101 protein-coding genes, 1 tRNA gene, 7 pseudogenes and 1 riboswitch (1 of these 110 cut by a window edge) are annotated in these 112,294 nt (G+C 73.3%); of the genes and pseudogenes, 42 read left to right on the forward strand and 67 right to left on the reverse strand.

Translation table 11 applies throughout. From position 1 onward, the window contains the following. The 8 genes and pseudogenes from VE614_RS06620 to VE614_RS06655 all read left to right on the forward strand — a co-directional run. Positions 1-742: pseudogene (locus VE614_RS06620) on the forward strand (glucose-6-phosphate isomerase); the annotation flags it as partial. Between the two features lie 5 nt (positions 743-747). After that, positions 748-1,629 carry a phosphogluconate dehydrogenase (NAD(+)-dependent, decarboxylating) gene (gnd, locus tag VE614_RS06625; protein ID WP_324933918.1) on the forward strand — a complete coding sequence of 294 codons (882 nt, stop codon included), beginning with the start codon at positions 748-750 and terminating at the stop codon, positions 1,627-1,629. A gap of 9 nt (positions 1,630-1,638) precedes the next feature. Next, on the forward strand, positions 1,639-2,232 hold the full coding sequence (locus VE614_RS06630) for a histidine phosphatase family protein (protein ID WP_324933548.1): 594 nt from the start codon (positions 1,639-1,641) through the stop codon (positions 2,230-2,232). 38 nt (positions 2,233-2,270) lie between these two features. Then, positions 2,271-3,737: a membrane-associated oxidoreductase gene (locus VE614_RS06635; protein ID WP_324933551.1), complete on the forward strand. Its 1,467-nt coding sequence runs from the start codon at positions 2,271-2,273 to the stop codon at positions 3,735-3,737. Positions 3,738-3,800: 63 nt separating this feature from the next. Beyond that, positions 3,801-5,033: an MFS transporter gene (locus tag VE614_RS06640; RefSeq protein WP_324933554.1), complete on the forward strand. Its 1,233-nt coding sequence runs from the start codon at positions 3,801-3,803 to the stop codon at positions 5,031-5,033. Positions 5,034-5,069: 36 nt separating this feature from the next. Then, positions 5,070-5,666 carry a TetR/AcrR family transcriptional regulator gene (locus VE614_RS06645; protein WP_324933556.1) on the forward strand — a complete coding sequence of 199 codons (597 nt, stop codon included), beginning with the start codon at positions 5,070-5,072 and terminating at the stop codon, positions 5,664-5,666. A gap of 8 nt (positions 5,667-5,674) precedes the next feature. Continuing rightward, a complete protein-coding gene (locus tag VE614_RS06650; RefSeq protein ID WP_324933559.1) occupies positions 5,675-7,087 on the forward strand; it encodes an MFS transporter in 1,413 nt (470 codons plus the stop codon). 65 nt (positions 7,088-7,152) lie between these two features. Beyond that, entirely contained in the window at positions 7,153-8,406 is a 1,254-nt protein-coding gene (locus VE614_RS06655; RefSeq protein ID WP_324933562.1) for a serine hydrolase domain-containing protein, read from the forward strand. Positions 8,407-8,484: 78 nt separating this feature from the next. On the opposite strand, the gene ribA is transcribed toward VE614_RS06655, so the two are convergent. Further along, entirely contained in the window at positions 8,485-9,144 is a 660-nt protein-coding gene (ribA, locus tag VE614_RS06660; protein WP_324933565.1) for a GTP cyclohydrolase II, read from the reverse strand. A gap of 39 nt (positions 9,145-9,183) precedes the next feature. On the opposite strand from ribA, the gene VE614_RS06665 reads away from it, so the two are divergent. Next, on the forward strand, positions 9,184-9,975 hold the full coding sequence (locus tag VE614_RS06665) for a creatininase family protein (protein WP_324933567.1): 792 nt from the start codon (positions 9,184-9,186) through the stop codon (positions 9,973-9,975). A gap of 170 nt (positions 9,976-10,145) precedes the next feature. On the opposite strand, the pseudogene VE614_RS06670 reads toward VE614_RS06665, so the two are convergent. The 5 genes and pseudogenes from VE614_RS06670 to VE614_RS06690 form a co-directional block, all read right to left on the reverse strand. Next, a pseudogene (locus VE614_RS06670) lies at positions 10,146-10,952 on the reverse strand (lysylphosphatidylglycerol synthase transmembrane domain-containing protein); the annotation flags it as partial. Then, positions 10,949-11,947 carry a methyltransferase domain-containing protein gene (locus VE614_RS06675; RefSeq protein WP_324933570.1) on the reverse strand — a complete coding sequence of 333 codons (999 nt, stop codon included), beginning with the start codon at positions 11,945-11,947 and terminating at the stop codon, positions 10,949-10,951. The pseudogene VE614_RS06670 and the gene VE614_RS06675, both read right to left, overlap by 4 nt. Beyond that, entirely contained in the window at positions 11,944-13,137 is a 1,194-nt protein-coding gene (locus VE614_RS06680; protein ID WP_324933920.1) for a glycosyltransferase family 4 protein, read from the reverse strand. Before VE614_RS06680 ends, VE614_RS06675 begins: the two co-directional genes overlap by 4 nt. Before the next feature lie 8 nt (positions 13,138-13,145). Beyond that, positions 13,146-13,544 carry a 6-carboxytetrahydropterin synthase gene (locus VE614_RS06685; protein ID WP_324933573.1) on the reverse strand — a complete coding sequence of 133 codons (399 nt, stop codon included), beginning with the start codon at positions 13,542-13,544 and terminating at the stop codon, positions 13,146-13,148. A 73-nt stretch (positions 13,545-13,617) separates the two neighbouring features. Continuing rightward, a complete protein-coding gene (locus tag VE614_RS06690; protein ID WP_324933577.1) occupies positions 13,618-14,595 on the reverse strand; it encodes a zinc-binding alcohol dehydrogenase in 978 nt (325 codons plus the stop codon). A 108-nt stretch (positions 14,596-14,703) separates the two neighbouring features. Between VE614_RS06690 and VE614_RS06695 the strand changes: the two are divergent. After that, positions 14,704-15,438: pseudogene (locus tag VE614_RS06695) on the forward strand (CDP-alcohol phosphatidyltransferase family protein); the annotation flags it as partial. Positions 15,439-15,572: 134 nt separating this feature from the next. On the opposite strand, the gene VE614_RS06700 reads toward VE614_RS06695, so the two are convergent. The 6 genes from VE614_RS06700 to VE614_RS06725 all read right to left on the reverse strand — a co-directional run bounded on the left by VE614_RS06700 (position 15,573) and on the right by VE614_RS06725 (position 21,170). Beyond that, entirely contained in the window at positions 15,573-16,799 is a 1,227-nt protein-coding gene (locus tag VE614_RS06700) for an MFS transporter (protein ID WP_324933580.1), read from the reverse strand. Continuing rightward, positions 16,796-17,857: an ABC transporter permease subunit gene (locus tag VE614_RS06705; RefSeq protein ID WP_324933583.1), complete on the reverse strand. Its 1,062-nt coding sequence runs from the start codon at positions 17,855-17,857 to the stop codon at positions 16,796-16,798. The genes VE614_RS06700 and VE614_RS06705 overlap by 4 nt, the downstream gene beginning before the upstream one ends. A gap of 3 nt (positions 17,858-17,860) precedes the next feature. Next, entirely contained in the window at positions 17,861-19,369 is a 1,509-nt protein-coding gene (locus VE614_RS06710) for an ABC transporter substrate-binding protein (RefSeq protein WP_324933586.1), read from the reverse strand. A 4-nt stretch (positions 19,370-19,373) separates the two neighbouring features. Next, positions 19,374-19,850 carry a GNAT family N-acetyltransferase gene (locus VE614_RS06715; protein WP_414719540.1) on the reverse strand — a complete coding sequence of 159 codons (477 nt, stop codon included), beginning with the start codon at positions 19,848-19,850 and terminating at the stop codon, positions 19,374-19,376. A 221-nt stretch (positions 19,851-20,071) separates the two neighbouring features. Beyond that, the gene (locus tag VE614_RS06720) at positions 20,072-20,302 is read right to left on the reverse strand and encodes a hypothetical protein (protein ID WP_324933591.1); all 231 of its coding nucleotides are present in this window, start codon (positions 20,300-20,302) and stop codon (positions 20,072-20,074) included. Positions 20,303-20,471: 169 nt separating this feature from the next. Continuing rightward, on the reverse strand, positions 20,472-21,170 hold the full coding sequence (locus VE614_RS06725) for a nucleotidyltransferase domain-containing protein (protein WP_324933594.1): 699 nt from the start codon (positions 21,168-21,170) through the stop codon (positions 20,472-20,474). Between the two features lie 205 nt (positions 21,171-21,375). Here VE614_RS06725 and VE614_RS06730 point away from each other — a divergent pair, with 205 nt between their 5' ends. The 5 genes from VE614_RS06730 (at position 21,376) to VE614_RS06750 (ending at position 25,677) form a co-directional block, all read left to right on the forward strand. Beyond that, positions 21,376-22,506, forward strand: a complete 1,131-nt coding sequence (locus VE614_RS06730; protein WP_324933597.1) for a glycerophosphodiester phosphodiesterase family protein — start codon at positions 21,376-21,378, stop codon at positions 22,504-22,506. A 228-nt stretch (positions 22,507-22,734) separates the two neighbouring features. Next, positions 22,735-22,919, forward strand: a riboswitch (cobalamin riboswitch). Between the two features lie 30 nt (positions 22,920-22,949). Then, positions 22,950-23,657, forward strand: a complete 708-nt coding sequence (locus VE614_RS06735) for an energy-coupling factor ABC transporter permease (RefSeq protein ID WP_324933600.1) — start codon at positions 22,950-22,952, stop codon at positions 23,655-23,657. Beyond that, entirely contained in the window at positions 23,657-24,070 is a 414-nt protein-coding gene (locus VE614_RS06740; protein ID WP_324933603.1) for an energy-coupling factor ABC transporter substrate-binding protein, read from the forward strand. The genes VE614_RS06735 and VE614_RS06740 overlap by 1 nt, the downstream gene beginning before the upstream one ends. A 6-nt stretch (positions 24,071-24,076) precedes the next feature. Further along, positions 24,077-24,826, forward strand: coding sequence for a cobalt ECF transporter T component CbiQ (gene cbiQ, locus VE614_RS06745; protein ID WP_324933611.1), 750 nt, complete (start codon positions 24,077-24,079; stop codon positions 24,824-24,826). Further along, the gene (locus VE614_RS06750; protein ID WP_324933614.1) at positions 24,823-25,677 is read left to right on the forward strand and encodes an energy-coupling factor ABC transporter ATP-binding protein; all 855 of its coding nucleotides are present in this window, start codon (positions 24,823-24,825) and stop codon (positions 25,675-25,677) included. Before cbiQ ends, VE614_RS06750 begins: the two co-directional genes overlap by 4 nt. A gap of 29 nt (positions 25,678-25,706) precedes the next feature. Here the strand turns inward: VE614_RS06750 and VE614_RS06755 are convergent, their stop codons facing one another. Genes VE614_RS06755 through VE614_RS06775 form a run of 5 tightly spaced genes read right to left on the reverse strand, consistent with a single transcriptional unit; the run spans position 25,707 to position 30,965 of the window. Further along, a complete protein-coding gene (locus VE614_RS06755; protein ID WP_324933617.1) occupies positions 25,707-26,405 on the reverse strand; it encodes a dipeptide/oligopeptide/nickel ABC transporter ATP-binding protein in 699 nt (232 codons plus the stop codon). Beyond that, on the reverse strand, positions 26,398-27,498 hold the full coding sequence (locus tag VE614_RS06760; RefSeq protein WP_414719535.1) for an ABC transporter ATP-binding protein: 1,101 nt from the start codon (positions 27,496-27,498) through the stop codon (positions 26,398-26,400). Before VE614_RS06760 ends, VE614_RS06755 begins: the two co-directional genes overlap by 8 nt. Next, entirely contained in the window at positions 27,495-28,400 is a 906-nt protein-coding gene (locus VE614_RS06765; protein WP_324933620.1) for an ABC transporter permease, read from the reverse strand. Before VE614_RS06765 ends, VE614_RS06760 begins: the two co-directional genes overlap by 4 nt. Beyond that, the gene (locus tag VE614_RS06770; RefSeq protein WP_324933924.1) at positions 28,390-29,358 is read right to left on the reverse strand and encodes an ABC transporter permease; all 969 of its coding nucleotides are present in this window, start codon (positions 29,356-29,358) and stop codon (positions 28,390-28,392) included. The genes VE614_RS06765 and VE614_RS06770 overlap by 11 nt, the downstream gene beginning before the upstream one ends. Positions 29,359-29,378: 20 nt before the next feature. After that, entirely contained in the window at positions 29,379-30,965 is a 1,587-nt protein-coding gene (locus tag VE614_RS06775; protein WP_324933623.1) for an ABC transporter substrate-binding protein, read from the reverse strand. Positions 30,966-31,161: 196 nt separating this feature from the next. Between VE614_RS06775 and VE614_RS06780 the strand changes: the two genes are divergently transcribed. Together VE614_RS06780 and VE614_RS06785 are read left to right on the forward strand one after the other, a co-directional pair. Further along, positions 31,162-32,826, forward strand: a complete 1,665-nt coding sequence (locus VE614_RS06780) for an alkaline phosphatase D family protein (RefSeq protein ID WP_324933625.1) — start codon at positions 31,162-31,164, stop codon at positions 32,824-32,826. Positions 32,827-33,036: 210 nt separating this feature from the next. Next, the gene (locus tag VE614_RS06785) at positions 33,037-34,410 is read left to right on the forward strand and encodes a carbohydrate-binding protein (protein WP_324933627.1); all 1,374 of its coding nucleotides are present in this window, start codon (positions 33,037-33,039) and stop codon (positions 34,408-34,410) included. A gap of 286 nt (positions 34,411-34,696) precedes the next feature. Here VE614_RS06785 and VE614_RS06795 read toward each other — a convergent pair whose 3' ends face one another. Next, positions 34,697-35,821 (reverse strand): amidinotransferase, encoded by a 1,125-nt coding sequence (locus tag VE614_RS06795; protein WP_324933629.1) that lies wholly within the window; start codon positions 35,819-35,821, stop codon positions 34,697-34,699. Positions 35,822-36,320: 499 nt separating this feature from the next. On the opposite strand from VE614_RS06795, the gene VE614_RS06800 reads away from it, so the two are divergent. Continuing rightward, positions 36,321-37,190, forward strand: a complete 870-nt coding sequence (locus tag VE614_RS06800; protein WP_324933631.1) for an SGNH/GDSL hydrolase family protein — start codon at positions 36,321-36,323, stop codon at positions 37,188-37,190. Positions 37,191-37,291: 101 nt separating this feature from the next. On the opposite strand, the gene VE614_RS06805 is transcribed toward VE614_RS06800, so the two are convergent. The 16 genes from VE614_RS06805 to VE614_RS06880 all read right to left on the reverse strand — a co-directional run bounded on the left by VE614_RS06805 (position 37,292) and on the right by VE614_RS06880 (position 57,685). Continuing rightward, a tRNA-Leu gene (locus tag VE614_RS06805) sits at positions 37,292-37,376 on the reverse strand. Positions 37,377-37,800: 424 nt separating this feature from the next. After that, a complete protein-coding gene (locus VE614_RS06810; protein WP_324933633.1) occupies positions 37,801-38,856 on the reverse strand; it encodes a sugar phosphate isomerase/epimerase in 1,056 nt (351 codons plus the stop codon). A gap of 61 nt (positions 38,857-38,917) precedes the next feature. Continuing rightward, on the reverse strand, positions 38,918-40,312 hold the full coding sequence (locus tag VE614_RS06815; RefSeq protein ID WP_324933635.1) for an alkaline phosphatase family protein: 1,395 nt from the start codon (positions 40,310-40,312) through the stop codon (positions 38,918-38,920). Continuing rightward, positions 40,309-41,478, reverse strand: coding sequence for a metabolite traffic protein EboE (eboE, locus tag VE614_RS06820; protein ID WP_324933638.1), 1,170 nt, complete (start codon positions 41,476-41,478; stop codon positions 40,309-40,311). Before eboE ends, VE614_RS06815 begins: the two co-directional genes overlap by 4 nt. A gap of 3 nt (positions 41,479-41,481) precedes the next feature. Further along, positions 41,482-42,330, reverse strand: a complete 849-nt coding sequence (locus VE614_RS06825) for a TatD family hydrolase (protein ID WP_324933640.1) — start codon at positions 42,328-42,330, stop codon at positions 41,482-41,484. Next, on the reverse strand, positions 42,330-43,034 hold the full coding sequence (locus VE614_RS06830) for an EboA domain-containing protein (protein ID WP_324933642.1): 705 nt from the start codon (positions 43,032-43,034) through the stop codon (positions 42,330-42,332). Before VE614_RS06830 ends, VE614_RS06825 begins: the two co-directional genes overlap by 1 nt. Beyond that, positions 43,031-43,927, reverse strand: a complete 897-nt coding sequence (locus tag VE614_RS06835) for a sugar phosphate isomerase/epimerase family protein (RefSeq protein ID WP_324933645.1) — start codon at positions 43,925-43,927, stop codon at positions 43,031-43,033. The genes VE614_RS06830 and VE614_RS06835 overlap by 4 nt, the downstream gene beginning before the upstream one ends. Beyond that, positions 43,924-44,958, reverse strand: coding sequence for an SCO3242 family prenyltransferase (locus VE614_RS06840; RefSeq protein WP_324933647.1), 1,035 nt, complete (start codon positions 44,956-44,958; stop codon positions 43,924-43,926). Before VE614_RS06840 ends, VE614_RS06835 begins: the two co-directional genes overlap by 4 nt. A gap of 140 nt (positions 44,959-45,098) precedes the next feature. Beyond that, on the reverse strand, positions 45,099-46,277 hold the full coding sequence (locus tag VE614_RS06845; protein ID WP_324933649.1) for an inositol-3-phosphate synthase: 1,179 nt from the start codon (positions 46,275-46,277) through the stop codon (positions 45,099-45,101). A 100-nt stretch (positions 46,278-46,377) separates the two neighbouring features. Next, a complete protein-coding gene (locus tag VE614_RS06850) occupies positions 46,378-50,100 on the reverse strand; it encodes a ThuA domain-containing protein (protein WP_324933650.1) in 3,723 nt (1,240 codons plus the stop codon). Between the two features lie 261 nt (positions 50,101-50,361). Further along, positions 50,362-51,360, reverse strand: coding sequence for a sugar phosphate isomerase/epimerase family protein (locus VE614_RS06855; RefSeq protein ID WP_324933652.1), 999 nt, complete (start codon positions 51,358-51,360; stop codon positions 50,362-50,364). Positions 51,361-51,375: 15 nt separating this feature from the next. Continuing rightward, a complete protein-coding gene (locus tag VE614_RS06860) occupies positions 51,376-52,629 on the reverse strand; it encodes a Gfo/Idh/MocA family protein (RefSeq protein WP_414719536.1) in 1,254 nt (417 codons plus the stop codon). Positions 52,630-52,697: 68 nt separating this feature from the next. Next, positions 52,698-53,741 carry a substrate-binding domain-containing protein gene (locus VE614_RS06865; protein ID WP_324933654.1) on the reverse strand — a complete coding sequence of 348 codons (1,044 nt, stop codon included), beginning with the start codon at positions 53,739-53,741 and terminating at the stop codon, positions 52,698-52,700. Positions 53,742-53,758: 17 nt separating this feature from the next. Beyond that, positions 53,759-54,778: an ABC transporter permease gene (locus tag VE614_RS06870; protein ID WP_324933656.1), complete on the reverse strand. Its 1,020-nt coding sequence runs from the start codon at positions 54,776-54,778 to the stop codon at positions 53,759-53,761. Further along, positions 54,775-56,295 (reverse strand): sugar ABC transporter ATP-binding protein, encoded by a 1,521-nt coding sequence (locus VE614_RS06875; RefSeq protein WP_324933659.1) that lies wholly within the window; start codon positions 56,293-56,295, stop codon positions 54,775-54,777. Before VE614_RS06875 ends, VE614_RS06870 begins: the two co-directional genes overlap by 4 nt. A 208-nt stretch (positions 56,296-56,503) precedes the next feature. Continuing rightward, positions 56,504-57,685 carry an ROK family transcriptional regulator gene (locus tag VE614_RS06880; RefSeq protein ID WP_324933928.1) on the reverse strand — a complete coding sequence of 394 codons (1,182 nt, stop codon included), beginning with the start codon at positions 57,683-57,685 and terminating at the stop codon, positions 56,504-56,506. A gap of 279 nt (positions 57,686-57,964) precedes the next feature. Between VE614_RS06880 and VE614_RS06885 the strand changes: the two genes are divergently transcribed. Further along, positions 57,965-58,792 (forward strand): NAD(P)H-binding protein, encoded by an 828-nt coding sequence (locus VE614_RS06885; protein ID WP_324933661.1) that lies wholly within the window; start codon positions 57,965-57,967, stop codon positions 58,790-58,792. 238 nt (positions 58,793-59,030) lie between these two features. Here VE614_RS06885 and VE614_RS06890 read toward each other — a convergent pair whose 3' ends face one another. Next, positions 59,031-59,978 carry a beta-ketoacyl-ACP synthase III gene (locus tag VE614_RS06890; RefSeq protein WP_324933662.1) on the reverse strand — a complete coding sequence of 316 codons (948 nt, stop codon included), beginning with the start codon at positions 59,976-59,978 and terminating at the stop codon, positions 59,031-59,033. A gap of 139 nt (positions 59,979-60,117) precedes the next feature. Then, positions 60,118-60,189: pseudogene (locus tag VE614_RS33690) on the reverse strand (MFS transporter small subunit); the annotation flags it as partial. Positions 60,190-60,195: 6 nt separating this feature from the next. Between VE614_RS33690 and VE614_RS06895 the strand changes: the two are divergent. Both VE614_RS06895 and fdhD read left to right on the forward strand, forming a co-directional pair. After that, positions 60,196-60,356, forward strand: a pseudogene (locus VE614_RS06895) (Fe-S-binding domain-containing protein); the annotation flags it as partial. Positions 60,357-60,372: 16 nt separating this feature from the next. Further along, positions 60,373-61,221, forward strand: a complete 849-nt coding sequence (gene fdhD, locus VE614_RS06900) for a formate dehydrogenase accessory sulfurtransferase FdhD (RefSeq protein WP_324933665.1) — start codon at positions 60,373-60,375, stop codon at positions 61,219-61,221. A 108-nt stretch (positions 61,222-61,329) separates the two neighbouring features. Here fdhD and VE614_RS06905 read toward each other — a convergent pair whose 3' ends face one another. After that, positions 61,330-61,767, reverse strand: coding sequence for a MarR family winged helix-turn-helix transcriptional regulator (locus tag VE614_RS06905; RefSeq protein WP_324933667.1), 438 nt, complete (start codon positions 61,765-61,767; stop codon positions 61,330-61,332). Between the two features lie 103 nt (positions 61,768-61,870). Here VE614_RS06905 and VE614_RS06910 point away from each other — a divergent pair, with 103 nt between their 5' ends. Beyond that, a complete protein-coding gene (locus tag VE614_RS06910) occupies positions 61,871-62,788 on the forward strand; it encodes a quinone oxidoreductase family protein (protein WP_324933669.1) in 918 nt (305 codons plus the stop codon). 411 nt (positions 62,789-63,199) lie between these two features. Next, positions 63,200-64,507: a DUF4185 domain-containing protein gene (locus tag VE614_RS06920; protein WP_414719537.1), complete on the forward strand. Its 1,308-nt coding sequence runs from the start codon at positions 63,200-63,202 to the stop codon at positions 64,505-64,507. On the opposite strand, the gene VE614_RS06925 is transcribed toward VE614_RS06920, so the two are convergent. Next, positions 64,443-65,510, reverse strand: a complete 1,068-nt coding sequence (locus VE614_RS06925) for a bile acid:sodium symporter family protein (protein ID WP_324933673.1) — start codon at positions 65,508-65,510, stop codon at positions 64,443-64,445. The genes VE614_RS06920 and VE614_RS06925 overlap by 65 nt on opposite strands. A gap of 164 nt (positions 65,511-65,674) precedes the next feature. On the opposite strand from VE614_RS06925, the gene VE614_RS06930 reads away from it, so the two are divergent. From VE614_RS06930 to VE614_RS06940, 3 genes are all read left to right on the forward strand, one after another. Continuing rightward, positions 65,675-66,538 (forward strand): LysR substrate-binding domain-containing protein, encoded by an 864-nt coding sequence (locus VE614_RS06930; RefSeq protein WP_324933675.1) that lies wholly within the window; start codon positions 65,675-65,677, stop codon positions 66,536-66,538. Between the two features lie 344 nt (positions 66,539-66,882). Further along, positions 66,883-68,709 (forward strand): AMP-dependent synthetase/ligase, encoded by a 1,827-nt coding sequence (locus tag VE614_RS06935; RefSeq protein WP_324933676.1) that lies wholly within the window; start codon positions 66,883-66,885, stop codon positions 68,707-68,709. Between the two features lie 106 nt (positions 68,710-68,815). Then, complete coding sequence (locus VE614_RS06940; protein ID WP_324933678.1) at positions 68,816-69,652, forward strand: aldo/keto reductase; 837 nt, start codon at positions 68,816-68,818, stop codon at positions 69,650-69,652. Positions 69,653-69,715: 63 nt separating this feature from the next. Here the strand turns inward: VE614_RS06940 and VE614_RS06945 are convergent, their stop codons facing one another. The 3 genes from VE614_RS06945 to VE614_RS06955 all read right to left on the reverse strand — a co-directional run bounded on the left by VE614_RS06945 (position 69,716) and on the right by VE614_RS06955 (position 73,340). Next, positions 69,716-70,417, reverse strand: a complete 702-nt coding sequence (locus VE614_RS06945) for an SDR family oxidoreductase (RefSeq protein WP_324933680.1) — start codon at positions 70,415-70,417, stop codon at positions 69,716-69,718. A gap of 114 nt (positions 70,418-70,531) precedes the next feature. Continuing rightward, positions 70,532-71,431: a class I SAM-dependent methyltransferase gene (locus VE614_RS06950; protein WP_324933682.1), complete on the reverse strand. Its 900-nt coding sequence runs from the start codon at positions 71,429-71,431 to the stop codon at positions 70,532-70,534. 184 nt (positions 71,432-71,615) lie between these two features. Continuing rightward, on the reverse strand, positions 71,616-73,340 hold the full coding sequence (locus VE614_RS06955; RefSeq protein WP_324933684.1) for a glycoside hydrolase family 6 protein: 1,725 nt from the start codon (positions 73,338-73,340) through the stop codon (positions 71,616-71,618). Between the two features lie 444 nt (positions 73,341-73,784). Here VE614_RS06955 and VE614_RS06960 point away from each other — a divergent pair, with 444 nt between their 5' ends. The 3 genes from VE614_RS06960 to VE614_RS06970 all read left to right on the forward strand — a co-directional run bounded on the left by VE614_RS06960 (position 73,785) and on the right by VE614_RS06970 (position 80,571). Then, positions 73,785-76,700 carry a glycoside hydrolase family 48 protein gene (locus VE614_RS06960; protein ID WP_324933686.1) on the forward strand — a complete coding sequence of 972 codons (2,916 nt, stop codon included), beginning with the start codon at positions 73,785-73,787 and terminating at the stop codon, positions 76,698-76,700. Between the two features lie 216 nt (positions 76,701-76,916). After that, the gene (locus tag VE614_RS06965; RefSeq protein ID WP_324933688.1) at positions 76,917-79,583 is read left to right on the forward strand and encodes a cellulose binding domain-containing protein; all 2,667 of its coding nucleotides are present in this window, start codon (positions 76,917-76,919) and stop codon (positions 79,581-79,583) included. Between the two features lie 211 nt (positions 79,584-79,794). Next, on the forward strand, positions 79,795-80,571 hold the full coding sequence (locus VE614_RS06970; RefSeq protein ID WP_324933690.1) for a hypothetical protein: 777 nt from the start codon (positions 79,795-79,797) through the stop codon (positions 80,569-80,571). Positions 80,572-80,720: 149 nt separating this feature from the next. Here the strand turns inward: VE614_RS06970 and VE614_RS06975 are convergent, their stop codons facing one another. The 3 genes from VE614_RS06975 to VE614_RS06985 form a co-directional block, all read right to left on the reverse strand. After that, entirely contained in the window at positions 80,721-81,476 is a 756-nt protein-coding gene (locus VE614_RS06975) for a class I SAM-dependent methyltransferase (protein ID WP_324933692.1), read from the reverse strand. A 7-nt stretch (positions 81,477-81,483) separates the two neighbouring features. Then, complete coding sequence (locus tag VE614_RS06980; protein WP_324933694.1) at positions 81,484-81,789, reverse strand: 4a-hydroxytetrahydrobiopterin dehydratase; 306 nt, start codon at positions 81,787-81,789, stop codon at positions 81,484-81,486. An 82-nt stretch (positions 81,790-81,871) separates the two neighbouring features. Further along, positions 81,872-82,960 (reverse strand): ADP-ribosylglycohydrolase family protein, encoded by a 1,089-nt coding sequence (locus tag VE614_RS06985; protein ID WP_324933696.1) that lies wholly within the window; start codon positions 82,958-82,960, stop codon positions 81,872-81,874. A gap of 29 nt (positions 82,961-82,989) precedes the next feature. Between VE614_RS06985 and VE614_RS06990 the strand changes: the two genes are divergently transcribed. Next, positions 82,990-83,820: a helix-turn-helix transcriptional regulator gene (locus tag VE614_RS06990; RefSeq protein WP_324933698.1), complete on the forward strand. Its 831-nt coding sequence runs from the start codon at positions 82,990-82,992 to the stop codon at positions 83,818-83,820. Here VE614_RS06990 and VE614_RS06995 read toward each other — a convergent pair. Next, complete coding sequence (locus VE614_RS06995; protein WP_324933700.1) at positions 83,802-84,227, reverse strand: hypothetical protein; 426 nt, start codon at positions 84,225-84,227, stop codon at positions 83,802-83,804. The two genes, VE614_RS06990 and VE614_RS06995, sit on opposite strands and share 19 nt — an antisense overlap. A 272-nt stretch (positions 84,228-84,499) precedes the next feature. On the opposite strand from VE614_RS06995, the gene VE614_RS07000 reads away from it, so the two are divergent. Both VE614_RS07000 and VE614_RS07005 read left to right on the forward strand, forming a co-directional pair. Next, the gene (locus VE614_RS07000; RefSeq protein WP_324933702.1) at positions 84,500-85,363 is read left to right on the forward strand and encodes a helix-turn-helix transcriptional regulator; all 864 of its coding nucleotides are present in this window, start codon (positions 84,500-84,502) and stop codon (positions 85,361-85,363) included. 82 nt (positions 85,364-85,445) lie between these two features. Then, a complete protein-coding gene (locus tag VE614_RS07005) occupies positions 85,446-86,258 on the forward strand; it encodes an SAM-dependent methyltransferase (protein WP_324933704.1) in 813 nt (270 codons plus the stop codon). Between the two features lie 223 nt (positions 86,259-86,481). Here VE614_RS07005 and VE614_RS07010 read toward each other — a convergent pair whose 3' ends face one another. From VE614_RS07010 to VE614_RS07040, 7 genes are all read right to left on the reverse strand, one after another. Further along, positions 86,482-87,255, reverse strand: coding sequence for a glycerophosphodiester phosphodiesterase family protein (locus tag VE614_RS07010; protein ID WP_324933706.1), 774 nt, complete (start codon positions 87,253-87,255; stop codon positions 86,482-86,484). Between the two features lie 6 nt (positions 87,256-87,261). Then, complete coding sequence (locus VE614_RS07015) at positions 87,262-87,912, reverse strand: hypothetical protein (protein WP_324933708.1); 651 nt, start codon at positions 87,910-87,912, stop codon at positions 87,262-87,264. After that, positions 87,909-88,307 carry a hypothetical protein gene (locus tag VE614_RS07020; RefSeq protein WP_324933710.1) on the reverse strand — a complete coding sequence of 133 codons (399 nt, stop codon included), beginning with the start codon at positions 88,305-88,307 and terminating at the stop codon, positions 87,909-87,911. The genes VE614_RS07015 and VE614_RS07020 overlap by 4 nt, the downstream gene beginning before the upstream one ends. Positions 88,308-88,471: 164 nt before the next feature. Then, complete coding sequence (locus tag VE614_RS07025; RefSeq protein ID WP_324933711.1) at positions 88,472-88,900, reverse strand: OsmC family protein; 429 nt, start codon at positions 88,898-88,900, stop codon at positions 88,472-88,474. A gap of 108 nt (positions 88,901-89,008) precedes the next feature. Then, complete coding sequence (locus VE614_RS07030; protein WP_324933713.1) at positions 89,009-90,391, reverse strand: amino acid permease; 1,383 nt, start codon at positions 90,389-90,391, stop codon at positions 89,009-89,011. An 84-nt stretch (positions 90,392-90,475) separates the two neighbouring features. Then, complete coding sequence (locus VE614_RS07035; RefSeq protein WP_324933715.1) at positions 90,476-92,623, reverse strand: phage holin family protein; 2,148 nt, start codon at positions 92,621-92,623, stop codon at positions 90,476-90,478. A gap of 130 nt (positions 92,624-92,753) precedes the next feature. After that, positions 92,754-93,167 (reverse strand): hypothetical protein, encoded by a 414-nt coding sequence (locus VE614_RS07040; RefSeq protein ID WP_324933717.1) that lies wholly within the window; start codon positions 93,165-93,167, stop codon positions 92,754-92,756. Between the two features lie 83 nt (positions 93,168-93,250). Here VE614_RS07040 and VE614_RS07045 point away from each other — a divergent pair, with 83 nt between their 5' ends. Next, on the forward strand, positions 93,251-94,024 hold the full coding sequence (locus VE614_RS07045; RefSeq protein ID WP_324933719.1) for an MBL fold metallo-hydrolase: 774 nt from the start codon (positions 93,251-93,253) through the stop codon (positions 94,022-94,024). After that, positions 94,021-94,644: a DedA family protein gene (locus VE614_RS07050; RefSeq protein ID WP_324933721.1), complete on the forward strand. Its 624-nt coding sequence runs from the start codon at positions 94,021-94,023 to the stop codon at positions 94,642-94,644. The genes VE614_RS07045 and VE614_RS07050 overlap by 4 nt, the downstream gene beginning before the upstream one ends. 337 nt (positions 94,645-94,981) lie before the next feature. On the opposite strand, the gene VE614_RS07055 is transcribed toward VE614_RS07050, so the two are convergent. From VE614_RS07055 to VE614_RS07065, 3 genes are all read right to left on the reverse strand, one after another. Beyond that, on the reverse strand, positions 94,982-96,076 hold the full coding sequence (locus VE614_RS07055) for an MBL fold metallo-hydrolase (RefSeq protein WP_324933723.1): 1,095 nt from the start codon (positions 96,074-96,076) through the stop codon (positions 94,982-94,984). Continuing rightward, entirely contained in the window at positions 96,073-97,320 is a 1,248-nt protein-coding gene (locus VE614_RS07060) for an aminotransferase class I/II-fold pyridoxal phosphate-dependent enzyme (protein WP_324933725.1), read from the reverse strand. Before VE614_RS07060 ends, VE614_RS07055 begins: the two co-directional genes overlap by 4 nt. A 494-nt stretch (positions 97,321-97,814) precedes the next feature. After that, positions 97,815-98,459 (reverse strand): hypothetical protein, encoded by a 645-nt coding sequence (locus VE614_RS07065; RefSeq protein WP_324933727.1) that lies wholly within the window; start codon positions 98,457-98,459, stop codon positions 97,815-97,817. 260 nt (positions 98,460-98,719) lie between these two features. Here VE614_RS07065 and VE614_RS07070 point away from each other — a divergent pair, with 260 nt between their 5' ends. Next, the gene (locus tag VE614_RS07070; RefSeq protein WP_324933729.1) at positions 98,720-100,513 is read left to right on the forward strand and encodes a thiamine pyrophosphate-requiring protein; all 1,794 of its coding nucleotides are present in this window, start codon (positions 98,720-98,722) and stop codon (positions 100,511-100,513) included. Between the two features lie 67 nt (positions 100,514-100,580). Next, positions 100,581-100,712: pseudogene (locus VE614_RS07075) on the forward strand (IclR family transcriptional regulator domain-containing protein); the annotation flags it as partial. Positions 100,713-101,006: 294 nt separating this feature from the next. Here the strand turns inward: VE614_RS07075 and VE614_RS07080 are convergent. Continuing rightward, positions 101,007-101,138: a hypothetical protein gene (locus VE614_RS07080; RefSeq protein ID WP_324933731.1), complete on the reverse strand. Its 132-nt coding sequence runs from the start codon at positions 101,136-101,138 to the stop codon at positions 101,007-101,009. Between the two features lie 128 nt (positions 101,139-101,266). Between VE614_RS07080 and VE614_RS07085 the strand changes: the two genes are divergently transcribed. From VE614_RS07085 to VE614_RS07095, 3 genes are read left to right on the forward strand one after another with little or no spacing between them, the layout of a single operon-like run. Then, positions 101,267-101,638 carry a DUF2795 domain-containing protein gene (locus VE614_RS07085; RefSeq protein WP_324933733.1) on the forward strand — a complete coding sequence of 124 codons (372 nt, stop codon included), beginning with the start codon at positions 101,267-101,269 and terminating at the stop codon, positions 101,636-101,638. After that, positions 101,638-102,093 carry a CBS domain-containing protein gene (locus VE614_RS07090; protein WP_324933735.1) on the forward strand — a complete coding sequence of 152 codons (456 nt, stop codon included), beginning with the start codon at positions 101,638-101,640 and terminating at the stop codon, positions 102,091-102,093. The genes VE614_RS07085 and VE614_RS07090 overlap by 1 nt, the downstream gene beginning before the upstream one ends. 21 nt (positions 102,094-102,114) lie before the next feature. Beyond that, complete coding sequence (locus tag VE614_RS07095) at positions 102,115-102,657, forward strand: type 1 glutamine amidotransferase domain-containing protein (protein WP_324933737.1); 543 nt, start codon at positions 102,115-102,117, stop codon at positions 102,655-102,657. A gap of 146 nt (positions 102,658-102,803) precedes the next feature. Here VE614_RS07095 and VE614_RS07100 read toward each other — a convergent pair whose 3' ends face one another. After that, complete coding sequence (locus VE614_RS07100; protein WP_324933739.1) at positions 102,804-103,145, reverse strand: DUF6158 family protein; 342 nt, start codon at positions 103,143-103,145, stop codon at positions 102,804-102,806. 68 nt (positions 103,146-103,213) lie between these two features. On the opposite strand from VE614_RS07100, the pseudogene VE614_RS07105 reads away from it, so the two are divergent. Beyond that, positions 103,214-103,658: pseudogene (locus VE614_RS07105) on the forward strand (hypothetical protein); the annotation flags it as partial. 27 nt (positions 103,659-103,685) lie between these two features. Here the strand turns inward: VE614_RS07105 and VE614_RS07110 are convergent. Beyond that, on the reverse strand, positions 103,686-105,305 hold the full coding sequence (locus VE614_RS07110) for an ABC-F family ATP-binding cassette domain-containing protein (RefSeq protein ID WP_324933741.1): 1,620 nt from the start codon (positions 105,303-105,305) through the stop codon (positions 103,686-103,688). 160 nt (positions 105,306-105,465) lie between these two features. On the opposite strand from VE614_RS07110, the gene VE614_RS07115 reads away from it, so the two are divergent. Together VE614_RS07115 and VE614_RS07120 are read left to right on the forward strand one after the other, a co-directional pair. Further along, positions 105,466-106,959, forward strand: coding sequence for a bifunctional phosphatase PAP2/diacylglycerol kinase family protein (locus VE614_RS07115; protein WP_324933743.1), 1,494 nt, complete (start codon positions 105,466-105,468; stop codon positions 106,957-106,959). A 122-nt stretch (positions 106,960-107,081) separates the two neighbouring features. After that, positions 107,082-107,903 (forward strand): class I SAM-dependent methyltransferase, encoded by an 822-nt coding sequence (locus VE614_RS07120; protein WP_324933745.1) that lies wholly within the window; start codon positions 107,082-107,084, stop codon positions 107,901-107,903. Positions 107,904-107,921: 18 nt separating this feature from the next. Here VE614_RS07120 and VE614_RS07125 read toward each other — a convergent pair whose 3' ends face one another. The 9 genes in view from VE614_RS07125 to VE614_RS07165 are tightly spaced (at most 43 nt apart) and all read right to left on the reverse strand, a layout consistent with a single transcriptional unit that may run on beyond the window. After that, positions 107,922-108,260, reverse strand: coding sequence for a gas vesicle protein K (locus VE614_RS07125; RefSeq protein WP_324933747.1), 339 nt, complete (start codon positions 108,258-108,260; stop codon positions 107,922-107,924). 43 nt (positions 108,261-108,303) lie between these two features. Further along, the gene (locus VE614_RS07130; protein ID WP_086172816.1) at positions 108,304-108,486 is read right to left on the reverse strand and encodes a gas vesicle protein; all 183 of its coding nucleotides are present in this window, start codon (positions 108,484-108,486) and stop codon (positions 108,304-108,306) included. After that, positions 108,483-109,307 (reverse strand): GvpL/GvpF family gas vesicle protein, encoded by an 825-nt coding sequence (locus VE614_RS07135; RefSeq protein WP_324933750.1) that lies wholly within the window; start codon positions 109,305-109,307, stop codon positions 108,483-108,485. The genes VE614_RS07130 and VE614_RS07135 overlap by 4 nt, the downstream gene beginning before the upstream one ends. Continuing rightward, positions 109,307-109,666 carry a gas vesicle protein gene (locus tag VE614_RS07140; RefSeq protein ID WP_324933752.1) on the reverse strand — a complete coding sequence of 120 codons (360 nt, stop codon included), beginning with the start codon at positions 109,664-109,666 and terminating at the stop codon, positions 109,307-109,309. Before VE614_RS07140 ends, VE614_RS07135 begins: the two co-directional genes overlap by 1 nt. After that, a complete protein-coding gene (locus VE614_RS07145) occupies positions 109,663-110,355 on the reverse strand; it encodes a cyclase/dehydrase (RefSeq protein ID WP_324933754.1) in 693 nt (230 codons plus the stop codon). Before VE614_RS07145 ends, VE614_RS07140 begins: the two co-directional genes overlap by 4 nt. Further along, positions 110,352-111,266 carry a histone H1-like repetitive region-containing protein gene (locus tag VE614_RS07150; protein WP_324933756.1) on the reverse strand — a complete coding sequence of 305 codons (915 nt, stop codon included), beginning with the start codon at positions 111,264-111,266 and terminating at the stop codon, positions 110,352-110,354. Before VE614_RS07150 ends, VE614_RS07145 begins: the two co-directional genes overlap by 4 nt. Next, positions 111,263-111,490 carry a gas vesicle protein GvpG gene (locus VE614_RS07155; RefSeq protein WP_324933758.1) on the reverse strand — a complete coding sequence of 76 codons (228 nt, stop codon included), beginning with the start codon at positions 111,488-111,490 and terminating at the stop codon, positions 111,263-111,265. Before VE614_RS07155 ends, VE614_RS07150 begins: the two co-directional genes overlap by 4 nt. A gap of 4 nt (positions 111,491-111,494) precedes the next feature. Then, positions 111,495-112,277 (reverse strand): GvpL/GvpF family gas vesicle protein, encoded by a 783-nt coding sequence (locus tag VE614_RS07160; protein WP_324933760.1) that lies wholly within the window; start codon positions 112,275-112,277, stop codon positions 111,495-111,497. Next, a protein-coding gene (locus VE614_RS07165) for a gas vesicle structural protein GvpA (protein WP_324933762.1) crosses the window boundary here: on the reverse strand, positions 112,274-112,294 show its 3' end. 411 nt of this gene lie beyond the right edge of the window; 21 of the gene's 432 nt are visible here — the last part of the coding sequence; its start codon lies beyond the right edge, outside the window; it ends in the stop codon at positions 112,274-112,276. Before VE614_RS07165 ends, VE614_RS07160 begins: the two co-directional genes overlap by 4 nt.

The following is a 112,294-nucleotide window of genomic DNA, read 5'->3' on the forward strand; positions in this document are numbered from 1 at the left end:
CGAGCACTTCCGCACCGCGCCCCCCGAGGCCAACGCCCCGCTGCTGCTGGGCCTGCTGGGCATCTGGTACAACAACTTCCACGACGCCCAGTCGCACGCCGTGCTGCCGTACAGCCACTACCTGTCCAAGTTCACCGCCTATCTCCAGCAGCTGGACATGGAGTCCAACGGCAAGTACGTCGGCCGGGACGGGCACGAGGTCGACTGGCAGACCGGACCGGTCGTGTGGGGCACCCCGGGCACGAACGGGCAGCACGCCTACTACCAGCTCATCCACCAGGGCACCAAGCTCATCCCGGCCGACCTGATCGGCTTCGCCCGCCCCGCCGGCGAGCTGAGCGCCGAGCTCAAGGCGCAGCACGACCTGCTGATGGCCAACCTGTTCGCGCAGGGGCAGGCGCTCGCCTTCGGCAAGACGGCCGACGAGGTCCGCGCGGAGGGCGTCGCCGAGGAGCAGGTCGCGCACCGCACCTTCAAGGGCAACCACCCGACGACCACGATCCTGGCCCCCGAGCTGACACCGTCGGTGCTGGGCCAGCTGATCGCGCTGTACGAGCACAAGGTGTTCGTGCAGGGCGCCGTCTGGAACATCGACTCCTTCGACCAGTGGGGCGTCGAGCTGGGCAAGGTCCTCGCCAAGCGGGTCGAGCCCGCGCTCACCGAAGGCGCCGACGTGCCCGGCCTCGACCCCTCCACCGCCGCGCTCGTCGCCGCGTACCGCGACCTCAAGGAAGAGAAGTGATGACCATGCAACTCGGACTCATCGGCCTGGGCAGGATGGGCGGCAACATGCGCGAGCGGATCCGCCGCGCGGGCCACACCGTCGTCGGCTACGACCGCAACCCCGACCTCTCCGACGTGAGCGGCCTCGCCGAACTCGTCGAGCGGCTCGACGCCCCCCGCACCGTGTGGGTGATGGTCCCGGCGGGCGCGCCCACCCAGTCCGTCATCGACGAGCTGGCGGACCTGCTGGAGCCCGGCGACACCGTCGTCGACGGCGGCAACTCCCGCTGGTCGGACGACGAGAAGCACGCCGCCGAGCTGGGCGCCAAGGGCATCGGCTTCGTCGACGCCGGGGTCTCCGGCGGGGTGTGGGGCCTGGAGAACGGCTACGCGCTGATGGTCGGCGGCGACAAGGAGCACGTCGACCGGGTCCAGCCGATCTTCGACGCGCTCAAGCCGGAGGGCCCGTACGGCTATGTCCACGCCGGCAAGGTCGGCGCGGGCCACTTCGCGAAGATGGTCCACAACGGCATCGAGTACGCCATGATGCAGGCCTACGCCGAGGGCTGGGAGCTGCTGGAGAAGGTCGACTCGGTGACCGACGTCCGCGAGGTCTTCCGCTCCTGGCAGGAGGGCACGGTCATCCGTTCCTGGCTGCTGGACCTCGCGGTCAACGCCCTCGACGAGGACGAGCACCTGGAGAAGCTGCGCGGCTACGCGGAGGACTCCGGTGAGGGCCGCTGGACGGTGGAGGCCGCCATCGACAACGCCGTGCCGCTGCCCGCGATCACGGCCTCGCTGTTCGCGCGGTTCGCCTCGCGGCAGGACGACTCGCCGCAGATGAAGATGATCGCCGCGCTGCGCAACCAGTTCGGCGGCCACGCCGTCGAGTCGGCGAAGAAGTAGGCGACACGAGTGGGGGATCTGCTGCTCGTCCGGCACGGCGAGACGGAGTGGAGCCTTTCGGGACAGCACACCAGCTTCACCGATCTGCCCCTGACGGGGCACGGTGAGGCACAGGCCAAGTCCCTGGCTCCGCTCCTGTCCGGCCGGACCTTCGCACGGGCGCTGACCAGCCCGCTGGGCCGCGCCGTCCGCACCGCCGAACTGGCGGGCCTGACCGGGGCGATACCCGACCCGGACCTGCGCGAGTGGGACTACGGCGGCTACGAGGGCGTCACCACCGTCGACATCCACCGCACCCGCCCGGACTGGGACCTGTGGACGGACGGCGTCCCGCCGGGCCCGGAGGGGCACCCGGGTGAGTCACCGGCCGAGGCCGGGGCCCGCGCCGACCGGGTGCTGGCGAGGATCGCTCCCGCGCTGGCCGACGGGGATGTGGTCCTGGTCGCCCACGCGCACTTCCTGCGCGTCCTGACGGCCCGCCACCTCGGTCTGGCGCCCGCCGAGGGGCGGCTGTTCCAGCTCGCCACCGGCACGGTGAGCCGGTTGTCGACCGAGCACGACCGGCCCGTGATCGCCGAGTGGAACATGCGGCCGGAACTGTGAGTTGACAGTGCCTCAGGGGCCCGCCAGAGTCGCGACCGATGGAGATCAACGATCTGACACCGGCTGAGCTGCGCGTCTGGCGGGCCTTCGTCCGTGGCGAGCGGGTGGACTTCCGCACCCGCGAGGACGAGGACGCCGCGGCCGGGGCGTCCTGGGGACCCGAACGCACCCTGCGGGCCTCGGCGCTCAAGGCCCTGCTGCTGCACGCCCCGCAGGAGGACGGCGAGATCGCCGCGCTGAAGGTGTCCGGTGCCCGCGTCACCGGCACACTCGACCTCACCCACGCCGTCCTCGGCTCCCACCCGGTCCGCCTCAGCCACTGCCACTTCACCGAGCGGCCCGAGCTGTACGGCATCCAGCTGCGCCGGCTCAGCCTCCAGGGGTCCGTACTGCCCGGCCTGGGGCTCGGCAGCGCCCGCGTCGACGGCACCCTGCGGCTGAGCGGCTGCCGCTTCTCGGGGCCGGTACAGCTCGCCGGCACGGAGATATCCGGCGCCCTGTTCCTGGAGGACGCCGAGCTGACCGCCGCCGACGGCACGGGGCCCGTCCTCAAGCTCAACCAGGCGGTCATCAACGACGACCTGTGGGCGCCGCGGCTGCGCGCACGGGGTGAGATCCGGCTCAACGGGGCTTCCGTCACCGGCTCGGTCAACTTCGCCGACGCCCTGCTCGACCGGGACGGGGAGACCGCCCTGGACGCACAGACCCTCACCGTCGACGGGGACTTCCAGCTGCGCCGGGCCCGGGTCCGGGGGTGGATCGGGCTGCGCGGCGCGCGGATCGCGGGCCGCCTGGACATGTCGTACGCCCATCTGTCGAACCCCTCCGACGCGGCGCTGCGGGCGAGCAGCAGCACCATCGGGGAGCTGTGGCTGCGCAAGGGGCCCGCCATGGAGGGCACCCTGAACCTGCGCCGGGCCCAGATCGAGGTGCTGTTCGTGGAGCCCGAGATGGTGCCGGAGCGGGTGCTGCTGGCCAGCCTCGCCTACACGTCGCTCACCCCGCACATGCCCGCCGAGCGGCGGCTGCCGATGCTGGAGCGGGACGGCGACGGCTATGTGCCGCACGCGTACGAGCAGTTGACCGCCGCCTACCGGCGGATCGGCGACGACCACGCGGCCCGGCTGGTGCAGCTCGCCAAGCAGCGCCGGCACCGCTCCACGCTCCCCTGGTACGGCCGGCTGTGGGGCCGGGTCCAGGACGCCGCCGTCGGCTACGGCTTCCGGCCGATGCGGGCCTTCGGCTGGCTGCTGTCGTTGCTCGCCGTCGGCTCGGTCGCCTACGCGCTGGAGCATCCGCCGCCGCTGAAGCCGGGCGAGGCCCCGGACTTCGACCCGGTGTTCTACACCCTCGACCTGCTGCTGCCGGTGATCTCCTTCGGGCAGGAGGCGGCGTTCGCGCCCACCGGCTGGCGCCAGGCGCTGGCGTATGTGCTGGTGCTCACCGGCTGGATCCTGGCGACGGCCGTCGTCGCCGGTGTGACCCGGACCGTCAACCGCCCGTGAGCCGTCGCGGGTCCGAGCCCGCTCCTTGAACCTGACACCGGTGTCAGGCCCGAACCTGCGGGCATGCGAAACCGGACTCCTCTCCAGCCAGCACTCCGGCGGGACCCGGAAGCGGTCCCGCCCCGGCTTCCCCTGACCGCCCTCCTCGCCCTGGCCACCGCCGTCTTCGTCACCAGTCTCACCGAGACCCTGCCCGCGGGCGTGCTGCCCGCGATGAGCGCGGACCTCGGGGTGGGCGAGAGCGCGGCGGGGCAGTCGGTGACGGTGTACGCGGCCGGTACGGCGCTCACCGCGATCCCGCTGTCCGCGGCCACCGCGCGCTGGCGGCGCAAGCGGCTGCTGCTGACGGCGATGGCCGCCTTCGCCGTCGCCAACGCGGTCACCGCCGCCTCCGCGAGCTATCCGCTGACCATGGCCGCCCGGTTCACGGCCGGGGTGGCCGCGGGCCTGGCCTGGGCACTGCTCGCCGGATACGCCCGCCGCCTGGCGCCGCCCGCCGTCCAGGGCAAGGCGGTCGCGGTCGTGATGACCGGCGTCCCGGTGGCGCTGTCGCTCGGGGTGCCCGCCGGGACGTATCTGGGCGGGGTGCTGGGCTGGCGCGCGGCCTTCTGGCTGATGACCGCGGTCACCGCGGCGCTGCTCGGCTGGATCGCGCTGGGTGTCCCGGACCGGCCGGGGCGGCGGACGGGCGACCGCGGCCCGATGCTGCGGGCGCTGTCGGTGCCCGGTGTGGCGCCGGTGCTGTCCGTCACCCTGGTCTTCGTGCTGGCGCACACCGTCCTGTACGCCTACATCGCCACGTTCCTCGACCGGTACGGCATGGGCGACCGGGCCGACCTGGTGCTGCTGGTGTTCGGCGGCGCCTCCCTGCTGAGCGTCTGGATCGTCGGCGCGCACATCGACCGGCGGCTGCGCGCCCTCACCGTGACGAGCACCCTGCTGGTCGGCCTGGCGGCGGCACTGCTCGCCGGATACGCCGGCACACCCGCGCTGGTGTGGCTCGCGGCGGCGCTGTGGGGGCTCGGCTGGGGCGGCGCGCCCACCCTGCTCCAGACGGCCGTCGCGGACGCGGCCGGTGAACAGGCGGACGCCGCGCAGGCGATGCTCGTCACGCTGTGGAACGCGGCGATGGCCGGGGGCGGGGTGCTCGGCGGCGTGCTGCTCGGCCTGTTCGGGGCGGCCGCGTTCCCGTGGAGCGTGCTGGTGCTGCTGGTGCCGGCGCTGGTCGTGGTGGTGGGCGCCCGCACCCACGGCTTCCCCGCCGGTACACCGCCGCTTCGCCGCCCGCACCCGTGAGTAGACAGTGTCTACGCAAGCTGGTAGACAGTGTCTATGACTACTGCCGAGAAACCCGGCCCCGGCCTGCGGGCCCGACTCGTGGAGGTCGGCGTCGACCTCGTGACCCGCGAGGGCGCCCAGGCGCTGACGCTGCGCGAGATCGCCCGCCGGGCCGGGGTCTCGCACGGGGCGCCGCGCCGCTACTTCCCCACCCATCTGGAACTGCTGTCCGCCATCGCCCGCCGCGGCTTCGACACGCTGGGCGAGCGGGCGCGGGAGGCGCTGGCCCCCGGCGACGGTCCGGCGGACCCGCGCGAGCAGGTGGCGGCGCTCGGCCGGGTCTACCTTGAGTTCGCGCTCGGCAACCGAGGGATGTACGAGCTGATGTTCCGTCACGACCTGCTGGTCAGCGGCCACCTGGGTCTGCGGGACACCAGCCTTCCGCTCTTCGGGCTCCTGGTGGACCTGGTCGGCCGGGCCCGTCCCGACGCCGATGCCCGGGCCGTGGCGGGCGCGCTGTGGGCGAACCTGCACGGCGTCGCCCAGCTGTGGTGCTGGGGCAGCCTCCAGCTCGCCACCGGCAGCGAGGACTACACGCCCCTGCTGCACACCGTCCTGAACGCCCACCTCGGCCCCGGCGCCGCCCGGTGAACCGCTCCGTGAACCGCTCCGCGAACCGCCCGCCGAGCGGCCCGCTGACGCTGGCGAGCAGTGTCGCCGGTGCGGTGGTGGTCGCCCTGGACGGCACCATCCTGACCATCGCCCAGCCCACCCTCCAGCGCGACCTCGACGCCTCCTTCGCCCAGGTCCAGTGGACCACCACGGGCTACCTCATCGCGGTGGCCGCGCTGCTGGTGTTCGCGGGACGGCTGGGCGACCGGTACGGGCACCGGCGCCTGTTCGGCCTGGGCATGCTGGGCTTCGGCGCCACGTCGGCCGGGATCGCGCTGGCCCCCGGCATCGGCTGGGTGATCGCCCTGCGGGTGGCCCAGGGCGTCTTCGGGGCGCTGCTCCAGCCCGCGACACTCGGTATGCTGCGCGCCGCCTACCCGCCGGACCGGCTGCGCACGCCCCTCGCCGTCCGCACCGCCGCCATCGGGGTGGCCGCCGCCGCGGGCCCGGTCCTCGGTGGGGCGCTGGTGACCGAGCTGGGCTGGCGCTCCGTGTTCCTCCTGCACGTCGTACCGGCCCTGCTGTTCGGGCTGCTCGCCCTGGCCGCGCGGAACCCCGAGCCGCCACGGACCGCCGTACGGCTGGACCTGCCCGGCGCGCTGCTGCTCGCCCTGGCCCTCGCCGCCCTCGTGCACGCCCTCGCCGCCCTGTCCGAGTCCGCCGGGGCCGGTCCGGCGGCACCGGGCCTCACCGTGGCGGCCGTCGCCGGGGCGGCGTTCGTACGGCGTGAGCGGCGCGCGGCGAGCCCGCTGCTGCCCGCCCGCGTCGTGGGGTCGGCGGCCATCGGCTCCGCACTGGGCATGCTCGTGACCGCCTCGGCCGCCCTGCACGGCGCCCTGTTCATCTGTGTGTACCTGCTCCAGGACACCTTCGGCCTCGACCCGCTGCAGACCGCGCTGCGCAGCCTGCCGCTGGCCCTGCTGATGATCGCCGCCGCGCCGGTCAGCGCCGTGCTGCTGCGGCGGGCGGGTGCCCGGCGGACGACCACGGCCGCGGCACTCGTCCTCGCCGCGGGCATCGCGGTGCTGTCCGCCGCGTCGGGCACGATCTCCCTGTGCGCGGGGTTCGCGCTGGTCGGAGCCGGATTCGGCACCGTGATGGTGGCGGCCACGCATGTCGTCGTACGGCATGCCCCCGTGGAGTCGGCCGGCGTGGCGGGCGGCCTCCAGCAGACGGCGCTGAACCTCGGCCCCGTGCTGGGAGTGGCCACGGCGACCCTGCTCGCCGAACTGGGCTCCCTGCGCACCCCCCTGCCGGTCCTCGCCGCGGTGGCGGCGCTGGGCGCGCTGCTCGGGGGCGCGCTGCCGGGGCGGGCCGGGACGAAGGGCACGAAGGGGGCGGAGGGATCCACGGGGACGCACGTCACGACGGGCCCGGAGCGGCGTGCCGCGCGACGATGAGGTCTGAGGGCATCTGCACGGGGTATGCCCGATCGCACCTCGAGGAACGCGATCGGAGGAGAGCGATGGCACAGCTGCGACAAGAGGTCGAGCCGGACGAGGCGGGACTGGACGCGAAGGCGCTCGGCCGGCTGGACCGGCACTTCGCCCGCCAGGTCGACGCGGGACGGCTGCCGGGCTTCCTCGTGGCCGTCGCGCGCGGCGGCCGGGTCGCCCACCTCACCACGTACGGGCACCGCGACATCGCCGCCGGACTGCCCGTGGAGCCGGACACCCTGTGGCGGATCTACTCCATGACGAAACCGGTCACCGCGGTGGCCGCGCTGCTGCTGATGGAGGAGGGCCGGCTGGCGCTGGACGACCCGGTCGCCCGGTACCTGCCGGAGTTCGCCGACGCCCGCGTCCACGTCGAGGGCTCCGGCGAGGAGGTCCGCACCCGGCCGGCCGCCGGTCCGATACGGATCCGGCATCTGATGACCCACACCGCCGGCCTGACCTTCGCCTTCTACCACACCCACCCGGTCGACGCCCTGTACCGGGAGGCCGGTCTGCACTCGTCGGTGGCGCCCGGCACCGATCTGGCGGGCACGGTCGAGGTGTACGCGCGGATGCCGCTCCAGTTCGAACCGGGCACGCAGTGGAACTACTCGGTGGCCAGCAATGTGCTGGGCCGGATCATCGAGGTGGTGTCGGGGCGGCCGCTGGACGAGTTCTTCGCCGAGCGGATCTTCCGGCCGCTCGGCATGCCGGACGCCGGTTTCCAGGTGGACGACGAACAGGCGGGGCGGCTCGCTGAGTTGTACGGCGAGAAGGAGGACGGCAGCGGCATCGAGCCTATCCCCGGGCTGCCGCTGCGCGGCCGGCCGCGGTTCCTGTCCGGCAGCGGCGGCCTGGTGGCGAGCGCGTACGACATCCACCGGTTCATGGAGCTGCTGCGCCGCCGCGGGGAACTGGACGGCGAACGGCTGCTCGCACCGGAGACGGTCGGCCTGATGACCGCCAACCAGCTGCCCGGCGGCGCCGACCTGCGCTCCTTCGGCAGCCACCCCGCGCACGACGCGCCCGGCAACGAGGGCGTCGGCTTCGGGCTGGGCGTGTCGGTGGTGATCGACCCGTCCCGCACCCAGGCGCCCTCCGGGCTCGGTACGTTCGGCTGGAGCGGGGTGGCCACGACGACGTTCTGGGTCGACCCGAGCCGGGATCTGACCGTGCAGTTCCTGACCCAGCTGCGCCCGCGCCGCTCGCACACCGTCTACCCGGACCTCAAACGGCTGGTCCACGAGGTGGTCGCGCCGGTGTCCGGGTCATCGCCGCGGTAGCCCGGGCGGGGCCCGCCGAGCGCCGGCCACCAGCCGGTCGGCGCTCGGCGCTCGGGGGGAGGGCGGCCGTCCGGGGCCTCAGGACCAGTGCGCCACCGCGTCCAGATGGGGCAGATGGTGGTCCATCCGCTCCCGCTTCGTCCGCAGGTAGGTGATGTTGTTCTCACACGGGGGTATGAGCAGCGGAACCTGTTCGGCGACCTCTATGCCGTGCCGCACCAACGCCTCCCGCTTGCGCGGGTTGTTGGACATCAGCCGCACCGAGCGCACCCCCAGGTCCTGGAGGATCCCCGCGGCGGACCCGTAGTCCCGGGCGTCCACCGGCAGGCCGAGCGCGACGTTCGCCTCGACCGTGTCCAGCCCCTCCGCCTGCAACGCCATCGCCCGCAACTTGCCCAGCAACCCGATGCCCCGGCCCTCGTGCCCTCTCAGATAGACGACGACACCGGCCCCTTCGGCGGCCACCGCGCGCAGCGCCGACGCCAGCTGGTCACCGCACTCGCAGTGCCGCGAGCCGAACGCGTCGCCGGTCAGGCACTCGGAATGCAGCCGGGTGAGCACCCGGTCGGTGCCGAGATCGCCGTGCACCAGCGCCACTTGCTCCTCACCGCGGTCGTGGTCGAGATATCCGATCGCCTGAAACGGTCCGTACACGGTGGGCAGCGGGGCATTCACCACGCGTTCCACACCGGTGCGGTGCGTCGGCTTACCGCCGATGACGCCGAGGTTCTCTGTCATGATCTGACTTCCCAATCAGAGTCGAAAGGCCGTGAGAATATGAATGGTGCGGGTCTGTTTCCGGCGGACACGACGGAGGACGTACGCGCTCGCGGGGCGGGTTCGACACGGCAGGTCGCCGTCCTCCCGGTCGGGAGCTTCGAGCAGCACGGCCCGTACCTTCCGCTGGCCACCGACACGCTCGTCGCCTGCGCCGTCGCCCGGGACATCGCCGCCGCGTACCCGGTGCATCTGCTGCCCCCGGTGACCGTCTCCTGCTCACACGAGCACGCGGGCTGGCCGGGAACCGTCAGCATCTCCTCGGTGACCCTGCACGCGGTCATCCGGGACATGGCGGATTCGCTGCGCCGCTCCGGCGTCGAGGCCCTGGTGCTGGTCAACGGGCACGGCGGCAACTACGTCCTGGGCAACGTCGTCCAGGAGGCCGCCGCGCGCGGCGAGCGGATGGCCCTGTTCCCCGCCCCGGAGGACTGGGAGACGGCACGGGAACGGGCCGGGGTGGCGACCTCCCTGCAAACCGACATGCACGCGGGGGAAATAGAGACCTCCATCCTGCTGCACGCCCATCCGGAATCGGTCCGGCCCGGTTATGAGACCGCCGATCTCATCGCCGACGACCGGCGTCATCTGCTCACCACCGGCATGTCCGCCTATACCGATTCCGGAGTCATCGGCAGGCCCTCCCTGGGCACCGCGGCAAAAGGGAAGGAACTGCTGGCGAGTCTGGTGGATTCCTTCGCCGCGTATTTCACGCTGCTCACCTCCGAGCAAGACGGAACAGACGAAACTGATGAACTGGGCGTACGGGTCGTACGGGTCGAGCGGGCGTAGCGGGCGCCCGCGGGCACGGGCTCCGGTACGGCGGGCGCGGCTTCTCCGCCCGCCGTGCCGGCCGCCCGCGACGACGTGCTCCAGCGGGCGGCGAGCACGAGCACGCCCGGCAGACTCGCCGCGAAGCCCAGCGCTCCGTAGACGACCGCGACCGCGAGGCCGTTGCCCGCGCCCAGTCCGGCGGCCCCGAACGCCCAGGCCGTGGCGCCCTCCCGAGGACCCCAGCCGCCCACGTTGAACGGCAGGCTCATGGCGAGCAGGGCGAGCACCGCGAGCGGCAGCAGCGCCACCGCGGAGGCATCGCTGCCCACCACCCGGGCGGCCAGCAGGAACATCGCGACATGCCCGGCCAGGACGACGACGGACGCGACGGCGACGCCCGGCCCGTTGCGGCGGGACAGCAGTGCCGCGCGCACCTCGGCGCCCAGTGACCGGAGACGGGCCCTCGGGCTCCGGTCCGGCCACAGGGCGAGACCGATCGCCACCACGCCCACCGCCGCCAGCGTCGCCGGCAGGGCGAGCTGCCGGGCCTCCGTGCGCACCGGGGACGGCACGGTCAGCAGGATTCCCGCGCCCGCCACCGCCAGCACCACCTGCCCGGCGGTCCGTTCGAGCACCACCGCCCGCACCCCCCGGCCGAGATCCCCGGCGCTGCGCCCGTGGCGTACCGCCCGGTGCACATCGCCGACGACTCCGCCGGGCAGGGCCGCGTTCAGGAACAGCGCCCGGTAGTAGCCCGCCACCGCCGGCCCGAACGGCAGCCGGATGCCGAGCCCGCGGGCCACCAGCTGCCAGCGCCAGGCGCTGAACGCCGTGGTGACCAGGCCGATCCCGACCGCCGCCAGCACCGCGGGCCCGTCGATCCGCCGCAGTCCGCCCAGGAACGCGCCGGTGCCCAGCCGCCAGAGGAGGACGGCGAGGACGGCGGCCCCGGCGATCGCCCCGAGACGGGCACGCGCGGTGCGGGACGTCCTCACGAGACCTCACCGGCCGGACGGCACAGCGCCAGCAGGTCGCTGTGGTGGACCGTGACCCGCAACTCCCCCGCCGCGCAGGCCGCCAGCCGCCCCGCCAGGTACGTCCCGGCGCGCGCCGCCAGTCCGGGGCACTGCTCGACGGCGGCGCCCACCCAGCCGCGCAGCCACTGCGCCGTCAGCTCGGCGTCGCCGGGCCCGAGCCGCCAGGGACTCGGCCGCACCCGCACCGTCGCGCCCCGCGCGGCGAACGCCTCGCCGGCCGCGGTGACCGCGTCCGGGCCGAGCAGCCCGGAGCGCCGCTGATGGGCGTTGAACGCCTCGGTGATCTCCGCGTCCAGCGGGTCACGCGGGGTGAGTTCGACACGGCCGGCCACGGACAGCGTCAGCAGGGCCGGGCACCCGGCATCCGCGCAGACGGCGGCGAGGGTGTCCACCTCCTCACCGGTGAGGACGTCCAGCAGCGCGGACGCCGTGACGAGGGAGGCACCGGCGAGGGCGTCCGGGGTGAGCCGGGCGATGTCGCCGCGCCGGGTCTCGACGGTCACCCGGCTGCCGTCGGCGGCGGCGCGTGGGGAGGCCGCGGCGGCGAAGTGCAGCAGGTAGGGGTCGCGGTCGTGCAGCACCCAGTGCTGGGCGCCGTCGAGCCGCGGCGCGAGCCAGCGGCCCATCGAGCCGGTGCCGCAGCCCACGTCGTGCACGACGAGTCCGCCGCCGCGCCGGGGCAGATCGGCCAGCCGGATCCGCAGCGGTTCCACCAGCTCCGCCGCCCGCGCCACCGCGTCGGCGGCCTCCCGCAGCTGGAGCCACTGCGGCGCGTACCGCGGCGGCTCCTCGGCCTCGCCGCCCTCCCGGAGGCGTACGGTGGGCCGCTCGCCGGGGCGGACGGTGGGCCCCGCGCCGGGAATGACCCCGGGTGCCGGGGTCGTCGCGGTCCTCCCGTCCGGCCGTGCCGGGATCGGGCCGCCGCGCCGCGCCGTCGTACCGGTGTCGTTCATGCCGCCCTCCGTGGTTCGCCGGGGAGCCGGCTCAGTACGCCGGCGAGGGACCGGGCGGTGGCGGCCCAGCCGCCGAGGGCGGCCCGGCGGCCCCGCGCGGCGGCCTTGAGACGGCGCCGCACATCCGCCTCGCCGAACCAGCCGCGCAGCTCCGCGGCGAGCGCGGCCGGGTCCTCCGGCGGGACGAGGATGCCGGGCATCCCGCCGTCGGGGGCGCGGCCGACCGCCTCCGGGAGCCCGCCCACGTCCGTGGCCAGCACCGGGATACCGCGCGCCAGCGCCTCCGTGACCGCCATGCCGTACGTCTCGGCGTACGACGTGAGGACCATGAGGTCGGCGGCGGCGTAACTCGCGTCGAGAGCGGCCCCGGACCGCGGGCCCGCGAGGTGGATACGGCCCGTCAGGCCGTGGCCGTCGATGAGCGCCCGCAGCCGGGCGACGTACTCCCGGTCCTGGGTCAGCCCGCCCACGCACACACAGCTCCACGGCAGTTCGGTCACCGCGGCCAGCGCCTCCACCAGCCGGTGCTGCCCCTTGCGGGGGGTGACCGCGGCGACGCACAGCAGCCGTGACACCCCGTCGGTGCCGGGTGCGAGGGGCGCGATGTCGGCGCCGGGCGCGGCGGCGTGCACGCGCTCGGGCGCCAGCCCGTGGTGGGCGACGAGCCGGCGGACCGCCCAGTCGCTGGTGGCGATCACCGCCGGGACCGCCCGCAGCACCGCCCGCTCCCGGGTGTCCAGCTCGGCGGCCGTACCGGGCGGCAGGCCCGTCTCGTCGGCGAGCGGCAGATGGACCAGCACGGCGAGCCGCAGCCGCTCCGCCTCCGGGACGACGACCTCGGGGACGCCGCAGGCGACGAGTCCGTCGAGCAGCACCACCGCGCCGTCCGGCACGTCACGCAGGGCCCGCGCCAGTTCGGCGCGGGCCGCGGCGTCCGGGCGGGGCCAGGAACCGGCCACCACGAGCCGGCGGACCTGCCAGCCGAAGCCGGGCAGATCCAGGCAGACCCGCCGGTCGTAGGCGTTGCCGCCGCTCGGGGCGGCCGGGTCGTCGACCCCGCCCGGCAGCACGAAGTGCACGGTCCGCAGGGCCATCCGGACGATCTCCGCGCCCGCCAGGGCGGCGGACCGGACGGACACCTGGCGCAGCGGGGCGCTCGCCGCCGGGCGCGCCGCCGCCGGTTCGGTCATCGCGTCGGTCACAGGGCACGCTCGTAACTCGCCCAGGCGACATGCGACTCGTGCAGCGTGACCGAGATGCCCGCGATGCCCCGGGCACCCTCGCCGAGCGCGCCCTTGTGCACCCGCTCGGCGAGCCGGTCGGCGATGACCTTCGCCAGGAACTCGGTGGAGGTGTTCACTCCGGCGAAGTCGGGCTCGTTGTCGAGGTTGCGGTAGTTCAACTCCGCGACCACCGCGCCGAGTTCCCGGGTGGCCAGGCCGATGTCGACGACGATGTTGTCGTCGTCCAGCTCGGCGCGCCGGAAGGTGGCGTCCACCAGGAACGTCGCTCCGTGCAGACGCTGCGCGGGGCCGAAGACGTCGCCGCGGAAGCTGTGGGCGATCATGATGTGATCGCGGACGGTGACACTGAACAAGGGAACGACCCTCCAGGTGCGGTGCATCGATGCCGACTAGTACGGCTGAGGGCCTTCCCTTGTTCAGCGGCGGTCAGCTCCCGTACCGCACCCGATGGCACAACGCCGGGAGGCTGCCGTCGGCCAGCCGCGGCAGTACCTCGGGCAGCTCCTCGAAGGCGCACTCGCCCGTGACGAGCGCGTCGAACGCCGGGTCGGCCAGCAGGTCGAGGGCGAGGGCGAGCCGGTCGCCGTAGGAACGGCGGGCGCGGCGCGCCGGGGCGACGGTGCCGACCTGGCTGCTGCGCAGCACCAGCCGCCGGGAGTGGAAGTCCTCGCCGAGCGGGAGGCTCACCTTCCGGTCGCCGTACCAGCTGAGTTCGAGGACCGTGCCCTCGTCGGCGGCGAGTTCCAGTGCGCTGGCCAGACCCTGCTCGGTGGCGCTGGCGTGGACGACGAGATCGCAGTCGCCGAGCGCGTCGGCGGGCGCGGCGAATCCGGCGCCGAGCGCCTTGGCGGTCTCCTCACGGGCCGGGTCGGTGTCGACCAGCTGGACCCGCACACCGGGGAAACGGGCCAGCAGCGCGGCCACCGAGCAGCCGATCATGCCGCCGCCGACCACCGCGATCCGGTCACCGATCAGCGGTGCCGCGTCCCACAGCGCGTTGACCGCGGTCTCCACGGTGCCGGCCAGCACGGCCCGTTCAGCCGGTACCCGGTCCGGTACGGGGGTGACGGCGGAGGCCGGGACGACGTAGCGGGTCTGGTGCGGGTGGAGACAGAAGACGGTACGGCCGGCCAGGTGCGCGGGGCCCTCCTCGACGACGCCGACGCCGAGGTAGCCGTACTTCACCGGCCCCGGGAAGTCGCCCTCCTGGAACGGCGCCCGCATCGCCGCGTACTGGCTGCGCGGCACCCCGCCGCGGAACACCAGCGTCTCCGTGCCGCGGCTGACCCCCGACCACAACGCCCGTACCAGCACCTCGTCCTCGGCCGGCTCTCGCAGATCGACATCACGGATCTCTCCACACCCTGGAGAGATGAGCCAGAACGCGCGTGCGGGATGTGTCATCGGCGCTCCTCCTGAACGATCGGCGAGTGGTTCCCGTACCGAGCTGTGCACAGGCCGCGCACAGTACGCGGCGTCGATCGACTCTGTCACACGGCCGGAGGATGCGCGGTGGCCCTGAACAACACATGCGGTGCGTGGCCGGTCCAGCAGGAGACCGCGGCGGGCGCGGGCCTGCAGATCCTGCTGCTGGGCCTGCTCGGCCCGGCGGCCGGCATGGGCCCGGCGGGCTGGCTGACCGGCCTCGTCTGCGCCCTCGCGGGCTGGGCGGTCCTCTCCCGTGCCGTCCACCGCTCCCGGCTCAGCTCCTTCGGGCCCGCCAACCGGGTCACCCTCGGCCGCGCCGTCCTGGTCGGCGGGGTGACGGCACTGGTCGCCGACTCCTTCCGCAGCGCCCCGCCCGTCACCCTGTTCGTCGGCCTGACGGCGGTGGCGCTGATCCTGGACGGCGTGGACGGGAAGGTCGCCCGGCGCACGGGCACGGCGTCGCCGCTGGGGGCGCGCTTCGACATGGAGGTCGACGCGTTCCTGATCCTCGTGCTGAGCGTGTACGTGTCGACGCGGGTGGGGCCGTGGGTGCTGCTGATCGGCGGGATGCGCTACGTGTTCGTCGCCGCGGCCCGCCTCTGGCCGTGGCTCACCGCTCCCCTGCCGCCGAGCACGGCGCGCAAGACGGTCGCGGCGCTCCAGGGGGTGCTTCTGCTGGTGGCCGCCGCCGGGCTGCTGCCCCTCGCGGTCGACACGGGGGTGGCGGCGGTGGCACTGGGCCTGTTGTCGTGGTCGTTCGGGCGGGATGTGCTGTGGCTGTGGCGGAGGTCGCGGACGGCTGCCGGGGCGGGGTCGGCGGCGGTACGCCCGCATCGCGATGCCCGGCTTCGTACCGCGCCCTCTCGGGACGCCCGCCCTCGCCACACCCGCTCTCGCGACGCCCACGCGCAAGACGCTCACTCCCGGCAGGCCGGTTCCCGGGATGCCCGTGGTCACGCGCGTCGCGGCAGCAGGCCCACCGCCGCCGCCGGCACCGCCGCGAGCAGCAGCCACGGCACCGCCGCCGGCAGGCCCGCGTCCAGCAGGGTGCCGGTCGCCGCGCTGCCGAGCAGCACGATCAGGCCGGAGACCGAGGAGAGCGCGCCGGTGTAGAGGCCCAGCCGGCCGTCCTCGGCGAGATCGGGGACCCAGGCGCGGGCGGCGGGGGCGACGAGCATCTGGCCGACGGTGAGCAGTACGACGAACCCGGCCGCCGGCAGCAGTCCGGGCGTGCCGGTCCAGTCGGCGGGCCGGGCCGCCGCCACGACCACGAACCCGGCGGCGATCAGCAGAAGTCCGGCGGCCATCGACCGGCGCGGGGCGAGCCGGTCCCCCACCCAGCGGGTGACGGGCAGCTGGGCGGTCACCACCAGCAGCGAGGACAGCGCGAACAGCCAGGCCAGCGGCGCCTGCGAGCCGGCCGCGCGGTCCACCTCGCCGGGCAGGGCGAGGTAGAGCTGGTTGTAGGCGAGGAGGTAGGCGCCGTAGGCGCAGCACAGCGCAAGGAAGCGGCGGTCGCGCAGCAGCGTGCCGGTCCCGCCGCGCGGGCTGGTCCGCTTCCGTCCCGGGATGTGCTGCGGGAGCAGCCACGCGTGGCCGGCGAGGACGAGGACGAAGACGCCCGCTCCGGCGAGGCAGACGGCACGGAAGTCCACCGTCAGCAGCAGGGCGCCGAGCAGCGGACCGACGAACGCGCCCGCCTGCCCGGCCACGGTGAACAGCGCGAGCACCCGGGTGCGCGATCCGCCGCCCGCCTCCTCCCAGAGCACCGCCTGCCGGGCGACCTCGGACTCGACGGCGGGCGAGAACAGCGCGGCGGCGAAGCCGACGAGCAGGACGGCGCCGATCACCGCCCAGGTCGCCTCGGCGTACCCGAGCCAGGCGAATCCGGCGATGCGCAGGGCGCAGCCCGCGAGGACGACCGGCCGGACGCCGTACCGGTCCGCGAGCGCCCCGCCCACCACGAACAGCCCCTGCTGGCTGAAGGTCCGCAGCCCGAGCACGAGCCCGACCAGCCAGCCCGCCATGCCGACGGCCTGTCCGAGGTGCTCGGAGAGGAAGGGCAGCACGGCGAAGAAGCCCACGTTGAAGGCGAGTTGGGTGAGGATCAGCAGCCGCAGCAGCGGGGACGGCCGGGTGCGGCCGGGGGTGTGCCGCGGGCCGGGGAGGGACAGGGTCATCCGGCCCGCTCCGTCCCTGCCGAGGCCGGCTCCGGGTCCGGGGACGGGTCCGACTCCCGGGCCGGGGCCGTCTGTTCGCTGGGCTGTGGCTGCTGCGACTGCGACTGCGGGTGACGGCGGCGCGCGGGACGCCGGTCGCCCGGCGTCCCGCGCGCCGCGGTCACCGCGAGCGCGCCGAGCAGGGCGAGGACGGTGGCGGGCGCGAGGACGGCCCAGGGGGCGCGTTCGGCGTACGGCTGGTTCTCGGCGAGCAGCAGGCCCCATTCCGGGGACGGCGGCTGGGCGCCGAGGCCGAGGAAGGCGAGGGAGGCGAGTGCCAGGGCGACAGCGGGGAGCCGCAGCACGGCGTGCCGGACGACGGGCGGCAGGACGGCGGGCAGCAGTTCGTGGCGCAGCAGGTACCAGCGGCCGGCGCCGAGGGCGCGGGTGGCGGTGATGTGCAGGGCGGCGCGTTCCTGGCCCAGCAGGGCGGTGGTGTGCGCGGCGAGCGGCGCCCAGGCGACGGCGCCGACGGCGAGTGCGGGGGTGGCCGGTCCGCGGCCGGCGGCGGCGGTGACGAGGAGGGCGGCGAGCACGGGCGGTACGGCGTTGACGGTGTCGACGAGGGGTCCGGACAACCGGGGCAGGAGCCCGAGCAGCACGCCGACGAGCCGCCGCCGGCTGCCCAGCCACAGGGTGCGGGCGCAGACCAGCGCGGCCGTGCCGACCGCGACCAGCAGGGCCACCGCCGTCAGCAGCAGGGAGACGCCGAGGGCCTGGAGTACGGCCGGGGTGACCGGCTCGCCGGAGATCCAGGACCGTCCGGCGTCTCCGCGCGGCAGCCCCCCGAGCCATTGCCCGAGCAGACGCAGCGGCCCGGCGTCCAGCCCCAGCTGGGCCCGGATGCCGGCCAGCACCTCGGGGGCCGGATCGCGGTCGGCGGAGCGGGCCTTGAGGACGGTCAGCGCGGGATCGGCGCGGGCCAGCCAGGGCAGCAGGCCGATCGCGCAGACCAGGGAGGTGGCGAGGGCTGCCCGCCACAGCAGCGCGACCGCCCGGGTCCCGGTGTCGTGCGGCATGGGTCAGCGCCGCGTGCCGGTGCCGACGAGGGTGCGCTCGTACGGGTCGAGGAGCACCCCCCTGACGCCCTTGCCGACACCGGTGATGACGCGCTGGTGGACCAGCGGGACGACGGCGTCGGTGCCGAGGATCCGCGCTTCGGCGGCCATCACGGCGTCCTGCCGCGCCGCCGGGTCGGCGACGGCCTCGGCCCTCTCCACGGCCCGCTCGACGGCCTTGTCGCACAGCAGGGCGAGGTTGTAGCCGCCGTCGCAGGTGTGGTCGGAGGCGAGGACGGCGACGGGGTCGCCGGTGTCGACGAGGCTGTTGCGGGCGCCGACGAAGGCGTCGAACTTCCCGGCGAGGGCGTCGCTCTCCAGCCGCGAGTACTCGCGCACCTCCAGCCTCACCGTGAACCCGGCCTGCTCCAGTTGCTGCTTCAGTACCTGGGCGGCCTCGGGCAGTTCGGGCCGGTTGTCGTAGGTGGCGAGGGTGATCGAGGTGCCCTCGGGGTCGGCGGCCCCCGCTCGCCCGACAGGTTGCCTCCGCTTGCCCTCGGCCCAGGTGACGGCGGGCCCGTAGATACCGGCGCCCGGGTCGGCGTGCCCCTCGTACACCCCGTCGGCGAGCGCGGCGGTGTCCACGGCGGCGCGGGCGGCGGCCCGGAGCGCGGCGTCCTCGAAGGGCCCCTTCTCGGTGTTGAGCAGCAGGCTGGTGGTCCGGGTGGTCGCGGTCTCGCGCCGGATGTCCGGGGTGAGGGAGGCGGCCTGGGCGACGGGGATCGCCTCGGCGAGGTCGACCTGTCCGGTGCGCAGGGCGGCGGCGCGGGCGGTGCCGTCGGCGATGAACCGGGCGTCGACACCGGAGGCCTGGGCCCGGCCGCCCCAGTAGTCGTCGAAGCGGGCCAGAGTGGCGGAGCTGCTGCCGTTGACCTTCGTCAGCTCGAACGGTCCGGTGGCGGTGCCGACCGGATCGACGCGGTCCTTCTCGCCGTAGGCCTGCGGGGAGAGCACCGCGAGGCTGGGGCCGGCGAGGCGCAGCGGCAGTACGGGATCGGGTGCGCCGGTGGTGATCCGTACGGCCCGGCTGCCGACGGCCTCGGCGGTGAGGGTGACACCGGAGAGGGCCGCCGGGGCGGGCTTCGCCTCGGTGGCGCGGGTGAGGGAGGCGGCGACGGCGGCCGGGGACACGTCCGTGCCGTCCTGGAAGCGGGCCTCGCGCAGGGTGAACACCCAGGTGCGGTCGTTCGCGCGCTGCCAGGACGCGGCGAGCGCGGGGACGGCGGCGCCGTTGGCGTCCAGCGCGGTCAGCCCCTCGGTGACACCGAGGCGGCTGAGGATGGTCGCGTCGGCGCCGTACGGGGAGAGGTTCTCCGCGGGCGGAAAGGCGAGGGCGACGCGCAGCCGGGCGCCGCTCTGCCCCGCACCGGAACCACCGCCGCTGTCGGGGGAGGCGAAGCACCCGGCGAGCAGCGGGACGGTGAGAAGACCGGCAAGCAGCCGGACGCGACGGGACGAACTGGCGCTGCGCATCGGGCTACCGCCCCATCGGTATCTCGAAGTGGATGATCCCCTGCCCGCCACCGGTGTCCTCGCGCTCGTCGCGCACGACCTTGCCGAGCGAGCGCCAGAAACCCTCCGCGCCCGGCACGGACGGATCGGTGTGCAGGTAGACGGAGCGGTAACCGGCGTCGGCCTCGGCGAAGGCCACCAGCTCCGCGACGAGCCGCCGCGCCAGCCCGCGCCTGCGGTGCTCGGGGCGCACGTACACACGTCGCAGCTGCGCCGTCGTACCGGACGGGAAGCGCTCGGCGACCTCCCGGGGGTTCGGCGGGTGCGCGGGCCCGAGCGCGTCCAGCGCGGCGGTGGCGACGACGCTCCCGTCGCCTTCGTCGACCGCCACCAGCAGGGTGTGGCGTTCCGGGACCAGGTAGGCGGCCGCCGGATCGATGATGTCCCCGTGCCAGCGCGGCACGTATCCGGTGCCGAAGTCGCGGTAGACGGTGTCGAGCATCACCGCCCGGGCGGCGTCGAGGTCTTCCGGGCGGGCCGGCCTGATGATGTAGTCGCACGATTGCACTTGCACATCATATGCAATAAGCGGAACATGATGATCGGCGCGGGTGGCGTGGCCCCGTCGTCCCGCACCGCCGCCTGCCATGAAGACCCGATTGCCGCCGAGGCTCGGCCACGTCGCCCGGCCCCGTCGGCGGGTCACCCTCCGGCAGGATCCGGTCAGGGGCCGTGCTGCGACGGGTCAGCAGTCGGAGAAGTTCCAGAAATGTCCACGACGGCGAACGGATACGTGGGGGACCCTTCGCGCTCCGGGACCTGCGCCGCGTCGTCGAGACCGGTCCGGCCCCGGGGGTCAGGTACGGCCCGGGCCATCAGCGCGAGGACATCGAGGACCCGGTCCTCGTGGCGGCGCGGGCCCGTGGCCTCGGCGACCGGTTCCAGGACGGTCATCGCCGAGGCGCGCGGGGCACCGAGGAGCGACGCGCGGCCCGCGGTGCGGAAGGCCGTCTCCGAGGAGACTCGCTTCGCAGGACAGCGCGCCCCGCCTCGCAGACGGAGCGCTCACTTGGCGAGTGCAGGGAGGCGGACCGGCGGACAGCACCGGATTTTCTCGTCGCGCCTACGCCGCCTCGGGTGCGTAGAAGTGCGCCCGGACCCGCCGCAGCCACGCCTCCGCCGCGCTCTCGTCCGGCTGTTCCGGCAGTGCGCTGCGCGTCCGGTCGAAGGCGGACTCGTAGTGGCGCAGCAGGGGCAGCGCGGCGGACGGGTCGGCGGCGACCTGTTCGCCGAAGCGGTGGTAGCTGTCGGGGTCGTCGACCTGGATCGTCAGCCGGCCGGTGGTGTACAGCTCGTAGCCCTGGTGGCACAGCCGTTTGAGGTGGCGGGCGTGCTTGGCCGAGCGTCTGCGGGTGGGTGTCCCGTTCGCGTCGGTGGTGAACCGGTTCTGCAGCTTTCTGAACTGCTGGGTGGCGTAACCGAGATAGGCGTCGCGCACACGGCGCGCGCTCAGCAGTGTGGTGCGGATGTCGATCAGTTCGTCACCGAGGGGGGTGCGCACCTCGTACAGCTCGTCGGGCAGCCAGACCAGTTCCATCACCGTCGGGTTGCCGCCGAGGGCGAGCCGGCACCACTTGGCGGCCTCGTGCAATGTGCGGTCGGGTGCCGTGGAGACGTGGGACTCCTTCGGTGCGTGCAAGCCGTGCAGGGACTCGGTGGGCGCCGCGAACACGCCGAGCCGGTCCACGTCGGAGTCCTCGTGGGCGAGTCCGTACGCGGTCGATCCGACGACGCCGGACAGCAGGATGTTGTTCACGGTCATCCGCGTCATGATGCAGCGCTCCCCCCGAAAGCCTCACGCGCATTTCCGCCCGCTCCCCCGTGATGCGCCGTGTGACATGCTACTGGCGTGGCCGGGCGGCCGGTTTCCCGAGCGTTCACGGCTCCCTCACTCCCGCGTCCTTCTGGCCCGCCCCACGTCGAACTAGCGTCCCAGGGCGTCCCTTCGACGAACGAGTGAGGTTCCGATGTCCACCCAACACTCCCTCGCCGCCCTGGCCCTGCTGCCGGCCCTCGCCCTCCCGGCGACCGCCCACGCGACCACCGGCACCACCGGCACCACCGCCGCTGGCGGCACCACGGGCGCCACTGGTGCTGTCGGCACCGCGCCGGCGCCCGGCGTTCCGCCCCGGAAGACCCACTTCGATCTCCAGGCCCACCGCGGCGGCCTCGGCCTGACGACCGAGAGCACGCTGGAGGGGTTCGCCAAGGCCCTGCGGCTCGGGGTGTCCACGCTGGAGCTGGACACCCAGATCACCCGCGACCGCAAGGTCGTCGTCACCCACGACCGGCAGGTCAACGCCCAGAAGTGCCGGGACACGGCACCGGTCGTGCCCGGTGACCCGCAGTACCCGTACGTCGGCAAGTACGTCAAGGACCTGACCCTGGCCCAGCTCAGGACCATGGACTGCGGTTACCAGCAGCTGCCGGGGCACCCCGGGCAGGAGCGGATCGCCGGCGCCCGGATGGCGGAGCTGCGGGACGTGCTGGAGCTGGTGAAGCGGTACAAGGCCCGGCAGGTCACCCTCAACGTCGAGACGAAGGTCGAGGCGGGCGCGCCCGAGCAGACCGCGCCCCGCGAGTTGTTCGTGCGGCGGGTGTACGAGGAGATCCGCGCCTCGGGCATCGAGCGGCAGGTGACGGTCCAGTCCTTCGACTGGGGCGCGCTGAAGGTGATGCACCGGCTCGCCCCCCACTGGCCGCTGGTCGCCCTCACCAACCACGATTTCCTCCAGGTGGGCAAGCCCGGCGCCTCCCCGTGGCTCGGCGGGATCGACGCCGACGACTACGGCGGCGACTTCGTGCGGGCCGCCGCCACCGTCCCCGGTGTCCGGGCCCTCTCCCCCAACTACGGCTTCCCGCAGAACGGGAAGATCGGTGATCCGGGCTTCCGCTTCTACCCGGACCGCGCGATGGTCGCCGATGCCCACGCGCGCGGGCTGAAGGTCGTCCCCTGGACCTGCGACGATCCCGCCACGGTCGCCGCGCTGATGGACCTGGGGGTGGACGGGATCATCACCGACCATCCGGACCGGGTACGGGCGCTGATGGCGGAGCGGGGGATGCGGCTGCCGAAGCCGTACCACCCGCGGAGCTGACCCGTCCGGCGCCGGAAACCGGAGCTGTGACCCACCGCGGTCCCGCCCTGTGGTGTTGAGCACGCTGTGCGTGGTCCGGCGGCCGGTGGCAGCGCCACGGGGACCGGGGGACGCGCCCCCGCCCCCGCCGGGCGATCGGCCGTCCGGGCCACCGAGGGCGTGCGCCGGTGGGTGGGCGGTGCCGCCCAGCGCCCCCGGGGTGCGCTTGTCACCACCCCGAGCAGGGCATTACTGTCACCACGCCTTGGTGAACGGGAAATCCGGTGTGATGCCGGTGCGGCCCTCGCCACTGTGATCGGGAAGTCCGGCTCCGGCCCTCGCGGGCAGCCACTGGGTCCTCACGGACCCGGGAAGGCGGAGTTCGGGCGGTGGTACCCGTCAGCCAGGAGACCGGCCAAGGCGCGTCAACCATCCACGAGGTGCTGGAGAGGGTCGTTCGAGCCATGCACATAGCCGAGGGTTTTCTGCCTCCGGCGCACGCGGTCGCCTGGGGCGTCGCGTCCGCGCCCTTCGTCGTCCACGGCGTCCGTTCCCTCACCCGTGAGGTCCGTGAGCATCCCGAGAGCACGCTGCTGCTGGGTGCCTCCGGAGCATTCACGTTCGTTCTGTCCGCCCTCAAACTGCCCTCGGTCACCGGCAGCTGCTCGCACCCCACCGGCACCGGTCTCGGCGCGATCCTGTTCCGCCCGCCCGCGATGGCGGTGCTCGGCACGATCACCCTCCTCTTCCAGGCGCTGCTGCTCGCGCACGGCGGGCTGACCACACTCGGCGCGAACGTCTTCTCGATGGCGATCGCCGGGCCGTGGACCGGGTACGCCGTCTACCGGCTGCTGCGGCGCTACGGCGTGCCGCTGATGGTCGCCGTGTTCTTCGGCGCGTTCGCCGCCGACCTGTCCACCTACTGCGTCACCAGCGTCCAGCTGGCGCTGGCGTTCCCCGACCCGGGCAGCGGGTTCCTGGGCGCGCTCGGCAAGTTCGGCACCATCTTCGCCGTCACGCAGATCCCCCTCGCGGTGAGCGAGGGACTGCTGACGGTACTGGTCATGCGGCTGCTGGTGCAGTCGAGCAAGGGCGAACTGACCCGGCTGGGCGTGCTGGTGACCGGCAAGCGGGCCGAGGCGAAGCCGGCCGGCACGGGGGCGGTGGCGTGATGAGCCGGAACACGAGGATCAACGTCCTGCTGCTGCTCGTCGTCGTCGCGCTCGCCGTGCTGCCACTGGCGCTCGGCCTCGGGGACGACGAGGAGGAGCCGTTCGCGGGCGCCGACGCCCAGGCGGAGACGGCGATCACCGAGATCGACCCGGACTACGAGCCCTGGTTCTCGCCGCTGTACGAACCGCCGTCCGGGGAGATCGAGTCGGCGCTGTTCGCCGTGCAGGCGGCGATCGGCGCGGGCGTTCTCGCCTACTACTTCGGCTTGCGGCGCGGCCGGCGGCAGGGCGAGCAGCGCGCCCTGGCCCGGCAGGCCCCCGAAAGCGGACGGGACACCCCCGTGAGCGGGCGGGAAACCCCCGGAAACCCGCGAGACGTCACCGCCGGCGCCGACGGCGAGCCCGGGGTCTGAGCGCGCGTGCTGCCGATCGACGAGGCGGCGCACGCCAGCCGCTGGCGCCGCCGCCACCCGGTGGACAAGGCCGTGCTCGGGCTCGGCCTGACCGTGCTCGCGATCTCCCTGCCGCCCTGGCCGGGTGCGGCGCTGGTGCTGGTGACCGCGCTGGCCGTGCTGCTCGGTCCGGCGGGGGTGCCCGGGCGCCGGCTGTGGCGGGCGTACCGGGTGCCGTTGGGATTCTGTGTGACCGGAGCGGCCACGCTGCTGGTGCAAGTGGGCGGGCCCGGCGGGTTCCTGGCACTCGCCCCGGACGGCCCGGTGCGCGCCGGGGAGCTGCTGCTGCGCACCTCGGCCGCCTCCCTCGGCGTGCTGCTGTTCGCCTTCACCACCCCCATGTCCGACCTGCTGCCCCGGCTGGTGCGGGCCGGGGTGCCCGCGCCGGTCGTGGACGTGGCCCTGGTGACGTACCGGATGAGCTTTCTGCTGCTGGACTCGGTACGGCTGATCCGGGACGCGCAGGCCGCACGGCTCGGGCACACCACGCGGGCCGCGGCCTGGCGTTCGCTGGCCGGGCTCGGCGCGACCGCGTTCGTGCGGGCCTTCGACCGGGCGACGCGGCTCCAGGCGGGACTCGCCGGGCGCGGCTACGACGGCACGCTGCGCGTCCTGGTCCCCGAGGCGCGGGTCTCCGTGCGCTTCACCGCCGCGAGCTGCGCCCTGCTGACGGCGCTGGCCGCGCTCACCTTCGTACTGGAAAGGCCGCTGACATGAGCGAGGCCGCTGCCCTGGTCGCCCTGCGGGGCGTTTCCTTCGCCTACGAGGACGGCCCGGCCGTGCTCAGCGGGCTCGACTTCGCGGTGCGCGAGGGGCGGGCGCTGGCGCTGCTGGGCCGCAACGGCAGCGGCAAGACCACGCTGATGCGGCTGCTCAGCGGCGGACTGCGCCCGCGCGAGGGCCGGCTGACCGTCGAGGGTGACCCGGTCGGGTACGACCGCAAGGGGCTGACCCGGCTGCGGACGACCGTCCAGCTCGTGGTGCAGGACCCGGACGACCAGCTGTTCGCCGCGTCCGTCGCGCAGGACGTGTCGTTCGGGCCGCTGAACCTGGGGCTCACGGACGCGGAGGTGCGGGCCCGGGTCGCGGAGGCGCTGGCCGCGCTGGACATCACCGCGCTGGCCGACCGGCCCACCCATCTGCTGTCGTACGGGCAGCGCAAGCGGACCGCGATCGCGGGCGCGGTGGCGATGCGGCCCCGCGTGCTGATCCTCGACGAGCCGACCGCCGGCCTGGACCCGGACGGCCAGGAGCGGCTGCTGGTCACACTGGACGGGCTGCGCGAGCGCGGTACGACAGTGGTGATGGCCACCCATGACGTGGACCTGGCGCTGCGCTGGGCCGACGACGCGGCTCTGCTCACCCCCGCCGGGGTGCGCACCGGCCCGGCGCCGGAACTGCTCGCCCGCACCGACCTGCTCGCGCAGGCGGGCCTGCGGCTGCCGTGGGGTGTGGCGGCGGCCCGGCTGCTGCACGCCCAGGGCCTGCTGCCCGACCCGGCCGACGGCCCGCGCACGGCGGAGGCCCTGGCGGCGCTCGCCGCCGCACGCACCCCGTCCGAGGCCTGAGTGCTCGTGACGGGTGTGACCGATGGGTTTCAGGCCGGCCCGGCTCCCACCGGCTCGGCCGGCCGGGTACCGGGCGCGCGCAGGTCGTCCCAGTGGACCGTGCGGTCGCACCAGCGGCGCAGCAGGGTGTGGTCGTGGCCGACGGCCAGCAGGCCCGCGCCGGTACGGGCTCGGTAGTCCTCGACGACCGCGACCAGGGCGGCGCTGGTGGAGGCGTCGAGCATCGCCGTCATCTCGTCGCACACCAGCCAGCGCGGGCCCAGTATCAGGGCGCGGGCCAGGCAGGCCCGTTGCAGCTGGCCGTCGCTGACCTCGTGCGGGCGCCTGGTCAGCAGGTCCGCGGTCAGGCCGACCGTCTCGGCGAGTTCGGCGACCCGTTCCGGCGCCCCGGTGCGTCGGCCGGTGGCGCGCAGGGGTTCCGCGACCAGGTCGGCCAGTGTCATCCGGGGGTCGGCGGAGAGCCGGGCCTGCTGGAAGACGACGCCGAAGGAGGTGCGCCGGGCGCGCGGGGCGCGGTGCCGCCAGCGGTGGACGGGGGTGCCGTCGAGGACGACGGTGCCCGCGTCGGGGCGGTGCAGCAGGGCGGCGACCCGGGCGAGGGTGGACTTGCCGCAGCCGCTGGGGCCGAGCAGGCCGACAGCCTCGCCGGGGGCGACGGTCAGGGAGACGTCCCGGACGACGGGGACCCGGCGGTCGTATCCGGCGGTGATGGCGCGCAGTTCAAGCACGGACGTCCTCCACGGCGTGCGGGTGGTGGCAGGCGACCGTGCCGGCCGTCGGCGGCGGGGTGGCGCAGACGTCGGTGGCGCGGTCGCAGCGGGCGGCGAAGGCGCAGCCGCCGGGCAGGTCGCCGAGTTCCGGGGGCATGCCGGGGATGGGCGTGAAGGCCCGGTCCGGCAGGGCGTCGAGCAGGCCGCGGCTGTAGGGGTGGCGGGGGCCGGGCGCGCCGAAGAAGGCGGCGGCGTCGGCGAGTTCCACGATCCGGCCCGCGTACATCACCGCGACCCGGTCGGCGATCCGCTCGGCGGCGGCCAGGTCGTGGGTGATCATCAGCAGGGCACGGCCGGTGCCGTCGGCGTCGACGTGCCGCCGCAGTTCGTCGACCGTGCGGTCCACCAGGTCGCGGTCGAGACCCGTGGTCGGCTCGTCGGCCAGCAGCAGCGGGGCGTCGCCGACCAGGGCCAGCGCGGTGGCGGCCCGCTGGGCGAGGCCGCCCGACAACTCGTGCGGGTGGCGGTCGAGATGGCCGGCCGGGAACGCGGCGCGTTCGGCGGCGGCCTCCGCGGCGGCCCGCAGGGCGTCCCGGCCGCGGACCGGGGTCAGCGCGGCGACGGTCTCCTCCAGCTGGGAGCGGATGGTGCGTACGGGGGTGAGATGCGCGGCCGGGCTCTGCGGGACCAGACCGATGAGGCGGCCCCGGACCGTGCGGGCCAGGGTCCGCTCGTCGGCGGAGAGCAGGTCCAGATCGCCGAGCAGCGCCTGCCCGGCGGTCTGGGCGTTGCCGGGCAGCAGCCCGAGCAGGGCGGAGGCGAGCACGGACTTGCCGCAGCCGCTCTCCCCGATCAGGGCCAGGCACTCACCGGCCGCGACCTCGAAGTGGGCGTCGGTCACGGCGGCGATCCGGCGTCCACCGGGCATGAGAAACCGCACGGACAGTCCGCGCACCGCGAGCACGGGAGCCGCACGCCCGGCCGCGGCGCCGGCCTTGTCCAGGGCATGGACGTCGGCCGCCGCGTCACCGGCGGCCAGAGCGTCGGCCCTCGCCACCGAACCGTCACCGCGCCCGGCGGCAGCCGCTCTCACCGCGTTCGTCTCGTTCACAGCATCAGCTCCGATCGGCGGCGGGGATTGATGCGTTCTCGCCAGGCGCCGGCGAGGCCGGCGATGGCGAGGGTGGGGAGGATGATGAACAGGCCGGGGAACAGGGTGGGCCACCACTGTCCGGCGAGGAGCGAGCCGCGGGCGCCCTGGATCAGGGTGCCGAGGCTCGCGGTGTGGGTGGGCAGGCCGAGTCCGAGGAAGGACAGCGCGGACTCGTGCCACATGGCGTGCGGCACCATCAGCACGGCGGCGAGCGCGGCCTGCGGCAGTACGCCGGGCAGGAGGTGCCGTACGGTCACCCGCCACCGGGACGCTCCCCCGCTGACGGCGGCGTCGATGTACGGGCGGGAGCGCAGGGACAGCACCTCGGCGCGCACGATCCGCGCGGTGGACAGCCAGTGGGTGAGGGCGACGGAGACCACCACCGGCCAGACGCCGGGCCGGAACATGGCGACGATGAAGATGCCGAGCAGCAGGTGCGGCACGGAGGAGACGGTGTCGACGACCCGCATGATGCCCCGGTCGGCCCAGCCGCCGAGGGCTCCGGCGGTAGCCCCCACAGCGGTGCCGATGACGGTCGCGGTCAGCGCCGCCGCCACGCCGACGAGCAGGGACACGCGCAGCCCGTAGACGCAGCGCAGCAGCAGGTCACGGCCGACGTCGTCGGTGCCGAACGGGTGCGCCCAGGAGGGGGCTCGCAGTTTGGCGGCCAGGTCGACGGCCTGCTGGTCGAGCTGGACCAGGGGCGGGACGAGCAGCACGGCGAGGACGGTCACGGCGAGCAGGGCGGCCGAGACGCGGACCCGCAGGGTGCGGGTGGTGCGGCGCTTTCCGCCGTACGACCGCCAGACGGGCTCGGCCGGGGACGGGGCGGCGGCGGGCGCCGGTGCGTCACATGTCACTGAGTTTCACCCTCGGGTCGAACAGTCCGTAGAGCAGGTCGGCGAGCAGGTTGCCGACGAGGACGGCGGCGGTGGCGAGCGTGGTCAGCGCGGCCAGCAGCGGGAAGTCGACGGCGGTGGCCGCCTCGACGGTGGCCGCGGCGATGCCGGGCCAGCTGAACACGGTCTCGACCAGCAGCGCGCCGGTGATGAGTTCGGGCACGCGGGAGCCGATCAGGGTGAGCACGGGCAGCAGTCCGGAGCGCAGCGCGTGGCCGAGCAGCACGGTGTGTTCGGCCAGGCCTCGGGCGCGGGCGCCGCGCACCGGGTCCTCCGCGAGGGCGTCGCCGACGCCCTGGCGGACGTAGAGCGTGAACCACGGCAGCTGGGAGACGGCGAGGACGCCGGCGGGCAGCAGCAGGTGGCTGGTGACCTGCCCGAACGTGACGTGTTCGCTGGCGGTGTCGGTGAGGCCACCCGCCGGGAGGAGGTCCCACTGGAGAGCGAAGAGCCACACGGCGAGCAGCGCGATCCAGAAGACCGGGGCGGCTTCCAGCAGGTAGGCGAGGGAGGTGACGGCCCGGTCGGGGAGGGATCCGGGGCGGCGCGCGGCGAGCACACCGAGGACGGTGCCGAGCAGCACGGCGACGGCGAACGCGACCGCGCACAGCAGCGCGGACCACACCAGGCGTTCGGCGATGACCTGGGTCACCGGCTGCCGCAGCACGCTGGAGTGGCCGAGGTCGCCGCCGAGCGCGGCGGTCAGCCAGTCCCACCAGCGGACCCAGAACGGCTCGTCCACGCCGAGGTTGGCGCGCAGCCGGTCCAGGGTCTCCTGGTCGGCGCCGAGGGCGGCGGTCCCGGCGTAGGCCTTGACGGGGTCGAAGGGGGAGGCGGCGGCGATCGCGAACACGCCGAAGGTGACGGCGAGGAGGACGGGCCCCGCGAACAGGGCCCGCCGTCCCGCCAGGCGGGCCATCGCCCCCCAGGGCGGGGTGGTCATCGCTTGGGCTGCCAGTCCTCGATGTTCCACCAGGGGCCGCTGGCGAAGCCGTGCTCGTGCGGTTCGAGCTGGGTGGTCAGGCCGTCCCAGCGGTCGGCGAGCACGTAGAGGTGGTCGATGTGGGTGAGGAAGGTGTAGCCGGGGTTGTCCGCGAGGGCGCGCTGGAGCGTGCCGTAGGCGGTCTTGCGCTCGTCCGGGTCCTGGGTGCGGCGGCCGGTGTCGAGGGCCTTGTCGACGGCCGGGTTCCGGTAGCGGGCCATGTTGTTGAAGCCGTCGCCGGCGAGGGAGGAGTGCAGCAGGGTGTAGAGGCCGAAGTCGGGGTCGCCGACGCTGCCGAAGCCGGCCAGGACGGCGTCCTTGCCCATGCGGGGCTCGATGACCTCCCAGGTGGCGCTCTCCACCGTCACGTCGATGCCGGCCTTCTTGGCGTCGGAGGCGTAGGCGAGGGCGTGGTCCTGGCGGACCTTGTCGCCGGAGGGGTAGAGCAGGGTGAACGCGGCGCGGCGGCCGTCCTTGGCGCGGATGCCGTCGTCGCCGGGCTTCCAGCCGGCCCGGTCGAGGATCCGCCGGGCCTTGCCGAGGTCGTGGGCGCGCTGGATGCCGTCGTCGAACCAGGGGTCGTCCATGGGCAGCGGCCCGTGGGCGGGGCGGCCGGCGCCGTCGAGGATCTTGTCGACCATGGCCTGGCGGTCCACGGCGGCGTCGAGGGCCTGCCGGATGGCGCGGTCCCCGGTGACCTCGTCGCCGGTGGGGAGGGTGACGGCACGGAAGTCGTAGGACTTCGCCTCGTAGGTGCGCTTGTCGTCGTCGTTCTTGAAGGTGGCGGCGAGGTTGGGCGGCAGGACGGCGCCGTCGAGGTCGCCGGAGCGCAGCCGGGTGGCGCGGACGTCGTCGTCGGCGATGACCGCCATGGTGAACGTCTTCACCTTGGGCGCGGGGCCCCAGTAGTGCGGGTTGGCCTTGAAGGTGAGCTTCTCGCCCTTGCGCCACTGCGCGAGCACGTACGGCCCGGTGCCGACCGGTTCGGTGTTGAGGGAGCCGGTGTTGGGGTCCTGCTGCGCGGCGATGTGCTCGGGGACGATGGGCAGGACGGTGCGGGCGGCGAAGGGCGCGTACGGGTACTTGAGGGTGAAGACGACCGTGTCGTCGCCGTCCGCGCGGACGCTCTTGACGGCGTCGAGTTCGCTCTTGGTGGTGTTGTTGGTCTTGGCGTCGAGGACGGTCCGGTAGGTGTAGACGACGTCATCGGCGGTGAGCGGCTCGCCGTCGCTGAACTTCACACCCTCGCGCAGGGTGAAGGTGTAGGTCCGTCCGCCGTCGGCGACCTTCGGCAGCGCGGCGGCCAGGGCCGGCTTCAGCCTCAGACCGGCATCGCGGGCGAGCAGCCCGTCGAAGATCTTCGAGTTGCCGTCCTTGCCGTAGCCGAGCAGCGGACTGAGGGTGTCCGGCTCGGAGGCGACACCGATGACCACGGACTCGGCGGCCTTGCCGTCGCCGGCCGTGTCGCCGGGTGCCGAGCAGGCGGCGACTCCGACGGTCATCGCCGCCGTGACGGCGGCACCTCGTATCCGACGGGCCGTCATCTCTCTCCCACCCCTGTTGCCAGATTCACGTTGTTGCATAGCGATGGCAATTAAAGGTCACCGAGGTGGCCGAACACCAGCCGGGGTGGCTGGATCACCACGTACGTCCCCCCGTGTGACGAGACCGCAGGGCACATCCGCATCGCGCATTTTGTCTGCTTAACATGCGTACTCAGCGTGACTGAGAGGACATCAGATGGCGCCCACAGGCCGTGGCCCGGGCCTGCCCGAGCATCCTTCCGCCCGCATCGACGCCGTGTGGCGTGCCGCGGCCCCGCACCTCGCCCGCCGCCGCTTCCTCACCGTCGCCGCGGCGGCCACCGCGCTCGCCTTCGGCACCGGCCTGCCCGCCCGCGGCGCGATGGCCGCGCCCCGGCTCGACGCCCGCCGGATCACCGAGAACCCCTTCACCCTGGGCGTCGCCTCCGGCGACCCGCTTCCCGACGCGGTGGTCCTGTGGACGCGGCTCGCCCCCGCGCCGTACGAACCGGACGGCGGACTGGGCCAGGAGCAGGTCTCCGTGAGCTGGGAGGTGGCCCTCGACGAGTGGTTCGCCGCCGTGGTGCGCGACGGCGTCGCCCTGGCCCACCCGGAATACGCGCACAGCGTGCACGTCGACGTCCAGGGCCTCACCCCGGACACCACGTACTACTACCGGTTCCGCACCGGCACGTGGATCAGCCCGGAGGGCCGCACCCGTACCGCGCCCGCCGAGGGCAGCGCCGTCTCGTCCCTGCGGCTCGCGGCCGTCGCCTGCCAGGCCTACCCCGACGGCTACTACACCGCCTACCGGCACCTGGCCCAGGAGGACGTCGACCTGGTCTTCCACCTCGGCGACTACCTGTACGAGTACCCGGTGAACTCGTCCGGCGGCGAACGCGGCTACGCCGCGGGCACGTTGCCGGACGCCTACAACCGGGAGACGATGACCCTCACGGACTACCGGATGCGGTACGCGCTGTACAAGAGCGACGAGGACCTCCAGGCCGCGCACGCCACCCATCCCTTCGTCGTCGCCTGGGACGACCACGAGACCGAGAACAACTACGCGGGCGCCATCCCCGAGAACGACGTGCCGCCGGAGGAGTTCCTGCTGCGCCGGGCCGCCGCCTACCGCGCGTACTGGGAGAACCAGCCGCTGCGCGCCGCACAGCTGCCCCAGGGGCCGGACGCCCGGCTGTACCGGCGGCTCCACTGGGGCACCCTCTCCCAGTTCGACGTGCTCGACACCCGGCAGTACCGCTCCGACCAGGCCTACGGCGACCGCCCCCACGTTCCGGGCCCCGAGTCGGACGACCCGGCGCGCACCCTCACCGGCGACGCGCAGGAACGCTGGCTGATCGAGGGGTGGCAGGCCTCGGACGCGCTGTGGAACGTGGTGCCGCAGCAGGTGCTGTTCTGCCAGCGCAACTTCGACGTCACCAATCCGCCGAAGGTCTCCATGGACGCCTGGGACGGCTACCGCGCCTCACGCGACCGGGTCGTCGCCGGGGCGAAGGCGGCCGGCCTCGCCAACTGGATCGTCCTCACGGGCGACGTCCACGTGGGCTACGCCCTGGACATCAAGGACGACTTCGACGAACCGGCGTCCCGGACCCTCGGCACCGAACTCGCCTGCACCTCCATCACCAGCGGCAAGGACGGCGCGGACAAGCCGGTCAACTGGGAGGCGCATCTGCGGGCCAACCCGCACATGAAGTTCTACAACGGCAAACGCGGCTACCTCCGGATGGAGCTGGACCGGGAGGCGGCCCGGTCGGACTTCCGGACCGTCTCCGCCGTGACCACCCCCGGCGCACCCGTCACGACGGCCGCGTCCTTCGTCACCGAGGTGGGCGACCCCGGCCTGAAACCCGCGTGAGCCCCTCCGCGTCCCGCGGTGCGTCCCGGGCGCGATGCGGTGGGCACGGCATCCCCCGGGCACGGGTCCCGGGGCCCGGCGTACTGCACATGGCGCCGCACGGCGTCACCGAAATCGCGTAAGCCCGCCGCCGGCGACATGGCCGGGGGCCGTTTGCGGCAAGGCCTAGAACTCACGGCAGCTTGCCCTTGAGCGAAGGAGACACGCCGCATGGCCCACAGACACACCGTCACCCGGCACCGGGCCGCGCTCACCGTGCTCGGTGCGCTGGTCCTCGCCGGGCTCCCGTCGGCCGCGGCGGGCGAGCCGAAGCCGTCCGCCGGGGCCGCCTCGTCGGCGGCGCAGACGCTCGGCGCCGACCAGCCGGCACAGGAGCTGCTCCTCGCGCTGGAGCGCGACCTCGGGCTGACCCGGAGCCAGGCCCAGGCCCGCCTGGTCAACGAGGCGGAGGCCGGCACCCGCGCGGGCCGGCTCCGCAACGCGCTGGGCGAGCGCTTCGCCGGCGCCTGGCTGCGGGGCACGGTCTCCGCCGAACTCACCGTCGCCACCACCAGCGCCGACGACGTGGCGGCCATCGAGGCGGAGGGCGCGAAGGCGGTGGTCGTCAAGAACACCCTGCCCCGGTTGCGGGCGGTGAAGGCCCAGCTGGACAAGACGGCCATCCTCACCGACACCCGCGACACACCGCTGTGGTACGTCGACGTGCCGGGCAACCGGGTGGTGCTGGAGGCCACGGACCGGTCGGCCGCGGAGGCCTTCGTCAAGGCGGCCGGGCTCACGCCGGAGCAGGTCGGCCTCCGGGTGACGACGAACCGGCCACGGCTGTTCGAGAACCTCACCGGCGGCGACGCCTTCTACATCGACGGCCTCGCCCGCTGCTCGATCGGCTTCTCCGTCACCAAGGAGCAGCAGCAGGGCTTCGTCTCGGCCGGCCACTGCGGCAAGCCGGGCGCCAGGACGACCGGGCACAACCAGGCCGACCAGGGCACCTTCCAGGCGTCCACGTTCCCCGGCAAGGACATGTCGTACGTGGCCGTCAACGCCGGCTGGACCGCGACCCCCGACGTCAAGGCGGAGGGCGACACGAAGGTGCAGGTCAGTGGATCGGTCGAGGCGCTCGTCGGCGCGTCGGTGTGCCGGTCCGGCTCGACCACCGGCTGGCACTGCGGAACCATCCAGCAGCACGGCACCAGCGTCAGCTACGCCGAGGGCACCGTCGACGGCCTGACCCAGACCACGGTGTGCGCGGAACCCGGCGACTCCGGGGGCCCGTACGTCGCGGGCGTCCAGGCGCAGGGCGTCACCTCCGGCGGCAGCGGTGACTGCACCAACGGCGGGACCACCTTCTACCAGCCGGTGATGCCGATCCTGAGCGACTTCGGCCTCACCCTGAAGACGGCGTCCGAGCAGACCGCGCCCACACCGCAGGGCACCGCGACGGCGGACGCGTGGGCCATGGGCCGGGTCTACGACGCCGGGGCCACCGTGACCCATGCCGGGGTGCGCTACCAGTGCCTTCAGCCGCACCAGGCGCAGGGCGCGTGGTCCCCGGAGGCCACTCCGGCGCTGTGGCAGCGGGTGTAGCGGCGGTCCGCGCCGGCGGCGGTCCGCGCCACGGCTCGGCCAGGAGGCCGTATGCCGTGGTGACGAACGGATCGCGGTGCCGGAAGCGCCGGGTGCACACCGCGGCCAGGGGCAGGGCCGTGCCGCTGTCGGGCCGGAAGCCGGGGAACGCCTGCCGGCCGATTGTGGCCCCGCTGTGCGAGTGCATCGGGCCGCCCTCGACCGGGTGACGGAACCAGCCCACGCGCTGCGCCTGAGGCGCGGTCCGGCACGGACCGCGCCTCAGGGCGCCGCGGCGGACGGGCCGTCAGTCGAAGTACGACTGGAGGGTGCCGCGGCGCCGGACGTCGAGCGTGGCGCAGTGGAACGAGCCGCCGAACGGCGCGTAGTGCAGCAGGTCGCACGGGATGGGCTCGAACCCCCACCGCTCCAGCGCCCGCAGCATCCCGGTGTGGTGCCGCTCCGCGATCACCCTCCGCTCATCGAGCATCAGCACGTTCATGCTGAGCCATCTGCCGCACATCGAGGTGAGCTTGAGCAGCGGGTCCCTGATGGGGGTGGGCTCCGGAGCGATCAGCACGTCCCACGAGTCCAGGATGCCGGGCAGCCGGTCGACGTCGACGTACTCGGGATTGACCAGCACCTTGCCGGGCGCGAGCGGCACGAACGTGGTGTCGATGTGCATGGGCGTGCGGCAGCGGCTCTCGATCTCGTGGATGCGGTAGGCGGGGCCGAGATGCCGGCGCAGCCACTCGATGCCCATCCGGTTGGTCACATTGCTCCGCGTGACGAAGAGGTCCCGTCCCGCCCGCACGAAATCCGCCGCGTCGAACACCGGCTCGAACTCGGTGAGGATGTAGCGCATCGGCTCGTCCGGGCCGGGGACCTGGAAGTCCTCCACGAACAGGTCCTCGGTGAGCTGGGGCCGGGGAGCCGCCGTCCAGCGGGCGCCGCGCCGGAAGTAGTCCTTGAGGACCGCGCGGTAGGAGTGCGTCTCGAAGTAGCGGCACGGCCAGGCCATCGGGGTCTCGATGATCTCGTCGCCGATCACCAGCATGCTGTCCCGCGGGCAGGTGTTGCAGAACCCGCGCGAGGACCAGTCGGGGGTGCCGAAGCGCCGCCCGTGATCGACCGGGTCGGGCCGCCTGACGGTGACGCCGAGGGACTCCAGGAGGGCGACGAAGCCGTCGAGTTCGCGCTGGGCGCGCTCGACCAGCAGCCGCGGATACCGGCGGCCGGCGGCGAACCCCTGCATGCGCGCGGCCCACGGCGGCACGTTGCACGTCACCACCGGATGGCTGGCGGGGATCCGCGACCCGTCCAGCCGCCCCACGATGATCTCCTCCAGCGGGTCCCATTCGTTGTACGAGCTGACGGGCGAGACCAGGGGTTCCGCGGGGTCGTCCGTCGCGAGGCTCCGCACGAGCGTCATGCCCACCCGCTTTCGGTCCGAGTCGATTCGCTGTGTTCACTACGTTACTCAACGTGTACCCGCCGCGCCGGTACCATGACCGCCGCGCGAGGCTATCGGCCGGCGACACCGGGCGGAGTGGGACGCGTACCACGATTCCCCCGGAGCGGCGCGCCCGGCACTCCGGGCCCGGCGGCACATCGCTCAACCAACACGTCGCTCAACCATCCACCCCAGCCGTTCGACGAGGAAGTGGCGGAATGGTCCGCGCCCTCGAGGTTCACGCCTTCATCGGCGACCTCCACTCGGGTGCGCTGGTGGGCCCGCGACGGGTGACAAGGAGGAGCCTCGGGCCGACCGTTGGGGTTTCAAGAAGTTCGGTCGGCAAGGTTGACGCCCGCGTGACACGCCTTCACATTACTTATCGGTAGAACCGATCGGTATTCCCGCACCCGGCTGCTCCTCGTGCTCCACGGTCGTACGGCACCCCTCACTCACCCGCCTCCCGAGAAGAGAGCACATGCGGAAGCCGATCAGGCATGTCATGCACTCGTCAGCGCTGGTCGGCGCGTTGAGCCTCGGCCTCAGCGGCGCCACCACCGCCCACGCCACCCCGAACCTGGACTACGCCGCACTCGGCGACAGCTACAGCGCCGGCTCGGGCGTCCTCCCGGTGGACCCCGCCAACCTGCTCTGCCTGCGCTCCACCGCGAACTACCCGCATCTCATCGCCGCCCGGACCGGCGCCCACCTCAAGGACGTGACCTGCGGCGGCGCCCAGACCAAGCACTTCAGCGAAGCCCAGTACCCGGGCGTGGCCCCGCAGCTGGACGCCGTCACCGCCGACACCGACCTGGTGACCCTCACCATCGGCGGCAACGACAACAACACCTTCATCAACGCCGTCACGGCCTGCGGCTCCGCGGGCCTGCTCAGCGGCGGCAAGGGCAGCCCGTGCAAGGACAAGCACGGCACCTCGTTCGACGACCGGATCGAAGCGAATACCTATCCGGCGGTCAAGGCCGCCCTGCAGCGCCTCCACGCCAAGGCACCCGGCGCCCGCGTCGCCGTACTGGGCTATCCCTGGATCACCCCGGCCACCGCCGAACCTGGCTGCTTCGCGAAACTCCCCATCGCCTCCGGTGACGTGCCGTATCTGCGCGGCATCCAGGCGCACCTCAACGCCGTCGTCCAGCGCGCCGCCGAAGAGACCGGATCCACCTACGTCGACTTCTCCCAGGTGTCCGACGGCCACGACGCCTGCAAGGCCGGCGGCACCCGGTGGATCGAACCGCTGCTGTTCGGCACCAGCGTCGTCCCCGTCCACCCCAACGCCCTCGGCGAGCGCCGCATGGCCGAACACGCGATGGACGTCCTCGGCCTCGGCTGACCCGGCGCACGGGAGACACAGGGAGAAGGACAGACATCGAGGGACGCGAGAGAAACACGCAAGGGTGGCCGGGATCGCTCCCGACCACCCTTCGTGATCTGTGTCCGAGGGGGGACTTGAACCCCCACGCCCGATAAAGGGCACTAGCACCTCAAGCTAGCGCGTCTGCCATTCCGCCACCCGGACCAGGTGTCTGCCGCCCGGCCGGGGCGTTCCCCGCGGCGACAGGGACAACAATACCAAGGTTTCGGAGTGCCTCTCACCTGCGTATCCGCACCCCTGGTGGGGCCCGGGCCGCCGGACGGCCACCCCCGCTCCAGGCGTCACCACAGGTGATGGGGGCGTCACTCGTCGACGTCGGGTGCCTCGGGGCGGTCGGCTCCGCGATGCCCTCGCGCCGGTCCCGGAACCGCGTCCCCGTTCCGCCAGTACCTGGTCCGGCCCGGCGAGGGTTCCAGGAGCGGGGGCGCCCTGTGGATGGCATGCGCCGACGGTAAAGGGAACCTGACGGAGGGTGGTCACCCTTCGGCCGCCGGCGCCGGGCGCGGGAAGGGACCTTCCCGGAGCCGGAACTCCGGGACAGGGCCCTTCCTGGTGCGCAGGCGCGCGGTCAGCACTTCTCCCGCAGTGAGTGCAGGTGCTCGCTGGACTTGCGGGCGAAGGTGAACGACTCGGCCGGGTTGTCGTGCTCGGCCTGCCAGTGGTGGGCGAACCGCTCGCCGCGCAGCCGGGTGACGGCGGACAGGAACCGCCGGTAGTCGATGTCGCCGTCACCGACGTCGACCATGCGGTAGCCGTGCTGGGTCGACGGGTCGCTCACCCCGTCCTTCACATGGAACAGCGGGTAGCGGTGCGGCCGCTTCAGCACGTAGTCGAGGGGGTCGAAGGGTGCGGGTGTGCCGTCGGGCCGCCTGGAGAAACGGAACTGGCCGACGTACGCCCAGTAGATGTCCATCTCCAGGTACACCAGGTCGGGGTCGGTCTCGGCGAGCAGCACGTCGTAGAGGCGCACGTGCGGCTTGTCGGCGGCGAAGGAGAACTCCTCGGAGTGGTTGTGCTGGTAGAACTTCATGCCGCGCGCCCTCGCCGCGGCGCCGTAGGTGTTGAAGTCCTCGGCCGCCCGCTTCCAGGCGTCGACGGTCGAGCCGTAGCGGAACGGGTTGGAAGCGGTGCCGATGTGCTTCAGGCCCAGTGCCTGGGCGTCGTCGAGGACCTTGGTGAGGTTGGTGGCGAAGGTGTAGGCGTCCGGGTCGCCGGAGTAGTAGCCGACGTGGCTGCCGATCGGGTTCAGGCCGTGGCTCCTGGCCAGCCGCTTGAGCTGGGCGAGGGTGATGGGGCCCGCGGAGCCCTGGGTGTATCCGGCGAACTCGACCTCGTCGTAGCCGTACCGCTCCAGCTCGGCGAAGACGGGGCCGAAGCCGAGGGTGGAGACCTTGTCGCGGAGGCTGTAGAGCTGGATGCCGAGCCGGCCGGGCGGCAGGACGGGGCGGCCACGGCCGGGCGCGCCGGCGGTACCGGGAGCCGCCGCGGTTTGCGTGGTGGCGGTCGCGGGGCCGGCCGCCGCGCCGAGCAGGGCGGCGGCGGTGGCGCCTGCGGCGACGCCGAGCATGCCGCGTCTGCCGATGCGGTGGGTGAGTTCGGGGTCGGGCTGGGAGAAGCGGCTCATGCCTGGAACTCCTCTGGGTCGAGGGCCGTTGTCAGTGGTGGGTGCTTCACTGGTGAGCAGGTCAGGAGAGACCGGCCAGGTGGAGCAGGAGTGCTTTCACATCGGTGGCCGCGACGCGGTCGCCGACAGCGCGGGGGGTGGAGCAGATGAGGAGTGGACCCTCGTCGTCGCTCGCGGGGAGGCGGCCGTGGCTGCCCCGAATAGGTGAGGGATCCAGGGGCACGACCGCCATGCGGTAGCGCAGGCCCAGCTTCTTGCGGGCCAGGGCCGTCGCCGCCTTCACCTTGACGTAGGGGTCGAGGGGGTCCATGAAGAGCTCGACCGGGTCGTAGCCGGGTTTGCGGTGGATCTCGACGAGCCGTGCGAAGTCGGGCGCGCGGGCGTCGTCGAGCCAGTAGTAGTACGTGAACCAGGCGTCCGGCTCCGCCACGGCGACGAGTTCGCCGGAGCGCGGATGGTCGAGGTGGTGGGTCTTCTTGCCCTCGTCGTCGAGGAGCAGGTCGATGCCGGGCAGGCCGGTGAGCGCGGCGCGGGCCGCCGCCAGGTCCTCGGGGCGGCGGACGTAGACGTGGGCGATCTGGTGGTCGGCGACGGCGAAGGCACGGGACGCCATGGGGTCGAGGTACTCCATGCCGTCCTGGGTGTGCACCTCCAGCAGTCCGGCGCGGCGCAGCGCCCGGTTGATGTCGACCGGCCGGGACACGCGGGTGATGCCGTACTCGGAGAGTGCGACGACGGTGCGGCCCTCGGCCCGGGCGTCGTCGAGCAGCGGGGCGAGCGCGGCGTCCAGGTCGGCGGCCGCCCGGTGCGAGCGCGGGTCGTCGGGGCCGTAGCGCTGCAGGTCGTAGTCGAGGTGGGGGAGGTAGCACAGGGTCAGGTCGGGGCGGCGGGTGCGCTGGATGTGCCGGGTGGCGTCGATGATCCAGCGGCTGGAGACCAGGTCCGCGCCGGGTCCCCAGAAGTGGAAGAGCGGGAAGGTGCCGAACTTCCGGGTCAGTTCGTCGCGCAGATCGGCGGGGCGGGTGTAGCAGTCGGGTTCCTTGCGGCCGTCGGCGTAGTAGATGGGACGGGGGGTGACGGTGATGTCGGTGTCGGCGCCCATGGCGTACCACCAGCAGATGTTGGCGACGGTGTAGCCGGGGTGGGCGCGGCGGGCGGCGTCCCAGAGTTTGTCGCCGCCGACCAGGCCGTTGTGCTGGCGCCACAGCAGCACGTCGCCGAGTTCGCGGAAGTACCAGCCGTTGCCGACGATGCCGTGCTCGGACGGCATCGTGCCGGTGAGGAAGGTGGACTGGGCGGCGCAGGTGACGGCGGGCAGCACCGTGCCGAGCGGCGCCCGGGAGCCGGACCGGGCGAGGGCCTTGAGGCGCGGCATGTGGTCGAGGAGACGGGGGGTGAGGCCGACGACGTCGAGGACGAGGAGCGGGGTGGGACGCGCCGGGGCGTGGGCGGTCACGGCAGCTCCTTCAGGCCGAGGTCGGTGAGGAGGTCGCGGGCGAGGGCGAGCTCCGCGGCGATGCCGTCGGCGAGCTGGGCGCGGGTGTGCGGCCGCAGCTCGGGAGGGAGCGCCTGCCAGGTGTAGGTCTCGACCTCCAGGTGGCGGGTGAGCGGTCGCGGGCCGCCGACGAGCCGGGCGAGTGCGGAGGTCAGGACGGGGAGCGTCGAGGTGAGGGGCGCGGCCGGGGACGCGTGCAGCGGGACGTGGAAGTGGGACCGCCAGGGTGCGCCGTCCGGCAGGGCCTGGCCGTCCAGGGCTTCGCCCAGGTCGTCGGTGCCGCGCAGGCCGGCGGCGGTGGAGACGCGGGTCTGGTGCAGGAAGCGGGGTTCGTCGAAGGCGGCGAGCGCGTCGCGGACCTCGGGGAGATGGGGGTGTTCGGCGTGCAGGGCGGCGGAGAGCTGGGACTTGACGACGGTGACACCGGCATCGGCGAGCGCGTCCAGGGCGGTGTCGGGGTTTTCGAAGGAGGTGGCGAGATGGCAGGTGTCCACGCAGACGCCGATACGGGGGTGGTCGATCGCGGCCAGCGGGGTGAGGGCGTCGGCGGTGGTCTCGACGACGCAGCCCGGCTCCGGTTCCAGGCCGACGCGCAGGGAGCGGCCCGTCAGCTCGGCCAGGGCGTCCAGGCGTTCACCGAGGGTGGCCAGGGCGGTGCGGGCGGTCGCGGCACGCTCCTCGTCGGCGGCGGTGCGCCAGGCGAGCGGCAGGGTGGAGATGCTGCCCTCGGTGACGTCGTCGGGCAGCAGCCCGGCGAGCACCCGGGCCAGGGCGGTGGTGTGGTCGAGGCGTTCCCGATCGGCCCAGTCGGGGCGGTAGACGCGGTACTTGACCTCCTCGGCGCCGAACCCTTCGTACGGGAAGCCGTTGAGGGTGACCACCTCCAGGCCGCGCCGGTCCAGTTCGGTGCGCAGGGCGCGCAGGGCGGACGGGTCGGCGACCAGGGCGCGGGCCGCGTCCCGGGCGAGCCACAGGCCGATGCCGAGACGGTCGCGGCCGAGGCGGCGGCGGACCGGTTCGCAGTGGTCGCGGAGCTGGGCGAGGACTCCGTCAAGGGTTTCCGCGGGGTGGACGTTGGTGCAGTAGGCGAGGTGGACGAGGGAGCCGTCGGGGTGGCGGAAGCGCATCGTTCACTCCCCGCCGCGCAGGACGGAGTTGCCCTCGTGGGTGGCCTCGGTCGCGCCGACGTCGAGGGTGAGCCGGCCGCTGAGCCCGTAGAAGGTGACGGGGTTGCGCCACAACACCTGGTCGACGTCGTCCTCGGAGAACCCTTCGGCGAGCATCAGGTCTCCGACCTCGCGGGTCTTCAGCGGGTCGCTTCTCCCCCAGTCGGCGGCGGAGTTCACCAGGACCCGCTCGGTCCCGTGGGCGCGCAGCAGGGCGACCATCCGCTCCTCGTCCATCTTGGTGTCGGGATAGACGGAGAAGCCGAGCCAGCAGCCGCTGTCCTTGGCCTCCTTGACGGTGGTCTCGTTGAGATGGTCCACCAGCACCCGCTCCGGCGGCAGGGCGGACTCGCGGACCACGTCCAGGGTGCGGCGCAGACCGGCGAGCTTGTCGCGGTGCGGGGTGTGCACCAGGGCGGGGAGCCCGTGGTCGGCGGCGAGCTGGAGCTGGGCGGCGAGCGCGGTGTCCTCGGCCGGTGTCATCGAGTCGTAGCCGATCTCGCCGACGGCGACGACCTGGTCCTTGACGAGATAACGGGGCAGTTCGTCGAGGACCGGCCGGCAGCGCGGGTCGTTGGCCTCCTTCGGGTTGAGCGCGATCGTGCAGTGGTGGGCGATGCCGTACTGGGCGGCGCGGAAGGGCTCCCAGCCGAGGAGGGAGTCGAAGTAGTCGAAGAAGGTGGCGGGCGAGGTGCGGGGCTGGCCGAGCCAGAAGGAGGGTTCGACGACGGCACGGACTCCGGCCGCGTACATGGCCTCGTAGTCGTCGGTGGTCCGGGAGGTCATGTGGATGTGGGGGTCGAAGATGCGCATCAGGACTCCTTGCCGTGGGGGACGTCCGGTGAGTGCGACGTGGACGACGGCGCGCTGTCGGTCAGGGCCAGCACACGGTGCAGATCCTCGGGGACGGGGCGGCCGGCGGCGGATCGTTCGGCGGCGTAGTCGCCGAGCATGCGGGCCAGTTCGGCGTCGCCCCGGGCGCGGTCCGCCAGGCCGGCCACCGCCTCGACCGGCACGCCGGTGAACAGGCACTTCAGCACGGCGTGGCGCCAGCTGTGGGCGTCGAGGTGCCGGGCGGCGTACGGGCCGACGGCGGCGGCCAGCAGCCGGGTGTCGTTGGTGCGCAGGGCGTCCTCGACGAGCGGCAGCGCCTCCGGGCCCGGCACCAGGTGGGGCAGGGCGTGCAGGACGGCGCGGCGTTCGGCGGCGGTGCCCTGGGAGTAGACGCGGCCGAGCACGGCCGGGTCGGCGCGGGCGGCCCGCAGGATCAGCACCCGGGCGGCGTCCGCGTACGCGGCGCCGCAGCGGCGGCCGGTCTCGGCGAACCGCAGCTCCCACACCGAGATCGGGCCGTGCGCGCCCGGGTGGGCGGCGGCCTCGGCGAGAGCCTGGTCGAGCCAGGCGCGGGCGGCTCCGGACAGTTCGGCGTCGAGGCGGGAGTGGAGGTCGTCCAGCGGGCCCCGGACGAGGAGGGAGCCGGTCGTGGAACCGCCCGGGTCGGGCTGTGCGTGGGTCATGGGGTGCTCCCTTGTGGGGTTGGCGCCGCGTGACGGAGGAAGGGCAGGGACAGCTCGGCGAAGTGCGGGCCCGCGTGGGAGTGGCGGGGCAGTTCGACGACGGTGAGCCCCTGGTAGCCGGTGGCGGCCAGGGCCGCGAGGACCGGCGGGAAGTCGATCTCGCCGTCGCCGAACGGCAGATGCTCGTGGACTCCCCGCCGCATGTCCTCGATCTGGACGTGGCGCAGCCAGGGAGCGGCGGCGCGGACGCAGTCGGCGGGCGGGAGCGGTTCGAGGCACTGGCAGTGGCCGATGTCGAGGGTGAGACCGAGCGGCTCGGGGTCGCCGAGGAGGCTGCGCAGACGGTGGAAGTCGGCGAGGGTGGCGAGGAGGTGACCCGGTTCGGGCTCCACGGCGAGGGGGACGCCGGCGGTGGCGGCGGCGTCCAGGACGGGGGCGAGGGCGTCGGCCAGGCGTTTCCACGCCGTGTCCGGGTGCGTCCCGGCGGGGGTGATGCCGCTGAAGCAGTGCACGGCGTGCGCGCCGAGGTCGGCGGCGATCCGCACGGCGCGCAGCAGCAGGTCGACCCGGCGGGCCCGGTCCTCCGGGCCCGGGTCCAGCAGGGACGGGCCGTGCTTGCGGCGCGGGTCGAGGACGTAGCGGGCGCCGGTCTCCACGGTGACGGACAGTCCCAGCGCGTGCAGGCGCCGGGCGACATGGCGGGTGCGGGCGGAGAGGAGCGGCGCGAAGGGGTCGAGGTGCATGTGGTCCAGCGTCAGACCGACGCCGTCGTAGCCGAGGTCGGCGAGCAGGGCGAGGGCGTCGTCGAGGCGCAGGTCGGCGAGGCCGTTGGTGCCGTAGCCGAAGCGGAGCGGGGCCGAGGGGCGGCCGGCAGGCCGGGCGTTGAGGCTCATGTGACGCTCACCTTCCTCGCGTACAGGCGTCCGAGCGGGGCGAGCGCCGCGACGGCGAGGGCGGTGACCCGAGCCCCGGAGCGGGCGGACAGGGCGGCCTGGAGCGGGATGGTGGCGCGGATGCCGCCGACGACGGCTCGTTGGGTGAGCGGAGGTGAGGGATGGAGAGCGGCGTGCAGGTAGGGACGGGCGACGGTCGCGGCGTAGCCGGCGCCGAGAGCGGTGCGCAGGGCGGTGTCCGGGCTCGGTTCGGCCGCGGACCGGCGGGTCAGCAGCCGGGTCAGCAGGGCGGAGGTGGCGAGCGCGGCCAGCGGGCCCAGAACCGAGCCGCCCTGGGTCTCGCGGCGGGACACCGTCGTGACCGCGAGGGTGTGGCTGCCGAGCAGCGCGGCCGACGGGAGGGCGGCGCGAGTGCGACCACTGGTGGCCGCGGCTCCCAGGAGCAGATCGAGTCCACGGGCGGCGGCCATGGCGGCGGGTCCGGCCGGGGTGTGCTTCAGAGCGAGGTCGTACGCCCAGACGGTGGCCGCGAGCGGCGCGGCGACGGCCAGCGCGGGGCGGCCGGCGCGGGCCGCGAGGGCGAGTCCGGCGCCGGTCAGGGCGCAGGCCGCGGTGAGGGCCGCCGCCGGACGGACCCGGCCGGAGGGCAGAGGCCGGTGCGGGCGGTCCCGGGCGTCCTCCTCGCGGTCCGCCCAGTCGTTGAGGGCCATGCCCGCCTCGTAGAGACAGAGGGAGGAGCCGATCGCGAGCAGGGTGCGGGCACCGGGTCGCATCCCCGCCGCGGCGGCACCGGCCAGGGCGTCGCCGGGGACGGTGAAGAGGGCGGGGAGCCGGAGGAGTTCGGCCCAGGCTCGGGAGTGGGAGGGGTCGAAGGGGTCGAAGGGGTCGGAGGGGTGGTAGGGGTTGGAGGGGCTGGAGGGACGGTCGGTGGCCGGGCCTGTGCTGGAGGCTGTGCCGGTACCCGTGTCCGTGCCGGTTGGGGGGCGTGTGCCGGCCGGCGTCTCGCCGGGGGTGTGTGTGCGGCTCGGCATCTCGCCGGGGGTGTGTGTGCCGCTCGGCATCTCGCCGGGGAGGCGCGCGCCGGCCGGCGTCTCGCCGGGGAGGCGTGTACGGCTCGGCGTCTCGCCGCTGCCGGCGCCTGTCGTGTCCGGGCCTCCGGCGTGCCGCCCGCTCATCGGTGCTCCCCCGGCCGCTGCCCGGAGGGCCCGTTCGCGGCCGTCCCCGCCCCGTCGCGCAACCGCTCCGCGAATGTGGCGAGTGCCGCGTACTGCTCGCCCAGGGACGACGGTCCCTCGCCCACGGGGTCCTTGAAGTAGAAGCCCAGTTCGCCGAGCGGTCCGCGCAGGCCCGCCTCATGGGCGCGGGCGAGGAGCCGGGCCAGGTCCAGGACGAGCGGGGCGGCGAGGGACGAGTCGCAGCCCTGCCAGATGGTCTGCAGGATCATGCGGGTGCCGAGGAAGCCGTCGAAGGCGATGTGGTCCCAGGCGGTCTTCCAGTCGCCGAGCGCGGGCACGTCGTCGATGTGGACCTCGCCCTGGGGTGCCGCGCCGAGCGTGTCGGCGAGCACCCGTTCCTTGCCGGCGTTCTTCGCCGCCGCGGCGGCCGGGTCGGCGAGGGCCGCGCCGTCACCGCCGCCCAGCAGGTTGGTGCCGGACCAGGCCCGCACGGCGAGCGCCCGCTGGGCGAACATCGGGCCGAGCACGGACCGCAGCAGCGTCTGCCCGGTCTTGCCGTCACGGCCCGCGTACGGCAGCCCGGAAGCGGCCGCCTCCTCGGCGAGCTCCGGGTGGTGCAGGCCCGTGGAGGGGGTGAAGTTGACGTAGGGACAGCCCGCGCGCAGGGCGGCCGCCGCGTAGAGGGAACTGGCCGGCAGGTCCCCTCCGGTCGGGACCGGTTCCGTCGAGGCCACGTTCACCACGACGGCTCGCGCGAGCCCGCACCGTCGTACGAAGTCCCGTATGTCGCAGGCGAAGACGGTGATCAGGTCCTCCACGCCCAGGGTGTCCCCGGCGGGTCCCGGAACCGGGCCGCCCGGCCGGATCTCGCGGTCCGCTGCGGCGAGTTCGGCGGCGACGGCGGCCGGCAGTCCCGGGGGCAGGACGCCGCCCGCGGCGAGGGCCTCGGCACGCTTGGGCAGGGGACAGTCCACGACGTCGTGGCCGCCGAAGACGAGCGACGACAGCGGCGGCAGACCGCATTCCTCGAAGGGTGGGGTCTCGGTGACCATGCCCGTCGGTGGGTGCAGACCCGCCGTGACGGCGGCACAGCCCGCGACGACGGTGGTGGCGACGGAGCCGCGGGCCCCGATCAGCCAGACGCCGACGCGTGGCTGGGAAACGGACGCGGACATGGGCAGCCTCCTTGTCCCCGAAGTGGTGGCCGGACGTCGTCCCCGTGGATGTGGCCGGAAGACGGCGGGCGGGGGTCCGGCGTCCCCCGCCCGCCGCCGTTCAGTCACCCGTGGCGGGCAGTTCCTTCAACTGGATGTTGCGGAAGGAGACCTGGTCGTCGGCGCCGTGATTCTGGAGGCCGATGTGACCGTCGGTCAGGCTCCGCTGCGGGTCCTTGTTGGTGAAGTCGTTGATCTTGACTCCGTTGAGGAACACCTGGAGGCGTTCGCCCTGGACCTTGATCTCGTAGGAGTTCCACTGGCCGGGCGGCCGCAGGACCTGGTCACGGGCCTTGATGTTCGCCGACTTGAACGAGTAGACGGAGCCCGTGGTGCGGTCGGGGGCATCCGTGGCGTCGATCTGGATCTCGTAGCCCTTGTTCACCGCGGACCAGGGGTCGTCGGAGGCGGGGAAGCCCACGAAGATCCCGGAGTTGTCGTCGCCCCGCATCTTCCAGTCGAGCTTGAGCGAGTACGACTTCAGCTCCTTGGCCTGGTACCAGAGCAGGCCCATGCCGCCCTCGGACTCCAGGGTGCCGTCCTTGACGGCGAACCTGCCGGGGCCGGCCTGCTTCCAGCCGTCCAGGGTCTGGCCGTTGAAGATCTTGCGGTAGTCCCTGCCCGGCTTGCAGTCGGCCTTGACCTGCCCGGTGGCGTACTGGAGGCCGCCGAGCAGATGGGCCCGGAAGGCCTCCTCGGCGTAGGACTCCTTGGTGTGGCCGCCGCCGGTGTAGAAGGACCGGCCGCCGCCGTAGCTCTGGCACCAGGCGATCGGGTGGTCGCCCTTCATGGTGCCGCCCTGGTAGGTGGTCTCGTCGAGGGTGGCGAGGACCTTGGCCTGCTCGCGCGGGTTGGTGCGGTAGTTGTACCACTCGTCGGTGCGCTCCCAGGTGTCGTGCAGGTGCGCGGTGGACGGGTGGTCGTGGTCCTCGACGCGGACGGTGGCCTGCTGGATGGCCGGGTGCGAGTGGAAGTGGGCACCGACGAGGCCGCCGTAGAACTCCCAGGCGTACTCGGTGTCGGCTGCGGCGTGGATGCCCATGTAGCCGCCGCCGCCCGCCACGTAGTCCTCGAACGCCTTCTGCTGCTCGGCGTCGAGCACGTCACCGGTGGTGGACAGGAAGGCCACGGCGTCGTACTTGGCGAGGTTGGTGGTGGTGAACTGCCTGGCCTCCTCGGTCGCGTCGACCGTGATGCCGGCCGGGGCGCCGATTTCCCTCAGGGCGGCGATACCGGCCGGGATGGAGTCGTGCCGGAAGCCGGCGGTCTTGGAGAAGACCAGGACCTTCTTGCCGCTCCGGAACGGCTCCTTGGAGAATTCGAAGTCGTCGACGTCGAACAGCGCGCCCTCGCCGCCCCTGAAGACCAGGTAGATGTCCGTGGTCTTCTTCGGCAGTGCCCGCAGCGGCACGTCGACGTTCTGGAACGTCTCCCAGCTGCCGGTCGGCGGGATGTAGGCCGAGCCGTGCAGCGGCCCCTCGGGCGAGCCGGTGCGCACCTCGATGAAGCCGCCCGCGCCGCCGGAGGAGGCCCGCACGGTCACCTTCTTCTCCCCGTCGAAGCGGTAGGGGGTGAAGGAGATCCAGTCGCCGTCGTCGATGTCGCCGACGGTCCTGCCGCCGTGGGCGCCGGTCTTGTCGATGACCGACACGCCCGACTGGGTGGTGAAGTGCTCGCCCTGGCGGTGCGGCGGCTGGAGCACGGTGCGTGCGGTGCCGGTCAGGGGCTCCTGGCCGTTCGCCCCGCTGTCGGTGTAGCTGGCGCCGACGACGCCGTAGATGTTGGCGTTGGGGTCGTGGCCGCCGTCACCGGCGGGCGGCCTCAGCGTGCCCTCGCAGCCCGTCTCGCTGGTCAGTTCGTGGGCGTGGGAGTCGTGGCCGAGGCTGTAGACGACCTTGACCCGGGAGCAGTCGACCGTCTCCTCGGGGTCGGTGACGGTCACCTTGAACGGGACGGGCCGGCCGAAGGCGGCCAGGCTTCCGTTGCCCGGGACGTCGATCCGCACCCTGGGCTCGGTGTTGCCGACCACGATCCGGACGCTGGCGTTGCCGGTGTTGCCCTCGGGGTCCTCGGCGGTGAAGGTGGCGCTGTAGGTGCCGACCTTCTTGTACCGGTGGGTGGGGTTGAGGCCCTCGCCCTTGGTGCCGTCGCCGAAGTCCCAGCTGTAGGTGAGATCCGTGGAGTCGGCGTCCTGGGCGGAGCCGGTGAAGGTGACCTTCAGGCCGGCCGCTCCGGACGTCTTGTCCGCGCTCACCTGGGCGATCGGCGAGAAGCCGTCCTCGGCGTTCTCGATCCGGTACAGCGCGGAGTGCTGGTCGCCCTGGAACCAGGAGACGCCGTAGTCGAGGACGTAGAGCGCGCCGTCGGGACCGAACTCCATGTCCATGATCTGGGTGCCGGTCCACGGGAAGTCGTTGATCTTCGCGACGGAGCCGTCCGCATTCTGTTCGATCCGCTTGATCCAGCGGCGGCCGAACTCACCGGCGAAGAAATCGCCGTCGTACGCCTCGGGGAACTTCACGCTGGAGTCGAGCGCGGGGTCGTAGCGGTAGACCGGGCCGGCCATCGGGGACTCGGAGCCGCTGCCGAACTCGGGCACGGAGCCGCCGTCGTACGGGATCCAGGCGGCCTGCGCGGGTGGCAGGTCGACCAGACCCGTGTTGTGCGGGGAGGTGTTCCTCGGGGCGGCGCAGTCGAACTTCTCGCCGGACTGCTTGGTGGCGAAGTCGTAGTCGACGTAGGCGTCGTTGTCGCCGGTGCAGAACGGCCAGCCGAAGTTGGCCGGCTTGGTCACCTTGGCGAACTCGACCTGTCCCGCCGGGCCCCGGTTGGGGTCGGCGGCGCCCGCGTCGGGGCCGTAGTCGCCGACGTACACGATGCCGGTCTTGTCGTCGACGCTCATCCGGAACGGGTTGCGGAAGCCCATCGCGTAGATCTCGGGACGCGTCTTCTCCGTGCCCGGGGCGAAGAGGTTCCCCTCCGGGACGGTGTACGAGCCGTCCTCGGCGACCTTGATGCGCAGGATCTTGCCGCGCAGGTCGTTGGTGTTGGCGGAGCTGCGGCGGGCGTCGAAGGCAGGGTTGCGGTTCGGCCGGTCGTCGATCGGCGTGTAGCCGTCGGAGGCGAAGGGGTTGGTGTCGTCGCCGGTCGACAGGTAGAGGTTGCCGTCCGCGTCGAAGTCGATGTCGCCGCCGACGTGGCAGCAGGTGCCCCGGGAGGCCGCGACGTCCAGGACCTTCTTCTCGCTGGACATGTCCAGCGTGCCGTTGGGGTTCAGGACGAAGCGGGAGAGGCGATTGACGCCGTCGAACTTCTTGAAGTCTTCGGCGGTTCCGGTCTCCGGGGCGTCGCCCGCGGGGGTGTCGAGCGGCGGGGCGTAGTAGAGGTAGATCGCCCGGTTGTTCTTGAAGTCCGGGTCGATGCCTACGCCCTGGAGGCCTTCCTCGTCGTGGGTGTAGACGGGGATCCTGCCGGCGATCTTGGTGACACCGCCCTGGTCGGTCAGGCGCAGCGTGCCGTCGCGCGAGGTGTGCAGGACGCTGCGGTCCGGGAGCACGGCGAGCGACATCGGCTCGCCCATCTCGGGTTCGCCCTTGGCGAGCGGGACCTGCTGGAACTGCCCTTCGGCGGCCGCCGGTTCGTCGTGCTCCGGGTGGCCGGGGTGGGCGCCGGCGACGGTGGCCGGGGTGCCCACGGCGAGGAGCAGGCCGGTGAACAGGGCGAGGGTGGTGCGAAGCCTGGGCCGCCGGGGAGTGCGGGTGCTTCTGAGTCTGGTTCCGTGCACGAAGTCCCTCCGGGAACGGGGTGGGCCGTACGGGATGGGTGCGAAGGCGTGCGGTGCGGGCGCCGGGGTGCGCCGTCACCCCGGAGGCGTGCGTGTCCTGAACACTTCAAGGACGGTATCCGCGTCCGTCCGGAGCGAACACCCCTTGCGTCAGGGTCGATTGAACTTTCTCCCATCGCGGGACAAAGCAGGATCCGGGCAGGTCGGAGGGGGGCCGGTGGTTGTTCCGGGCCCCCTCCGACCTGCCGTCGGGTGTGGGGGTCAGCTGTTGAACGCGGCGTCGAAGGACGCGCTGGGCGGTTCGAAGTCGTACGCCCTGAGGCGGGTCAGTGCCTCCGGGGCGCCCTGGAGGCGGTCCATGCCGGCGTCCTCCCACTCCACCGACACCGGGCCTTGATAGTCGATGGAGCGCAGCATCCGGAAGACGTCCTCCCAGGGGACGTCGCCGTGCCCGGCGGAGACGAAGTCCCAGCCGCGCCGGGGGTCGCCCCAGGGCAGGTGGGAACCGAGGCGGCCGTTGCGTCCGTCGAGGCGTTTGCGGGCCTCCTTGCAGTCCACGTGGTAGATCCGGTCGCGGAAGTCCCAGAGGAAGCCGACCGGGTCGAGGTCCTGCCAGACGAAGTGGGAGGGGTCGAAGTTGAGGCCGAAGGCCGGCCGGCGGTCGACCGCGTCCAGCGTGTGTACGGTCGTCCAGTAGTCGTATGCGATCTCGCTGGGGTGGACCTCGTGCGCGAACCGCACGCCCTGCGCGTCGAACACGTCGAGGATCGGGTTCCAGCGCTCGGCGAAGTCCTCGTAGCCGCGCCGGATCATCGAGTCGGGCGCGGGCGGGAACATCGCGACCAGATGCCAGATCGCCGAGCCGGTGAACCCGATGACGGTGTCGACGCCGAGGGCGGCGGCGGCGCGGGCGGTGTCCTGCATCCGGGCCGCCGCCCGCTGCCGCACTCCCTCCGGATCGCCGTCGCCCCACACCTCGCGCGGCAGGATCGCCCGGTGGCGTTCGTCGATGATGGCGTCGCAGACCGCCTGGCCGACCAGGTGGTTGGAGACGGCCCAGCACTTCAGGCCGTACTTGTCGAGCAGCTGGTGCCGGGAGGCGACGTACGACGGGTCGGCGAGCGCCTTGTCGACCTCGAAGTGGTCGCCCCAGCAGGCGAGTTCGAGGCCGTCGTAACCGAAGTCGCGGGCGAGGCGGCAGACCTCCTCCAGTGGGAGGTCGGCCCACTGACCGGTGAAGAGCGTGAACCTGCGCGGCATACGGCTGTCTCCTCCTCAGGCGGCGATCGGCGTGTAGACGGAGTTCTTCTCGGCGCTCTCCTCCACCGCGGCGAGCACGCGCTGCACCTGGAGCCCGTCGGCGAAGGACGGCTCGGGGCGGCGGCCCTCGGCGACCGCGTGGACCAGGTCGCGGGCCTGGTGGACGAAGGTGTGCTCGTAGCCGAGACCGTGGCCCGGCGGCCACCAGGCGTCCAGGTAGGGGTGGTCGGGTTCGGTGACGAGGATGCGGCGGAAGCCGGCGTGCTCGCCGGGCTCGGTGGCGTCGTGGTACCAGAGTTCGTTCAGCCGCTCCAGGTCGAAGGCGAGCGAGCCGTGTTCGCCGTTGAGTTCCAGGCGCAGGGCGTTCTTGCGGCCGGTGGCGTACCGGGTGGCCTCGAAGGAGGCGAGGGCGCCGGAGGCGAAGCGGCCGGTGAACAGGGCGGCGTCGTCGACGGTGACGGTTCCGGTGCCGTCCGACGAGACGGCGGCCAGGCCCGAGGCAGGCCCGCCGGGCAACGGGCGCTCCCGGACGAACGTCTCGGTCAGCGCGGAGACCCCGGCCAGCGGCTCCCCCGCCAGGTACTGGGCGAGGTCGACGATGTGCGCGCCCAGGTCGCCGAGCGAACCGGAGCCGGCCAGCTCCTTGCGCAGCCGCCAGGTCAGCGGGAACGCCGGGTCCACGAGCCAGTCCTGGAGGTACGACACCCGCACGTGCCGCAGGGTGCCGAGGCGGCCCTCGGCGACCATCCGGCGGGCCAGCACGGTGGCGGGCACCCGGCGGTAGTTGAAGCCGACCATCGCCAGCCGGCCGCGCTCGTACGCCGACTCGGCGGCCACGGCCATCGCCTCGGCCTCCTCGACGGTGTTCGCGAGGGGCTTCTCGCACAGGACGTGCTTGCCGGCGGCGAGCGCGGCCAGCGCGATCTCGGCGTGGCTGTCACCGGGGGTGCAGATGTCGACGAGGTCGACGTCGTCCCGGGCGATCAGCGCCCGCCAGTCGGTCTCGGCGGCGGCCCAGCCGTGCCGGTCGGCCGCCGCGCGCACCGCGTCCGCGTCCCGTCCGCAGATCGCGGCCAGGACCGGGCGCCGGGGCAGGTCGAAGACCCGGCCCGCGGTGCGCCAGCCCTGGGAGTGGGCGGCACCCATGAAGGCGTAACCGACCATGCCGATGCGCAGCGGGGGCTTGCCGGTGCCGGGCCCCGGTGTCGCGGTGGCGGGCTCCCGTGCCGCGAGCCGCTCCGGCGCTGCTGACTGCTCCGGCTCTTCCACAGATGTCCTCCTCGTCTGGTGGGCCGCCGGGGCGGCCCGGGCCGTGCGCGGTGGGGGGTGCGGACGGCTCACTCGAAACCGGTGGGCATGTACTGGTCAACGTTGGTCCTGTCGACCACGGCGGAGTAGAGAGTGAGGGACGCCGGGATCTCGAACTCGGCGAGACCGCCGACGCCCTTGCCCTGGCCGAGCGCGCGGGCGAGGTCGATCGCGGACGCGGCCATGGTGGGCGGGTAGAGAACGGTGGCCTTCAGCACGCCGTCGTCCTGCTTGATGGCCTGGAAGGCGGAGAGCGCGCCGGCCCCGCCGACCATCAGGAAGTCGTCGCGCCCGGCCTGCTCGATGGCGCGCAGCGCGCCCACGCCCTGGTCGTCGTCGTGGTTCCACAGGGCGTCGAACTCCGGCTGTGCTTGCAGCAGCTGGGCCATCTTGGCCTGCCCGGACTCGACGGTGAACTCGGCGGCCTGACGGGCCACCTTCCTGATGTTGGGGTAGTTCTTCAGGGCGTCGTCGAAGCCCTGGGTGCGCTGCTTGGTCAGCTCCAGGTTGTCGAGGCCGGCGAGTTCGACGACCCGGGCGTTCGGCTTGTCCCTGAGCTTCTCGCCGATGTAGTGGCCGGCGTTCAGGCCCATGCCGTAGTTGTCGCCGCCGATCCAGCAGCGGTACGCCTGCGGGGTGTTGAAGATCCGGTCGAGGTTGACGACGGGAATTCCGGCGCGCATGGCCTTCAGGCCGACCTGGGTGAGTGCCTTGCCGTCGGCGGGCAGCACCACGAGCACGTCGACCTTCTTGTTGATCAGGGTCTCGATCTGCCCGATCTGCGCGGCCGTGTCGTTGGAGCCCTCGGTGATCTCCAGGGTGACGTCCTGGTACCTCTCGGCTCGGCTCTTGGCGTTCTCGTTGATCGCGTTGAGCCAGCCGTGGTCGGCCTGCGGGCCGGCGAAGCCGATGGTGACCTGCTTGCCGGGCTTGTCGTCGGCGGCGGGCTGGTCGTCGGCCGCCGGCTGGTCGTCGTCGCTCTTCTCGTTACTCGTGCAACCCGTGAGGAGGGCACCGGCGGAGACGGCGGCGGTCCCGAAGAGCAGTCCTCTGCGACTGGGGAGGTGCGACATGGTGGTGAACCCTTTCCTCAGGTCGTGCTTGCGGTACGGCGCTGGACCAGCACGGCGGCGACGATGATCGCGCCCTTGGCGATCTGCTGGACGTCGCTCTGCAGGTTGTTCAGGGCGAAGATGTTGGTGATCGTGGTGAAGATCAGGACGCCGAGCACGGAGCCGGTGATGGTGCCGCGTCCGCCGCTGAGCAGGGTTCCGCCGATGATCGCGGCGGCGATGGCGTCGAGTTCGTAGAGGTTGCCGTTGGTGTTCTGGCCGGAGCCGGAGAGGATGATCAGCAGGAAGGCGGCGATGCCGCAGCACAGGCCGGACAGCAGGTAGAGGTAGAGGCGCTGGCGGCGGACGTCGATGCCGGCGAGCCGGGCGGCCTCCGCGTTGCCGCCGACGGCTACCGTGCGGCGGCCGAAGGTGGTGCGGTTCAGCACCAGCCAGCCGATGATGGTGACGGCGGCGAAGACGAGGACGAGCGGCGGGATCCCGAGGACATACGCGTCGCGTTCGCCGAGATCCAGGACCCCGTCGACCGTGACGATCTGCGTCCTGCCGTCGGTGATCTGCAACGCGAGACCGCGCGCGGAGGCCAGCATGGCGAGCGTGGCGATGAACGGGACCATGCCGCCGTAGGCGATCAGCAGTCCGTTGACCAGGCCGCAGCCGACGCCGACGAGGACGGCGGTGAACAGGATCCCGCCGAACCCGTACTCCTGGGTGGCGACCGTGGTCGCCCACACCGATGCCAGGGCGACGATCGCGCCGACCGACAGATCGATGCCGCCGGAGGTGATCACGAAGGTCATGCCGACGGTGACCACCCCGATCACCGAGGCCTGGGTGAGCACGAGCTGGAGGTTACGGGTGTCCAGGAACTCGTCCGGCTTGGTGATGCCGCCGATGACGACCAGGGCGGCCAGCACGCCCAGCAGGGACAGGGTGCGCACATCGGCGCGGAACACCAGGGTGTGCCAGGCGGGGCGGGGGGCGGCCGGCGGCGCCTTGTCGGTGGCGCCGCGCGGCGGGGAGACGGGCTGCGTCATGACGCCGGGCTTCCTTCCATCACGAGGTCGAGTACGCGGTGTTCGTCGAGTTCGGCGGCGGGCGCGGTGTGGACGACCCGGCCCTCGCGCAGCACCAGGACACGGTCGGCGAGGCCCAGCACCTCGGGGACCTCACTGGAGACGAGGAGGACGGCGAGACCTTCGTCCGCCAGTCGGCGGACGACCGCGTACAGTTCGGCGCGGGCGCCGACGTCGACGCCGCGGGTGGGTTCGTCGAGCAGCAGCACCTTGCAGCCGCGCAGCAGCCAGCGCGCCAGGACGGCCTTCTGCTGGTTGCCGCCGGAGAGGGTGCGGACCGGTACGGCGGGGTTGTCGGGCCGGAGCGACAACTCGCGGGTCGCCGCCCGGGCCGCGCCCAGTTCGGCGCCGCGGTCGATCCAGCCGGCCCGGGAGAAGCGGGACAGGGACGAGACGGAGACGTTGCGGGTGACGGACTCCAGCATCAGCAGCGCCTGCGCCTTGCGCTCCTCCGGGGCGAGGCCGAGGCCGGCGCGCACGGCCGCCCGTACACTTCCGGCCTTCAACGGCCGACCGTCCACGGATACCTGACCGGACGACGGCTTCCGCGCACCGTATACGGTCTCCAGTATTTCGGATCTCCCCGACCCGACCAGCCCCGCCAGCCCCACGATCTCCCCCGCGTGCACCGTCAGGTCCAGCGGCGCGAACTCCCCCTCCCGCGCGAGTCCCCGCACCTCCAGCACGGGCCGCACCGGCGCCGCGGGCGCGGCCGGCCGCTCGGGGAAGACGTACTCCACGTTCCGCCCGGTCATCAGCGCCACCACGTCCCGTGTGGGAGTCGACTTCGCGGGCAACCCGCCCGCCACCGCCCGCCCGTCCTTCAGCACGGTCACCCGGTCGCCGATCCGGCGGATCTCCTCCAGCCGGTGCGAGATGTAGACGACCGCCACGCCGTCGGCGGTCAGATCGCCGACGATCCGGAACAGGTTGTCGACCTCGTCCGGGTCCAGCGCGGCCGACGGCTCGTCCATCACGATCAGCCGTACGTCGTGGGAGAGCGCCCGCGCCATGGACACGATCTGCTGCTGCGCCGCGGACAACTCCCCCACCAGGCGGGCCGGTTCGATCTCCGGGTGCCCGAGCCGCTTCAGGAGCTGGGCCGTCGAGGCGCGCGCCGCCCCGCGCCGTACGACGAATCCGGCGGCCGTGGGCTCGTGGCCGAGGTGGACGTTCTCCGCGACGGACAGGTGCTCCACCAGGTCGAGTTCCTGGTAGATGGTGGCGATGCCGAGGCGCATGGCGGCGATCGGGGAGCGCAGGGTGACCGGCTCGCCGCGCCAGCGGATGGTGCCGCCGTCGGGCTGGTGGGCGCCCGCCAGGACCTTGATGAGGGTGGACTTGCCGGCGCCGTTCTGGCCGAGCAGGCAGTGCACTTCACCGGCCAGGACGTCGAGGTCGACGCCGTCCAGGGCGCGGACTCCGGGGAACGACTTGGTGATCCCGGACATGCTGAGCAGCGGTGGTTCTGGTGCCATGTGGGTTCCCCTCGGCGGTCGTGCGGGCCGGTGACAGGGCGGTTCCGCCGGCGCGGCAGGCGTTTTCCGGCAGGGCGGAGCAGGGTGCGACGGTGCTGGGGTGCGGTGTTGGTCACGCAGGTGCGTGGGGGCGTACCGAGTCGCGTACAGAGCTACGTAGGAGTGGTGCCGTGCGGGTGTGCCGTACTGACGTGCCGTGCGGTGGCGCTCAAGCGGGTGAGAACAGGTGGTCGCTGATGAGGCGGGCCGCGCCGATGACACCGGCGGTGGGGCCCAGCTCACCCAGCACGATGGGCAGGTTGCCGGTCGCGAGCGGCAGCGACTGGCGGTAGACCTGGGTGCGGATCGCGGCGAGCAGGGTGTGGCCGAGGCCGGTCACCCCGCCGCCGATCACCACCAGGCCGGGGTTGAAGAAGCTGACCAGGCCGGCGATGACCTGGCCGGTGCGGGTGCCGCCCTCGCGGATCAGGTCGAGGCTGACGGCGTCGCCCGCGGCGGCAGCGGCGGCGACGTCGGCGGCGGTGAGCGCGCCGTTCGCCTCCAGACGGGCGGCGAGTTCGGCGGACCGCCCCTGCTGGGCCGCCTCCAGCGCGTCCCGGGCGAGGGCGGCGCCGCTGAAGTGGGCCTCCAAACAGCCCCGGTTGCCGCAGGCGCACGGGCGGCCGTCGGGCACGGCCTGGATGTGGCCGATGTCGCCGGCGCTGCCCGTCGTACCGCGGTGCACTCCCCCGCCGACGACGATCCCGCAGCCGATACCGGTGCCGATCTTGACGCAGAGGAAGTCGCCGACGGAGCGGGCGACGCCCGCGTGCTGCTCGCCCATGGCCATCAGGTTCACGTCGTTGTCGACCATGACCGGGCAGCCGAGTTCCTGGCTGAGCGCCTCCCGGACGGGGAAGCCGTCCCAGCCCGGCATGATCGGGGGCGCCACGGGGATGCCCTCGGGGAAACGCACCGGGCCGGGGACGCCGATGCCCGCGCCGTCGAATCCCTCGGCGAGCCCCGAGGCCTTCAGCTTGGCGGCCATGGTGAGGACTTGCTCGAAGACCGCGACGGGCCCCTCGCGTACCTCCATGGGCTGGGTGATGTGTCCCAGGATCTCCAGTTCGGCGTTGGTGACGGCGACGTCGATGGAGGTGGCGCCGATGTCGACGCCGAGGAACCGCAGTTCGGGGGCGAGCCGGATGTTGTGGGAGCGCCGGCCGCCGCGCGAGGCGGCGAGTCCGTCGGCCACCACCAGACCCGTCTCCAGCAGCCGGTCCACCTCCACGGCCAGTTTGGACCGCGAGAGGTCGACCTGGTCGCCCAGCTGGGCCCGGGAGTTGGGCCCGCCGTCGCGCAACAGCTTCAGCAGTCTGGCCTGGTGGGCGTTGGCGGGTCGCGCGGTCATGCGTCTCACGTGCCCCTCCCCGCCTCGTTCCGGCCATCGCTGTCGGGCTTTCGAGGGGAACGTAGCAGTGGCTGCCGAAGGTGGGAAGAAGTCGCGCAGGAATTGCTCCTCACTTTTTCCACTCACAGGACAAAGCGCGGAGCGGCACCCTCCGTGGCTCCGACTGCGAGACATACGCGTGCGATCCGGCGACCCGCTGGTGTCGTCAGGAGGAGCCCCCGAGGATGGGGGCACGATCCCGGGCCGACTCACGGCCCGGGCACCGGGAGAGGACACATCGTGATCTTGGTGACGGGTGCCACGGGGAACGTCGGCTCCGAGCTGGTCCGGGCGCTGGCGGAGGCCGGCGAGCCGGTGCGGGCGCTGAGCCGCTCCGGGGGGAGGGACGGTTTACCGGCCGGAGTCCAGGCCGCGGCGGGCGATCTGAACCGGCCGGAGACGGTGCGCGGCGCCCTCGACGGCGTACGCGCCATGTTCCTGATGCCCGGATACGAAGGACAGCGGGCGATCCTCGCGGACGCACGGGCCGCGGGCGTCGAGCGGGTGGTGCTGCTGTCCGCCCGTTCGGCCGGGACCGGAGACACGGGCAACGCCGTCTCCGCCTATCTGATCGACGCCGAGGAGGCGGTGCGCGCCTCGGGTCTGGCCTGGACGTTCCTGCGGCCGACGAGCTTCATGTCGAACGCGCTGCGGCTGGCGGACCAGATCCGCGCGGGCGACACCGTCCGGGTGCCGTTCCCGGACGCGTACACCACCGACATCGATCCCCACGACATCGCCCGGTGCGCCCAGTGCGCCCTGCTCTCCGACGCGTACACGGGCCATGCCCTCGAACTCACCGGCCCGGAGGCGCTGCTGCCGGCCGACCGGGTGCGCATCCTCGGGAAGGCGCTGGGCCGGGACCTGCTCCCGGTCCCACTCGGCCACGCGGAGGCGCGCGCCGAACTGGAGGCGCAGATGCCGAAGCCGTACGTGGACGCGTTCTTCAGCTTCTTCGTCGACGGCACCCTGGACGAGTCCGTGGTGCTGCCGACGGTGCGGGAGGTCACCGGGCGGGCGCCGCGCACCTTCGAGCAGTGGGCGCGGGCGCACGCGGGCGAGTTCTGAGCGGGGCGCGCGGCTGAGCCGAGGCCGGGGCTGCCGGCGGGCGGGCTCGTGGTACGACATGCGGGGGGCTCCGGGTCTCCCGCATCAGCCGGGTGGCCTCCTCCTCGTCGCGCTCCACGATCGCGGCGACCAGGTCTCGCCCGCAGCCTGCGGTGCACAATCGCCGGCGGATCGGGGAGTCGGCCCTGTCACGCCCCCGGTCGCTCCGTCCCCGGAGTGCGGTGGCACGCGGGCGGCGTCACGGGCACCGGACGACCTGACCGGCGTACGACAGGTTGCCGCCGAAGCCGAACAGCAGCACCGGATCCCCGCTCGCCACCGCGCCCTGTTCCACCAGCTTGGAGAACGCGAGCGGGATACTGGCGGCCGACGTGTTGCCCGACTCGGTGACATCGCGTGCGACCACGGCGTTGACGGCGCCCAGCCGTTCGGCGAGTGGTTCGATGATGCGCAGGTTGGCCTGGTGCAGGACCACCGCGGCCAGGTCCTCGGGGGCGAGCCCGGCGCGCTCGCAGGCCGCGCGGGCGAGCGGGGGCAGCTGGGTCGTGGCCCAGCGGTAGACACTCTGTCCCTCCTGCGCGAAGCGCGCGGGCGAGCCCTCGATCCGCACGGCGTGCCCCATCTCGGGCACCGATCCCCACAGCACGGGCCCGATGCCGGGCTCCGCACCGGGTGCGCAGGCCTCCACGACGGCGGCCCCCGCCCCGTCGCCGACGAGCACGCAGGTGGTGCGGTCGGTCCAGTCGGTGACGTCGGACATCTTGTCCGCGCCGATGACCAGGGCCCGGGTCGCCGCCCCGGCGCGCACGGTGTGGTCGGCGGTCGCCAAGGCGTGGGTGAAGCCGGCGCACACCACGTTGACGTCCATCGCGGCGGGCCGGGGAACGCCCAGCCGGGCGGCGACCCGGGCGGCCGTGTTCGGGGAGCGGTCGACGGCCGTCGAGGTGGCGACGAGCACCAGGTCGATGTCGGCGGGGGCGAGGCCGGCCGCCGCGAGTGCCTTGGCGGCGGCGTGCGCGGCCAGCTCGTCCACGGGCTCGTCGGGTCCGGCGATGTGCCGGGTCCGGATGCCGACCCGGGTCCGGATCCACTCGTCGCTGGTGTCGACCAGGCTCGCCAGATCCTCGTTGGTGAGGACCCTGGCGGGCTGGTAGTGGCCGATGGCGGCGATGCGCGAGCCGTTCATGGATGGTGTTCCCCCTCGTGCCTCGGGTTGCGGGGTTCACCAGTCTGATCAGTGACTCGCGGGTAGCACGGCAGGTGATGCCACAGGAAACAGACGCCCGGATTGTCGGCTTCTGTTAGACCGTCGGACGCCCGAGCGGTCACCCGGTGAACAGCTGCGTGACCTTTTGTACGAGTTCGTACAGCCCGTGGGCGAGCGGCGCTCCCACCCACGCCGCACCACCGCCCGCGCGTACTGCGGAGCGGGCCGCACCCTCACCTGCCCGTGCAGGACAATGAGATCGTGAAGGTCACCTCGCCGCACGACAACCCGGTGACCCACGGCAACCCGCGCATCACGGGGCGCTTCGGCCACCAGCACGTACGGAACCGGGACTGACGGGACTGATCGGGACATGGGACGAGTCACGGAACGACGCAAGGTGATCCGCATCCGCGACGGGGCGGTCTCGTCCCGCCCGGACACGCTCGTCGCCGAGGAGCCCCTGGAGATCCGGCTGAACGGCAAGCCGCTGGCGATCACCATGCGGACGCCGGGTGACGACTTCGCGCTGGCCGCCGGATTCCTGGTGAGCGAGGGCGTACTGGCGACCGCACTCGATGTGCGGAACATCGTCTACTGCGCGGGGGCGACCGTCGACGGCACGAACACCTACAACGTCGTCGACGTGAAGACGGCCCCCGGCGTGGCGATCCCCGACATCACGCTGGAGCGCAACGTCTACACGACCTCGTCCTGCGGCCTGTGCGGCAAGGCCAGCCTCGACGCGGTCCGCACCACCGCCCACTGGCCGATCGCCGACGAACCACCGCTCCGCATCGACCCCGATCTGCTGACGCGCCTCCCCGACCGGCTGCGCGCGGCCCAGCGCGTCTTCGACCGCACCGGCGGCCTGCACGCCGCGGCCCTGTTCGACGAGGACGGCGAGCTGCTGGACGTACGGGAGGACGTGGGCCGGCACAACGCGGTCGACAAGCTGGTCGGCCGCGCCCTGCGGAACGACGGCCTGCCGCTGTCCCGGTCGATCCTGCTGGTCTCGGGCCGGGCCTCCTTCGAGCTGGCGCAGAAGGCCGTGATGGCGGGCATCCCGGTGCTGGCCGCGGTCTCCGCGCCGTCCTCCCTCGCCGTCGACCTGGCCGCGGAGACCGGACTGACGCTGGTGGGCTTCCTGCGGGGCAGCTCCATGAACGTGTACGCGGGCGAACACCGGCTCGCCCTGCGGGCCGCGGCCGCCCGGGGCTGACCGGCTCGCCGCGACGCGCCGGCGGGCCCGACCGGCGGGGAGCGCCCGCGCCCCCCGCGCCGCAGCGGCCTCCGCCTCGGTCCGCCCCGCCCCGACTCGGCTTCCGGCTCACCCGCCCGTCCCGGAGATCCGCCTCAGCATCTCCAGGAACCGCTCGCGTTCCGCGGTCGACAGTGGCTCCAGGAGCGCGTCGTTGGCCGCACGGGCCGCCTTCTCGCAGCGCACCAGCAGCCGCGCGCCCTCGTCCGTGAGGCGCACGGCGTTCTTGCGCCGGTCGCGGGGGTCCGGCTCGCGGAGGACGAGACCGGCGGACTGGAGGTCGTTGAGGATGCCAACGACGTCCTTGGGGTCGAGCCCGACACCGCGGCCGAGGTCGGCCTGGGCGACGGGGGCGAGGTCGCGGACGGCGGAGAGCACCACGTGGTGCCACATCCGCAGGCCCTCGTCGGCCAGCGCCTCGGCGACCAGCGCCCGGCCACGGGCGGCGGCCCGGCCGAGCAGCCAGCTCGGCAGCGAGCGGATCGCGGGGAGCGGAGCCTCTTCCATGGCCGCAGCCTAGCGGCAGTCATGGGGGATCCCACCGAAAATCGTGGGCACTTCCCATGACCTTCCCTTACCGTTGGGACTCCCAACGACTTCTGGAGGTGCGATGCGTCGCGTCCGCTATGACTCCGCCGGCGGCCCCCTGTTCCTGGAGGAGGCCCCCGTCCCGGAACCGGCCCCCGGGGAACTCCTGGTGCGCTGCGCGGCGATCGGCGTCACCCTGCCCGTGGTGCGCAAGGTCACCGAGGCCGCGGAGCCCGTGCCGCTGGGCGGCGAGATCGCCGGGGAGGTGGTGGCCGTCGGCGAGGGCGTCACCCGCTTCCGTGCCGGCGAGCGGGTGACCGGGCTGTGCTTCGGCCACGGCTACGCCGACTACGCGCCGCTCCAGGAGGTGATGGCCTCCCCGGTCCCCCCGACGGCCTCCGCCGTCGACGCCGTCGCACTGGTGCGCAGCGGGCTCGTCGCGTACGGCGCGCTGACGGCGGCACGCCCGGCGGCGGGAGAGTCCGCGCTGGTGACGGCCGCGGCGAGCGGGGTGGGCCAGCTGGCCGTGCGGCTCGCGCGGCTGCTCGGCGCCGCCCGGGTGGTGGGCGCCGTCTCCGACCCGGGCAAGGCGGACTTCGTCCGCTCCCTCGGCGCCGACGAGGTGGTGGTGTACGGCGACGGCGACTGGGGTGAGCCCGTCGACTACGTCCTCGACGGGGTCGGCGGCGACCTGCTCGGCCCGGCCGTCACCGCGCTGGCCCCGGGCGGCCGGCTGGTGGCGTACGGCTCGGGAGGCGGCACCGTCCGGGCGTACGACCTGCTGGTGGGCGCCAAGTCGGTGACCGGGTTCCAGATGGCCCGGATCGCCCGGGAGGAGCCGGAGACGTACGAGCGGTGGCGCCGGGAGCTGTGGCGGCTCTTCGACGAGGGCACGCTGCGGCCCGCCGTGCACGGGGAGTTCGCGCTGGCGGAGGCGGGGCGGGCGCACGAGGAGATCGAGGCGCGGCGCAACCTCGGGAAGGTCGTCCTGCGCACCTGACGGGACGTCAGGACCGTCGGGTGCCCGACTCGGTGACCGTGCGCGGCTCGCGGGACCCGACCACCCCCGACCTCGGCCCGTACGCCGGGCGGGCGGCCGTCCTCGGCGGCGCCGCGCCCGTCACGGACGGCGCCTCGGGCAGCGCCCTGTCCTTCGACGGCTCCGACGACGCGGTGCGCCTGCCCCCTCGCCCCCGACTCGCCCTGGGCGCCGGAGACTTCACCGCCTCGTCGTGGTTCCGGTACAGCGCGGGGACCGGCGGGCAGCCACTGCTCTCCCTGGGCGGCGTCGGCGACACGCAGCCGCAGATCCGGCTCTGGGCCGAGCCCGCGCACGACCGGCTGCGCGGGCTGATCACCTGCTGTGGCTGCCCATGGACCGGGTCGGCCGCAACCGCTAACGTCCCGGAGCGTGCCCGAGGACGTACGCGAGGGACCCGACGTACGACAGCAGACACCGACGAGGCGAGTGGCGGGAGTGGCGCGAGGGACGCGAGCGGCACGGTGGATACCGGTCGCGCTGCTGCTGGCGCTGGCGCTGACTGCCGTGCTGCTGAGCGGTGCGGGCGACGGTCCGCTGGACGCAGACGCCCGCCGACAGCCCGCCGGCGCGTGCCCACCGCACACCGTCGCCTCCTGGTCCCCCGCCGGCCCCCTCACCGCCGAGTTCACCCGCTACGGCAACGACCCCGCCCGCACCGACGACTGGACCGGCGGTGACGGCACCCACTCCCTGCGCCTCCCCGACGGCCGGCTCCTCTGGCTGTTCTCCGACACCTACCTCGGCCCGGTCCACGCCCCGCCCAATCCGGCCGGCGAGTCGCACCCCTGGCGCGACACCTCCGCCCCGCTGGTCCGCAACTCCGCGGTGCTGATGACCGAGGGCGGCCGGCTGACCGCCACCCTGCCCGCCCCGCTCTTCCCCGATCCGGCGCCCCAGCAGTGGCGCTGGCCGGTCGCCGCCCGGGTCGAGCCGCGCTCGCCCGGCGCCGACGAGCAGGTGGTGCGGGTCGTGCTGTGGACCCGTGCGGCGGGCGGACCGCCATGGATCTACGGGGTGCCGCTGGCCACCGAGGTCGCCACGCTCACCCTGCCGGACCTGCGGGTCGAGAGCATCGTCCAGGTCCTCGACCAGCGACAGGTCGCCGATCCCTCGCGGCGGGTGCTGTTCGGGACGACGCTGGTCGAGGAGGACGGCTGGAGCTACGTCTTCGGTGGGAACGACGGGCAGGCGGCCTCCCGCCCGGTCTCCTCGGCCTTCGTCGCCCGGGTGCCGGAGGGATCCCTCGCCGACCCGGCGGCCTGGGAGTACTGGACGGGCTCCGGGTGGGCGGCCGGCGCGCGGCCCGGCGCGGTGCTCGGGGACGAGCGGCGCACCGGGGTGGGCAGCGCGTTCTCGGTGGTGCGGCGGGGCGGCACCTATGTGCTGTTCACCATGGCGGCGGGCACGGCGGGGCTGACCACGGTGGCGTCGTACTGGGCGTGCTCCCCCACCGGGCCGTGGCACGGTCCGGGCCGTGCCCTCACCGCGCCGCTGCCGCCGGGCGAGGTCGCCGCGTACAACCCGCAGGCGCACCCGGAACTGAGCGGGGACGGGCGGCTGGTCCTCAGTTACGACGTCAACTGGCTGCGGACGACGGACGCCTCCGCGCAGCTCAGCGGGAACGCGGGCCTGTATCGGCCCCGGTTCGTGACTCTTCGGCTGCGCCCGGGCCACTGAGCTGCCCGGATCCGTCCCCGGGGCCGTGCCCGTCCACCGGGTCGTGCGAGCGGCGTCCGGCGATCACCGCGCACACCATCAGCTGCATCTGGTGGAAGAGCATCAGCGGCAGCACCGCCAGCGACGCCTGGGCGCCGAAGAGGACGCTCGCCATGGGCAGGCCGGAGGCGAGGGACTTCTTCGACCCCGCGAACTGGATGGTGATCCGGTCCGCGCGGCCGAAACCGAGCGCCTTGGCGCCGTACCAGGTCAGCGCGAGCATCACGGCGAGCAGCACGGCCTCCACGGCGAGCAGCACGGCGAGCCGGGCGGGGCTGACCTGGTGCCAGATGCCCTGGACCATGCCCTCGCTGAACGCGGTGTAGACGACGAGGAGGATCGAGCCGCGGTCGACGTGGCCGAGGACCTTCTTGTGCCGGGTGACGAACCCGCCGATCCAGCGCCGCAGCACCTGTCCCGCGAGGAACGGCACGAGCAGCTGGAGCACGATCTTCAGCAGCGAGTCGGCGGAGAAGCCGCCGGCGCCGCCGCCGAGCAGGGAGGCGGCGAGCAGCGGGGTGATGACGATGCCCGACAGGGAGGAGAAGGAGCCTGCGCAGATCGCGGCGGGCACGTTGCCACGGGCGAGGGAGGTGAAGGCGATGGAGGACTGGATCGTCGACGGGACGAGGGTGAGGAAGAGCAGTCCCTGCCACAGGGAGTGGGTGAGCAGTACCGGCACCAGGCCGCGGGCGGCCAGGCCGAGCAGCGGGAAGACGACGAAGGTGCAGGCCAGGATGGTGAGGTGGAGCCGCCAGTGCTTCAGTCCGTCGAGCGCCTCGCGGGTGGAGAGCCGGGCGCCGTAGAGGAAGAAGAGGAAGGCGATGGCGGCGGTGGAGGCGCCGGAGACGACGTCGGCGGCCGTGCCGCGGGCCGGGAGGAGCGCGGCGAGGCCCACCGTCCCGAGCAGCAGCAGGAGGTACGGGTCGATCGGCAGCCGGCTGGGCCGTCGCAGGCGTTTCACGGTGCTCCACACGGTTCACGGACAGATGCACGACAGGCGCACGACAGATGCGCCCGGGGACCAGGGGTCCCCCTTCATCCTGCTCCCCCGCCCGCCGATCGGGAATCCGGCATACCACTCTGACTGTCATCACGGATCCCGATGACCGTGGCTATGGTCGACGCATGTACGACCCGTCCCACCTGCGCACGTTCCTGGCGGTGGCGCAGACGCTGAGTTTCACGCAGGCCGCGCGGCGGCTCGGCCTGCGCCAGTCGACGGTCAGCCAGCATGTGCGGCGCCTGGAGGACGCGGCCGGGCGGACGCTGTTCTCCCGGGACACGCACTCGGTGGAGCTGACCGAGGACGGCGAGGCGATGCTCGGCTTCGCCCGGCGGATCCTGGAGGTGCACGAGCAGGCGACGGCGTTCTTCACCGGGACCCGGCTGCGCGGCCGGCTGCGGTTCGGGGCCTCGGAGGACTTCGTGCTGACCCGTCTGCCGGAGATCCTGGAGGGCTTCCGGCACGACCATCCCGAGGTCGATCTGGAGCTGACGGTGGAGCTGTCGGGGACCCTGCACGAGCGGCTGGCGGCCGGGAAGCTGGACCTGGTGCTGGCCAAGCGGCGGCCGGAGGACCCGCGCGGGGAGCTGGTCTGGCACGACCGGCTGGTGTGGATCGGCGCCGACCGGCTCCGCCTGGACCCGGAGCGACCGGTGCCGCTGATCGTGTATCCGCCGCCGGGCATCACCCGCGCGCTGGCGCTGGAGGCGCTGGAGCGGCAGGGGCGGGCCTGGCGGATCGTGTGCACCAGCGGCAGCCTCAACGGCCTGATCGCGGCGGCCCGGGCCGGGCTCGGGGTGATGGCCCACTCGCGGGGCCTGATCCCGCCGGGCCTGGTGCGGGTCCCCGACCGGTTCGGCCTGCCGGAACTCGGCCGGGTCGACTTCGTCCTGGTGCACGGTCACCGCCGTACCCCGGCGCAGGAGGCGGCGGACGCCCTGGCGGCGGCGATCCTGGCGGGCGGTGACCGGCTGCACCGCCGCTGAGCCGCCGCCCGGCCGGTCCGCCGCACCCGCCGAGCCGCAACCGGAACCGCAGTGACGAAATCCGTCCCCCTCACGCTGACAGGAGTGACGGTGCGCGCACCGGCGGCCCGGTCCGCGGGTCGTACAGATTCCGTGGAGATTACGGCACCGAAACTTACTCCACCGTCAGGAATCTGTCCGACCCTTCCCCATGTGCGCCCTTTTTCCCCTGCTGACCAGCGCATACGTGAGCACCGCTCGCCTTTCGCGCCCCTCCCGTCCCGACTCTGCGTGGGGTAGCTTTCACGGCCTGTGCGGGACGCCAGGCGTCACCGGGAGCCGTCACGGAGAGCGGGGGAGCGGGTTTGCGCGAGTTCACCAACCCTCCGTCGGTGCTGGCGCCCCCCGTGGGCGGCCTCGCCGACGCCGTCTACCGCAACGCCGAGGACGACCCCGGACACATCGCGCTCGGCCGCAAGGACGAGACCGGGCAGTGGCGGGACGTGACCGCCGCCGAGTTCCGTGACGAGGTGCTCGCGCTGGCCAAGGGACTGCTCGCGCGGGGCGTGCGGTTCGGCGACCGGGTCGCGATCATGTCGCGCACCCGCTACGAGTGGACCCTGTTCGACTTCGCCCTGTGGTCGATCGGCGCCCAGGTGGTGCCGGTCTACCCGACCTCCTCCGCCGACCAGTGCTTCTGGATGCTCCACGACGCGGAGGTCACGGCCGCGGTCGTGGAGCACGAGGACCACGCGATGACGATCGCCACCGTCATCGACCGGCTGCCCCGGCTGAAACAGCTGTGGCAGATCGACGCGGGCGCGGTGGGCGAGCTGTACGACGCGGGGGCGCACCTCGACGACGAGGTGGTGCACCGGCACCGCAACGCGGTCACCCCCGAGACGGTCGCGACGGTGATCTACACCTCGGGCACCACGGGCCGCCCCAAGGGCTGTGTGCTCTCGCACGGCAACTTCATGTTCGAGGCGGACACGGTCACCGAGCGCTGGGAACCGGTGTTCCACTCCCGCAAGGGCGACGAGGCGGCCACCCTGCTCTTCCTGCCGCTCGCGCACGTGTTCGGCCGAATGGTGCAGGTGGCGGCCATCCGCGGCCGGGTCCGCTTCGGCCACCAGCCGCAGCTCAACGCCGCGGCCCTGCTGCCCGACCTGGCCGCCTTCCGGCCGACCTTCTTCCTGGCGGTGCCGTACATCTTCGAGAAGGTCCTCAGCGCCGCCCGCCGCAAGGCGGAGCGCGAGGGGCGCTCGGGGGCGTTCGAGAAGGCGGTCGACGTCGCCGTGCGGTACGCGGAGGCGATGGAGGAGAAGGCCTGGGGCATCGGGCCGGGGCCATCGGCGGCGCTGCGGATGCAGCACCAGTTCTTCGACACGTTCGTCTACGCCAAGGTGCGCGAGGCGATGGGCGGCCGGGTGCGGCACGCCATGTCGGGCGGCTCGGCGATGGACCGCCGGCTCGGCCTGTTCTTCGCGGGCGCGGGCGTGCACGTCTACGAGGGCTACGGCCTGACCGAGTCCACGGCCGCCGCCACCGCCAACCCGCCCGAGCGCACCCGCTACGGCACGGTCGGACAGCCCATCCCCGGCGTCACCGTGCACATCGCCGACGACGGCGAGATCTGGCTGCGCGGCGGAAACGTCTTCCAGGGCTATCTCAACAACGCCAAGGCCACCGACGAGACCCTGCACGACGGCTGGCTGGCCACCGGCGACCTCGGCGCCCTCGACGAGGACGGCTATCTCACCATCACCGGGCGCAAGAAGGAGATCCTGGTCACGTCCGGCGGCAAAAGTGTTTCACCCGGCCCGTTGGAGGAACGTGTCCGGGACCATCCGCTGGTCGCGCAGTGCATCGTCGTCGGCAACGACCGCCCGTACGTCGCCGCGCTGATCACCCTCGACCAGGAGGCAGTGGAGCACTGGCTGAAGATGCGCAACAAACCCCTGATGACCGCGGCCCATCTGGTGCGCGATCCGGATCTGGAGATGGAGATCCGGCGGGCGGTGGTCACCGCGAACACCCTGGTGTCGCAGGCCGAGTCGATCCGCACCTTCCGCATCCTCGCCCAGCCGTTCACCGAGGAGCACGGCCTGCTCACCCCGTCGCTGAAGCTGAAGCGCAGGGCCATCGAGAAGGCGTACGCGAACGAGGTGGAGGCGCTGTACCGGGCCTGAGCCGCCCTGGAGCGCGCACACGGATTCTCCGGTCAGGAATGCATCGCGGCCCGTGATCGTTGACGATATGAGTACCACCTGACGACAACCGAAGGATCAAGAGCTCGTGAGCAGCAAGGTCCCCCCGATCATCCTCAACAACGGCGTCGAGATGCCCCAGCTGGGCTTCGGCGTCTGGCAGGTGCCGGACGACGAGGCGGCGCAGGCGGTCTCCACCGCGCTGGAGGCCGGGTACCGCAGCATCGACACAGCGGCGATCTACGGCAACGAAGAGGGCACCGGCAAGGCCATCGCCGCCTCCGGCATCCCCCGCGAGGAACTCTTCGTCACCACCAAGCTCTGGAACAGCGACCAGGGGTACGACTCCACGCTGCGCGCCTTCGACCTCTCGCTGTCCAAGCTCGGCCTGGACTACGTGGACCTGTACCTCATCCACTGGCCGCTGCCCTCCCGGGACACGTATGTCGACACCTACCGGGCGTTCGAGAAGCTCCACGCCGACGGCCGGATCAAGGCCATCGGCGTCTCCAACTTCCTGCCGGAGCACCTGGAGCGGCTGATCGGGGAGACCTCGGTCGTCCCGGCGGTCAACCAGATCGAGCTGCACCCCCACCTCCAGCAGCACACCGCGCGGGAGTACCACGCGGAGCGGGGCATCGCCACCGAGGCCTGGTCGCCGCTCGGCCAGGGCAAGGGCCTGCTGGAAGTGCCGGCGATCGTCGCGATCGCGCGGAAGCACGGCCGCACCCCGGCCCAGGTCGTGCTGCGCTGGCACATCCAGCTGGGCAACGTGGTCATCCCCAAGTCGGTGACCCCGTCCCGGATCCAGGAGAACATCGACGTCTTCGACTTCAGCCTGGACACCGAGGACCTGGCGGCGATCAGCGCGCTGAACGAGGACCGGCGGATCGGCCCGGACCCCGCCGAATTCGACATGGTCTGACCCGCCGCGGCACAGTCACGGCGAGCGCGCCCCGGGATCGTTCGGATCCCGGGGCGCGCTCGTTCAGTTGGGTTGTCCGATCGGCCGGACGACGACGGTGTTGACGTCGACCCCGGCGGGCTGCCGGATGGCCCAGACGACGGAGTCGGCGAGCTGGTCGGCGGTCAGCAGATGCCCGGGCGGCAGGCTGCCGTAGGAGTCCCAGAAGGGTGTCTCGACCCGGCCGGGGGCGATCAGGGTGACGCCGATGCCCCACTCGGTGACCTGGCGGCGGGTGTTCTCAGCGAGCCCCGTCAGCGCCCACTTGGTGGCCCCGTAGACGTTGCCGGGCGTGTGCACGAAGCCGGCGACGCTGCCGACCAGGACAACCCGGCCGCGGGTCTCCTTCAGCGCGTCGACAGAGGCGCGGATGAGGAGTGCGGGGCCGAGGACGTTGGTCAGCACCATCTCCCGCCAGCCTGCCGGGTCGCCGTCGGCGACCGAGTCGTGGGTGGCGATGCCCGCGTTGGCGACGACGGTGTCCAGTCGGCCGTATGCCGTCAGCACGGTGTCGACCGCCGACTGTATGTCGTCGTACGACGACGCGTCGCCGGCCAGCGTCAGCAGCCCCCGCGGGTCCCCCAGTTCCTCCGCGAAGCCGCGCAGCCGTGCCTCGCCCCGGCCGGTGACGGCGACCCGCCAGCCCGCGTCGAGCAGTTGCCGCGCGACGGCGGCGCCGATGCCGCTGCCCCCGCCCGTGATGAGCGCTACCGGTGAGCCGGTCATGACGTACCCCCTGTGATTCCGTGCTCCGGTGATTCCGGGAACGACGGGGAGTCCACCACTTGGCGCGCGCTCGAAGTCAAGGGCCGGTCGCGCGGTCCCGGCGCGGAGGAGGCCTCACAGGGACTTGGTCGCCGTGTACACCGTGTGGGCCGCCAGGACGAACAGGTCCGGCCGCCGGTGCACGCTCGCCGTGTCGTCGGGGTCGAGCAGCCGGTCGAGGGTGGCGCGGTCGTCGGCGTCGAGGTGGTCTGCGAGGGAGTCACGGAGGCGGGACAGGGTGGCGGCGACGTAGGCGCGGGCCCGGTCGGGGGCCGGGGCGGGCAGGTCCAGCAGGAAGCTGCGGGTGTGCGAGTGGCCGAGGCCCGCGGCGGCGAGCAGGGCCGGCCAGTCCTCCGTCTCCGCGACACTGCCGGGCAGGCCCGCCCGCATCCCGGCGAACCACTCCTCGTACAGCGCGTCCAGCCGGGCCTGGAGTCCGGGGCGGCCGAAGCCGAGGTCGCGGGGAAGGAACCGGGCGGGCAGTCCGCCTTCCAGGACGGCGAGGGTGCCACCGGGGGCGAGCCGGTCGGCGAAGGCGGCGAGAGCGGCCCGCTGGTCGCCGAGGTGGTGCAGGCTGCGGCCGGCCCACAGCAGGTCGGCCGGGTAGTCGAGGTCGCCGAGGACACCGGGAAGTTCGCCGGCGAGCGTGCCGAACCGGTCGGCGACGCCGAGGCGTTCGGCGCGGGCGCGGGCCCGCTCCAGCAGGGGCGCGGCGCCGTCCACGGCGACCACCCGGGCGCCGGGGAAGGTCTCGGCGAGCAGACAGGAGACGACGCCCGGCCCGCTGCCCGCGTCCACCACCAGCCCCGGGTCGGTCTGCTGCTGGGCCAGCCAGGCCAGGGCGCGCTCGTGGAGCGGGGCGAACAGCTCGGCCTGTGATTCCAGCAGTGGGGCGATCGCGGCCCAGTCGAGGTCGCTGTGGCCGTGGTGGGGGTGGTGCTCGTGATCGTGCTTGTGTCCGTGATCGTGCGCCATGGGCTCAGCCTCTCCTCCGGGTGCCGCCAGGGTGTGACGGCACGCCGCGGAGGAGCAAGTCGCCTTGCCGGGACGGCAAAAAACCCGGCGGTCCGCCGGGGCGCGGCCCTGAGGGCCGGCCCCGGCGGATCACCGGTGGGAGCCTCGGTCACGCGGTCGCCGGACCCCGCGTGACCGTCCGCCGTCAGGACAGCGGCGGGTAGGCGTTCTGCATCAGCTGCTGGAACTGCGCGGAGAACCAGTGCCCGGAGAGCGGCGCGTTGGGCAGGGCGCCGGACATGCTGTTGTTGTTCCGCGGGTTGCCGGTGTACGTCGGGTCGCACATCCGGTCGAAGCCCTTGCCCTCGTCGTTCGGGATCTCCTTGCTGGCTCCGTCGGACTCCCCCGGCGGCTTCATCCAGACGTAGGCGTCGATGCCCGGCTCGGGGTTGGCCCGCGGCCGCTCACCGAGTCCCGCCCCGGCCTGGTTACACCAGTTGCCGAGGTGGATGCGGCGGTCGTAACGGCCGCCGTCGACGTAGGTGTCGACGTTGGTCAGGGCGCCCGGTCCGGTGGGCCGTGCCGTGCCGCCCCAGCCGTTGCGGGAGGTGTCGATCAGCATGCCGATCTTCGAGTCGAAACCGATCGAGACGAGCTTGTCGCGCATCGCCTGGGCGTAGGACAGCTCGTCGGTGTAGCGGTTCCAGTCGACCCACTTGGACTGGCGCACGGAGGTCCCGTTCACCGTGTCCGTGATCTTGAAGTGGTCCTCCTTCAAGGCGCTGTAGTTGGCGGTGTTGACGATGAAGCCGTGCACGTCGGCGACGGTCGCGCCCTCGGTGGTGGCGGCGATCTTGAACATGTCGGCGGAGGCGCCGAAGTTGTCGTCCCAGCCGAGCCAGCCGTGGTGGCCGGCGTCGATGTAGTTGTAGACGTTGGGGATGTCGCCGAGCTTGTTCAGGGCGTAGCCGACGCCCTTCTGGTAGTTGCCGTTGGCCTTCATCACGTCGCAGTTGGGCGTGGCGGTGGGCCGGGGTGTGACGTTGGTGACCAGGTTGGGCAGCGAGTCGATCTCGATCGTGGTGACGATCCGCAGGTCCTTGTACTTCGGGTCGGCGAGGATCGCGGCGATCGGGTCGATGTACTGCGTCTTGTACTTGTCGATCTCCGTCGGGCCGAGTTCGCCGTTGGAGGCGAGGGCGGAGCAGTCACGGCCGGGCAGGTTGTAGATGACCAGCTGGATGTACAGCTCGCCGGTGCCCTTCTGCCGCAGCGCCTCGTCGAGATGGGCGCGCAGGCCCATGCCGCCGTTCACGCCGTTGATGGCGGCGGTCCGGTCCAGCCACACGCCGGTGGGCTGGTTGGCGATCCGGCTGCCGCCCGGCTCGGCGGCGGCCTTCGCGGACCACTCCGGGTTCACGTACCCCTTGGCGCCCGCGTACGGGTTGTCGGCCTTGCCGGACGGGTTCGGCGGCGGGTCGGTGGGGCCGCCGGGGCCGCCGCCGCCGTCGACGTTGCAGGTGACGCCGTCGAGGGTGAAGGTCGCCGGGATCGCGTTGGTGCCGCTGTAGCTGCCCTGGAAGCCGAAGTTGACCGAGCCGCCGGTGGCCAGACCGCCGTTGTAACTCTCGTTGGCGGCGGTGACGGCGGCCCCGCTCTGGGTGACCTTGGCGTTCCAGGCGCTGGTGACCTTCTGGTTGCCGGCGTACGACCACTTCACCGACCAGGCGGACTTGGCGGCACCGTTGTTGGTGATGGTGACGGAGGCGGTGAAGCCGGTGCTCCACTGGTTCTGCACCTTGTAGTCGACGGTGCAGGGGATGGCGGCGGCGCCGGCGTCGCCGGGGATCGCCGCCATGGCGGTCCCGGTCGCACCGCCCACGAGCGTCAGTGCGGCGAGCAGTGCTGTTCTCGTTCGGGTACGGCTCATCAGTGCGGGTTCCTGTTCTCTGGCTTCTCTGGCGGGTGCGCGTCCCCGCAGCGGGGCGCGGGTGAGTGCGCGTCAGGCCGGACGGCGTCGACGCGAGCGAGAGGAAGGCGGGCGCAAAGGGAGCCTCATGGGGCGGGCTGGGCTGCGCCGTCGAGTAAAAGACCTGAACGCGGAGGGTGTCGCATGAGCGACTCCTTGCAGCTCGGCCACGTCCGGACGGACGCGGCGACTGGCGGAATCGCTCCCACTGGTGAAGGCGAAGGTAGCGCCAAGTGACGGTGAAGAACAGAGGAGTTGCTTCACTTTCCACTGGCACGTTCGTCGAATCTTTTCGACTCTTCACACATCTTGACCGGAACTAGACCCGTCCTCACTATGGGAGCGCTCCCACTGGTTCAAGCCTTGACTTTTCCCCCCTCAGTCGCCGCAAGGAGGAACCAGATCATGCCTCCCAGAAGCAGACGCCGCGCCGCGCGGCGGTTATGGACAGCCGCGCTGGCGGCCCTCGCGGTACCCCTGTCGATGCTGGCCGCCAACCCGAGCCCCGCGCACGCCGCGGCGCTCCAGTGCAGCGTCGACTACAAGACCAATGACTGGGGTTCCGGCTTCACCGCGGAACTGACACTCACCAACCGCGGTACGGACGTGATCGACGGCTGGACGCTGACGTACTCCTACGGTGGCAACCAGAAGCTGACCAACGGCTGGAACGGCACCTGGTCGCAGTCCGGTCAGGCGGTCACGGTGAAGAACGCCTCGTACAACGGCCGGGTCGCGGCCGGCGCGGCCGTCTCCACCGGCGCCCAGTTCACCTACAGCGGCGCCAATGCCGCCCCCACCTCCTTCGCGGTGAACGGCACCACCTGTGCGGGTGCCCACCAGCCGCCGGTCACCGTGCTGACCAGCCCCGCCCCGGGCGCGGTCTACACGCAGGGCGACGCGGTGCCGCTCGCGGCCACCGCCGCCGCGGCGGACAACGCGACCATCGCGAAGGTCGAGTTCTACGACGACACCGCCCTGCTGGGCACGGACACCACCGCGCCGTACACGCTCTCCGCCTCCGGCTTGACCGTGGGCAGTCATTCGCTGGTGGCGAAGGCGTACGACAGCCTGGGTGCCTCGGCGTCCTCGACGCCGGTCGGCATCACGGTCGCCTCGGGCCCCGCCGTGGTGGCCTCGCCCACTCAACTGCCCGTTCAGCAGGGCAAGACAGGCACCTACCAGCTGCGGCTGTCGACCCAGCCGTCCGGCAACGTCACCGTCACCACCGCCCGGGCCTCCGGCAACACCGGCCTGACGGTGACCGGTGGCGCCTCGCTCACCTTCACCCCCTCGAACTGGAACACCCCGCAGAGGGTGACGGTCACCGCCGCCTCCACCGGGACCGGCGCGGCCGTCTTCGAGTCGACGGCGCCCGGCCACGGCAAGGCGTCGGTGACCGTCACCCAGATCGGGGCGACCAAGGAGTACGACGCCCGCTTCCTGGAGCTGTACGGGAAGATCACCAACCCGGCGAACGGCTACTTCTCCCCCGAGGGGATCCCCTACCACTCGGTGGAGACGCTGATCGTCGAGGCGCCGGACCACGGCCACGAGACCACCTCGGAGGCGTACAGCTATCTGCTGTGGCTCCAGGCCATGTACGGCAAGGTGACGGGCGACTGGACCAAGTTCAACGGGGCCTGGGAGATCATGGAGAAGTACATGATCCCCACCAAGGCCGACCAGCCGACCAACTCCTTCTACAACGCCTCGAAGCCGGCGACGTATGCGCCGGAGCTGGACACCCCCAACGAGTACCCGGCGAAGCTGGAGAGCGGGGTCTCGGTCGGACCGGACCCGATCGCCGGTGAGCTGAGGTCCGCGTACGGCACGGACGAGGTCTACGGCATGCACTGGCTGCAGGACGTCGACAACGTCTACGGCTACGGCAACTCCCCCGGCAAGTGCGAAGCCGGTCCCGCGGACACCGGCCCGTCGTACATCAACACCTTCCAGCGCGGCGCCCAGGAGTCGGTCTGGGAGACGGTCCCGCAGCCGACCTGCGACGCCTTCAAGTACGGCGGCAAGAACGGCTATCTGGACCTGTTCACCGGTGACTCCTCCTACGCCAGGCAGTGGAAGTTCACCAACGCCCCCGACGCCGACGCGCGCGCGGTGCAGGCCGCCTACTGGGCGGACATCTGGGCCGAGCAGCAGGGCAAGGGCTCGCAGGTCGCGGCCACCGTCGCCAAGGCGGCGAAGATGGGCGACTACCTGCGGTACGCGATGTACGACAAGTACTTCAAGAAGGTGGGCAACTGCGTCGGTCCGACCACCTGCCCGGCGGGCACCGGCAAGGACTCCTCGCACTACCTGCTCTCCTGGTACTACGCCTGGGGCGGCGCCGTCGACACCTCGGCGGGCTGGGCCTGGCGCATCGGTTCGTCCCACGCGCACGGCGGCTACCAGAACCCGCTCGCCGCGCACGCCCTGGCCAACTACCCGGACCTGAAGCCCAAGTCGGCGACGGGCCAGGCGGACTGGGCGAAGTCGCTCGACCGGCAGCTGGAGTTCTACCGCTGGCTGCAGTCGGCCGACGGCGCCATCGCGGGCGGCGCCACCAACAGCTGGGCGGGCCGCTACGCGACCCCGCCGGCCGGCACGCCGACCTTCTACGGCATGTACTACGACGAGAAGCCCGTCTACCACGACCCGCCGTCCAACCAGTGGTTCGGCTTCCAGGCCTGGTCGATGGAGCGGGTCGCCGAGTACTACCAGCAGACGGGTGACGCGGACGCCAAGGTCGTCCTCGACAAGTGGGTCGACTGGGCGCTGTCCAAGACCACCGTCAACCCGGACGGCTCCTTCCGGATCCCGTCCACCCTCCAGTGGTCGGGCAAGCCCGACACCTGGAACCCGGCCGGCCCCGGCGCCAACGCCGGCCTGCGCGTCACCGTCGTCGACTACACCAACGACGTCGGCGTCGCCGCCTCGTACGCCAAGACCCTGACGTACTACGCCGACCGCTCCGGTGACACCGAGGCGGCACGGGTGGCGAAGGCCCTGCTCGACGGCATGTGGGAGAACAACCAGGACGCGCTCGGCATCGCCGTCCCGGAGACCCGCACCGACTACAGCCGCTTCGACGACCCGGTCTACATCCCGAGCGGCTGGACCGGCACCATGCCGAACGGCGACCCGATCAACTCCAGCTCGACCTTCGACTCGATCCGCTCGTTCTACGAGGACGACCCGGCCTGGTCGAAGATCGAGAGCTACCTCGCGGGCGGTGCCGCGCCCACGTTCACGTATCACCGGTTCTGGGCCCAGGTGGACATCGCCACCGCCATGGGTTCGTACGCGGAGCTTCTCGAATAAGTCCCCGCCGGGCGCTCCGCGAGTCGGGCGGTGGTGCTCACCGCGCTCCTCCGGAACCGCCTGAAGGCTCCGCGTGCGTGGCCCCGCCACCTGACGGCGAGGCCATCCGGCCGGGCGGTCCCCACCCGCACTGGGGGCCGCCCGGCCGTCGTACGTCCCCACCTCGGCACCCGCAACCCCTCCCCGGTTTTCGCAAGCAGGAAGGACCTCCCCACCGTGCGAAGAACCCGTGTCCTCACCGCGGCGCTGGCGCTCGCGGCCGGCCTGCTCGCGGGCGCCCCGCCCGCGCTGGCCGCCGAACCCGTCGAGCGAGAGGTGTCGATCGCCGCCGACACCTACACCTGGAAGAACGCCCGGATCGACGGGGGCGGCTTCGTCCCCGGCATCGTCTTCAACCGCAAGGAGAAGAACCTCGCCTACGCCCGCACCGACATCGGCGGCGCCTACCGCTGGCAGCAGTCGACGAAGACCTGGACGCCCCTGCTGGACCACGTCGGCTGGGACGACTGGGGCCACACGGGCGTGGTCGGCCTGGCCTCCGACCCGGTGGACCCGGACAAGGTGTACGCGGCGGTCGGCACCTACACCAACGACTGGGACCCGGGCAACGGGGCCGTGCTGCGCTCCGCCGACCGGGGTGCGAGCTGGCGCAGGACCGACCTGCCGTTCAAGCTGGGCGGCAACATGCCCGGCCGCGGCATGGGCGAGCGTCTCGCCGTCGATCCGCACCGGAACAGCGTGCTGTACCTGGGCGCGCCCAGCGGCAAGGGCCTGTGGCGGTCGACGGACTCGGGGGTGACCTGGTCGCAGGTGGCGAACTTCCCCAACGTCGGCAACTACGCGCAGGACCCGAGCGACACCTCCGGCTACGCCAGTGACAACCAGGGCATCGTCTGGGTCACCTTCGACGAGTCCACCGGCACCGCCGGCGGCGCCACGAAGACGATCTACGTCGGGGTCGCCGACAAGGAGAACGCGGTCTACCGCTCGACGGACGCGGGCGCGACCTGGCAGCGGCTGGCGGGGCAGCCGACGGGGTACCTGGCCCACAAGGGTGTACTGGACACGGTCAACGGTCACCTGTACCTCGCATACAGCGACAAGGGCGGCCCCTACGACGGCGGCAAGGGCCGGCTCTTCCGGTACACCACCGCCACCGGCACCTGGACGGACATCAGCCCCGTCGCCGAGGCCGACACCTACTACGGCTTCAGCGGACTGACCGTCGACCGGCAGAAGCCCGGCACCCTCATGGCCACCGCGTACAGTTCCTGGTGGCCGGACACCCAGCTCTTCCGCTCCACCGACAGCGGCGCCACCTGGACCAAGGCGTGGGACCACACCTCGTATCCCGACCGCGAGAACCGGTACACGATGGACGTCTCGTCCTCCCCGTGGCTGACCTGGGGCGCCAACCCGTCCCCGCCCGAGCAGACCCCGAAGCTCGGCTGGATGACCGAGGCGCTGGAGATCGACCCCTTCGACTCGAACCGGATGATGTACGGCACCGGCGCGACGGTCTACGGCACCGAGAACCTCACCAACTGGGACTCCGGCAGCAAGTTCACCATCAAGCCGATGGTGCAGGGCCTGGAGGAGACCGCGGTCCTCGACCTCGCCTCTCCGCCGTCGGGCGCGCCGCTGCTCAGCGCCCTCGGCGACATCGGCGGCTTCCGGCACACGGACCTGACGAAGGTCCCGCCGATGATGTACACCTCCCCCAACTTCACCTCCACCACCAGCCTCGACTACGCGGAGTCCCGTCCGGACACGGTGGTCCGGGTCGGCAACCTCGACTCCGGCCCGCACATCGCCTTCTCCACGGACAACGGCGCCAACTGGTTCGCCGGGACCGACCCGTCCGGGGTGAGCGGCGGCGGCACGGTCGCGGCGGCGGCCGACGGCAGCCGGTTCGTGTGGAGCCCGCAGGGCGCAGGCGTGCACTACGCGACCGGGTTCGGCTCGTCCTGGTCGGCGTCCAGCGGTATCCCGGCGGGCGCGATCGTCGAGTCGGACCGGGTGGACCCGAAGACCTTCTACGGTTTCAAGTCGGGGAAGTTCTACGTCAGCACGGACGGCGGCGCCACCTTCACCGCCTCCGCCGCGGCCAACCTGCCCGGCGGGGACAGCGTGCGCTTCAAGGCGCTGCCCGGCGGGAAGGGCGACATCTGGCTTGCGGGCGGCGCGAGCGACGGGGCGTACGGACTGTGGCACTCCACGAACGGGGGTGTCACCTTCACCAAGCTGTCGAACGTGGAGCAGGCCGACACCATCGGCTTCGGCAAGGCGGCGGCCGGCGCCTCGTACCAGACGCTCTACACCAGCGCCAAGATCGGCGGGGTGCGCGGCATCTTCCGCTCCACCGACCAGGGCGCGACCTGGACCCGGATCAACGACGACGCCCACCAGTGGGGCTGGACCGGCGCGGCGATCACCGGCGATCCGCGGGTGTACGGCCGGGTGTACGTCGCGACCAACGGGCGCGGGGTGATCTACGGCGACACCTCCGGCACCGGCGGCGGGGGCGGCGGCACGGATCCGGGCCCCACGCCGACGCCCCCCGGTGCCTGCGCGGTGACGTACAAGATCACCAGCCAGTGGTCGGGCGGCTTCCAGGCGGACGTACGGCTCGCCAACACGGGCAGCACCGCCTGGAACGGCTGGTCGCTGAGCTGGACCTTCCCCGACGGACAGACGGTGTCCCAGATGTGGAACGCCGAGCACGGCCAGTCGGGCGGGACGGTGACGGCGAAGAACGTCGGCTGGAACGGGAGCGTGGCCGCGGGCTCGTCGGTGGGCTTCGGATTCACCGGCAGCTGGTCGGGCGGCAACGGCAAGCCGGCCGCGTTCAAGCTGGGTGACCGGTCCTGCGCGGTGAACTGAGCGAAAAGGGGCGCGCATCGGCGCCGGTGCGCGCCCCCTACCGTCACGGAAAAACGGCGTCCGCGCGCTCGCCGGCGGATCCGGCGGAGCCGGGTTAATGGTTGAGTGTTCACACTTCCATCACGGTTGTGTCACCGGACCGCCCGGACCGCGCCTCCGGGTCGTCTCAGCCCTTACGGTCATCTGGCACCAACTGACCTATGGGGTACACATGTCGCACAACGAGCCACCGGCCGACCAGCCCACGCACATCGGACCATCGGCTGGGCCGTCGGCCGGTAAGCCGGGATGGGCGCGGAAGCGGATCGCCGTCCCGGCCGCGCTCCTCGTCTTCTTCGTCGGCGTCGGCGTCGGCTCCTCCGGCAACAACGGCCAGGAGAGGACGAGCGCCGGCGGCAAGGCCGAGCCGCGGCCCACCGTCACCGTCACGGAGACGGTCGGGGCCGAGCCGGCCAAGGCTGACGACGCGAAGCCCGCCGACGACGACAGGCGGACCGCGGCCGACGAGAAGGCGACCGTCCCCGACTTCGTGGGGATGGGCCTGCAGTCCGCGCAGGACAAGGCCCAGAAGCTCGGCTTCTACAGCCTCACCTCACACGATGCCCTCGGCCGGGACCGCATGCAGGCCTTCGATCGGAACTGGAAGGTGTGCGGCCAGAACGTGAAAGCCGGTACGTCGGCATCGACCGACACCGAACTCGACTTCGGAACCGTCAAGTTGGAGGAAGCCTGCCCGGCGAAGGAGGAGAAGGCCCCGTCCACGCAGGGCGGAAAGATGCCCGACTTCACGGGCAAGTCGGTGAAGGCGGCCCGCGGGGCGCTCGACTCGGGCACGTCACTCACGGTCGAGGACGCCTCGCCTGAGGACCGGTGGGTGCTGGCTGAGTCGAACTGGCAGGTCTGCACCCAGAGGCCCGCCGCCGGCGAGGCGCTGAACGGACAACCCGTCACGTTCACGGCGGTCAAGTTCGGTGAGACCTGCCCGTAGTCACGGGCACGCACTCCCCGGCCGCTGCCGCACGACACGCCACCGCCTGCGCACCCGCGGGCGACGCGGCAGGTGAGGCGCCGCATGGTTCACGTGACGTGCCTCTCGGGGGGCGCACGGAGTTGTGCCCGTCAGTCGGAGGGCCTGCGTCATGTTGCCGCCCCCACCGTCTTCCTGAACGCCCGCAGGGTGAACCACGGGTCGGGGCGGGGCCGGTCCTGGTCGGGGAGGGCGGCCAGGCGCTCGGCGAAGGCGTCGGCCCGGGGATCGCCGGGCGGCAGCGTGACGAACCAGCCGCGGCGCAGGTCGGCGATGGTGCGACGCGGGCTGCGGCCCTGGCCGCGGCCGGGGAAGCGGGCCTGCCCGGCCGGGAGCAGGCCGTGCGCGGCGGCGGACGCCTCGACGGCCGCCGGCTCGTCGACGGCGCGGGTGCGGGGGCGGGCGGCGAGGACGGCGTCGATGTCGCTGCCCACATTGTGCCCGGCGGCCTTGTCGACGGTGGTGACATAGACCCCGCCCGGGCGCAGGACGCGCGCGCACTCGGCGACGACGGCGCGCACGGCCGCCGGGTCCGGCAGCAGGTGGAGCAGCCACACGCTGGTCACCGCGTCGAACGTGCCGTCAGGGAACGGGAGTCGGCGGGCGTCGGCGCGCACCACGGCGCCCGGGAGGCGGGCGGCGGCGCGGCGGACCATCGCGTCGGTGAGGTCGGCCCCCGTCACCCGCAGGCCGTCCCGGGCCGCGGCGAGCCGCCGGGTGACGATGCCGGTGCCGCAGGCGAGGTCGAGCAGGCGGCGGGCACTGCCGGGCACCAGGCCGAGGACACCTTCCGCGGCGGCGGCCGCGCGGGGTTCGCCGCCCCGGGAGGCGTCGTAGCGCTCGGCCTCCTGGCTGTAGTCCAGCACCGCCGGCTCAGCTCGCGCCGTGGGCCGGGGCGAGGTCGGACACGCGGCGGGCCAGCTCGACGTCCAGCTCGGTGATCTTGCCGCCGGCACTGTGCGTGTGCACCGACACGGTCACGCTGTGGTAGCCGAGGGTGAGGTCGGAGTGGTGGTCCAGCTCGTCCTGCACCTGGGCGATGTGGACGACGAGCGCGGCGGCGGCGATGTGCGAGCCGAGCCGGTAGGTGCGGGTGAGGCGGTCCTCGTCGAGCGACCAGCCCGGCAGTGCGGCCAGCCGGTCCTCGATCTCCTCGGGCGACAGCGGTTCCACGGCCATGACCTCGCTCCTTCCCCGGGGGTCCCGTTCAAGACTGCCACAGGAGAGCCGTCGCGGTCCTGGTCGGATGGCCTGCCGGGGGTCAGCCGCGGTGACATTCGGCCGCGAGATCGTCGGCCAGCGCGGCGATCCGGTCGCGGCCCTCGACCTGCCGCAGCCAGGAGTGCGGCAGGCTCACGTCGCCGTACCGGGCGCCGAGGATGTTCCCGCAGATGGAGCCGGTGGAATCGGTGTCGCCGGAGTGGTTGACCGAGAGCAGCAGCGCGTCCGTCACCCGGGGTTCGGCGAGCGCCGCGTACACGCCGATGGCCAGGGCCTCCTCGGCGACCCACCCGGCGCCCAGTTTCTCCACCTGCGCGGCGCTCGGCACGCCTTCGGCGGCCAGGTCGAGGGCCTGTTCGAGTGCGGCCGTGGTCTCCTCGTGACCGGGGTGGCGGGCGAGCAGCCGCAGGGTGCGCAGGACGGCACCCTCGACGGAGTCCCCGGCGACCAGGTGGGCGGTGAGGGCGGCGAACGCGCCGGCCGCGTAGTAGCCGGTGGGGTGGCCGTGGGTGAGCCGGGCGCAGCGGGCGGCGAGGTCGAAGGCGCGGTCGGCGGGGGCGCCGGTGAGTCCGAAGGGCGCCGAGCGCATCACCGCGCCGCAGCCCTTCGCGTTGGGGTTGACCGGGCCGAAGCCGCCGAGCGGGGCGCCGGTGTCGGGGGCGTACGGCTGGTGCAGGCCGGACAGGCAGGCGTTGCCGGGGGCGCGGCGGGCGTAGAGCCAGGGTTCGGCGAGGAGCGGCCGCTCGAATCCCGGGTGGGCGGCGAGGGTGCCGTCGGGACCGGGCTGCTGCTGGGTGACCAGCCAGCGCCGGTAGGCCTCGTACAGCAGCTGGTGGGCGGCACCGCCGATGCCCTTCTCGCGTTCGCGGCGGTGGGCGGCGAGAAGGCCCTCGACGGTGAACAGCGTCATCTGGGTGTCGTCGCTGATCCGGCCGGCGACGCCGGTGGCGTCGGGGACGAGGGAGGTCACGCCGCGCGCCCCGTGGGCGGCGCGGATGGCGTCCAGGGAGCTGAACTCGACGGGATAGCCGAGGGCGTCGCCGAGCGCGCCGCCGAGCAGGCAGCCGCGCACCCTCGACCGGCGCACCGCCGGTGCCTGCCAGTTCGCCTGCCGCCACGCCTCGTTCACGCGGTACCTCCTCGACTACGGTCGTCCACATGAGCATTCTGACGTCCGAGCCCACGGCTCCCGCGACCGCCCCCGCCGACCGGGGTGTCGGCCCGCTGCTGCGGTCCTGGCGGGAGCGGCGGCGGATCAGCCAGCTGGAACTGGCGCTGCGCGCCGACTCCTCCGCCCGGCACATCAGCTTCATCGAGACGGGCCGGTCCCGGCCGAGCGAGGAGATGGTGCTGCGGCTGGCCGAGCATCTGGACGTGCCGGTGCGGGACCGCAACGCGCTGCTGCTGGCCGCCGGTTACGCGCCGCGGTTCCCGGAGACCCCGCTGGACGATCCGGCGCTGGGGGGACTGCGGGCGGGCATGGAGCGGCTGATCCGCGGCTACGAGCCGTATCCGGCGCTGGTGGTGGACGCGACGTACCACGTGGTGGCCGCGAACCGGGGTATCACCATGCTGCTGGACGAGGTGCCCGAGGAGCTGCTGGCGCCGCCGCTGAACGCGATGCGGCTGACGCTGCACCCGCGGGGCCTGGCGCCGCGGATCCGCAATCTGCGCGAGTGGCGGGGGCATCTGCTGGCGCAGATGGAGCGGCAGATCGCGCTGCACCGCTCGGCGCCGCTGCGGGAGTTGTACGAGGAGGTGGCGGCGTATCCGGTGCCGGAGCCGGCAGCGGCCGCCGAACCGGAGGAGCCGGTCCCGTACTTCGCGCTGCCGATGCAGATCGAGTACCGGGGCCGGATCCTGTCGTTCATCTCGTCCATCTCCACGTTCAACACGCCGATGGACGTGACCGTCGCCGAGCTGGCCATCGAGACGTTCCTCCCGGCCGACGCGGCGACGGTGCGGCACCTTCAGGAGCTGGTGCTCTGACGGGCCCGCAGCGCCATGTGCTGGAGGATCGCGAACCCCGCGACGGTGAGCGCCTGGAGCACGGTCCACACCGCGCCCGCGGTGCTCGGGGTGAGCCAGAGCGCGAGGGCCGTGAAACTGACCGCCGCCCAGGCGAGGTTGGCCTCCACGACCATGCGCACGGGCAGGGTCGCGGGGTGCGGGCGGGCGGCGAGCAGGCCGACGCCCGCGGCGAAGGCGGTGAGGAACGCGCCGAGGGCGAGCAGCGCACCGGAGCCGACACCCAGCAGGTCGCCGAGCGGGACCGAGAGGGCCAGGTAGGCGACACCGTTGGCGCCGGTGACCGCCGCGTCGAGGGCGAGGAAGCGGCGCAGCATGGTGCGCGGGTCGGAGGTGCGGGCGAGCGTGGCGAGCTGGGTGGCGGACATGGCGGATCATCCTCCGGCGAGGTCGTCGGTGCGGGGGCCCGGGCCCCGGGGCGGAGTGCGCCGCCCCGGAACCCGGTGGGTCCACCATCCGGCCGGGCGGGGTGCCGGGTCGATTACCCGGGAGGTAATGGGAGGTCATGTCCGTGCGCGGGCCGGCGGACCCGGGGCGCCCGTCTGTCTCATATCGCAAGCAGCGCGCCGCGCACCCGTGAGTGTGCGGCCGGAACATGACAGACTGCCCGGGAACTTCCGGCGCGTAGGGGAGGCGTGGCGTGAGTGAGCGACGGCCGGCGCCCACCGTGGGCCAGGTGGTGCTCGGCAAGCGGTTGCAGGAGCTGCGGGAGGCGGCCGGACTGAGCCGGGAGGACGCCGCGCGGGTCCTGCGGGTGGCCCCGGCGACCGTCCGCCGGATGGAGATGGCCGAGGTCTCCCTGAAGATCCCTTATGTGCAGCTGCTGCTCGACGCCTACGGGGTGCCCGAGGGCGAGGTGGAGGCGTTCGTCACGCTCGCCGAGGAGGCGAACCAGCCGGGCTGGTGGCAGCGGTTCCACGATGTGCTGCCGGACTGGTTCAGCCTGTTCGTGAGCCTGGAGGGCGCGGCCCGGATGATCCGCTCCTACGAGCCGCACTTCGTGCCGGGCCTGCTGCAGACCGAGGAGTACGCGCGGGCCGTGCTGGAGGCCGGGACGATCGGGCAGAGCGACCGGGCGTCACTGGAGCGGCATGTGTCGCTGCGGATGGCCCGGCAGGAGCTGCTGCGCCGCCCCAGCCCGCCCCACCTGTGGGTGATCATGGACGAGACGGTGCTGCGGCGCCCGGTGAGCACCCGCCCCGAGGTGATGATCGGCCAGCTGGACCGGCTGCTGGAGGCCGTCGAGAGCGATCGGATCACCTTGCAGGTCGCCGAGTTCGCGCACGGTCCGCACCCGGGGACGTACGCGCCCTTCGCGCTGTTCCGGTTCGCCGAGCCGGAACTGCCGGACATGGTGTTCACCGAGTATCTGACGGGCGCGCTGTACCTGGACTCCCGCACGGAGGTCTCCGCGCACCTGGAGGTGCTGGACCACATGACGGCGCACGCCGCGTCCGCCCGGCGCACCAAGAAGATCCTCCAGGAGTGCCGCGAGCGGTTCTGAGCGGGACAGCGGGACAGCGAGACCTGAAACGACCGAGGCGCCGGGGCCCGAGCCCCGGGGCCGACGAGGAGAAGACACCGTCATGACCGCATCCGACGCCGCCGCCCGTATCGACACCAGCCGGCCGCACCCGGCGCGGGTGTACGACTGGTGGCTGGGCGGCAAGGACAACTACCCGGTGGACGAGGAACTGGCCCGGCGGATCCTCGCCGTGGACGGCACGGTGGTGCGCGGGGCGCGGGCCAACCGCCGGTTCATGCACCGGGCCGTGCGCACGGTCGCCGAGGCGGGGATCCGCCAGTTCCTGGACATCGGCACCGGCATTCCCACCGAACCCAATCTGCACCAGGTGGCGCAGAAGACCGCGCCGGAGAGCCGGGTGGTGTACGCGGACAACGACCCGATCGTGCTGCGGCACGCCGAGGCGCTGCTGCACGGCTCGCCGGAGGGCGCCACCGCCTACGCGCACGCCGACGTACGGGACGCCGACGCGCTGCTGGCGCGGGCCGCCGAGACCCTGGACCTCACCCGGCCGGTGGCGCTGTCCCTGGTGGCGCTCACCCACTACCTGGACGCCGACCCCGACGGCGACGACGTGTACGGGCTGCTGTCCCGGTACGTCGACGCGCTCGCCCCGGGCAGCTGTCTGATCCTGTCGCAGGTGACCCCCGATCTGAACCCGGAGGCCATCGCCAGGGCGGCCGAGAGCTTCCGGCGCACCGGCACCCCGTTCTTCCCCCGGTCGCTGACCGAGTTCGCCCGCTTCTTCGACGGTCTGGAACTGCTGGGGCCCGGCCTGATCCCGGTGCACGGCTGGCGCCCGGACGCGGAGGACGTGGCAGCCCAGGCGGAGGGGATCGTGCCGGTGTACGCGGGGGTGGCGCGCAAGCCCTGACGTCACCCGCACGGCCGCCGTAGGCGGGGGCCGCGCTGCTGCGCGCCGGGCGGTTCTTCCGGCCCGGGACGGCCGCGCCCGACCTGCACAGCGTGGAACTGACCGGCGGCCGGGAGGCGGACGCCTTCCACCGGGACCGGTGGGGCGGACGGACTGTCCGTCGGTGGCGCGGACCGGCCCGAGTACGAGCCGCGGGGCTGCCCGCGCGGCGCCGGGTTCACGCTCAGGGGCGGGAGGACTCGGCGGCGGGAGTGCCGTGCCCGCCCGGCTCCGGGGGCTCGCCGCGCAGGTCGACGGCGCGCCGGGGCCGGTCGGTGATCAGTACGTCCACCCGCGGGTCGGTGAGGAAGCCGCGCATCGCGGTGTCCTCGTTGACCGTCCAGACCATGGTGAACAGGCCGTGCCGGGCGGCTTCGCGCAGCACGTTGGCGCGGGCGAGCCGCTGGTGCACGGCGACTCCGTGCGCGCCGCAGGCCCGCACCCGGCGCATCGGGAACAGCTCGCCGAGCCGGGTCGCGGTGAACCGGGCGGCGCCGATCTCCTTGCGGTCCCGGCCGAGCGAGAGCGCGGTCTTCACCCCGGGGTACGCCCGGGTGATCGCGGCGACGGAACGGTCCTCCAGGGTGGTGGCGACGAAGCCGTCCGCGCCGAGCAGGGCGATCGCCCGGTCGATCACGTCCCCCTCGTAGCCGGTCTCCTTCAGGTCCAGGTGCCCGATCAGCTTCCCGGCGATCAGCTCCATGACCTCGTCGACGACGGGCACGGGGTAGCCGGCGCGTTCGTTCAGTTCCGCGTGGGTCAGCTCGGTGAGCAGCGGGCCGGTGTGCCGCACCCGGGGGTCGTGGTAGACGACGAGGACCCCGTCGGCGGTGCGCCGGATGTCGAACTCGACGTACTCGGCACCGGTGAGCAGCGCGTCCTCGTACGCCTGCCAGGTGGCGGGGCCGAAGGTCTCGGATCCGCCGCGGTGGGCGGAGACGGCGGGGCGTCGGGTCATGGGCGGTCAGCTCCCGGAGGTAGTGCGTGGTGCGGGGACGGGCAGGGGTCCGTCGTCGGACGGGGCGAGCAGCTCGCCGGAACCGCCGCCGGCCCGTCTGAGGAGCAGATAGCCGATCACCACGAGGATGATGAAAGGCAGCCAGGCCAGAAGATGGGCCACGCCGTAGGTGCCGAGGTCGAGGATCGAGCGCTTCTCGTCCACGTTGGAGCCGTTGACGCCGAAGAAGGCCAGCAGCAGGGTCGGCGGCAGCGCGATCAGGGTGGCCGCCGCGACCAGGCCGGAGATGGTGCGGTCGCGGGCCTCGTCGCGATCGGCGAGGGCGGCGGAGCGGGCGTTGATGACGGAGGTGAGCCGTTCCACCATGCGCGCGGAGCTGTCCAGGCTGTCGCGGATGCCGAGCGCGTCGCGCAGCGAGGACTGGAAGCCCTCCATCAGCATCTCCGGGATCAGCAGGCTGTCGACGTACGCCTCGACGCCGAAGGCCAGGTCGAGCTGGAGTTCGTTGACACCGGCCGAGAGCCGGGAGATCAGGGTGCGGACGTTCTGCGGGGAGTCGGCGGCGGCCTGTTCGTTGGCGCGCATCATCGCGAACGCGGCGAGCCGGGTGCGTTGCAGCACGGCCGGCGCGGAGACCCTGCCCAGCTCGCCGATCACGTCGAGCAGGGGACGGCCGCCGAGGGTGATCGGAGCACGGTCGAAACAGGTGTCGGCCAGCCAGGCGGCGACCGCGGCGGACGGGGTCTCACCGCCGACTCGCAGTCCGGCAGCAGGGTCGCTTCGCCGCGCGGGGTGGCGACGACGAGGACCCCGGCCTCCGCCAGGGCCAGTCCGTGGTCGCCGCCGGGCAGGCCCAGCTCGCCCGGTTCCAGACGCCGGGCCAGCACCGGCACGGGCAGTAAGGCGGCACCGGACACCGGGTGCGGGGTGAAGCGGCCGAAGTCGAACCGGTCGACGAGCGGGCCGTGCGCGTCGTCGCGCGGGTGGATACGGCCGGCCAGGCTGAACAGCATGAGCATGCGGGTGCGTTCCCGGGTGGCGGAGTCGAGCACCGCGTACTGCTGGATGTTCCCGCCGCCATCGCCAACCCTCTCCCCACCTCGGCGCAGGGCGTTATACCGCCCGCACCGCGTCCGTGAACCGCGCCGAGCACCGTGCAGGCCGTCCCCGCGTCGGGAACGGCCTGCACCAAGGATGCGGGAAACCGCAGGGAACGTCAGGCGAGCTTCGCCGAGAGCGTGATCGGCACGGCCTTCAGGGCCTGGCTGACGGGGCAGTTGACCTTCGCGTCCTCCGCCGCGGCGACGAACGCGTCGTTCTCCAGGTCCGGCACCGTGCCCTCGACGGTGAGGTGGATGCCGGTGATGCCCTCACCCGGCTGGAAGGTGACGTCCGCGGAGGTCACCAGCTTGGTCGGCGGCGTGCCTGCCTGGGCGAGGGCGTGCGAGAACGCCATGGAGAAGCAACTGGCGTGGGCGGCGGCGATCAGCTCCTCCGGGCTGGTCTTGCCGCCCGGCTCCTGGGTGCGGGCAGCCCACGTCACCGGCTGCTCGCTGATGGCGCCGGACGAGTCGAAGGTGACGACTCCGTTGCCCTCGAGCAGGTTGCCTTCCCAGACAGTGTGTGCGGAGCGCGTGGTGGCCACGGTCATTCCTTTCGTAGCGTCCCGGTTCTGGTCCCGATCCGGGTTGACGGACACCATCCGATCACACTCCGGCGCACCGCACGGGGAAGTCGGGCCACCGGCGCCCGGTCAGGCGGCGGCGCGCTGCCGGCGGGCCGCCAGCCAGGCGTAGACCGGCACGCCCGCGAAGAGGAACAGCACGCCCTGGTAGACGGCCGCGTACCCGGCGCCCGCGACCAGCCACAGGGAGAAGGCGAAGGCGAGCGCGGCGAGCACCGCGTCGCGCACCAGCCGGGACCGGTTCACCTTCTCGTGCTCGCCGCGCGCCAGGTGGAAGAGCTGCGCGGCGGTGGCCAGCAGGTAGGGCACGGTCGCCGTGAAGGTGGTGACCAGGACCAGGACCTCGAAGACGCGCGCGGAGCCCGCCGTGTAGTTGTAGACGGTCAGCAGGGAGGCCAGGACGACGGTGACACCGACGCCGACGGTGGGCACCCCGCGCCGCTTGCGGGCGAAGGCCGCCGGGAACAGGCCGTCGCGGGCGGCCGCGTACGGCGTCTGGGCGCTCAGCAGGGTCCAGCCGTTGAGGCAGCCCGTCATCGACACCAGCGCGGCCAGCGCCACGGCCCAGCCGCCCCAGGAGCCGCCGAACATGGCGTTCACCGCGTCGGAGAAGGGGGCCGTGGAGTCGACCAGCTTGTCGTGGGCGACGGTGCCGAACACCGAGAAGGTGCCGAGCAGATAGACGAGGGCGGCGCCGAGGGTGCCGATGACGGTGGCGCGGCCGACGTTGCGGCGCGGGTCGCGGACCTCGCCGGCGCTGACCGCGGCCGACTCCACACCCAGGTAGGAGAAGAGCAGGATCGCGGCGGACGCCGAGACCGCGCCGAGGGTGCCGTCGCCGCTCGCGTTGAACGGGCCGAGGTTGTCCGGGTCGAAGAAGAACAGCCCGCCGACCGCGACGAGCAGCAGCGGCGCGAACTTCAGCACGGTGGAGACGAGCTGGACGGCGCCGACGTACCGGCTGCCGGCGAAGTTCGACAGGGCGGGCAGCCACTGGATGACGAGGGCGGCCAGGCAGGCGGTCCACGCGTGGTCGTTCACGGGGATCAGCACGTCGAGGTAGCCGACGGCGGCCACGGCGAGCGCCGCGTTGGAGACCCAGGTGGTGATCCAGTACGCCCAGGCGGCGAGGAAGCCCGCGAAGTCGCCGAAGGCCTCCCGGGCGTAGACGTAGGGGCCGCCGGTGCGCGGGTCGCGGTGGGCGAGCCGTCCGAAGACCAGGGCCAGGGCGATCGCGCCGGCGGTCAGGACGGCGAAGGCGAGCAGGCTGACGGTGCCGAAGGGGGCCACGGCGGCCGGGAGCAGGAAGATGCCGCCGCCGATGATGTTGCCCATGACCAGGGCGGTGGCGACCGGCAGCCCGAAGCGCCGGGTGTGCTTCTCGGGTGCCGCGGCGGTCCGGGGTGCGGTCGCCTGCGGGGCCGGAGCCGGGACGGTTCCGGTGTCGTGCATGGGGTGGTGCGCCTCTCCTCGTGCTGGTGCCCGGGATCGCCGGACGACCGCCCATGGTCGGGCACGGGTTCGAGTCGCTCCAAATCACACGATTTTGTCCTGCGTGGTGGGGTCCGGCACCGCAAGAGATACGTCACCGAGGGCTTCGGACCGGGAATCGTCCACCGGAATCCGGTCCACCGGCACCTGGGGGCCGTCCGCCTCCCGCAGCCAGCGGCGCAGCACCCGGTGGACGTGTTCCGCGCCGGCGATCTCCTCGCCGTCCGCGACCGGCGCGGACAGGGCGAGCGGGGACAGCAGGAACGGCTTGCTCTGGGCGCCGCCGAGGCCGCCGTGCGAGCCGATCTGCTCCTCGAAGGCGAGGACCTCCCCGTCGGCCGGGTCGTGGAAGGAGTTGACCATGATGTCGGCGGCGTGCGGGAAGGTGTGGGCGCGGCGCACCGCCGCCGCGGCGCCCGGGCCGAACGCGGCGAGCGGGCCGGGGCGGTCGTCGAGTTCGTCCACCGGGATCTCCGTGCCGTACGCGCCGAGCACCACCCCGCCGTGCCGCTCGCTGCGCACCAGCAGGAACCCGATGCCGGGATGGTTGGCGAGGGTGGACAGCAGCGCCGGGTGGCGGGCGTCGATCTCCTCCTTGCTCATCCGGTGCGGCACGTCCGGGAAGGAGACCAGGCCGAGGTTGCCGGAGGCCAGCACGATCGGCTCGGAGCGGCGGGCCGGGCGGTGCTGCTCGGCGTCCTCCTCGACCGGGATGCGCAGCGCGGCCCGGACCGCGGCGCGGGCCTCGGCGCCGCTGTGGGTGCGACGCGCCCGGCGCGGCACGGGCAGCCCGCAGCCGGCCCGCACCAGGTCGCCCAGGGTGAGACCGTAGCGGGCGCGGAAGGTCTCGCCGGGGCTCTGCCCGTGGTCGGAGAGGACCACGATCCGGTACGGGCGGGGCGCGTGCTCGGCGACCTTCTCGATCAGGGCGAGCGCCCGGTCCAGGCGCTGGAGCACCTTCTCGGCGTCCCGCCCGAACGGGCCCGAGTGGTGGGCGACCTCGTCGTAGGCGACCAGGTCGGCGTAGATCGCGGTGCGTCCGGCGAGCATGTCGCCCATGACCGCGGCGACCACCACATCGCGTTCGACGACGGTCGCGAAGGCCCGGATGAACGGGTAGAGGCCGCCGCGGGACACCCGGGGCCGCTCCTCGCGGAGCCGGGAGCGGGTGGACTGGCCGATCTCGCGGCCCACCTCGGCGACGAACGACAGGGCGGTGCGCACGGCGTTGGCCGGGTCGGAGAAATAGGCGAAGTAGCCGGCGCGGGAGCGGTTCTCGCGGCCGCGCCGCCGGGTGGCGATGGACAGCACCAGGGCCTGTTCGTCCGCGCCGCCGCCGAACAGGTTGCCCCGGCTCGCGCCGTCGAAGGTGAGCAGTCCGCCGTCCCCGGTGCGGGCGACGGCGCGGCGCTGGAGTTCGGCGGCGCTGGTGGGGCGGTTGCTGACCATCACCTCCTGGGTGTCCTTCTCGTACCAGCGGAAGGCGGGCACGTCGAAGGTGCTGCCGTGCAGGATCCCCAGCTGGCTGGCGCCGGTCTGGCTGGACCAGTCGGTGCGCCACGCCGTGAGGCGGTGGCTGGGGCGGGCGGCGCCGGGCTCGTCGCCGGTGCCGAGCCAGCGGGCGACGGTCGGCATCAGGCCCTTGCCGACGGCGTCCACCAGCACGTCGTGGCCGACGCCGTCGAGTTGCAGGAAGAGGGTACCGGGGCTGGCCGGACCGGGCGGCTGCCGGCGCCGGCGGCGGTCGGCGAGCCGGTAGAGACGGCGGCGGTAGGCGTCGTCGTCGCGCACCGCGAGGGCGGCGCCGGTGGCGGAGGCGACCGCGGACATCACGGCGGCCACCACCACCGCCGTCTCCGGTGCGGCGGCGCCCCGCTCGCCCGGGTCCAGACGCAGCGCGAGCAGCAGCAGCGCCCCGTTGAGCGCGAACACCAGCAGACCGAGGACGAGCGCGGGCACCAGCAGCAGGAGACGGACGAGCAGCGGCCACACCAGCGCCGACAGCACACCGAAGGCGCCCGCCCCGAACGCGGCGGTGACGGCGATGTCGGTGGCGCTGTCGCCGTCCGCCGACCGCAGGCGGAAGTCGGGCAGGAGACCGGCGAGGGCCAGCATGGTGACCGTACTGACCGCCCAGACGGCGACGCTGCGCCCGACCTGACTCGTGATCCGCCGCCAACGCCCCGCACGCACGCCCCGTACACCTCACGTCCCCGCCCGTGATCGGCACGGGCCCGACCCCAGCGTGTCACATCGCCTCCGGGGCCGTCCGTCACCCGAGGGCCGTCCGGTCCGGCCTCGGGCGGCGAGCGTCCGCGGCGCGCTACCGGCCGTCGTAGCCGGCCGTCGGCATCGAGAGTCTGCGGTGCACACGGGCCTTCATCTGCGCGTCGTAGAGCGGTTCCGCCCGCCCCACGGTCTCCACCCGCACCCCGCGCCGCGCGCACTCGGCGGTGAACGCCTCGACGTCGGCCAGCGCGCTCTCCAGCACCCGGCGGCTGGGCGCGACGAACATGTCGCGGCCGGGCCGCACCCCGTCCCACAGCAGGCAGTGGTCCGGGCGCAGCCCGCGCACCAGCAGCTCGCGGGTGACGACATAGCCGTGCTCGGCGGCCCAGCGGGAGCACATCGCGTGCTGGCCGCGGGAGTCCACCAGGAAGGGATCGATCTCCAGTTCCTCGAGCGGCGTAAGACTGGCGATCGCCGTGACGCGCACCGGCCCGGGGCCTTCTCCCATGGCGCCCCCCTCACCTCAGGGTTTCGCCGCCGACCCTACTCCTGCCCGTAGGCTTCGGGGAGTCGCGTGAAGGGGGCAAAGAGGTGCCGGTGGAGATCACCTGGTGGGGTCACGCCACCTGCACGGTCGAGGATTCGGACGTACGCGTGCTCACCGACCCCCTGTTCGCACGCCGGCTCGCGCATCTGCGGCGCCGGCGCGGGGCGCTGCCGCCGCCGGAGGCGTGGCGCGCGGACGTCGCGGTGGTCTCGCATCTGCACGCCGATCATCTGCACATACCGTCGCTGGCGCGGCTCGCGCCGGGCACGCGCCTGCTCGTGCCCCGGGGCGCACCCCGTGCGGTGCCCGGTCTGCGCCGGCTCTCCCGGCTGCGGGTGACGGAAGTGGCGCCCGGCGACCAGGTCAAGGTCGGCGGTCTGGTGCTACGGGCCGTGCCGGCGCGGCACGACGGGCGGCGGCTGCCCTTCGGCCCGCACCGTTCGCCCGCGCTCGGCTATGTGGTGGAGGGCGAGGCGCGCACCTACTTCGCCGGGGACACCGGGCTGTTCGACTCCATGGCCGAGGAGGTCGGGCCGGTCGACGTGGCGCTGCTGCCGGTGGGCGGCTGGGGGCCGTACCTCGGCGAGGGGCACCTGGACCCGGGGCGGGCGGCGCAGGCGCTGGTACGGCTGGCGCCGCGCAGCGCGGTGCCGGTGCACTACGGCACGTACTGGCCGATCGGGATGGACGCCGTGCGCCCGCACGAGTTCCACGCGCCCGGAGACGAGTTCGTCCGGCTGGCCGCCGAGCGGGCGCCCGGGGTGGCGGTGCACCTGCTCGGGCACGGGGAGAGCGTGCGGCCGGAGGTCGCGCGGTGAGCTGGCTGGGGGCCGCGTCGACGGTGCCGCCCGAGACCACCCAGCAGGCGATCGGCTATCCCACGCTGTTCCTGCTGGTGCTGGTCGGGGCGCTGGTTCCGGTGGTGCCGACCGGGGCGCTGGTCAGCGGTGCGGCGGTGGTGGCGTTCCATCAGACCGCGCCGTTCTCGCTGGCGCTGGTGTTCGTGACGGCGGCGACGGCCGCGTTCTGCGGGGACATCGCGCTGTACTGGCTGGGGCGGCGCGGGATGAAGTCGAGGAACGGCTCGCGGTGGCTGGGGGCGATCCGGGCGCGGGCACCGGAGGACCGGCTGGCGCAGGCCCAGGACAAGCTGGCCTCGCACGGGGTGGCCGTGCTGGTGCTGTCCCGCCTGGTGCCGGCCGGGCGGCTCCCGGTGATGCTGGCCTGCCTGGTCGCCGAGTGGCCACTGCGCCGCTTCGCCCGCGGCAACCTGCCCGCGTGCCTGGCCTGGGCGGTGACCTACCAGCTCATCGGCATCCTCGGCGGCTCCCTCTTCCCCGAGCCGTGGGAAGGCGTGGTCGCGGCGGTCGCACTGACGGTACTGATCAGTCTCGTGCCGGGAGTGTGGCGGCGGGTACGGGGGACTTCGGCTGTGTAGGCGCGACGACGGCGAGGGGCGGCCCCCTCGCCGCCGGGGCATCCGTGTTCCTCGCGCTGGAGGTGAGCGACACCCGGGGGCGGCCCCCCTCGCCGCCGGGGCATCCGGCCTTGGGCCGCCAGGGGCGTGGGGCCGGATGCCGGGTCACCGGGCCACCAGGGCTCCGGGTCACCGGGCCACCAGGCCACCGAGCCGCCGAGCCGCCAGGGCTCCGGGACGCCGGGGCGGGCGAAGGGGGGACGGTCCTTGGCTCGCCGGGTCGGCGGACGGGAGCGGCCCCGGCCGCTGGGCGGGGCGGGAGGGGCCTTCCTCCCGAAGCGAGCGGCCCCGGAGGGGGCTACGGCAGCACGCGGGACCCCCCCACCGGCAGATCCCACAGGTCCGCGCGGTCCAGGCCCGCCTGTTCCCAGGCGGTACGGACGCGGGTCAGGGGTTCGAGGACCGGTTCGGCGGAGAGGACGAAGGTCGCCCAGTGCATGGGGGCCACGCGGCGGGCGCCGAGGTCGAGCGCGGCGCGGACCGCCTCCTCCGGGTCGCAGTGCACGTCGCTGAGCCACCAGCGGGGGGCGTACGCGCCGATGGGCAGGAGGGCCAGGTCGATACCCGGGTAGCGGCGGCCGATCCGGGAGAACCAGTGGCCGTAGGCGGTGTCGCCCGCGAAGTAGACCCGCCGCCCGTCGGGCGCGGTGAGCACCCAGCCGCCCCACAGGGAGCGGCAGGTGTCGATCAGGGTGCGCTTGGACCAGTGGTGGGCGGGCACGAAGTCGAAGCGCACGCCGCCCAGTTCGGACGCCTCCCACCAGTCCAGCTCGGTGACGGTGGTGAAGCGCCGGCGGCGGAACCAGCGCCCCAGCCCGGCCGGGACGAAGACGGGTGTCTCGCGCGGGAGCCTGCGCAGCGTCGGGGCGTCCAGGTGGTCGTAGTGGTTGTGGCTGATGACGACCGCGTCCACGCGCGGCAGCGCGTGCCAGGGCACGCCGACCGGCGTGATCCGCGCGGGGGTGCCGAGGATGCGGCGGGACCAGACCGGGTCGGTGAGCACGGTCAGCCCGCCGATCCGCACCACCCAGCTGGCGTGCCCGGCCCAGGTGACGGCGATGGTGCGGGTGTCCACGCGGGGCAGCGGAGCCGGTTCGTACGGCAGCCGGGGGATGTCGGCCAGGCCCTCCTCGTCGGGCCGGACCGCGCCCTCGCGGGCGAAGCGGGCGAGCGCCTTGATGCCGGGCAGCGGCGCGGTCAGCCGGTCGTGGAAGGTGCGCGGCCAGACTCTGCGCTCCCCGAGCGGACGCGGCTCGGCGAGCGGTGGGAAGGGCGGCGCGACAGGCGGTGCGACGGGTGGCGAGACGGGTGGCGCCAGGGGTGAGGCGGCGGCAACCGGGTCGGCGCTCTGGCGGGCCGTCGGGCTCGTGGTCGACTCGGACTGCTGCGTCATCGAGGAGGCTCCCATCGCTGAGCGTCGTCGCGGAGACCGTCGAAGACCGACCTCAAGGTGATCAACGAGCGGTTCGGGTGTGGCAGTTCCAGGGGTGCCGGTGAGCGCAGGCACTCCTCGCGCTCGGCGTCCGAACCGCCCAGCAGGGCACCGGTGGCGAGCCGCACCCGCAGCGCGCCCAGGTCGTCGCCGAAGCGGTGGCCGCCGGGCGCGGGCATGCCGAGCCGGGCGGAGAGGAAGTCCTCCAGTTCCTGTGCGTCGGTCACGCCGTGCGCGGCGAGACCGGCCTTGAGCGGCCCGAGGTCGACATACAGATGGCGGCCGGCGCGTGGCGGCAGGGCGAGCGCGCCGGCGGCGACGACCGCGCGGTGCATGGCGTCGGCCACGCGCGCGTGCAGCCGTACGGAGGCGGTGATCCGCGCGGTGACCGGTTCGGGTTCGGCGAGGGCGTAGGCCGCGGCGGCGGCGACGGGCCCGGCGATCCGGGCGCCGAGCGCGGTGAGGACGTCGAGCACGCGCGCGCGGAGGCCGTCGCCGGCGGGCCCGGCGGGGAACCGGGCGAGGGCGGCCGGCCATCCGGGCGGCAGCAGGGCGCCGGCCAGGTCGGTGATGACGGTGACCCGCTCGGGCAGCATCTCGGCGGGGCTGAGCAGCACGGTGTCGTGCGGGGCGTGCAGGGTGTCGCGCCAGGTCTCGTCGCTGACCAGGTGCAGCCCCTCCCCCTCGGCGGCCTCGACGGTCTCGTGCAGCACCTCCGGCGGCACCACCGTGGCGGTCGGGTCGTCGGCGACGGACAGCACCAGCAGCCGCGGGTCGCCGCCCTCGGCGCGCACCCGGCGCACGGTCTCCAGCAGGGCGTACGGGTCGGGTACGCCACCGCACTCGGCGGGGGTCGGCACATGGAAGACGGGCCGGCCCAGCAGCCGCGCGTGCGGTGCCCACCAGGCGGCGCACGGCCGGGGCACCAGCACGTCGCCGCCGAGCGCGGCGGTCAGCGCGAGCAGTACGGCGGGCGCGCCGGGCGCGGCCACCGCGTGCTCGGGGGTGGTGCTCAGTCCCCGCCGCGCCCAGTAGCCGCAGCCGGCCTCCAGCAGGGCGGGGCCGCCGCCGACCGGTTCGCCGCCGCCGCGGTGCGCCGCCACGGCGAGCACGGCGGCCAGCTCGGGCAGGACGGGCAGCCCGTCCTCGGGCGGGGGCGGGCCGTAGCGGACGGGGCCGTGGTCCTCGGGGGCCGTCCGGGGCATGGGGTCCTCCGCGCTGCCGTGGGCGTCGTGCCGTGTCGCCGTCCCGTGGGCGTCGTGCCGTGTCGCCGTCCCTTGGGCGTCGTACGGTGCCGCCGCCCGCTGGACGTCGTACCGTCCGGCCGGCGCTCGGGCGTCGTCGCGTTCCGCCGTTCCAGGGCGGTCGTGCCGGGTCGCCCGCCGGTGGCCGTCGTGCCGTATCGCCGTCCGGTGAGTGCCGTCTCCTGTCTCCGTCCCGTGGCCCTCGGCGCCGGGCCGGACGGGAGCGGCCGTCCCGTCGGCGTCGAGTCCCGCGGGCCGGGCCGGGCCGGCGGGGCTCTGTCGTCGTGTCGCGTGGTGTGTCGCCGTTCCGTCGTGGTCGCTCGTGGGGTGCTCCCTGGTCCGTGGGGTCCGTGGCCGGTGGGTTCCGGGCGTTCCCGCTTCGATCCCCGGTGCCGCGTGGGTCGTACGGTGCGGATCGTCCTTCCGCGCTTCCGCATACCCCGCCGGACGCCGGGTCAGCCGTCGGCGCCGGACACCCGGACGTACAGCCGGTGCGCGGCGGCCCCGAGGGCGCCCGCGATCAGCAGTCCCCCGAGCACCAATGCGGGCAGGGACACGCCGAAGGCGCCGCCCTCTCCGGCCCGCACCCCGCGCTGGACCACCGCCGTGCCGCAGCCGGCGTCCTTCGGGTCGGGGCAGGGCGACACGCTGTGGCCGCCGCCGTGACCGCCGTCGTGACCGCCGTCGTGACCGCCGCCCTGTGCCACGGTGAACGTCGCGCTCCACGGCTTGCCCTCCCCGCCGTGCGCGGCCGGGCAGGTGCCGTCGACGGTCCACGCGGAGTCCTCGCCCCCGGCGTGCGCCTCTCCGCCCTCGAAGTCCTCCGGGAGGACGATCCGCGCGGTGCCCCGGTAGGCCGGTCCGGACGTCTCGCCGTCCTGCCCGCCGGCCGGCCGCAGCTCGGCCAGCCCGTCCTCGAAGGCCTGCGAGGTGGCCTCCAGGGTGTCGGGCGGCGATCCGCCGACGGGGTCGCACGTCACCGAGACGGTGACGGTCCCGCCGGGCGCCGCCTGGGCGGGGCTGACCTCGGCGGCCGGTTCGGCGAGGGCGACGGAGGCGGCTCCGCCGGCCAGGACACCGGCCAGGACGACAGCGGACACGGTTCGAAGGGCAGGACGCACGACCAGGACTCCCCGCAACGGTGACGACGGACACGCAGCCATCACATCCGCTGCCCGCGCGTACCGCTCGCGGCCGACCCCCATTCGCGGGAAACCATCCGGCCAACGGGGTGAGGACACCGCGGTGGTCACCGATGGCCGGCGGTGCCGGGGACGCGGGGAACCGCCGGGGCGGCGTTTCCGCCTCACTCCGGCGGTGACTCGTCATCCACGGCCACGTCAACCGGGAGGTACTTCGGATGAGCACCACCGTCTCCGACCACGTCCTCGAACGGCTGCGCGAGTGGGGTGTGGAGCACGTCTTCGGCTATCCCGGTGACGGCATCAACGGCCTGCTCGCCGCCTGGGGGCGGGCGGAGAACCGGCCCCGGTTCATCCAGTCCCGGCACGAGGAGATGTCCGCGCTCCAGGCGGTCGGCTACGCCAAGTTCAGTGGCCGGCTCGGTGTGTGCGCGGCGACGTCCGGGCCGGGCGCGATCCATCTGCTCAACGGCCTGTACGACGCCAAACTGGACCATGTGCCGGTGCTGGCGATCGTCGGCCAGACGCACCGCACCGCGATGGGCGGCTCCTACCAGCAGGAAGTCGACCTGCACACGCTGTTCAAGGACGTCGCCTCCGAGTTCGTGGAGACGGTGACGGTGCCGGAGCAGCTGCCGAACGTGCTGGACCGGGCGATCCGCACCGCGTACGCGCGCCGCTGCCCCACGGCGGTCATCATCCCCGGTGACGTGCAGGAGCTGGAGTACTCGCCGCCGACGCACGACTTCAAGATGGTGCCCTCCAGCCTGGACCGCAGCGCGTGGACGGCGGTGCCCTCGGACGACGCGGTGCGGCGGGCGGCGGAGATCCTGAACACCGGTGACAAGGTGGCGATCCTGGTCGGCCAGGGCGCGGCCGGGGCGCGGGCCGAGGTGGAGACGCTCGCGGAGCTGCTCGGCGCGGGGGTCGCCAAGGCGCTGCTCGGCAAGGACGTCCTCAGCGACGAACTGCCGTACGTCACCGGCTCGATCGGGCTGCTGGGCACCCGCCCGTCCTACGAGCTGATGCGGGACTGCGACACGCTGCTGACCATCGGCTCGTCGTTCCCTTACTCGCAGTTCCTGCCGGAGTTCGGCAAGGCGCGGGGCGTGCAGATCGACATCGATCCGCACATGGTCGGGATGCGCTACCCGTACGAGGTGAACGTGGTCGGCGACGCGAGGGCGACGCTGGATCGGCTGATCCCGCTGATCGAGGGCGGGCGCGGACGCGAGTGGTTCGAGACGGTGTGCGACAACGTGCGGCACTGGCGGGACGTCCTGGAGCGGCGCGCGGAGCTGAGCGCCGATCCGATCAACCCGGAGTACGTCGCCCGGGCCCTGGATCCGCTGCTGCCGGACGACGCGATCGTCACCTCCGACTCGGGGTCGACGGCGAACTGGTACGCGCGGCACCTGACCATGCGGCCGGGCATGCGCGGCTCGCTCTCCGGCACGCTCGCCACGATGGGCTGCGGGGTGCCGTACGTGATCGGCGCGAAGTTCGCGCACCCGGACCGGCCCGCGATCGCCCTGGTCGGGGACGGGGCGATGCAGATGAACGGCATGGCGGAGCTGATCACGGCGGCGAAGTACCGCGACCAGTGGGAGGACCCGCGGCTGGTGATCGGGGTGTGGAACAACCAGGACCTCAACCAGGTGACCTGGGAGCTGCGGGCGATGGGCGGCGCGCCGTCCTTCCTCCCCTCGCAGGAACTGCCGGACGTGCAGTACGCCGCGTTCGCCCGCTCGCTGGGGCTGACCGGCATCCGGGTGGAGAAGCCGGAGGACGTCGAGGCGGGCTGGCGGGCCGGGCTGGAGGCGGACGGGCCCGCGGTGATCGAGTTCCTCACCGACCCCGCCGTACCGCCGATCCCGCCGCACGCCACCTGGGAGCAGATGGAAGCCACGGCCGCGTCGATCCTGAGGGGCGACGCGGACCGCGGCTCGGTGATCAAGCAGGGCTTCAAGGCGAAGCTGCAGGAGTTCCTGCCGGGCCGCGTCAGGAAGTGACCGCTCCGGCCGCCCCGGCCGGAGCACCGGTCGGGGCGGCCCGGCGGGCTCATCCCAGGGGGAGGCCCGCGTAGTTGCCGACATCACGGTCGGCACCCGCTTCTCCGCGTACGCCACCTCGATGGGCCGAGTGCTGCTGGCCGGACTGCCGGCCGCCGAACGCGCGGACCGCCTCGCCCGCACCGCCCTCGCCCCGCTCAGAATGAGGTCATGTCTGTCCCTGGAGGTACGGGAGAGCGGGAGCGGTGCGACCCAGCGGTGTTCGCATGGTGAAGGCGTTCTCGAACACTCGAACACCCGCTGGGTCACCCTCGCCACGCAGCACGCCCCCTACTCGTTCGGACGCCTGGGGCGCATCGAAGGCCTGGGACGCGTCGAGGCGCCGGCCAGGGCCCCGCTGCCGCGCGGAACGGCCGGCTCCCCGCCCGGCGCCGCTGGAGCGCCCGAGCCCCGCCCCGGCGCCGTGGCACCGGTTCAGGGCCTCGGAACCACTTCAGTGCCGCAGTACGACCGGCTCGGCCGCGTCCGGTTCCCGCTCCGCCGGCAGCAGCAGCTCCTCGTAACGTCCGAGGGCCAGCACCGTGCCGAGCAGCAGGAACGGGAGGAGCACAGCGAGGACCGCCATGGCCTGTCCTTCCGCAGAGGTGTGCGCGGGGGGCCTGCGTCGGGTCTCCGCCGATCCGGCGCGCAAACGCGGTGTCGGTCCCCTCCCGTCGGGTACGCGGTGCCCACCCCAAGGATGTGGAGGGAGACATGCAGCGAGGCAGTGACCGGCTGAGCGTGCACCGGGACGACGAGATGAAGCACCAACTGCAGGGCATGCTGCGGTCGGGTCACCCCACCCGTACCGAGGAGTGGCACGATCCCGAGCCTTCCGCCGACGACGACCCGCGGGTGGCGGGCGGACCGGCGCTGGGCTCCCTGGAGGAGACCCGCCTGGAACTGGCCCGGGTCCTCGGCCGCAGGCCTTTCCCGGCCGGACCGGGCGAGCTGATCGGTGAGCTGCGCCGGCACAACGCGCCCGACGCGCTGATCGAGCCGCTGACCCGGCTGCCGCGCGGGGACCGCTACGGCAACGTCCAGGAACTGGCCGTGGCGCTGACCCGCCGGGAAGGGGCACCGTGATGGCCGACTACGTGAGGGAGGTGATGACGCCGGGCGTGGTGGCCGTCCGCCCGGACGCCTCGCTCGTCGAGGCCGCGCAGCTGATGCGCAGCCAGAACATCGGCGACGTGGTGGTGGCGGACGGGCAGGACGTGGTGGGCGTGCTCACCGACCGGGACATCACCGTGCGGGCCGTGGCCGAGGGCCGCGATCCGCTCACCGTCAGCGCCGGGCAGGTGTGCACCCCGCATCCGGCCGTGGTCAGCCCGGACGACCCGGTGTCGACGGCGGTGGCGCTGATGCGGGCGAAGGCGGTGCGCCGGCTGCCGGTGGTGGAGCACGGGCTGCCGGTCGGCATGGTGAGCCTCGGAGACCTCGCGCTGGCGCAGGACCCGGACAGCGCGCTCGCCGACATCAGCCGGGCCTCCCCGGACGACACGGGCCAGGGCACCGGGCCCGACAGCACAGCACGTTGAACGAAAGGACGTCGACTGATCATGCGTATCGCATTCCTGACCGCACCCGAGGGCGTCGAGCAGGTGGAGCTGACCGACCCCTGGCAGGCGGCCGAGGACGCGGGACACCAGCCGGTCCTCGTGTCGACGAAGCCCGGCGAGATCCAGGCCTTCAACCATCTCGACAAGGCGGACACGTTCCCGGTGGACGAGGTGGTCGGCGAGACCCCGGCCGACTCCTTCGACGCGCTGGTGCTGCCGGGCGGGGTGGCCAACCCCGACTTCCTGCGCATGGACGAGAAGGCGGTCGCGTTCGTACGGGACTTCTTCGAGCGCGGGCGGCCGGTGGCGGCGATCTGCCACGCCCCGTGGACGCTCGTCGAGGCGGACGTCGTACGGGGCCGTGAGCTGACCTCCTGGCCGAGCCTGCGGACCGACATCCGCAACGCGGGCGGCACCTGGGTGGACGAACAGGTCGTGGTCTGCGAACGGGGCGCGAACAAGCTGGTCACCAGCCGCAAGCCGGACGACCTCAAGGCGTTCTGCGAGGCGTTCCTCGACGTCTTCGCCAAGGAAGCCGCCTGAGCCGTCGGCGATCCGTCCGGGGCGGCCCGCCGGACGGACTGCGTGTCGCGCAGCCGCGAACCGCGCCGCCGCGAACCCCCTGCGCAGGGGGTTCGCGGCGGCGCGACGCGCACTCGCAGGTCCGCAGGTCCCGGGTCGGACAGGGCCTAGGGGGCGCCCGCCCCGGTGTCGCCCGGACCCCACTTGCCGACCGGCGTGCGCCCGTCCCGGCTGCCGGCCACCGCGTCGCCGCCGGCCGCCGCGCGTTCGCGGGCCCCGTCGCGGGTGCGGCCCGCGGCGACGAAGCGGCGCGGGTTGCGGCGCAGATACTCGCCCTCCAGCTGGGCCATGCGCTCGTTGTGCGCCCGCAACGCGTCGTTCGAGCCGTAGAGCAGCGTGTCGTGGCGCGTGCGGTGGATCGTCTCCAGCTCCCTCATGAGCTGCTGGTCGTCCAGTCGTCCCGGGTCGACTCCGGTCATCGTGGTGCCCCGCTCGTCGTGTCCGTTCATGCGGTTCGGGTACCCGCCCGGCGATGAGCGCTACCAGCGCTGCCCCCGATGACATCCGGGAGGGAGCCATGGACCTCGCGTTCCTGACTCCACTCTACGAACGTCCGGGGCCGTGGTCCTCCGTGTACGTCGACCTCTCCGCGCACGCGGAGGACACTCACGCGGAGGACACTCCCCACCAGCGGCATCTCACGGCCGAGGCGACGGCCCGCGACCTGAAGGGCCAGGGCGCGGACGAGGCTGTTCGCCCGTGCGGGTGAAGTCGTGCCCGGCCCGTCACCGGCCCGGCCCCCGCAGGGCGGCCTGGGCCCGCTGGGCGCCCCTGCCGCGCGTCTCGCCGCTGCTGGACCTGGAGGGCGAGGACGCGGTGTGCGGGGTGACCCGCGTCGACCGCAAGGGCGCCGATTCGAGCTGCACAGCGGCGTGGCCCGGGAGGACGCCGGGTCGGTCGCCGGACGTCAGTGGCCGGTGCACCGCACCAGCACGGCGGACTGGCCGGAGCGCCACTTCCAGCGGCCCGGCCCGGTGGTACCGGCGGTGCTACCGGGCCCGCTCCACCCGCCGTTCGTCCCACACCGGTTCAGGCGTCTCCCGGACCCGGCCGTCGCTGCCGAAGACCAGGTAGCGGTCGAAGGAGCGGGCGAACCAGCGGTCGTGGGTGACCGCGAGGACGGTGCCCTCGAAGGCCTCCAGGCCCTCCTGAAGGGCCTCGGCGGACTCCAGGTCGAGGTTGTCCGTCGGCTCGTCCAGCAGGAGGGCGGTGGCCCCGGCCAGTTCCAGCAGCAGGATCTGGAAGCGGGCCTGCTGGCCGCCGGAGAGCCGGTCGAAGCTCTGCTCGGCCTGCGCGGTCAGCTCGTAGCGGCGCAGGCGGGACATGGCGGCGCCCCGGTCCTGCGAGTGCTCCGCCCACAGGATGTCGAGCAGGGTCCGCCCGACGAGTTCGGGATGGGCGTGGGTCTGCGCGAAGTGCCCGGGCACGACCCGCGCCCCCAGCTTCCACGCGCCCGTGTGCGCCACGTCCTCCCCGGCCAGCAGCCGCAGGAAGTGGGACTTCCCGGAGCCGTTGGAGCCGAGGACGGCGACCCGTTCGCCGTAGAAGACCTCCAGGTCGAAGGGTTTCATCAGGCCGGTCAGCTCCAGGCCCTCGCAGGTGACGGCCCGGACGCCGGTGCGGCCACCCTTGAGGCGCATCCGGATGTCCTGCTCGCGCGGCGGCTCCGGCGGCGGCCCGGCCTCCTCGAACTTGCGCAGCCGGGTCTGGGCGGCGGCGTACCGGGAGGCCATCTCGTGGCTGACGGAGGCCGCCTGCCGCAGGTTCAGCACCAGCTTCTTCAGCTGGGCGTGCTTCTCGTCCCAGCGCCTGCGCAGCTCCTCGAAGCGGGCGAAGCGCTCCCTGCGGGCCTCGTGGTAGGTGGCGAAGCCGCCGCCGTGCACCCAGGCGTCCGCCCCCGCGGGGCCCGGTTCGACGGAGACGATCTTCTCGGCGGCGCGGGCGAGCAGTTCCCGGTCGTGGGAGACGAACAGGACCGTCTTGCGGGTCTCCTTCAGCCGTTCCTCCAACCAGCGCTTGCCGGGCACGTCGAGGTAGTTGTCCGGCTCGTCGAGCAGCAGCACCTCGTCGGTGCCGCGCAGCAGCGCCTCCAGCACGAGCCGTTTCTGCTCGCCGCCGGAGAGGGTACGTACCTGGCGCCACTGCGCCTTCTCGTAGGGCACGCCGAGCGCGGCCGTGGTGCACATGTCCCACAGGGTCTCCGCCTCGTAGCCGCGCGCCTCCGCCCAGTCGGCGAGGGCCTGCGCGTAGGCGAGCTGGGCGGCCTCGTCGTCGACGGCCATGATCGCGTGCTCGGCCTTGTCGACGGCCTGCGCGGCTTCGCGGATGCGGGGCGGCGCGACCGACACCAGCAGGTCGCGTACGGTCGTCTCGTCCCGTACGGCCCCCACGAACTGGCGCATCACGCCGAGCCCGCCGCTGACGGTGACCGTGCCGCCGTGCGGGGTGAGCTCGCCGGAGATCAGCCGCAGGAGGGTGGTCTTGCCGGCGCCGTTGGGTCCGACGAGGGCGACGACGGCGCCCTCGCCCACCCGGAAGGACACATCGCCGAGCAGCGTCCTCCCGTCGGGGAGGTGGTACTCGAGGTGTGCGGCTTCCAGATGTCCCATGGGGCCGCATTGTGCGGGCGGGGCCGGGCGGGCGGCAAACCGTTATCGCGCGTCGTGCGGCACGTCGCGTTGGACGGGGTCCTGGAGTGACGGACGAGCGGACGCCCCAGGGGGTACCGGGCCGGACAGGGAACGGGTGGTTCCGGGTACCCGCCTGGGTATGAGCCCAGACGTCGATCTGACCGCCCCGAAGCCCGGCCCGCGGTTCCTGCGGGACCGCCTGCTCGCACTGGACTGCCGGCTGTTCGAGTTCGCCGCGGCGCGGCACTGGCCCGCCGCCGAGCCCGTACTGCCGCGGCTGAGCCGCAGCGCCAACCACGGCGTGCTGTGGTTCGCGGCGGCCGCGGCGATGGCGGCGAGCCGCACCCCGCGGGCCCGCCGGGCCGCCGCGCGCGGTCTGGCCTCGCTGACCCTCGCCTCGGCGACCATCAACACCCTCGGCAAGCGCTCGGTGCGCCGGCCCCGGCCGGTGCTCGACCCGGTGCCGCTGGTGCGGCAGCTGAAGCGGCAGCCGATCACCACCTCGTTCCCGTCGGGGCACTCCGCGTCGGCGGCGGCGTTCGCGGCCGGGGTGGCGCTGGAGTCGCCCGGCTGGGGTGCGGTGGTGGCGCCGGTGGCCTTCTCGGTGGCCATGTCCCGCGTGTACACGGGCGTCCACTTTCCGAGCGACGTCCTCGCCGGTGCCGCCCTCGGGGTGGGCGCCGCGTTCGCCGTACGGGGCCTGGTGCCGACGCGGGACCGGCACGCGCCGCCCGCCCGGCCCCGCGTCGAACTGCCCGCGCTGCCCGACGGCGAGGGCCTGGTGGTGGTCGCCAACACCGCGGCGGCCACCGCCGACCGGGTGCGCGGGCTGCGGGAGGCGCTGCCGCGCGCGGAGGTCGTGGAGTGCGCCCCGGAGGACGTGCCCGGGGAGCTGTGCAAGGCCGCCGCGCGGGCCCGGGTGCTGGGGGTGTGCGGCGGCGACGGCACGGTGAACTCCGCCGCCGAGGTCGCCCTGCGGCACGGGCTGCCGCTCGCGGTGCTGCCCGGCGGCACCCTCAACCACTTCGCCCTCGATCTCGGCGTGGAGGACGCGCGGTCCCTGAGCCGGGCGATCCGGCAGGGCGAGGGGGTGCGGGTGGACGTCGGCCGGTACGCGTGCGGGGCGCGGCGCGGGATCTTCCTCAACACCTGCGCGCTGGGCGTCTATCCGGAGCTGGTGCGCGAGCGGGACCGCTGGTCGCACCGGATCGGCGGCTGGCCGGCCGGGGTGCTGGCCGCGGTACGGGTGCTGCGCGCCGACCGCCACCCCCTGGAGGCCGAGGTGGGCGGGCGGCCCCGCCCGTTGTGGCTGCTGTTCGCCGGGAACGGCACCTACCACCGGATGGGTCTCGCGCCGGGCCGCCGCCGGGACCTCGCCGACGGCCTGCTCGACGTCCGGGTCGTGCACGGCGGCCGGCGTCCCGCGCTGCGCCTGCTGGCCGCCGCCCTCGCCGGACCGCTGACCCGCTCCCCCGCGCACGCCGCCGTCGCGGTCGGGCGGCTGCGGCTGGCGGGCGTGGCACCGGGCACGCTGCTCGCGTACGACGGTGAGGTCACCGAGGTGGAGGGTGATGTGACCCTGGAGAAGGACCCGGAGGCGCTGGCCGTGTACCGCCCGACGGGCACCTCCTGACGCTCAGTCAGCCCAGGATGCGAAACGCAGGGTCTCAGCATTCGGCATGCGGCGTACGGTGACGGGGCAGCCCGCGGGCCCGGTTTCCGCGGGATCGCTCATGCCGACGAGGGGGCACAGCCATGCCGAGAGCACGGGAGACCGCCGTCTACACACACGGCCATCACGAGTCGGTGCTGCGGTCGCACACCTGGCGGACCGCCGCCAACTCGGCGGCCTACCTGCTGGGCGTCCTGGAGCCGCACATGAGGATCCTCGACATCGGCTGCGGGCCCGGCACCATCACCGCGGACCTGGCCGAGCTGGTCCCCGACGGCCGGGTCACCGGCGTCGACCGCGCGGCGGGCGTGCTGGAGCAGGCGCGGGCCACGGCCGAGAGGCGCGGGCTGCGCAACGCCGACTTCGCCGTGGCGGACCTGCACGCCCTCGACTACCCCGACGACACGTTCTGCGTCGTCCACGCCCACCAGGTGCTCCAGCACGTCGGCGACCCGGTGCGGGCGCTGCGCGAGATGAGGCGGGTGACGAGACCGGGCGGGTGGATCGCGGTACGGGACTCCGACTACGCCGCGATGACCTGGTACCCGGCCTCACCGGGCATGGACGACTGGCTGGCGCTGTACCGGCGGGTGGCCCGCGCCAACGGCGGCGAGCCGGACGCCGGGCGCCGGCTGAAGTCCTGGGCGCTGCGCGCGGGCCTGACCGGCATCACGGCGACCTCCGCCACCTGGACGTTCTCCACCCCCGAGGAGCGGGCCTGGTGGAGCGGCCTGTGGGCGGACCGGACGCTGGCCTCGGACTACGCGCGGGTCGCCGTCGGCGGCGGGCACACCACCGAGGAGGAGTTGCGGGCCGTGTCGGAGGCGTGGCGGGAGTGGGGGCGGCAGGAGGATGCCTGGTTCAGCGTCCTGCACGGCGAAATCCTGTGCCGTGAAGAAGCCTGATCGAACGAGGCCGGGACGTCAGTCCCTGGGCAGCAGCGGTCCCAGCGGCCCGAGGTCCAGATTCAGGTCCTCCGGCCGCAGTCCGTAGCGCTCCCGCAGTTCGGTCATCCGGTCGTCGAGCAGCATCAGCGTGAGCCCGATCCGCTCCTCCTGCTCCTCGGTCAGGTCGCCGGCGTCGAAGCGGCGCAGCGCCTGGCGCTCCATGAGCTGACGCAGCAGCTCCACCACGGTGAGGACCAGTTTGACGAGGTCCCGCTCGACGGTGTCGGGCTCCAGATCCAGCTGCCGGCGGCGGCCCGACGGCCGCGCCGGGTCGTCGGTCCGGCCGGGCGAGCCGTCCAGCAGGCCTTCCAGCATGTCGCCTGTTCCACGGGGCACGTCGTTCACCGGGTGCTGCACGTCATCCCTCCCACGGGGCCGGTACCTGCGCGTTGACCGAGCTGATCAGGGCGTTCAGATCGATGCGGACGAGATCGACGTCCGCGATGCGCAGCGTGATGTCGCCGGTGATGACGACCCCGCCGGCCAGCAGCCGGTCGAGCAGGTCCACCAGCGCGATCTCACGGCGCTCGACGACGGTCACGGCAGGTCACCCTCCCCGTTCTCCTCGTCCTCGGTGCCCCCGACGTCTCCCACGAAGGAGTAGGCGGCCCAGGGCCCGGTGAGTTCCACCCGCATTCCGGAGGCCTCGTCCTTCGTACGGTCCACCAGCTCCACGAATTCCTCGGAATGGTCCCGCGGCACCAGGTAGGCGGCATTGAGCACATTCCGCCCGGCGGCACCGGAAAGCGCCGGGTTCTGCGGCGGGTGCAGCCGGGAATCCTCGGCGCGCTCGGACAACGTCTCGTGCAGCCGGGTGGCGAAGGTCTCGGCCTTCTGCCAGAGGTCTTCACGGGCGCGGAACCGGTCGCGGCGCTGCCGGAGATAATCCCGCCCGGAGGCGGCCTTCCCCGGCGCCCGGTCCGTTGCCGCGGCTTCCCCGGCTTCCCCGGCATCCCCGGGCTCGGCGTCGGTGTAGACCTTCACGCCCCACTCGACCCGCCCGTCCAGCCGGTCGAGGGTCCGCCGGAAGTAGTCCTCGCGGGCCTCCATCATCACGCGGACCGCGCTGTCGTCCCGGAAGACGGTGGCCAGCCGCAGCGGCAGCGGGGTGGTGACCGTGGTGAGCGCGTCGATCACCTGCTGGTGGGCGCGGGCCGTCTCGGTGAGCCAGTCCAGGTCCTCCAGATGGGCCCGCAGCGGCTCCTCGGCGAAGAGCCGCTCGGGCACCGTGCTGACGACGGCGACCAGGCCGTGGTGGTGCAGCAGCCGGGGCGGGGCGCCCCCGACCCCGCTCAGCTGCGACTGCAGCGGGGCGCTGAACGGGCGGCAGACGGCGTAGACGTAGCGCAGTCCGGTGGTCATCACGATCCCTCCCGCGCCCGGCCGGACTCCAGGGCCGCCAGCCGCGCGCGCAACTCGGCGTTCTCCCGCGCCAGCTCGTCACGCTGGGCGTGATCGTCCCGCCGGGCGAGTTCCTCGCGGCGGGCCCGGGAGGACAGGGCAGGGTCCTCCTCCCACCAGTCGATGCCCATCTCCTTCGCCTTGTCGACGGAGGCCACGATGAGCCGCAGCTTGATGGTCAGCAGTTCGATGTCGAGCAGGTTGATCCGGATGTCGCCCGCGATGACGACGCCCTTGTCGAGCACCCGCTCCAGGATGTCGGCGAGGTTGGCGCCCCCGCCGTTGCCGTACGGATCGGGGAGCCGGCTGGGGGTGGTCATCGGCGGCTCCCTCGGGTGGTCGGGCGATCGTCCTCGGATACGGCGCTCGGGCTGTCCCCTTCGGGTACCCCGCTCAGCGCGACGTGCCGGGCGAAGTCCGCGAGGTCCCGCCGGGCCCGGTGGCGCGGCACCCGCAGCAGGGCGCCCGCCCGGCCGGCGGGGCTTTCGGGCAGATGCTCGGCGACCAGCAGCACGCGCGTGAGGCGGTCGGCGAGCGGATGGAAGGAGACCACCCCGCGCAGACCGTGCGCGGTCCACACGAGCCGGTCGTCGGGGACCGGGCGGGCGTCCGGGTGCCGCGCCCACTCCTCGTACGCCGTACGCGCGGGCACACCGACGTCGATCTGCTCGACCACGACGAGCGGCCGGGCCGCCGAGAGGCCGGACCGGTCCGTCAGCCGGGCGACGGCGATCTCCAGCGCGGCCCGCGCCGGGCCCTTGCCCGCCACCAGCTTGCGGCCGGTGTCACGGGCGAGCCGGGCGAAGCCCGGGCTGCGGCCCTCGGCGATCTCGGTGATCCGTACGGTGGCCAGGCCGAGGCCCCGGCCCGCCCCGGCCAGCAGACGCCGGGCCTGGGCCTCCAGATACTCCTGCGCCGCCGCCCGCAGCCGGTCGGCGGCCTCGCTGCGGGCCAGCTCGCCCAGCAGACCCGGGCGGCCGGACAGCGCCGGGATGTGTACGCCGGTCATCGGTCTCCTCCTCCCTGCGCGGCACGGGCGCCCGCCTTGGCGGAGGCCGCCCGCCGGGCGGCGCCCCGCTCGGCCCCCGACTTCCTGGCCGGGGCCTGCTTGCCGGGCGCCTTCCGGGCGCCGGACTGCCCACCCGCGGCCTTCGCGGAGGCGGCCTTCTCGGCAGTCGCCTTCTTGGCAGCGGCCCTCTTGGCCGGTGCCTTCCTGCCGGCGGCCCGCCCGGCCGGGGCCTCGTCAGCCGAGGCGTCGTCAGCCGGCGCCCTCTTGGCCGAGGCCCTCTTGGCCGAGGCCTTCCCAGCCGGAGTCGCCTCGGCCGATGCCTTCCCAGCCGGGGCTTTCCTGGCCGGGGTCTTCCTGGCCGGGGTCTTCCTGGAGGCGGCCTTCTCGGCAGTCGCCTTCTTGGCGGCGGCCTTCTCGGCCGGTGCCTTCCTGTCGGCCGGGTCCTGGTCGGCGGCGTTCTCTGCCGTGGCCGACGGCTCCGCCCGGGGCCCGTTCGCGTCGTCCGACGGCTCGACGCCGTCCGGCGACACGTGAGCGTCACCCTCCGGCGCCTCAGCCTCGTCGACCGGCGGCTCGTCCTCGTCCTCGTCGACCAGCGGCTCGTCCTCCTCCGCCGGCAACTCCTCCCACGCGGCGGCCCGCCCCTCGGTGGGGCCGGCCGCCGCCCCGGCGCCCAGGCTCGCGTATATCTCGTCCGTCCGTTCGTACAGACGGTCGGCGAGGGCGTCGAGACGGCGTTCGGCCCAGCGGTAGAGGGTGTCCGCCGCCGCGTCCGGGACACCCCGCAGATCCTCGCGGAGCTGTTCCTCGATCTCCCGGATCTGCGGGTTCTCCCGGAGCCGCCGGGACAGGACGCGCAGTCGCCGGCGGACCAGGAACCATACGGCGACAGCCGCCAGTCTTCCCTTCACCGCGCCTGCTCCAGCCGGTCGAGGAGTTCGTCCTCCCGGCGGTCGAACTCCTCCTCGCTGATCTCACCGGCGTTCAACTGCTCTTCCAGGCGGGCGAGTTCGGCACGCACGGTGGCGGGGTCGTAGTAGATACGCTCCGCCTCCCGCAGCACCTGTCTGACCGCCCAGGCGCTGCCGCGCACCGGGGCGAACGGCAGCATCAGCACTTCTCCGATCAGTCCCACGGACTCACTCCTCCGCGCCCGCACCCGCCGTGCTGCCGGCGGTCGCGGTGCCCGCGGGCTCGGTGGGGCCGGGCTCGACGAAGCTGTACGGCGGCAGTGGCCCGTGGACGCGCAGCTCCAGGTGGGGCAGGTCCTTGCGGGCCTCTTCGACGGCCGCGAGGAACTGCTCGGCCGTGTCCCGGCCCACGAGGTAGGAGACGTTGACCAGCCAGCCGGTGGACTCGGGGCCGACGCTGACCGCGTCACCGACCGGCTCCAGCAGCCGCAGGACCGTGTCGGCGTCCTCGGTCTCCTTCTGCTTGACCGAGGCGGCGACCATCTCGCCGAGCCGCAGTTTCTGCTCGTAAGTTCCGCCGCCCGCCTTGCGGTTGGCTTCGGCGAGGGCGCGGATCTCCGGGTCCGCGGCCATCACGTGGTGCAGGACGGCCTCCTCGATGTGGGAGGCCTTGACGTTGTACTCGACCTTCCCGTCCAGGGCCCGCAGCCGTTCCTGGTAGTGCGCGGCGCGTTCGGCGAGGACCCCGGTGACCGAGGTGTCGTCCGGGGCCACGCTGCCGAACCGCATGGGCAGCACGCAGCCCGCGGCGCCCGCCTCGGCGAGCACGTTCTGATGGGCGACCAGATCGCGCCGCTTGGGGCGCAGCCCCTCGGGGGCGTCGCTGACGATCGCCGCCAGCTCGCCCTCCCGCAGGATCCGCACCGGGCGGGCGGGATCGCCGACGCCCTCCATCCCGTCGGGCAGCGCGGGGTGGGAGGCCGCGGCGATGCCGTAGATGTAGGTGCTCACTCGTCGTCCTCCTTCCG

It is taken from the genome of Streptomyces sp., assembly GCF_035645055.1.
Taxonomy (GTDB): domain Bacteria; phylum Actinomycetota; class Actinomycetes; order Streptomycetales; family Streptomycetaceae; genus Streptomyces.

What these genes read in the sequence shown, in the direction of transcription:
- VE614_RS06905 (WP_324933667.1), bottom strand. Translation starts at nt 61,767, where the DNA reads ATGGAAGAGGCTCCGCTCCCCGCGATCCGCTCGCTGCCGAGCTGGCTG.
- VE614_RS06720 (WP_324933591.1), bottom strand. Translation starts at nt 20,302, where the DNA reads ATGACCGTCCTGGAACCGGTCGCCGAGGCCACGGGCCCGCGCCGCCAC.
- VE614_RS07145 (WP_324933754.1), bottom strand. Translation starts at nt 110,355, where the DNA reads ATGACCGGCGTACACATCCCGGCGCTGTCCGGCCGCCCGGGTCTGCTG.
- VE614_RS06725 (WP_324933594.1), bottom strand. Translation starts at nt 21,170, where the DNA reads ATGACCGTGAACAACATCCTGCTGTCCGGCGTCGTCGGATCGACCGCG.
- VE614_RS06800 (WP_324933631.1), top strand. Translation starts at nt 36,321, where the DNA reads ATGCGGAAGCCGATCAGGCATGTCATGCACTCGTCAGCGCTGGTCGGC.
- VE614_RS06995 (WP_324933700.1), bottom strand. Translation starts at nt 84,227, where the DNA reads ATGTCCGCCACCCAGCTCGCCACGCTCGCCCGCACCTCCGACCCGCGC.
- VE614_RS06880 (WP_324933928.1), bottom strand. Translation starts at nt 57,685, where the DNA reads ATGACCGCGCGACCCGCCAACGCCCACCAGGCCAGACTGCTGAAGCTG.
- VE614_RS07100 (WP_324933739.1), bottom strand. Translation starts at nt 103,145, where the DNA reads ATGAACGGACACGACGAGCGGGGCACCACGATGACCGGAGTCGACCCG.
- VE614_RS07005 (WP_324933704.1), top strand. Translation starts at nt 85,446, where the DNA reads ATGACCGCATCCGACGCCGCCGCCCGTATCGACACCAGCCGGCCGCAC.
- VE614_RS06655 (WP_324933562.1), top strand. Translation starts at nt 7,153, where the DNA reads ATGGCACAGCTGCGACAAGAGGTCGAGCCGGACGAGGCGGGACTGGAC.
- VE614_RS06955 (WP_324933684.1), bottom strand. Translation starts at nt 73,340, where the DNA reads ATGAGCCGTACCCGAACGAGAACAGCACTGCTCGCCGCACTGACGCTC.
- VE614_RS06700 (WP_324933580.1), bottom strand. Translation starts at nt 16,799, where the DNA reads ATGACCCTGTCCCTCCCCGGCCCGCGGCACACCCCCGGCCGCACCCGG.
- VE614_RS06840 (WP_324933647.1), bottom strand. Translation starts at nt 44,958, where the DNA reads ATGCCGAGCCGCACACACACCCCCGGCGAGACGCCGGCCGGCACACGC.
- VE614_RS07115 (WP_324933743.1), top strand. Translation starts at nt 105,466, where the DNA reads ATGAGCCCAGACGTCGATCTGACCGCCCCGAAGCCCGGCCCGCGGTTC.
- VE614_RS06705 (WP_324933583.1), bottom strand. Translation starts at nt 17,857, where the DNA reads ATGCCGCACGACACCGGGACCCGGGCGGTCGCGCTGCTGTGGCGGGCA.
- VE614_RS06855 (WP_324933652.1), bottom strand. Translation starts at nt 51,360, where the DNA reads ATGCCGCGCAGGTTCACGCTCTTCACCGGTCAGTGGGCCGACCTCCCA.
- VE614_RS06810 (WP_324933633.1), bottom strand. Translation starts at nt 38,856, where the DNA reads ATGAGCCGCTTCTCCCAGCCCGACCCCGAACTCACCCACCGCATCGGC.
- VE614_RS06780 (WP_324933625.1), top strand. Translation starts at nt 31,162, where the DNA reads ATGGCGCCCACAGGCCGTGGCCCGGGCCTGCCCGAGCATCCTTCCGCC.
- VE614_RS06750 (WP_324933614.1), top strand. Translation starts at nt 24,823, where the DNA reads ATGAGCGAGGCCGCTGCCCTGGTCGCCCTGCGGGGCGTTTCCTTCGCC.
- VE614_RS06775 (WP_324933623.1), bottom strand. Translation starts at nt 30,965, where the DNA reads ATGACGGCCCGTCGGATACGAGGTGCCGCCGTCACGGCGGCGATGACC.
- VE614_RS06735 (WP_324933600.1), top strand. Translation starts at nt 22,950, where the DNA reads ATGCACATAGCCGAGGGTTTTCTGCCTCCGGCGCACGCGGTCGCCTGG.
- VE614_RS06950 (WP_324933682.1), bottom strand. Translation starts at nt 71,431, where the DNA reads ATGGCGCACGATCACGGACACAAGCACGATCACGAGCACCACCCCCAC.
- eboE (WP_324933638.1), bottom strand. Translation starts at nt 41,478, where the DNA reads ATGCGCTTCCGCCACCCCGACGGCTCCCTCGTCCACCTCGCCTACTGC.
- VE614_RS06710 (WP_324933586.1), bottom strand. Translation starts at nt 19,369, where the DNA reads ATGCGCAGCGCCAGTTCGTCCCGTCGCGTCCGGCTGCTTGCCGGTCTT.
- VE614_RS06910 (WP_324933669.1), top strand. Translation starts at nt 61,871, where the DNA reads ATGCGTCGCGTCCGCTATGACTCCGCCGGCGGCCCCCTGTTCCTGGAG.
- VE614_RS06870 (WP_324933656.1), bottom strand. Translation starts at nt 54,778, where the DNA reads ATGACGCAGCCCGTCTCCCCGCCGCGCGGCGCCACCGACAAGGCGCCG.
- VE614_RS06945 (WP_324933680.1), bottom strand. Translation starts at nt 70,417, where the DNA reads ATGACCGGCTCACCGGTAGCGCTCATCACGGGCGGGGGCAGCGGCATC.
- VE614_RS06645 (WP_324933556.1), top strand. Translation starts at nt 5,070, where the DNA reads ATGACTACTGCCGAGAAACCCGGCCCCGGCCTGCGGGCCCGACTCGTG.
- VE614_RS06795 (WP_324933629.1), bottom strand. Translation starts at nt 35,821, where the DNA reads ATGACGCTCGTGCGGAGCCTCGCGACGGACGACCCCGCGGAACCCCTG.
- VE614_RS06665 (WP_324933567.1), top strand. Translation starts at nt 9,184, where the DNA reads ATGAATGGTGCGGGTCTGTTTCCGGCGGACACGACGGAGGACGTACGC.
- VE614_RS06930 (WP_324933675.1), top strand. Translation starts at nt 65,675, where the DNA reads ATGTACGACCCGTCCCACCTGCGCACGTTCCTGGCGGTGGCGCAGACG.
- VE614_RS06690 (WP_324933577.1), bottom strand. Translation starts at nt 14,595, where the DNA reads ATGACACATCCCGCACGCGCGTTCTGGCTCATCTCTCCAGGGTGTGGA.
- ribA (WP_324933565.1), bottom strand. Translation starts at nt 9,144, where the DNA reads ATGACAGAGAACCTCGGCGTCATCGGCGGTAAGCCGACGCACCGCACC.
- VE614_RS07055 (WP_324933723.1), bottom strand. Translation starts at nt 96,076, where the DNA reads ATGACGCAGCAGTCCGAGTCGACCACGAGCCCGACGGCCCGCCAGAGC.
- VE614_RS06970 (WP_324933690.1), top strand. Translation starts at nt 79,795, where the DNA reads ATGTCGCACAACGAGCCACCGGCCGACCAGCCCACGCACATCGGACCA.
- VE614_RS06740 (WP_324933603.1), top strand. Translation starts at nt 23,657, where the DNA reads ATGAGCCGGAACACGAGGATCAACGTCCTGCTGCTGCTCGTCGTCGTC.
- VE614_RS07030 (WP_324933713.1), bottom strand. Translation starts at nt 90,391, where the DNA reads ATGCACGACACCGGAACCGTCCCGGCTCCGGCCCCGCAGGCGACCGCA.
- VE614_RS06990 (WP_324933698.1), top strand. Translation starts at nt 82,990, where the DNA reads ATGAGCATTCTGACGTCCGAGCCCACGGCTCCCGCGACCGCCCCCGCC.
- VE614_RS06865 (WP_324933654.1), bottom strand. Translation starts at nt 53,741, where the DNA reads ATGTCGCACCTCCCCAGTCGCAGAGGACTGCTCTTCGGGACCGCCGCC.
- VE614_RS07110 (WP_324933741.1), bottom strand. Translation starts at nt 105,305, where the DNA reads ATGGGACATCTGGAAGCCGCACACCTCGAGTACCACCTCCCCGACGGG.
- VE614_RS07120 (WP_324933745.1), top strand. Translation starts at nt 107,082, where the DNA reads ATGCCGAGAGCACGGGAGACCGCCGTCTACACACACGGCCATCACGAG.
- VE614_RS06835 (WP_324933645.1), bottom strand. Translation starts at nt 43,927, where the DNA reads ATGAGCCTCAACGCCCGGCCTGCCGGCCGCCCCTCGGCCCCGCTCCGC.
- VE614_RS07135 (WP_324933750.1), bottom strand. Translation starts at nt 109,307, where the DNA reads ATGACCACCGGACTGCGCTACGTCTACGCCGTCTGCCGCCCGTTCAGC.
- VE614_RS07060 (WP_324933725.1), bottom strand. Translation starts at nt 97,320, where the DNA reads ATGCCCCGGACGGCCCCCGAGGACCACGGCCCCGTCCGCTACGGCCCG.
- VE614_RS06770 (WP_324933924.1), bottom strand. Translation starts at nt 29,358, where the DNA reads ATGGCCCGCCTGGCGGGACGGCGGGCCCTGTTCGCGGGGCCCGTCCTC.
- VE614_RS07070 (WP_324933729.1), top strand. Translation starts at nt 98,720, where the DNA reads ATGAGCACCACCGTCTCCGACCACGTCCTCGAACGGCTGCGCGAGTGG.
- gnd (WP_324933918.1), top strand. Translation starts at nt 748, where the DNA reads ATGCAACTCGGACTCATCGGCCTGGGCAGGATGGGCGGCAACATGCGC.
- VE614_RS06980 (WP_324933694.1), bottom strand. Translation starts at nt 81,789, where the DNA reads ATGGCCGTGGAACCGCTGTCGCCCGAGGAGATCGAGGACCGGCTGGCC.
- VE614_RS07080 (WP_324933731.1), bottom strand. Translation starts at nt 101,138, where the DNA reads ATGGCGGTCCTCGCTGTGCTCCTCCCGTTCCTGCTGCTCGGCACGGTG.
- VE614_RS06830 (WP_324933642.1), bottom strand. Translation starts at nt 43,034, where the DNA reads ATGACCCACGCACAGCCCGACCCGGGCGGTTCCACGACCGGCTCCCTC.
- VE614_RS07010 (WP_324933706.1), bottom strand. Translation starts at nt 87,255, where the DNA reads ATGACCCGACGCCCCGCCGTCTCCGCCCACCGCGGCGGATCCGAGACC.
- VE614_RS06675 (WP_324933570.1), bottom strand. Translation starts at nt 11,947, where the DNA reads ATGAACGACACCGGTACGACGGCGCGGCGCGGCGGCCCGATCCCGGCA.
- VE614_RS07090 (WP_324933735.1), top strand. Translation starts at nt 101,638, where the DNA reads ATGGCCGACTACGTGAGGGAGGTGATGACGCCGGGCGTGGTGGCCGTC.
- VE614_RS06825 (WP_324933640.1), bottom strand. Translation starts at nt 42,330, where the DNA reads ATGCGCATCTTCGACCCCCACATCCACATGACCTCCCGGACCACCGAC.
- VE614_RS06715 (WP_414719540.1), bottom strand. Translation starts at nt 19,850, where the DNA reads ATGCTCGACACCGTCTACCGCGACTTCGGCACCGGATACGTGCCGCGC.
- VE614_RS06845 (WP_324933649.1), bottom strand. Translation starts at nt 46,277, where the DNA reads ATGTCCGCGTCCGTTTCCCAGCCACGCGTCGGCGTCTGGCTGATCGGG.
- VE614_RS06960 (WP_324933686.1), top strand. Translation starts at nt 73,785, where the DNA reads ATGCCTCCCAGAAGCAGACGCCGCGCCGCGCGGCGGTTATGGACAGCC.
- VE614_RS07040 (WP_324933717.1), bottom strand. Translation starts at nt 93,167, where the DNA reads ATGGGAGAAGGCCCCGGGCCGGTGCGCGTCACGGCGATCGCCAGTCTT.
- VE614_RS07140 (WP_324933752.1), bottom strand. Translation starts at nt 109,666, where the DNA reads ATGACCACCCCCAGCCGGCTCCCCGATCCGTACGGCAACGGCGGGGGC.
- VE614_RS06875 (WP_324933659.1), bottom strand. Translation starts at nt 56,295, where the DNA reads ATGGCACCAGAACCACCGCTGCTCAGCATGTCCGGGATCACCAAGTCG.
- VE614_RS06890 (WP_324933662.1), bottom strand. Translation starts at nt 59,978, where the DNA reads ATGAACGGCTCGCGCATCGCCGCCATCGGCCACTACCAGCCCGCCAGG.
- VE614_RS06730 (WP_324933597.1), top strand. Translation starts at nt 21,376, where the DNA reads ATGTCCACCCAACACTCCCTCGCCGCCCTGGCCCTGCTGCCGGCCCTC.
- VE614_RS07125 (WP_324933747.1), bottom strand. Translation starts at nt 108,260, where the DNA reads ATGCTGGAAGGCCTGCTGGACGGCTCGCCCGGCCGGACCGACGACCCG.
- VE614_RS06785 (WP_324933627.1), top strand. Translation starts at nt 33,037, where the DNA reads ATGGCCCACAGACACACCGTCACCCGGCACCGGGCCGCGCTCACCGTG.
- VE614_RS07095 (WP_324933737.1), top strand. Translation starts at nt 102,115, where the DNA reads ATGCGTATCGCATTCCTGACCGCACCCGAGGGCGTCGAGCAGGTGGAG.
- VE614_RS07085 (WP_324933733.1), top strand. Translation starts at nt 101,267, where the DNA reads ATGCAGCGAGGCAGTGACCGGCTGAGCGTGCACCGGGACGACGAGATG.
- VE614_RS06640 (WP_324933554.1), top strand. Translation starts at nt 3,801, where the DNA reads ATGCGAAACCGGACTCCTCTCCAGCCAGCACTCCGGCGGGACCCGGAA.
- VE614_RS06635 (WP_324933551.1), top strand. Translation starts at nt 2,271, where the DNA reads ATGGAGATCAACGATCTGACACCGGCTGAGCTGCGCGTCTGGCGGGCC.
- fdhD (WP_324933665.1), top strand. Translation starts at nt 60,373, where the DNA reads ATGGGACGAGTCACGGAACGACGCAAGGTGATCCGCATCCGCGACGGG.
- VE614_RS06680 (WP_324933920.1), bottom strand. Translation starts at nt 13,137, where the DNA reads ATGACCGAACCGGCGGCGGCGCGCCCGGCGGCGAGCGCCCCGCTGCGC.